At 64.0% G+C, this 112,704-nt stretch carries 109 protein-coding genes, 1 tRNA gene and 1 pseudogene (2 of these 111 running past the window's edge); 56 read left to right on the top strand and 55 right to left on the bottom strand.

The annotated features are described in order from the left end of the window. Together mepK and AC1DXM_RS11135 are read left to right on the top strand one after the other, a co-directional pair. Positions 1–1,104: the 3' portion of a peptidoglycan L,D-endopeptidase MepK gene (gene mepK / locus AC1DXM_RS11140; protein ID WP_477233402.1), read on the top strand. The gene continues 738 nt to the left of window position 1, outside the view; the window shows 1,104 of its 1,842 coding nt (coding positions 739–1,842); its start codon lies off the left edge, out of view; its stop codon occupies positions 1,102–1,104. A 115-nt stretch (positions 1,105–1,219) separates the two neighbouring features. Then, a tRNA-Gln gene (locus tag AC1DXM_RS11135) sits at positions 1,220–1,293 on the top strand. Between the two features lie 184 nt (positions 1,294–1,477). On the opposite strand, the gene AC1DXM_RS11130 is transcribed toward AC1DXM_RS11135, so the two are convergent. Continuing rightward, positions 1,478–2,116, bottom strand: coding sequence for a 2-dehydro-3-deoxy-phosphogluconate aldolase (locus AC1DXM_RS11130; RefSeq protein ID WP_477233079.1), 639 nt, complete (start codon positions 2,114–2,116; stop codon positions 1,478–1,480). A 177-nt stretch (positions 2,117–2,293) separates the two neighbouring features. Here AC1DXM_RS11130 and trhO point away from each other — a divergent pair, with 177 nt between their 5' ends. After that, complete coding sequence (trhO, locus tag AC1DXM_RS11125) at positions 2,294–3,226, top strand: oxygen-dependent tRNA uridine(34) hydroxylase TrhO (protein ID WP_477233078.1); 933 nt, start codon at positions 2,294–2,296, stop codon at positions 3,224–3,226. 24 nt (positions 3,227–3,250) lie between these two features. Here the strand turns inward: trhO and AC1DXM_RS11120 are convergent, their stop codons facing one another. Next, complete coding sequence (locus tag AC1DXM_RS11120; RefSeq protein ID WP_477233077.1) at positions 3,251–3,613, bottom strand: YybH family protein; 363 nt, start codon at positions 3,611–3,613, stop codon at positions 3,251–3,253. Positions 3,614–3,815: 202 nt separating this feature from the next. Between AC1DXM_RS11120 and AC1DXM_RS11115 the strand changes: the two genes are divergently transcribed. Beyond that, the gene (locus AC1DXM_RS11115; protein ID WP_477233076.1) at positions 3,816–4,553 is read left to right on the top strand and encodes a tellurite resistance TerB family protein; all 738 of its coding nucleotides are present in this window, start codon (positions 3,816–3,818) and stop codon (positions 4,551–4,553) included. Between the two features lie 250 nt (positions 4,554–4,803). Then, positions 4,804–5,565: an SDR family oxidoreductase gene (locus tag AC1DXM_RS11110; protein ID WP_477233075.1), complete on the top strand. Its 762-nt coding sequence runs from the start codon at positions 4,804–4,806 to the stop codon at positions 5,563–5,565. Between the two features lie 99 nt (positions 5,566–5,664). Here AC1DXM_RS11110 and AC1DXM_RS11105 read toward each other — a convergent pair whose 3' ends face one another. Then, the gene (locus tag AC1DXM_RS11105; RefSeq protein ID WP_192254503.1) at positions 5,665–6,849 is read right to left on the bottom strand and encodes a pyridoxal phosphate-dependent aminotransferase; all 1,185 of its coding nucleotides are present in this window, start codon (positions 6,847–6,849) and stop codon (positions 5,665–5,667) included. Between the two features lie 82 nt (positions 6,850–6,931). On the opposite strand from AC1DXM_RS11105, the gene AC1DXM_RS11100 reads away from it, so the two are divergent. Genes AC1DXM_RS11100 through denD form a run of 4 tightly spaced genes read left to right on the top strand, consistent with a single transcriptional unit; the run spans position 6,932 to position 9,876 of the window. Continuing rightward, the gene (locus AC1DXM_RS11100) at positions 6,932–7,618 is read left to right on the top strand and encodes a GNAT family N-acetyltransferase (RefSeq protein ID WP_477233074.1); all 687 of its coding nucleotides are present in this window, start codon (positions 6,932–6,934) and stop codon (positions 7,616–7,618) included. A 14-nt stretch (positions 7,619–7,632) separates the two neighbouring features. After that, a complete protein-coding gene (locus AC1DXM_RS11095) occupies positions 7,633–8,616 on the top strand; it encodes a cation diffusion facilitator family transporter (protein WP_477233073.1) in 984 nt (327 codons plus the stop codon). 57 nt (positions 8,617–8,673) lie between these two features. Continuing rightward, positions 8,674–8,880 carry a hypothetical protein gene (locus AC1DXM_RS11090; RefSeq protein ID WP_352586290.1) on the top strand — a complete coding sequence of 69 codons (207 nt, stop codon included), beginning with the start codon at positions 8,674–8,676 and terminating at the stop codon, positions 8,878–8,880. 12 nt (positions 8,881–8,892) lie between these two features. Beyond that, positions 8,893–9,876 (top strand): D-erythronate dehydrogenase, encoded by a 984-nt coding sequence (gene denD, locus AC1DXM_RS11085; protein WP_477233072.1) that lies wholly within the window; start codon positions 8,893–8,895, stop codon positions 9,874–9,876. A gap of 10 nt (positions 9,877–9,886) precedes the next feature. On the opposite strand, the gene AC1DXM_RS11080 is transcribed toward denD, so the two are convergent. The 4 genes from AC1DXM_RS11080 to AC1DXM_RS11065 form a co-directional block, all read right to left on the bottom strand. Beyond that, the gene (locus AC1DXM_RS11080; protein ID WP_477233401.1) at positions 9,887–11,101 is read right to left on the bottom strand and encodes a nickel/cobalt transporter; all 1,215 of its coding nucleotides are present in this window, start codon (positions 11,099–11,101) and stop codon (positions 9,887–9,889) included. A gap of 8 nt (positions 11,102–11,109) precedes the next feature. After that, positions 11,110–11,778, bottom strand: coding sequence for a DUF1007 family protein (locus AC1DXM_RS11075; protein ID WP_203278562.1), 669 nt, complete (start codon positions 11,776–11,778; stop codon positions 11,110–11,112). A gap of 89 nt (positions 11,779–11,867) precedes the next feature. Beyond that, on the bottom strand, positions 11,868–12,767 hold the full coding sequence (locus tag AC1DXM_RS11070; protein ID WP_477233071.1) for a LysR family transcriptional regulator: 900 nt from the start codon (positions 12,765–12,767) through the stop codon (positions 11,868–11,870). A gap of 3 nt (positions 12,768–12,770) precedes the next feature. Next, on the bottom strand, positions 12,771–13,970 hold the full coding sequence (locus AC1DXM_RS11065; RefSeq protein ID WP_477233070.1) for an amidase: 1,200 nt from the start codon (positions 13,968–13,970) through the stop codon (positions 12,771–12,773). Positions 13,971–14,510: 540 nt separating this feature from the next. Here AC1DXM_RS11065 and odc2 point away from each other — a divergent pair. After that, positions 14,511–15,644, top strand: coding sequence for an ornithine/lysine decarboxylase (odc2, locus tag AC1DXM_RS11060; RefSeq protein ID WP_477233069.1), 1,134 nt, complete (start codon positions 14,511–14,513; stop codon positions 15,642–15,644). A 153-nt stretch (positions 15,645–15,797) separates the two neighbouring features. Continuing rightward, the gene (locus tag AC1DXM_RS11055) at positions 15,798–16,466 is read left to right on the top strand and encodes a GNAT family N-acetyltransferase (protein ID WP_477233068.1); all 669 of its coding nucleotides are present in this window, start codon (positions 15,798–15,800) and stop codon (positions 16,464–16,466) included. A gap of 109 nt (positions 16,467–16,575) precedes the next feature. Here the strand turns inward: AC1DXM_RS11055 and AC1DXM_RS11050 are convergent, their stop codons facing one another. The 4 genes from AC1DXM_RS11050 to AC1DXM_RS11035 all read right to left on the bottom strand — a co-directional run bounded on the left by AC1DXM_RS11050 (position 16,576) and on the right by AC1DXM_RS11035 (position 18,634). Beyond that, entirely contained in the window at positions 16,576–16,860 is a 285-nt protein-coding gene (locus AC1DXM_RS11050) for an SCP2 sterol-binding domain-containing protein (RefSeq protein ID WP_477233067.1), read from the bottom strand. Between the two features lie 194 nt (positions 16,861–17,054). Further along, on the bottom strand, positions 17,055–17,603 hold the full coding sequence (locus AC1DXM_RS11045) for a hypothetical protein (protein ID WP_192254485.1): 549 nt from the start codon (positions 17,601–17,603) through the stop codon (positions 17,055–17,057). Between the two features lie 28 nt (positions 17,604–17,631). Continuing rightward, on the bottom strand, positions 17,632–18,048 hold the full coding sequence (locus AC1DXM_RS11040) for a hypothetical protein (RefSeq protein WP_477233066.1): 417 nt from the start codon (positions 18,046–18,048) through the stop codon (positions 17,632–17,634). A gap of 13 nt (positions 18,049–18,061) precedes the next feature. Then, positions 18,062–18,634 (bottom strand): rod-binding protein, encoded by a 573-nt coding sequence (locus AC1DXM_RS11035; protein ID WP_477233065.1) that lies wholly within the window; start codon positions 18,632–18,634, stop codon positions 18,062–18,064. Positions 18,635–18,856: 222 nt separating this feature from the next. Between AC1DXM_RS11035 and AC1DXM_RS11030 the strand changes: the two genes are divergently transcribed. From AC1DXM_RS11030 to AC1DXM_RS11020, 3 genes are all read left to right on the top strand, one after another. Next, positions 18,857–19,435, top strand: coding sequence for a TetR/AcrR family transcriptional regulator (locus tag AC1DXM_RS11030; protein WP_477233400.1), 579 nt, complete (start codon positions 18,857–18,859; stop codon positions 19,433–19,435). 46 nt (positions 19,436–19,481) lie between these two features. After that, the gene (gene fabF / locus AC1DXM_RS11025; protein WP_477233064.1) at positions 19,482–20,759 is read left to right on the top strand and encodes a beta-ketoacyl-ACP synthase II; all 1,278 of its coding nucleotides are present in this window, start codon (positions 19,482–19,484) and stop codon (positions 20,757–20,759) included. A gap of 95 nt (positions 20,760–20,854) precedes the next feature. Continuing rightward, entirely contained in the window at positions 20,855–21,670 is an 816-nt protein-coding gene (locus tag AC1DXM_RS11020) for an oxidoreductase (RefSeq protein ID WP_477233063.1), read from the top strand. Between the two features lie 95 nt (positions 21,671–21,765). Here AC1DXM_RS11020 and AC1DXM_RS11015 read toward each other — a convergent pair whose 3' ends face one another. The 3 genes from AC1DXM_RS11015 to flhA are packed head-to-tail and all read right to left on the bottom strand — an operon-like array spanning position 21,766 to position 24,987. Beyond that, positions 21,766–22,149 carry a hypothetical protein gene (locus tag AC1DXM_RS11015; protein WP_477233062.1) on the bottom strand — a complete coding sequence of 128 codons (384 nt, stop codon included), beginning with the start codon at positions 22,147–22,149 and terminating at the stop codon, positions 21,766–21,768. A gap of 1 nt (position 22,150) precedes the next feature. Continuing rightward, the gene (fliR, locus tag AC1DXM_RS11010) at positions 22,151–22,903 is read right to left on the bottom strand and encodes a flagellar biosynthetic protein FliR (RefSeq protein WP_477233061.1); all 753 of its coding nucleotides are present in this window, start codon (positions 22,901–22,903) and stop codon (positions 22,151–22,153) included. Continuing rightward, positions 22,900–24,987 carry a flagellar biosynthesis protein FlhA gene (gene flhA / locus AC1DXM_RS11005; RefSeq protein WP_192254471.1) on the bottom strand — a complete coding sequence of 696 codons (2,088 nt, stop codon included), beginning with the start codon at positions 24,985–24,987 and terminating at the stop codon, positions 22,900–22,902. Before flhA ends, fliR begins: the two co-directional genes overlap by 4 nt. Positions 24,988–25,108: 121 nt before the next feature. On the opposite strand from flhA, the gene AC1DXM_RS11000 reads away from it, so the two are divergent. The 9 genes from AC1DXM_RS11000 to AC1DXM_RS10960 all read left to right on the top strand — a co-directional run bounded on the left by AC1DXM_RS11000 (position 25,109) and on the right by AC1DXM_RS10960 (position 33,873). Further along, positions 25,109–25,408: a putative quinol monooxygenase gene (locus AC1DXM_RS11000; RefSeq protein ID WP_477233060.1), complete on the top strand. Its 300-nt coding sequence runs from the start codon at positions 25,109–25,111 to the stop codon at positions 25,406–25,408. An 89-nt stretch (positions 25,409–25,497) separates the two neighbouring features. Beyond that, complete coding sequence (locus AC1DXM_RS10995; RefSeq protein ID WP_477233059.1) at positions 25,498–27,339, top strand: chloride channel protein; 1,842 nt, start codon at positions 25,498–25,500, stop codon at positions 27,337–27,339. 90 nt (positions 27,340–27,429) lie between these two features. After that, entirely contained in the window at positions 27,430–28,083 is a 654-nt protein-coding gene (locus AC1DXM_RS10990; protein ID WP_477233058.1) for a helix-turn-helix domain-containing protein, read from the top strand. Between the two features lie 40 nt (positions 28,084–28,123). After that, positions 28,124–29,200, top strand: coding sequence for an extracellular solute-binding protein (locus tag AC1DXM_RS10985; RefSeq protein WP_477233057.1), 1,077 nt, complete (start codon positions 28,124–28,126; stop codon positions 29,198–29,200). Between the two features lie 22 nt (positions 29,201–29,222). Next, complete coding sequence (locus tag AC1DXM_RS10980) at positions 29,223–30,095, top strand: ABC transporter permease (protein ID WP_477233056.1); 873 nt, start codon at positions 29,223–29,225, stop codon at positions 30,093–30,095. Continuing rightward, entirely contained in the window at positions 30,095–30,892 is a 798-nt protein-coding gene (locus AC1DXM_RS10975; protein ID WP_477233055.1) for an ABC transporter permease, read from the top strand. Before AC1DXM_RS10980 ends, AC1DXM_RS10975 begins: the two co-directional genes overlap by 1 nt. Further along, positions 30,889–32,004, top strand: coding sequence for an ABC transporter ATP-binding protein (locus AC1DXM_RS10970; protein WP_477233054.1), 1,116 nt, complete (start codon positions 30,889–30,891; stop codon positions 32,002–32,004). The genes AC1DXM_RS10975 and AC1DXM_RS10970 overlap by 4 nt, the downstream gene beginning before the upstream one ends. 21 nt (positions 32,005–32,025) lie before the next feature. After that, positions 32,026–33,411, top strand: coding sequence for an NAD(P)/FAD-dependent oxidoreductase (locus AC1DXM_RS10965; protein ID WP_477233053.1), 1,386 nt, complete (start codon positions 32,026–32,028; stop codon positions 33,409–33,411). Between the two features lie 93 nt (positions 33,412–33,504). Beyond that, complete coding sequence (locus AC1DXM_RS10960; protein ID WP_477233052.1) at positions 33,505–33,873, top strand: cupin domain-containing protein; 369 nt, start codon at positions 33,505–33,507, stop codon at positions 33,871–33,873. Positions 33,874–33,898: 25 nt separating this feature from the next. On the opposite strand, the gene AC1DXM_RS10955 is transcribed toward AC1DXM_RS10960, so the two are convergent. The 32 genes from AC1DXM_RS10955 to AC1DXM_RS10800 form a co-directional block, all read right to left on the bottom strand. Beyond that, on the bottom strand, positions 33,899–35,542 hold the full coding sequence (locus tag AC1DXM_RS10955) for an MFS transporter (RefSeq protein ID WP_477233051.1): 1,644 nt from the start codon (positions 35,540–35,542) through the stop codon (positions 33,899–33,901). Between the two features lie 235 nt (positions 35,543–35,777). Then, complete coding sequence (gene asnB / locus AC1DXM_RS10950; RefSeq protein WP_477233050.1) at positions 35,778–37,643, bottom strand: asparagine synthase (glutamine-hydrolyzing); 1,866 nt, start codon at positions 37,641–37,643, stop codon at positions 35,778–35,780. 151 nt (positions 37,644–37,794) lie between these two features. Further along, entirely contained in the window at positions 37,795–38,061 is a 267-nt protein-coding gene (gene fliQ / locus AC1DXM_RS10945) for a flagellar biosynthesis protein FliQ (RefSeq protein ID WP_127853917.1), read from the bottom strand. 26 nt (positions 38,062–38,087) lie between these two features. After that, positions 38,088–38,495: a flagellar hook assembly protein FlgD gene (gene flgD / locus AC1DXM_RS10940; protein WP_192254459.1), complete on the bottom strand. Its 408-nt coding sequence runs from the start codon at positions 38,493–38,495 to the stop codon at positions 38,088–38,090. Continuing rightward, positions 38,495–38,938: a flagellar biosynthesis repressor FlbT gene (flbT, locus tag AC1DXM_RS10935; RefSeq protein ID WP_477233049.1), complete on the bottom strand. Its 444-nt coding sequence runs from the start codon at positions 38,936–38,938 to the stop codon at positions 38,495–38,497. Before flbT ends, flgD begins: the two co-directional genes overlap by 1 nt. Continuing rightward, positions 38,935–39,282, bottom strand: a complete 348-nt coding sequence (gene flaF, locus AC1DXM_RS10930; protein ID WP_192254454.1) for a flagellar biosynthesis regulator FlaF — start codon at positions 39,280–39,282, stop codon at positions 38,935–38,937. The genes flbT and flaF overlap by 4 nt, the downstream gene beginning before the upstream one ends. A gap of 30 nt (positions 39,283–39,312) precedes the next feature. Then, on the bottom strand, positions 39,313–40,356 hold the full coding sequence (locus tag AC1DXM_RS10925) for a flagellar hook-associated family protein (protein ID WP_477233048.1): 1,044 nt from the start codon (positions 40,354–40,356) through the stop codon (positions 39,313–39,315). Positions 40,357–40,359: 3 nt separating this feature from the next. Then, positions 40,360–41,814, bottom strand: a complete 1,455-nt coding sequence (flgK, locus tag AC1DXM_RS10920; protein WP_477233047.1) for a flagellar hook-associated protein FlgK — start codon at positions 41,812–41,814, stop codon at positions 40,360–40,362. A 176-nt stretch (positions 41,815–41,990) separates the two neighbouring features. Beyond that, entirely contained in the window at positions 41,991–43,244 is a 1,254-nt protein-coding gene (locus AC1DXM_RS10915) for a flagellar hook protein FlgE (RefSeq protein ID WP_477233046.1), read from the bottom strand. Between the two features lie 79 nt (positions 43,245–43,323). After that, positions 43,324–43,992: a response regulator transcription factor gene (locus AC1DXM_RS10910; protein WP_112559323.1), complete on the bottom strand. Its 669-nt coding sequence runs from the start codon at positions 43,990–43,992 to the stop codon at positions 43,324–43,326. Between the two features lie 221 nt (positions 43,993–44,213). Next, positions 44,214–44,801, bottom strand: coding sequence for a transglycosylase SLT domain-containing protein (locus AC1DXM_RS10905; protein WP_477233399.1), 588 nt, complete (start codon positions 44,799–44,801; stop codon positions 44,214–44,216). After that, positions 44,734–46,131 (bottom strand): flagellar hook-length control protein FliK, encoded by a 1,398-nt coding sequence (gene fliK / locus AC1DXM_RS10900; protein WP_477233045.1) that lies wholly within the window; start codon positions 46,129–46,131, stop codon positions 44,734–44,736. Before fliK ends, AC1DXM_RS10905 begins: the two co-directional genes overlap by 68 nt. After that, complete coding sequence (locus AC1DXM_RS10895; RefSeq protein ID WP_477233044.1) at positions 46,128–47,555, bottom strand: chemotaxis protein MotC; 1,428 nt, start codon at positions 47,553–47,555, stop codon at positions 46,128–46,130. Before AC1DXM_RS10895 ends, fliK begins: the two co-directional genes overlap by 4 nt. Beyond that, positions 47,552–48,913, bottom strand: a complete 1,362-nt coding sequence (locus AC1DXM_RS10890; protein WP_477233043.1) for a MotB family protein — start codon at positions 48,911–48,913, stop codon at positions 47,552–47,554. Before AC1DXM_RS10890 ends, AC1DXM_RS10895 begins: the two co-directional genes overlap by 4 nt. Beyond that, complete coding sequence (locus tag AC1DXM_RS10885; RefSeq protein WP_477233042.1) at positions 48,910–49,536, bottom strand: hypothetical protein; 627 nt, start codon at positions 49,534–49,536, stop codon at positions 48,910–48,912. Before AC1DXM_RS10885 ends, AC1DXM_RS10890 begins: the two co-directional genes overlap by 4 nt. A 3-nt stretch (positions 49,537–49,539) precedes the next feature. Then, a complete protein-coding gene (gene fliF / locus AC1DXM_RS10880) occupies positions 49,540–51,183 on the bottom strand; it encodes a flagellar basal-body MS-ring/collar protein FliF (RefSeq protein ID WP_477233041.1) in 1,644 nt (547 codons plus the stop codon). Positions 51,184–51,378: 195 nt separating this feature from the next. Continuing rightward, entirely contained in the window at positions 51,379–52,263 is an 885-nt protein-coding gene (locus tag AC1DXM_RS10875; RefSeq protein ID WP_477233040.1) for a flagellin N-terminal helical domain-containing protein, read from the bottom strand. A gap of 280 nt (positions 52,264–52,543) precedes the next feature. Then, on the bottom strand, positions 52,544–53,428 hold the full coding sequence (locus AC1DXM_RS10870; RefSeq protein WP_477233039.1) for a flagellin N-terminal helical domain-containing protein: 885 nt from the start codon (positions 53,426–53,428) through the stop codon (positions 52,544–52,546). A gap of 213 nt (positions 53,429–53,641) precedes the next feature. Beyond that, complete coding sequence (fliP, locus tag AC1DXM_RS10865; protein ID WP_477233038.1) at positions 53,642–54,373, bottom strand: flagellar type III secretion system pore protein FliP; 732 nt, start codon at positions 54,371–54,373, stop codon at positions 53,642–53,644. Then, positions 54,370–54,870 carry a flagellar basal body-associated FliL family protein gene (locus AC1DXM_RS10860; RefSeq protein WP_477233037.1) on the bottom strand — a complete coding sequence of 167 codons (501 nt, stop codon included), beginning with the start codon at positions 54,868–54,870 and terminating at the stop codon, positions 54,370–54,372. The genes fliP and AC1DXM_RS10860 overlap by 4 nt, the downstream gene beginning before the upstream one ends. 17 nt (positions 54,871–54,887) lie before the next feature. Next, positions 54,888–55,592, bottom strand: a complete 705-nt coding sequence (gene flgH / locus AC1DXM_RS10855) for a flagellar basal body L-ring protein FlgH (RefSeq protein ID WP_477233036.1) — start codon at positions 55,590–55,592, stop codon at positions 54,888–54,890. Beyond that, positions 55,589–56,164, bottom strand: a complete 576-nt coding sequence (locus AC1DXM_RS10850) for a MotE family protein (protein WP_477233035.1) — start codon at positions 56,162–56,164, stop codon at positions 55,589–55,591. The genes flgH and AC1DXM_RS10850 overlap by 4 nt, the downstream gene beginning before the upstream one ends. Positions 56,165–56,167: 3 nt before the next feature. Beyond that, complete coding sequence (locus AC1DXM_RS10845) at positions 56,168–57,409, bottom strand: flagellar basal body P-ring protein FlgI (protein WP_477233034.1); 1,242 nt, start codon at positions 57,407–57,409, stop codon at positions 56,168–56,170. Continuing rightward, complete coding sequence (gene flgA, locus AC1DXM_RS10840) at positions 57,406–57,930, bottom strand: flagellar basal body P-ring formation chaperone FlgA (RefSeq protein WP_477233033.1); 525 nt, start codon at positions 57,928–57,930, stop codon at positions 57,406–57,408. The genes AC1DXM_RS10845 and flgA overlap by 4 nt, the downstream gene beginning before the upstream one ends. A gap of 6 nt (positions 57,931–57,936) precedes the next feature. Beyond that, complete coding sequence (flgG, locus tag AC1DXM_RS10835; RefSeq protein WP_477233032.1) at positions 57,937–58,725, bottom strand: flagellar basal-body rod protein FlgG; 789 nt, start codon at positions 58,723–58,725, stop codon at positions 57,937–57,939. Between the two features lie 11 nt (positions 58,726–58,736). Further along, a complete protein-coding gene (gene fliE / locus AC1DXM_RS10830; RefSeq protein WP_203278535.1) occupies positions 58,737–59,072 on the bottom strand; it encodes a flagellar hook-basal body complex protein FliE in 336 nt (111 codons plus the stop codon). Next, positions 59,072–59,488: a flagellar basal body rod protein FlgC gene (gene flgC, locus AC1DXM_RS10825; protein ID WP_192254418.1), complete on the bottom strand. Its 417-nt coding sequence runs from the start codon at positions 59,486–59,488 to the stop codon at positions 59,072–59,074. The genes fliE and flgC overlap by 1 nt, the downstream gene beginning before the upstream one ends. Before the next feature lie 2 nt (positions 59,489–59,490). Then, entirely contained in the window at positions 59,491–59,871 is a 381-nt protein-coding gene (flgB, locus tag AC1DXM_RS10820; RefSeq protein WP_142865956.1) for a flagellar basal body rod protein FlgB, read from the bottom strand. A gap of 95 nt (positions 59,872–59,966) precedes the next feature. Further along, positions 59,967–61,151 carry a hypothetical protein gene (locus tag AC1DXM_RS10815; RefSeq protein WP_477233031.1) on the bottom strand — a complete coding sequence of 395 codons (1,185 nt, stop codon included), beginning with the start codon at positions 61,149–61,151 and terminating at the stop codon, positions 59,967–59,969. Further along, on the bottom strand, positions 61,138–62,559 hold the full coding sequence (fliI, locus tag AC1DXM_RS10810) for a flagellar protein export ATPase FliI (protein WP_477233030.1): 1,422 nt from the start codon (positions 62,557–62,559) through the stop codon (positions 61,138–61,140). Before fliI ends, AC1DXM_RS10815 begins: the two co-directional genes overlap by 14 nt. 3 nt (positions 62,560–62,562) lie before the next feature. Further along, positions 62,563–63,288, bottom strand: coding sequence for a flagellar basal-body rod protein FlgF (gene flgF / locus AC1DXM_RS10805; protein WP_477233029.1), 726 nt, complete (start codon positions 63,286–63,288; stop codon positions 62,563–62,565). A 7-nt stretch (positions 63,289–63,295) separates the two neighbouring features. Beyond that, the gene (locus tag AC1DXM_RS10800; protein ID WP_477233028.1) at positions 63,296–65,107 is read right to left on the bottom strand and encodes a DUF1217 domain-containing protein; all 1,812 of its coding nucleotides are present in this window, start codon (positions 65,105–65,107) and stop codon (positions 63,296–63,298) included. Between the two features lie 143 nt (positions 65,108–65,250). On the opposite strand from AC1DXM_RS10800, the gene motA reads away from it, so the two are divergent. The 6 genes from motA (at position 65,251) to AC1DXM_RS10770 (ending at position 70,240) form a co-directional block, all read left to right on the top strand. Beyond that, on the top strand, positions 65,251–66,126 hold the full coding sequence (gene motA, locus AC1DXM_RS10795; protein WP_112559342.1) for a flagellar motor stator protein MotA: 876 nt from the start codon (positions 65,251–65,253) through the stop codon (positions 66,124–66,126). A 35-nt stretch (positions 66,127–66,161) separates the two neighbouring features. After that, positions 66,162–67,094: a FliM/FliN family flagellar motor switch protein gene (locus AC1DXM_RS10790; RefSeq protein ID WP_477233027.1), complete on the top strand. Its 933-nt coding sequence runs from the start codon at positions 66,162–66,164 to the stop codon at positions 67,092–67,094. 33 nt (positions 67,095–67,127) lie between these two features. Further along, positions 67,128–67,517 carry a flagellar motor switch protein FliN gene (fliN, locus tag AC1DXM_RS10785; RefSeq protein WP_192254410.1) on the top strand — a complete coding sequence of 130 codons (390 nt, stop codon included), beginning with the start codon at positions 67,128–67,130 and terminating at the stop codon, positions 67,515–67,517. A gap of 107 nt (positions 67,518–67,624) precedes the next feature. Continuing rightward, positions 67,625–68,641 carry a flagellar motor switch protein FliG gene (locus AC1DXM_RS10780; RefSeq protein WP_192254408.1) on the top strand — a complete coding sequence of 339 codons (1,017 nt, stop codon included), beginning with the start codon at positions 67,625–67,627 and terminating at the stop codon, positions 68,639–68,641. Between the two features lie 82 nt (positions 68,642–68,723). Continuing rightward, complete coding sequence (gene flhB, locus AC1DXM_RS10775; RefSeq protein ID WP_477233026.1) at positions 68,724–69,806, top strand: flagellar biosynthesis protein FlhB; 1,083 nt, start codon at positions 68,724–68,726, stop codon at positions 69,804–69,806. After that, the gene (locus AC1DXM_RS10770) at positions 69,803–70,240 is read left to right on the top strand and encodes a hypothetical protein (RefSeq protein ID WP_477233025.1); all 438 of its coding nucleotides are present in this window, start codon (positions 69,803–69,805) and stop codon (positions 70,238–70,240) included. Before flhB ends, AC1DXM_RS10770 begins: the two co-directional genes overlap by 4 nt. Before the next feature lie 53 nt (positions 70,241–70,293). Here AC1DXM_RS10770 and AC1DXM_RS10765 read toward each other — a convergent pair whose 3' ends face one another. The 3 genes from AC1DXM_RS10765 to AC1DXM_RS10755 all read right to left on the bottom strand — a co-directional run bounded on the left by AC1DXM_RS10765 (position 70,294) and on the right by AC1DXM_RS10755 (position 72,372). Further along, a complete protein-coding gene (locus AC1DXM_RS10765; RefSeq protein WP_477233024.1) occupies positions 70,294–71,064 on the bottom strand; it encodes a helix-turn-helix transcriptional regulator in 771 nt (256 codons plus the stop codon). Further along, positions 71,061–71,771 carry a helix-turn-helix transcriptional regulator gene (locus tag AC1DXM_RS10760; protein ID WP_477233023.1) on the bottom strand — a complete coding sequence of 237 codons (711 nt, stop codon included), beginning with the start codon at positions 71,769–71,771 and terminating at the stop codon, positions 71,061–71,063. Before AC1DXM_RS10760 ends, AC1DXM_RS10765 begins: the two co-directional genes overlap by 4 nt. 340 nt (positions 71,772–72,111) lie before the next feature. Further along, the gene (locus AC1DXM_RS10755) at positions 72,112–72,372 is read right to left on the bottom strand and encodes a hypothetical protein (RefSeq protein ID WP_477233022.1); all 261 of its coding nucleotides are present in this window, start codon (positions 72,370–72,372) and stop codon (positions 72,112–72,114) included. A 2-nt stretch (positions 72,373–72,374) separates the two neighbouring features. On the opposite strand from AC1DXM_RS10755, the gene AC1DXM_RS10750 reads away from it, so the two are divergent. Then, positions 72,375–72,713 carry a hypothetical protein gene (locus AC1DXM_RS10750; protein ID WP_477233021.1) on the top strand — a complete coding sequence of 113 codons (339 nt, stop codon included), beginning with the start codon at positions 72,375–72,377 and terminating at the stop codon, positions 72,711–72,713. Between the two features lie 64 nt (positions 72,714–72,777). Beyond that, positions 72,778–73,971, top strand: a complete 1,194-nt coding sequence (locus tag AC1DXM_RS10745) for a TMEM43 family protein (protein ID WP_477233020.1) — start codon at positions 72,778–72,780, stop codon at positions 73,969–73,971. Positions 73,972–74,010: 39 nt separating this feature from the next. On the opposite strand, the gene AC1DXM_RS10740 is transcribed toward AC1DXM_RS10745, so the two are convergent. Further along, the gene (locus AC1DXM_RS10740; RefSeq protein WP_477233019.1) at positions 74,011–75,042 is read right to left on the bottom strand and encodes a histone deacetylase family protein; all 1,032 of its coding nucleotides are present in this window, start codon (positions 75,040–75,042) and stop codon (positions 74,011–74,013) included. 23 nt (positions 75,043–75,065) lie between these two features. Next, a complete protein-coding gene (locus AC1DXM_RS10735) occupies positions 75,066–75,926 on the bottom strand; it encodes a TetR/AcrR family transcriptional regulator (RefSeq protein WP_477233018.1) in 861 nt (286 codons plus the stop codon). 44 nt (positions 75,927–75,970) lie between these two features. Between AC1DXM_RS10735 and AC1DXM_RS10730 the strand changes: the two genes are divergently transcribed. The 8 genes from AC1DXM_RS10730 to AC1DXM_RS10695 all read left to right on the top strand — a co-directional run bounded on the left by AC1DXM_RS10730 (position 75,971) and on the right by AC1DXM_RS10695 (position 86,581). Continuing rightward, the gene (locus tag AC1DXM_RS10730) at positions 75,971–77,644 is read left to right on the top strand and encodes an amidohydrolase (protein ID WP_477233017.1); all 1,674 of its coding nucleotides are present in this window, start codon (positions 75,971–75,973) and stop codon (positions 77,642–77,644) included. 137 nt (positions 77,645–77,781) lie between these two features. Then, positions 77,782–78,882: an ABC transporter ATP-binding protein gene (locus tag AC1DXM_RS10725; protein ID WP_477233016.1), complete on the top strand. Its 1,101-nt coding sequence runs from the start codon at positions 77,782–77,784 to the stop codon at positions 78,880–78,882. A gap of 2 nt (positions 78,883–78,884) precedes the next feature. Then, positions 78,885–79,805 (top strand): ABC transporter permease, encoded by a 921-nt coding sequence (locus AC1DXM_RS10720; RefSeq protein ID WP_477233015.1) that lies wholly within the window; start codon positions 78,885–78,887, stop codon positions 79,803–79,805. Next, positions 79,798–80,598, top strand: coding sequence for an ABC transporter permease (locus tag AC1DXM_RS10715; RefSeq protein ID WP_477233014.1), 801 nt, complete (start codon positions 79,798–79,800; stop codon positions 80,596–80,598). Before AC1DXM_RS10720 ends, AC1DXM_RS10715 begins: the two co-directional genes overlap by 8 nt. Before the next feature lie 25 nt (positions 80,599–80,623). Further along, positions 80,624–81,658, top strand: a complete 1,035-nt coding sequence (locus tag AC1DXM_RS10710) for an ABC transporter substrate-binding protein (protein ID WP_477233013.1) — start codon at positions 80,624–80,626, stop codon at positions 81,656–81,658. 62 nt (positions 81,659–81,720) lie between these two features. Continuing rightward, the gene (locus AC1DXM_RS10705) at positions 81,721–82,917 is read left to right on the top strand and encodes a serine hydrolase domain-containing protein (protein ID WP_477233012.1); all 1,197 of its coding nucleotides are present in this window, start codon (positions 81,721–81,723) and stop codon (positions 82,915–82,917) included. A gap of 33 nt (positions 82,918–82,950) precedes the next feature. After that, a complete protein-coding gene (locus AC1DXM_RS10700; protein ID WP_477233011.1) occupies positions 82,951–84,132 on the top strand; it encodes a serine hydrolase domain-containing protein in 1,182 nt (393 codons plus the stop codon). Positions 84,133–84,259: 127 nt separating this feature from the next. Then, the gene (locus AC1DXM_RS10695) at positions 84,260–86,581 is read left to right on the top strand and encodes a Tex family protein (protein ID WP_477233010.1); all 2,322 of its coding nucleotides are present in this window, start codon (positions 84,260–84,262) and stop codon (positions 86,579–86,581) included. On the opposite strand, the gene AC1DXM_RS10690 is transcribed toward AC1DXM_RS10695, so the two are convergent. Continuing rightward, positions 86,582–87,493, bottom strand: a complete 912-nt coding sequence (locus AC1DXM_RS10690) for a LysR family transcriptional regulator (protein WP_477233009.1) — start codon at positions 87,491–87,493, stop codon at positions 86,582–86,584. It lies immediately after the preceding gene. Between the two features lie 108 nt (positions 87,494–87,601). Here AC1DXM_RS10690 and AC1DXM_RS10685 point away from each other — a divergent pair, with 108 nt between their 5' ends. The 8 genes from AC1DXM_RS10685 to amaB all read left to right on the top strand — a co-directional run bounded on the left by AC1DXM_RS10685 (position 87,602) and on the right by amaB (position 100,150). Then, positions 87,602–88,798, top strand: a complete 1,197-nt coding sequence (locus AC1DXM_RS10685) for an acyl-CoA dehydrogenase (protein WP_477233008.1) — start codon at positions 87,602–87,604, stop codon at positions 88,796–88,798. A 112-nt stretch (positions 88,799–88,910) separates the two neighbouring features. Next, the gene (locus AC1DXM_RS10680) at positions 88,911–92,270 is read left to right on the top strand and encodes a transglutaminase family protein (RefSeq protein ID WP_477233007.1); all 3,360 of its coding nucleotides are present in this window, start codon (positions 88,911–88,913) and stop codon (positions 92,268–92,270) included. Positions 92,271–92,276: 6 nt separating this feature from the next. Continuing rightward, complete coding sequence (locus AC1DXM_RS10675) at positions 92,277–94,688, top strand: circularly permuted type 2 ATP-grasp protein (protein WP_477233006.1); 2,412 nt, start codon at positions 92,277–92,279, stop codon at positions 94,686–94,688. 1 nt (position 94,689) lies between these two features. Then, positions 94,690–95,574 carry a transglutaminase family protein gene (locus AC1DXM_RS10670; protein ID WP_477233005.1) on the top strand — a complete coding sequence of 295 codons (885 nt, stop codon included), beginning with the start codon at positions 94,690–94,692 and terminating at the stop codon, positions 95,572–95,574. Between the two features lie 57 nt (positions 95,575–95,631). After that, complete coding sequence (locus AC1DXM_RS10665) at positions 95,632–96,732, top strand: DNA topoisomerase IB (RefSeq protein ID WP_477233004.1); 1,101 nt, start codon at positions 95,632–95,634, stop codon at positions 96,730–96,732. A gap of 81 nt (positions 96,733–96,813) precedes the next feature. Continuing rightward, positions 96,814–97,188, top strand: a complete 375-nt coding sequence (locus AC1DXM_RS10660) for a YciI family protein (protein WP_112559367.1) — start codon at positions 96,814–96,816, stop codon at positions 97,186–97,188. Continuing rightward, a complete protein-coding gene (locus AC1DXM_RS10655; protein ID WP_477233003.1) occupies positions 97,185–98,459 on the top strand; it encodes an RNA polymerase sigma factor in 1,275 nt (424 codons plus the stop codon). The genes AC1DXM_RS10660 and AC1DXM_RS10655 overlap by 4 nt, the downstream gene beginning before the upstream one ends. Before the next feature lie 176 nt (positions 98,460–98,635). Then, positions 98,636–100,150, top strand: coding sequence for an L-piperidine-6-carboxylate dehydrogenase (amaB, locus tag AC1DXM_RS10650; RefSeq protein ID WP_477233002.1), 1,515 nt, complete (start codon positions 98,636–98,638; stop codon positions 100,148–100,150). 236 nt (positions 100,151–100,386) lie between these two features. Here the strand turns inward: amaB and AC1DXM_RS10645 are convergent, their stop codons facing one another. From AC1DXM_RS10645 to AC1DXM_RS10635, 3 genes are all read right to left on the bottom strand, one after another. Further along, positions 100,387–101,253: a hypothetical protein gene (locus tag AC1DXM_RS10645; protein WP_477233001.1), complete on the bottom strand. Its 867-nt coding sequence runs from the start codon at positions 101,251–101,253 to the stop codon at positions 100,387–100,389. Between the two features lie 459 nt (positions 101,254–101,712). Further along, a complete protein-coding gene (locus AC1DXM_RS10640) occupies positions 101,713–102,474 on the bottom strand; it encodes a GntR family transcriptional regulator (RefSeq protein WP_477233398.1) in 762 nt (253 codons plus the stop codon). Positions 102,475–102,479: 5 nt separating this feature from the next. Then, the gene (locus tag AC1DXM_RS10635; protein ID WP_477233000.1) at positions 102,480–103,514 is read right to left on the bottom strand and encodes a Gfo/Idh/MocA family protein; all 1,035 of its coding nucleotides are present in this window, start codon (positions 103,512–103,514) and stop codon (positions 102,480–102,482) included. A gap of 179 nt (positions 103,515–103,693) precedes the next feature. On the opposite strand from AC1DXM_RS10635, the gene AC1DXM_RS10630 reads away from it, so the two are divergent. From AC1DXM_RS10630 to AC1DXM_RS10590, 9 genes and pseudogenes are all read left to right on the top strand, one after another. After that, a complete protein-coding gene (locus AC1DXM_RS10630; RefSeq protein WP_477232999.1) occupies positions 103,694–104,962 on the top strand; it encodes an ABC transporter substrate-binding protein in 1,269 nt (422 codons plus the stop codon). 40 nt (positions 104,963–105,002) lie between these two features. Continuing rightward, positions 105,003–105,950 (top strand): carbohydrate ABC transporter permease, encoded by a 948-nt coding sequence (locus tag AC1DXM_RS10625; protein WP_477232998.1) that lies wholly within the window; start codon positions 105,003–105,005, stop codon positions 105,948–105,950. An 8-nt stretch (positions 105,951–105,958) separates the two neighbouring features. Continuing rightward, positions 105,959–106,834 (top strand): carbohydrate ABC transporter permease, encoded by an 876-nt coding sequence (locus AC1DXM_RS10620; RefSeq protein WP_477232997.1) that lies wholly within the window; start codon positions 105,959–105,961, stop codon positions 106,832–106,834. Between the two features lie 41 nt (positions 106,835–106,875). Next, the gene (locus tag AC1DXM_RS10615; RefSeq protein ID WP_477232996.1) at positions 106,876–107,919 is read left to right on the top strand and encodes an SIS domain-containing protein; all 1,044 of its coding nucleotides are present in this window, start codon (positions 106,876–106,878) and stop codon (positions 107,917–107,919) included. Continuing rightward, a complete protein-coding gene (locus AC1DXM_RS10610) occupies positions 107,919–108,848 on the top strand; it encodes an ROK family protein (RefSeq protein WP_477232995.1) in 930 nt (309 codons plus the stop codon). Before AC1DXM_RS10615 ends, AC1DXM_RS10610 begins: the two co-directional genes overlap by 1 nt. Positions 108,849–108,852: 4 nt before the next feature. Next, positions 108,853–109,944: an ABC transporter ATP-binding protein gene (locus AC1DXM_RS10605; protein WP_477232994.1), complete on the top strand. Its 1,092-nt coding sequence runs from the start codon at positions 108,853–108,855 to the stop codon at positions 109,942–109,944. Between the two features lie 155 nt (positions 109,945–110,099). Beyond that, positions 110,100–111,120, top strand: a pseudogene (locus AC1DXM_RS10600) (ABC transporter ATP-binding protein). 1 nt (position 111,121) lies between these two features. After that, positions 111,122–111,991 (top strand): ABC transporter permease, encoded by an 870-nt coding sequence (locus AC1DXM_RS10595; RefSeq protein WP_477232993.1) that lies wholly within the window; start codon positions 111,122–111,124, stop codon positions 111,989–111,991. Beyond that, positions 111,988–112,704 carry the 5' portion of an ABC transporter permease gene (locus AC1DXM_RS10590; protein ID WP_477232992.1) on the top strand. It continues 87 nt past the right edge of the window, so only the first 717 of its 804 coding nucleotides appear in the window; it begins with the start codon at positions 111,988–111,990; the stop codon falls past the right edge of the window. Before AC1DXM_RS10595 ends, AC1DXM_RS10590 begins: the two co-directional genes overlap by 4 nt.

The following is a 112,704-nucleotide window of genomic DNA, read 5'->3' as shown; positions in this document are numbered from 1 at the left end:
GGCGGCGAAGACGAAGCCGACGACAGCGCCGATGTCGCGACCGCCGCGCCGTCGCCGAGAAGCGATGCGCCGGCGGCGAGAAGCGTGAAGCCGGTCCTGGCTGCCAGGAGCAACGACAACAGCAACCTGCCCGGCATCGCGATCGTGTCGCCGCAGAATGCCAAGCGCGCCAATGTTCCGCAGCTTGCCGACGACAGCGCGGACGATTCCGAGCCGCAGCAGGACACGCCGGAGACAATCATCGCTGCACTCCCGGCCAAGGAAGTGCCGCTGCCCGATTTCGCGCCGCGGCCCAAGGCCGATGTCGGGGCGCAGCAGCCTGAGACGGTACCGTTCGGCATGGCCGACGCCACCACCGAACAGACAGTGGCGACAGCGCAGGCGCCTACCAATGTGCCGTTCGGCATGGCCGATGTGAGCAGTGCCGACCAAGGGGCTGCCGCTCCGGCGCAGGTTGCCGTGAACGTCCCGTTGCCGACCTGGCGTCCCGACCGCTCCTCGCCGCCGGCTGAGCTTTCGCCGCAGGATAAGGGCGTTCTGCTGGCGCTGGCCGATACGGCCGCGCACAAGCAGACCGCAACGGATGTCTTCTCGGTGCTGCCGTCGCAGCGTCCGGATGAGGTCAAGGCCGTTCTCGAACAGGCCAGTGCCGCCGATACCACTAGCATCACCGACGACTATCAGGTTGCCTCGCTCGAGCCGCGCTCGGCGTTCAACGATCCGTCAGGCGTCGATGCCGCAACGCCTCGCGGCGCGATTGCCGCCCGTCCAGCCGGTACCGATCCGGCCTCCGTGATCGGCGCCGGTGTGAAAACGACGCGCAAGGAAGCCAGGGCCTCGGCTCGCGACCTGAAGCCCGGGCCGAAGGCCGTGGTGGTGGCGGCCGAACCGCAGGCGGCGCGCTGGGCACTGAGCAGTGGCGACAACATTGCCACCGTTTCCAGCCCGACGACTGCGCCGCGCTATGCCTACAACATCGTGCATACGCCGCCGAGCGAGGTCTACACCGCAGGTTTCCAGGCGGACAACCAGATGGCCGATGCCAACCGCTTCACCGGCAATGCCGTAAAATTCCTCTCGGTCGCCCGCTTCCAGACGAAGTAGCGGTCGCGCCTGGACAATATCAAAAGCCGCGATGGGCAACCCGCGCGGTTTTTTGTTTTTGCGAATCTCCAGCACTGGCTTCCAGCGTCCCGGAATGCTAACCAGCAAGCTGCCTTCCCGCTTCGTCTAATGGTAGGACAGCGCCCTTTGAAGGCGTGAATCGTGGTTCGAGCCCATGAGCGGGAACCAACTCTCTCGATCTACGATCACAGGCAGTTATGCCAGGTCAGCCCGGCCGATCACGCGCGGCTGAACTTCTCGTGAGGCCGGAACGACGACCTTTTTGCGGGTTACGCTGGGTTCGTTCCAACCTGGGGATATCAATGCAGCAAACCCGGTCGGCGCAAGCCGGCGGGTTTTTCGTGACTGGCGTTTACTTCTTGAGCTTGCTTGCCTCTCGGGCGAGCGCCTCGATCTCATCCCACTTGCCAGCCTTGACTAGCTCGTCCGGCGCCACCCAGGAACCACCGACGCAGATGACATTGGGCAGGCTGAGATAGTCGGCGGCGTTCTTGGCCGAGATGCCGCCGGTCGGGCAGAACTTCACATCGGCCAGTGGCGAGGCGAAAGCCTTCAGCGAGGCGATGCCACCGGACTGTTCGGCCGGGAAGAATTTCAGGAAGCGCAGGCCGACCTCGCGGGCGGCCATGATCTCGCCGGGCGTGATGGCGCCAGGCAGCAGGGGAACGTCGCTGTCCTTGGCTGCCGCGAGCAGTTCGCGCGTGATGCCGGGGCTGACGATGAATTTCGAGCCGGCGGCTGCTGCCTCGTCGAACTGCTTGGCATCGAGAATGGTGCCGGAGCCGACGATGGCGCCCTCGACCTCACCGGCGACGCGGCGGATCGCTTCCAGCGCATCGGCGGTTCTCAGCGTGATCTCGATTGCCGGCAGGCCGCCGGCGGCAAGCGCCCGGGCGAGCGGTACGGCGTCTGCGACATTGGCGATCTTCAACACCGGGATGACCGGCTGGCCGTTGAGCAGCGACAGGAGCTTTTCGGTCTTGCTGGGCATTGGCTTGTCTCTCCTGGGGATGATTTCAACCGATTAGCAGAAGGCAGATTCCGAGTCCACGAAACCCGGCCTGCCGCGATGTCACATCTGTCGGCCGCCGCGCCTGTGGGCGAATGCCGACAAGGCTTCCTTAGCTCTGCCTTGAATCCGCTTTGACCACGGTTTAGTGGCTTGGCGATGACACTGTCCAACCATGAACCCGTGCGCGTCGCCGCGCTCTACAAATTTGCGGCGCTGGGCGACTTCGACGCGCTGCGGGAATTGCGTACGCCGCTTGCCGCCTTCTGCTGCGGGCGTGGCATCAAGGGCACGCTGCTCCTGGCGCAGGAAGGCATCAACGGCACGGTCGCCGGCTCAGGGCCCGATATTGCCGACCTGATCGCTTATCTCGGGTCCATCGAAGGCCTCGCCGATCTCGAGGTCAAATACAGCAACGCCGCCGAGATGCCGTTCCACCGCATGAAGGTGCGGCTGAAGCGCGAGATCGTCACCATGGGCGTCGAAGACCTCGACCCGGCAACGGGCGCCGGCACCTATGTCGCGCCGGCCGACTGGAACGCATTGATCTCGGACCCCGGCACCATCGTCATCGACACGCGCAATGCCTACGAAGTGTCGATCGGCACTTTTGAGCGTGCCGTCGATCCTCAGACGTCGAGCTTTCGCGAATTCCCGGCCTGGGTCGAAAAACACCGTGACCAGCTCGATGGGCGCAAGGTCGCGATGTTCTGCACCGGCGGCATACGCTGCGAAAAGGCGACGGCCTATGTGAAGTCGCTCGGTTTCGACCATGTCTTCCATCTCAAGGGCGGCATCCTCAGATATCTCGAAGAGGTGCCGGCCGAAGACAGCCTGTGGCAAGGTGAGTGCTTCGTCTTCGACGAGCGGGTCTCGGTGTCGCATGGGCTGACCGAAGGCGAGGCTGAACTGTGCCGCGCCTGCCGGCATCCGCTGACGCCGGAGGACCGGCTGTCGCCGCATTATGCCACCGGCGTGTCATGCCCGCACTGCTACGAGGCCCGCACCGACGAGGACCGCGCCCGCTATGCCGAACGCCAGCGCCAGGTCGAACTGGCGCAGGCGCAGGGCAGGGGCCATATCGGCAGCTAGGTCGGTATTGCTCAGCTGGCTGAATCACCAGGCGACGGAATAGCGGTCGATCACCCACAGCCATGTGCCGTCGCTCTGTCGACGCGCGACCTCCGAGGTTATGGAGCCATCGGGAAGCCTGGTCGAGGTCAATGCGAGATCGCCGTTGATGGCCGCCGGGCGCTGCTCGCCGCGCTGGAATTTTCGCCCGCTTACGACGAATGTCTCGAACAGTGCGCGGATCGCGTCGTGGCCGCGCGTCAATTCGGCTTCGCCGGTGTCGACGACCGCATCGGGTTCGAACAGCGCCACCATGCCGTCAATGTCTCCCACCCACTGCCGGTCGATCAGCAGGCGCTCGAGATCCTGCGGATCGCGGGCGGGTTCGCGTTGGTTCTTTTCGATCATGGCAGGTCCTCCCTCGGCAGTGCGGCGGCGACACTAGCGGAAGCCATTGCCCATTTCGACACATGACAGTGCCGATTTTCGAAAGGCCGCATCGCTGGCAAAGCGCCCGTCCGTCATTGTAATGTCAACAAGCGGGACCTACGTCTGCAACGTCCAAAACCCGCCCGTCCCCAAGTGGTACAGGCCCTTTTCTGGAGGCATTATGTTCGACCCCAAGAAGCTTCTCGACGACCTGCTCGGCTCTCAGGTTCCCGGCACCACCGGCACCGTCCGTGACAAGGCCGGGCAGGCCGTGCAGATGGCCAAGGACAATCCGCTGGCCGCCGGTGCGCTGGCCGCGGTGCTGCTTGGGACCGGCACAGGACGCCAGGTGACGGGCACCGCCATCAAGCTCGGTGGACTGGCTGCGATCGGCGGTCTCGCCTACAAGGCCTATCAGAACTACAAGGCCGGCAATGCGCCCGAGCAGGCGCCGGCCGCCGGCCAGCCGGAATTGCTGCCGCCGCCCGACGACACCGGCTTCCATCCTTCGCAGGCGCCGCAAGGCGAAGACGAGTTCACGCTGACCCTGGTGCGGGCGATGATCTCGGCGGCCAAGGCCGACGGTCACATCGACGACGAGGAACGCGAAAAGATCGCCGGCAAGCTCAAGCTCGCCGGCGTCGGTTCCGATGCCGAAAAATTCCTGCTGGCCGAGCTGGACAGCCCGCTCGACCTCGACACGCTGGTCGCCGGCGCCAAGACCGATGAGCAGAGGCTCGAGCTGTACACGGCGTCGCGCCTCACCATCGATCCCGATACGCGTGCCGAACGCGGCTATCTCGACCTGCTCGCCGGCCGGCTCGGCCTGCCGGACGCGCTGGTCGACCATGTCGAGGCAACGGTGTCGGCGGCCAAGGTGCCAGCCCCGGCCGGGACCGCGCCGAACCCGCGCTGGTAGGCAGTACGACCGAGTCTGGAAAATGCATTAACGTCTCGTTTACCGAGGAAGCGCATGATTCTAGCAGTCGGATCGGCTTTTCCTCCTCCCAAGCCCGGTTCAGATCAGGGCGGTCGCCAATGGCCGCCCTTTTTGTTCAGCCGATCACCGAGTGTTCGGCTTGCCATGATCCCCATCATTTGCGATGCCTCGGTGCATTCGGATGCATCCCGATCTGTGCCGGGGATGCGCGGTGCGCAGGAGCAAAATCATGACGGCCCTCACAGAGAAAACCGCCATCGTCACCGGCGCCGGTACCGGCATCGGCAAGAGCGTCGCCACGGCGCTGCTCAACGCGGGCTGGAACACCGTGTTCTGCGGCCGCCGCAAACAGGTGCTCGACGCCGCGATCGCTGAAGCCGGCAAGACGGACGCCAAGGCGCTGGCGGTCGCCTGCGACATCAGCAAGGCCGGCGAAGTCGATGATCTGTTCGAGACGGTGGCGGCGGCTTTCGGGCGCGTCGACCTGCTCTTCAACAATGCCGGCCTGAGCTACAAGTCGACGCCGATCGACGAAATCCCGGTCGAGGTCTGGAACGACATTGTCGGGGTCAATCTCACCGGCTCATTCCTGTGTGCCCGCGCCGCCTTCGGCGCCATGCGCAGACAAAAGCCGATGGGCGGCCGCATCATCAACAACGGCTCGGTCTCTGCCTATGCGCCGCGGCCGGGCTCCGTACCCTATACCGCGACCAAGCACGCGATAACAGGGCTGACCAAGACACTGGCGCTCGACGGCCGGCCCTACGACATCGCCTGCGGCCAGATCGACATCGGCAACGCGCTGACCGACATGGTGCAGGCGATGACCGTCGGCGTGCCGCAGGCCAACGGCTCGATCGCCGCCGAAGCGGTGATGGACGTCCAGCGCGTCGCCGACGCCGTCGTCCACATGGCCAGCCTGCCGCTCGACGCCAATGTGCTGTTCATGACGGTGATGGCGACGAAGATGCCGTTTGTGGGCAGGGGGTGAGCAGCCGGTTCGCCGAAGGCGAATTCATCGTGCCAGTGGCACGATGAAAGGCCGGCGAACGCCGGGACGCTGCGGAGCAGCGGGGACCCGGCCGGGCGACTACTTCTTCAAGAACGCCTCGATCCGCTCCAGCGCGCGCAAGATGTTCTCTTCGGAATTGGCGTAGGAAAGCCTGATGTAGCCTTCGCCGAGAATGCCGAAATCGGGGCCGCCGATCAGCGCGACACCGGCATCCTCAAGCAGCGCCGAAGCGAGCTTCTTGGCCTTCCAGCCGGTCTTCGAAACGTTAGGGAAGGCATAGAAGGCGCCCTTGGGCGTGATGCAGGACACACCGGGCAAAGCGTTCAGCCCCTCGACCACGATCTTCCGGCGGTTGTCGAAAGCGCGCATCATCTTGTCGACATCGTCCTGCGGGCCGTCGATGGCCGCGATGCCGGCGAACTGGCTGGGTGCGTTGACGCAGGACCAGCAATTGACCGCGAGCTTGCGCACCTTGTCGTAGAGATGGGCGCCCTTGTCACCGTTCGGCCAGATCGACCAGCCCATGCGCCAGCCTGTCATCGCCCAGGTCTTCGACCAGCCATTGAGCACGATCAACCGGTCGCGGATTTCCGGGAAATTAAGCAGGGAGAAATGCGTCTCGCCGTCATAGGTCATGACGTCGTAGATCTCGTCCGACATGATGGCGACCTGCGGGTGCTTCTCCAGTCCCTTGACCAGCTTTTCGATCTCGGCGCGCGGCGTCACGCCGCCGGTCGGGTTGGCTGGCGAGTTGAGGATCAAGAGCCTGGTCTTCGAGGTGATCAGCGCAAGCGTCTCCTCAGCCGAGAAGGCAAAGCCGTTCTCCTCGCGGATCGGCACCGGAATGGGTGCAGCGCCGGTGAATTCGATCATCGAGCGGTAGATCGGAAAGCCGGGATCGGGATAGAGGATTTCGGCGCCGGGTTCGCCGAACATCAGGATCGCCGCGAACATGGTTGGCTTGCCGCCGGGCAGGATCATCACATTCTCGGCCGAGACCTCGACGCCGGTGGTGGTCAGCGTGCGCCGCACCACCGCTTCGCGCGTCGCCAGCAGGCCGTTGGCCGGGGTATAGCCATGGTGGCCGTCGCGCAGCGCCTTGATTGCCGCCTCGACGATATGTTGCGGCGTTTTGAAGTCGGGCTGGCCGATGCCGAGATTGACGATGTCGCGGCCTTGTTGAGCCAGTGCTGTTGCCCGCGCGAGCACGGCAAAGGCGTTTTCCTCGCCGAGACGGTCGAAGGCCGAAATCGTGTGGAGCATTTTTCCCGTCCGTGTGGTTCTTACTGTTGGGTCGCGTTTTTGTGAGCGTCTGCTCACAAAAGTCAAACGGATTGGAGTTTACGTGTCTGAAAATCTCAAAGACTGGCAAGCGCGTCCGCGACCCGAGCGCAAGGCCATCGACGGCCGTTATGTCAGGCTCGAACCACTAAGCTCCGAAAAGCATGGCGACGGCCTCTACGAGGCGTCATCCGTGCCCGACATCGACGGCCGCTTTGCCTGGCTGCCCGATTATCCGCCGCAAACCCGCGCCGATTTCCAGCCTTGGCTGGACAAGGTCGAGAAGAGCGAAGATCCGCTGTTCTTCACCGTCATCGACAAGGCCAGCGGCAGGGTCGCCGGACGCCAGACATTGATGCGCATCGATCCCGCCTATGGGGTCATCGAGATAGGCAACATCTATTGGGGGCCGCTGATTTCGCGCAAGCCGGCGGCGACCGAAGCGCAGTTCCTGTTCATGAAATACATTTTCGACGAGCTCGGCTATCGCCGCTATGAGTGGAAATGCAACAACCGCAACGAGCCGTCGAAGCGCGCGGCGGAACGGTTCGGCTTCAAGTTCGAGGGCATTTTCCGCCAGCATCTTGTGGTCAAGGGCGAAAACCGCGATACCGCGTGGTACTCGATCATCGACAAGGAATGGCCGGCGCTTCGCAAAGCCTATGAGGCCTGGCTCGATCCGGCCAATTTCGATGGCGAAGGCCGGCAGAAGCGGCGGCTCGAGGATTTCCGCGCCGAGTTCGGCGCGTAGCAGGAGTTTAGGCGATGGCGCACAGCCATGATCACGGTTCGCATGCTGGACACAGCCACGGCGCCGGTCATGTGCATGGCTCGACCGACAAGAAGCGTGTGCTGATCGCGGCTTGCCTGACCGCCGGCTTCATGGTCGCCGAAGTGCTGGGCGGCCTGCTGACGGGATCGCTGGCGCTGCTGGCCGATGCCGGTCATATGCTGGCCGACTCCATCGCGCTCGGCCTTGCCTGGTATGCCTTCCATCTCGCAGGACGACCAGCGACCGTGCGTCTCACCTACGGCTTCGGCCGGGTCAAGACGCTGGTCGCCTACACCAACGGCATCGCCATCTTCGCCATCGCGCTGTGGATCATCTACGAGGCCTGGGGCCGCCTGATGACGCCGGCGCCGGTGCTGGGCGGGCCGATGCTGGTGGTGGCGATCGTCGGCCTTCTGGTCAACATCGCATCGTTCTTCGTGCTGCATGGCGGCGACCGCGACAGCCTCAACATGCGCGGCGCCATCCTGCATGTGCTGGGCGACCTGCTCGGCTCGGCGGCGGCGATCGTGGCGGCGCTGGTTATCCTGGCGACCGGCTGGACGCCGATCGATCCGATCCTGTCGGTGCTGGTCTCGGTGCTGATCCTGTCCACCGCTTGGTCGCTGATGCGCGAAGCCGCCCATGTGTTGCTGGAGGGTGTGCCGGCGAGCCTCGACCGCGATCTCATCGCCAAGGATATTGCCGGTACGGTCAAAGGCGTGCGCGAGGTGCACCACATGCATGTCTGGTCGCTGGATGGCTCGAGCAACATGGCGACGCTGCATGCCTGCCTCAACGATGGCGTCGACCCGCATCAGGCGGTCAGCGCCATCAAGAAGCGGCTCGCCGCAGAGCACGGCATCAGCCACGCCACCGTCGAGCCGGAATTCGGCCAGTGCGCCGACAGCCATGACGAGCACGATCACGATCATGACCACGGCCATGGTGCGCCAGCGCATCACGGCCATTATCACTGACGGGAACTTCATGGCATTGGCATCCAAGCTGACGAGCACCCGTGACGGCGGGACGGCATGATGGATCGCGACAACAGAAACGCGCTGATTGCCGCAGCCTGGATCATGCTGCTGTTCGGCATCGCGGCGTTCTACCTGCCGACGGTGATGCTGGCGCTCGGCAATGTCTCGACGGTTCTTGCCGGCATCGTCGGCATCGGCTTCGTGCTGGCATTCTTTCTGGTGTTCTGGCTGCGCAGCCGCAGCCAGAACAAAGGCAAATAAGAGGCTTTCGACATGCGTATCCTGATTACTGGCGCGGCCGGCATGGTCGGCCGCAAGCTTATCGCCCGGCTGGCCAAGGACGGCACGCTCAACGGCCGCAAGATCACGGCGCTCGACCTGCACGATATCGTGCCGCCGCAGGCGCCGGCGATGGAGGGTGTGAGCATCGCCACGCATACCGGTGACCTTGCCGATGCCGGTGCCGCCGAAAGCCTGGTCGCTTCACGCCCCGACGTGATGTTCCATCTCGCCGGCATCGTGTCGGGCGAGGCGGAAGCCGATTTCGATCTCGGCTACCGCGTCAACCTCGATGGCACCAGGGCGCTGTTCGACGCCGTGCGGCTGGCAGGCTTTGCACCACGCCTCGTCTTTACCTCGTCGATCGCGGTGTTCGGCGCGCCGTTCCCGGATGTCATCCCTGATGACTTCCACCCGACGCCGCTGACCTCCTATGGCACACAGAAGCAGATGAGCGAGGCGCTGCTGGCCGACTATTCCAGGCGCGGCTTCTTCGACGGCATCGGCATCCGCCTGCCGACCATCTGCGTGCGGCCCGGCAAGCCGAACAAGGCGGCTTCGGGTTTCTTCTCCGGCATCATCCGCGAGCCGCTCAGCGGCCAGGAGGCGATCCTGCCGGTGCCGCGTTCGGTGCTGCACACCCATGCCAGCCCGCGCTCGGCGGTCAATTTCCTGATCCATGCCGCGGGAACCAACGGTGCCGCCGTCGGGCCGCGTCGCAACCTCACCATGCCCGGTGTCGCCGTCACCGTCGGCGAGCAGATCGAGGCGCTGGAACGTATTGCCGGCGCCGAGGTCGTGAAGCTGATCCGCGAAGAGCCCGACGAGACCATCTGGGCGATCGTCAAGGGCTGGCCGACGCGCTTCGAGGCGCGGCGCGCGCGGGACCTCGGCTTCAGCGCCGAGAAGAGCTTTGACGAAATCATCCAAGCGCATATCGAGGATGAGCTGGGCGGGAAGACAGCGGGTCAGGGCTGACCCGTTGGCGTCAAACACTGCCAGTCAGGCTCGCCGACAGAAGCAATAGTCCGAACAGAAAGACGAAGGCGGCGCCCCCGATTTCGACGAACGTGTGGATGCGGTTGCCCATTCGGCCGTCGCCAGCGAAATAGACCGCCCAGTTCTTGGCCGTCACCGCAATCGTTGCCAGCGCCGAGACGGTGATCGCGGTGCCGAGCGACATCGCCAGCACCGACAGCAGGCCGCCGAGCCACAGGCCGTTGAGCAGCGCGAAGCTGAGCACGATCAGCGCGCCGGAACAGGGGCGAATGCCGACCGCGGCCACAGCCGACCACGCCGTGCGCCAGTCGAAGCGGTCGCCCGACAGCAGCGCCGGATCGGGCGCATGCGAATGGCCGCACGTATCGCAGACCTCGCCCGCCGCATGATCATGATGAGTATGGTCGTGATGCGCATGATCGTGGTGAGCGTGGTCGTGATGGGAATGATCATGGTGGGAATGATCGTGTCCGGCATGATCGTGGGCGCTGTGATCGTGAGGGTGATCGTGCGCGGCATGATCGTGATGGGCGTGAAGCGCATGCCCATGCGCCGCATGGCTGTGGGCGGCATGCGAGTGGCCGGCGTGAGAATGGCCATGGGAATGGCCGGCATGCGCCGCCGACAGGCTGTAGGCGGGCGCCTTGCCGAACCAGCGCAGGACCGTTGGCCCGAGCTTGCGCCACAACAGCCAGGCGCCGAACAGCGTGACGAAGATGTAGCTCATGATTTCCATGAACCAGGCCGCGTCGGTCATCGAGATGGCGGTGCCGCGCAGGACGAAATAGGCAAGCAGCATCACCACGACCGCGGTCAGGCCCTGCAGCAGCGCCGAGACGAAGGACAACAGGATGCCGCGCTTGAGCGCCACTTCATTGGCGACCATGTAGGACGAGATCACCGCCTTGCCGTGCCCGGGGCCGGCGGCGTGGAAAATGCCGTAGGCGAAGGACAGGCCGATCAGCAGCCACATCTTGCTGCCGTCCTCGCGCATCGCCTTCATCGCTGTCGCCAGCGCGCGGTAAAATTCCTGCTGCCTGAGATTGATCCACATCAGGATGTGGGCGAACAGTCCGGTGGTCGGCGCCATGCCGTCATTGACGCCGATGCCGAGCGAGCTCTGGGCGTGGGCCTGCCCGAGAAAGTGCGTCATCACCAGGGCAGCGGCCACGAGGCCGAATGCCAAACGCAGGGACGGTTTCATCACCGGATCTATCCTTCTGGCGGGCAGTTCAGTTCGAGCTTGGTGGCGAAGATCTTGCTCATGTCGGTGCCTGTCGGGTCGTTGAAGAAAGCTTCCGTCAGGGTCTTCTGGTTTTCCTTGATAGCCTCGTCCGGATCGGGCCGGATGACCTTGCTGGTGCAGTTCGACGGCAGGCCTTCGACGGTGATGTTCGAATCCTCGGTGAAATCGATCGCCGTGTAGAAGGTCGGATCGTAGACACCGAAATCGATCTTGCCGGCGAGCTTGATCGGCTCTTTCGGCTCGGATTCGAACAGGATGATCAGCTGGTCATTGTCGAAATTGGCCATCAGGTGCGGCGGCGGCGTCATCGGCACGTCCTTGCCGTTGACGGTGACGAGCTGGAAATAGTTGAACTCGGCCAGCGAGGCATGGACGGTGTCGGCGACATCCTTCAGCTCCTTGTCGTCAAGCTTCAGGTCGGAGTTCTTGTCGAACTCCATCATCACCGTACTCGAAAACAAATCGTCGAAGCGCCAGAGGTGGCGCAGCGCTTTCACGCTTTGGTGATCCGGCGAGAGGATCACGTCGAGGCGGGCCTCGGCAAAGACGTGAGGATGCGCCGCAGCCGCTCCGACGGCGGCAAAAGGCGCCGCCAAGGCCGAAGCCAGCATGATTGCGTGCTGTTTCAAGTGCATTCTCGGTCGCTGTTCCATCGGCCTCGGAGAGATTTCGAGAGGTTACCAGAAAGCGGGCGAAATTGGGACCGCGACACAGCTAAGACAGGTCAGGCCCCTTCGCGCGTCTTGAACCACTGCACCAGGAAATCGACAAAAACGCGAACCTTGGCCGGCAGATAGCGGCGGTGGGGGTAGACAGCGAAAATGCCGCTGCCCGACTGGATGCGGTCGTCGAGCAAAGAAACCAGCCGGCCGGAGGCGAGGTCAGGGGCGGCGATGAAATCGGGCAGGATGGTGAAGCCCAGGCCCGACACGGCTGCAGCACGTGCGGCCATCGGACTGTTGACCTCGATCGGCCCCGACACATTGACGCTGACCGACTCTTCGCCCTCGCCCTTGAAGCGCCAGTTGGCGAGCGAACGGCCATTGGTATCGACGATGCAGGGCATGTTGGCGAGATCCTGCGGGCGCGTCGGCTTGCCGTGCTTGGCGATCAGTTCCGGCGATGCGCACAGCCTGACCGAGAATGGCCCCAGGCGCCGAGCGATCAGCGACGAGTTCTCCAGCCGCGAGATGCGCACGGCAAGATCGAAACCTTCTTCGACCAGATCGACGAAACGGTCGTCGAGATGGATGTCGAGCACGATGTCGGGATGCTGCTTGGCAAAGTCGATCAGCGACTGGCCGATCGGCGCATCGGCAAAGGTGCGTGCCGCCGACAGCTTGATCCTGCCGCGCACGTCGCCGGAGGATTCGCGCACGGCGTCGGCCAGGCTGTCGACCTCGCGCACGATTTCCGAAGCGCGGCTGTAATAGGTGTGTCCGGCCTCGGTCATCGAGAACTGACGCGTGGTGCGGTTGAGGAGCAGCGCGCCGAGTTCGTCTTCGAGTTCGCGCACATATTTCGACAGCAGCGCCTTGGAGCGGCCGATCTTGCGCGCAGCGGCGGAAAAGCCTTCGGCCTCGACGACGTCGATGAAGGCGCGCATGCGGGTCAGTGTGTCCATGGATCAGGCCTTTCGTGCCGTATCGAGAAGCCGCCGGCCGAGCCGTATCAGGGCAATGTCGCTGCCGGGAGGGCCGAGAAGCGAGAGGCCGAAAGGGGCGCCGTCGACCGAGCCCAGCGGCAGGGTGATTTGCGGAAAGCCGGAAAGACCCGAAAGACACAGAAGATGCAAGGCCCTTTCGCGGTAGGCCTGAAGCTGCTGCGGCTCGCTTTTGACCAGAGGCGCGGGGCCTGGAACCGTCGGCAGGACCAGAAATCCGTCCTGGCCGAGCAGGGCGGCAAGCTCGGAGCGGAAGGTCAGGCGGCGCACCGCTTCGGCCTGCGCCGTCTTGGCGTCGATCGTCCGGCCAAAGCCGAAGCGTTCCTCGACGCCCGGCCCGAGATGGCGCTCGCCCGACACGATCCAGGCGCCGTGTTGCTGCCAGGCTTCGGCGGCCTGCAGACGGCGAAAGCACCAGTAGAGCTCGTCGGGGAAGGAAGCGAAGACGTATTCCACCTGCTCCGGTTCACCGACCACAGTGGCCGCCAGTGCTCTCATCCTGGCATATTCGGCTGCCTCGGCCGGACCGGCGGCGAAGGCGTCCAGCCAGCGGATCGAAAGCGGCCGGTTGAGCGGATGCTGATGCGGGTCGCGGCCGAGCAGCAATTTGCCGATCGTCTCATAGGTTTCGATGTCGTCGGCGAACCAACCGAACGTGTCGAAGCTCGGCGCCAGCTTCATGGTGCCTTCGAGCGAAATGCGGCCATGCGTGGTGCGCAGCCCGATCAGCCCGCAAAAGCTCGCCGGCGCGCGGATCGAGCCGCCGGTGTCGGAGCCAGTGGCGATGTCGGCAAGCTTGCCCGCCACTGCCGCCGCCGACCCGGAGGACGATCCGCCGGTGACGCGATCGGGCGCCGCCGGGTTCACCGGAAAGAGAAAATGCGCGTTCTGGCCCATCAGCGAGAAGGCGAACTCGTCGGTCTGCGTCTTGCCGATGAAGTGCGCGCCGGCATCGAGAATCATCTGCACGGCCGGTGCGGTGCTGGAGGCTGCGTGCGCTTCGGCAAACTTCACCAGATTGCCGCAGCCGGTGCGGTAGCCGGCGACATCGTAAATGTCCTTCACAGCCAGGCGCAGCCCGGCCAGGGGGCCTAGTTCCGCATTGGCGACCGGCATTCGACGCAGATTGAGGAAGGCGTTGAGCGGGCCGTGCGTGCCTGTCATCGTTCGATATCCGGATACGGTTGGCGCAGCATTGTTCGATGCCAGAAATTTTACAACCTGGGATACGATTTTTATTGATTGTGAAATCTTTCGATCTTATATCGCGCTTGCCCAAAGTCGCACGTGCCTGTGGGTGTCCGCCGATCCTCGAATGGTGAGGGAAATCGGTAAGGTAACTGGAGCCAACCCCTCCAGTCGGTCTAGCGGCCAACCGCCAGCCCGAGGACACCTTGAAGCAACGACGGTGCGGGCCTTTCTGGTGTTCTGCCGGTCGTCCAAAGACCGGGGTTACTGAAGAGGCACACCTTCATTGCCGGCAGTGCGGACGGGTCTCCCATCCAAGCCAAGGCAGACAAAGCGAACCGAGGCCGGGCAAGGCCAAGGTTCACCGCCGCGAGACGGCGTTTCATGGTTCCGGGGTCTCCACCGGCTGGTTCCATGATTTGACGTCCCGCCTTTGTCCACCGCGCGTTCGCGAGGCCGACAGCCCGCGTCCCGCAGCCTTATTGCGCGCCGCAAGGCGTTTATGGAGAGACCCCGATGGCCACCCAGCGCATCCTTGACTTCCTCGCCACCCGACGTCCGTCCGGCCCCTGCCTCGTCGTCGACCTCGATGTCGTGCGCGACAATTTCCGCGCCTTCGAAAAGGCGCTGCCCGATTCCAAGATCTACTATGCGGTGAAAGCAAACCCGGCGCCGGAAATCCTGCGCCTCCTTGCTGCGATGGGCTCGTCCTTCGACACCGCTTCCGTTGCCGAAGTCGAGATGGCGATGGACGCCGGTGCGCCGGCGGACCGCATCTCCTTCGGCAACACCATCAAGAAGGAGCGTGACATTGCACGCGCCTACCAGCTCGGCATCCGGCTGTTCGCAGTCGACTGCGTCGAGGAAGTCGACAAGATCGCTCGCGTCGCTCCCGGCGCCCGCGTGTTCTGCCGCGTCCTGACCGATGGCGAAGGCGCCGAATGGCCGCTGTCGCGCAAGTTCGGCTGCGTGCCGGCGATGGCCGTCGACGTGCTGCGCCATGCCAAGACGCTCGGCCTCGACGCCTATGGCGTGTCGTTCCATGTCGGCTCGCAGCAGACCGACCTGACGGCCTGGGACCGCGCGCTGGGCGACGCCAAGAAGGTGTTCGCCACGCTCGCCGACGAAGGCATCGTCTTGAAGATGGTCAATATGGGCGGCGGTTTCCCGACGCGCTATCTGCGTGACGTGCCGGCGGCCCAGGCCTATGGCCAGGCGATCTTCTCGGCGCTGCGCAAGCACTTCGGCAACGCCATTCCGGAGACCATCATCGAGCCGGGCCGTGGCATGGTCGGCAATGCCGGCGTCATCAAGTCGGAAGTCGTGCTGATCTCCAAGAAGGCCGACAATGACAATGTGCGCTGGGTGTTCCTCGACATCGGCAAGTTCGGCGGTCTGGCCGAGACGATGGACGAGGCGATCCGCTACCCGCTCGTCACCCGCCATGACGGCACCGAGACCGCGCCTTGCGTGCTTGCCGGCCCGACCTGCGATTCGGCCGACGTGATGTACGAAAAGACGCCGTATCCGCTGCCGCTGTCGCTGACCATCGGCGACGAGGTGCTGATCGAAGGCACCGGCGCCTACACGACCACCTATTCGGCGGTCGCCTTCAACGGGTTCGAGCCTCTCCGATCCTACGTGATCTGACGGTTCGAAAGAACCGATCAGATCATCCCAGGTGGGCGTCAGTCGCCCACTTGGGCTCGCCTGTGGAACAAGCTCCGCTCGTGAAGGATCGCGGAAATGGACATTGCAAATTACATTGACGGTGCCGTGGGAATCTCCCCCCTTGAGGGGGAGATGGCCGGCAGGCCAGAGGGGGTCGCCTCGGCTGCCTCGACTTCTTTTGCGATAAGGGGCGTTGGCGCTTCACGCGCGGCGACCCCCTCTGTCGCCTTCGGCGACATCTCCCCCTCAAGGGGGGAGAGTGTCCGCGCCATTGTCATCGTCGCTGAAACTGCGGCCGACATTGCATCGCGCGAAGCCTTGCTGGACGATGCCATGGGCCCAATGCGGCGCAAGAAATCGTCGGAGAAACTGCGGCGTGGCCGCCGGCCTTCCGAAGGCCTCTCCTTTGTCGTGCGCGATGCGGCGGGCGTCGTTGCCGGCACGGTGCGGCTGTGGGATGTGAGGCTGGGCGAGGGCGGCCCGGTGGCACTTCTGCTCGGCCCGCTTGCCGTTGACCCGGCACTGAAGAACGCCGGCATCGGCTCGGCGCTGATGCGCCATGCGCTGGCGGAAGCCGCGCGTCTCGGCCATGCCGCGATCCTGCTGGTCGGCGATGCGCCCTATTATGGTCGCTTCGGCTTTTCGGCGGACAAAACCGGATCGCTCGCCATGCCCGGCCCGTACGAGCGGCACCGCCTGCTGGCGCTGGAGCTGGTCGAGGGCGCGCTCGACGGCGCACACGGCACGCTGAAGGCGGCCGGGCGCAAGCTGAAGGCGCTGCCGCTGACCTTCGCGGCGTAAGCCCCCGGCTTTCCGAGGCGCAAAGCATTCGGCTTTGCGCGGTGTAAAGCCAGGGCTCGACAAAACAAAACGCCGCCTGACGGGCGGCGTTTTGTTTTTTGCGAGGGTATCAGCCGAGCAGCTGGCTGAGCGCCATGGCAACCGTCATGTCGCCTTCGACCTTTATCTTGCCGGACATGAACGCCATGGTGGGGTTGAGGTCGCCGGCGATCAGCGAATCCAGATCGTCGAGCGACAGCTTGACGGTGCAGTCGGTTGGCGAGTCGGTGGTCGAGACGGTTGCGCCGTCGATGACGATGACGCCGTCGCTGCCGGTGTCGAACTTCACCGAATGTTCGAACCCGGCGCTCGCCACGCGCGACTTGATCTTCTCGGCAATCTCCTGAACGCCCATGCTGTTCTCCTCGTCTCGTTGCGTTTTGCCGCGCGTCGGTGCCGGCCTCTGCCGAAGTCGCTGTCTCGCGCGTGCCGCGATCCTGGTCGCTTGGCGCATATAGCTTCGAGTTGACGTAAACGTCAACGCGGTGCGTCATCTCGCTTCAGTCGGAAGGAACAAAGGCGAAGGGAACATTCCCTCCTGCGGCGGGGTCAGTGCTCCGCGGCCGGTTTGGCCGGCTCGCCCTGGGCCGATTCCGCCGCGGCCGGTTCGGTCGGCGTGGCCGGGTCCTTGCGGCGGCGCATGGCGTTGTCGCGGATCTCGTCCTTGGTCAGGAAGTTGACCTGATCGATCAGCACTTCGTGCACCAGGTCGGCGCCGACACGGGCATTGACGGTGTCGCGTATGGCCTTGCGGAAGGCATCGAGATCGATGGTTTCCTTCTTGGTGAAGTCGATCTGCGGGTTGGAGTAGAGATAGGAATAGACCTGATCGGTCATCAGCGCCTCGGCCGGGATCGACATCTTCTTTATCTCGGCCGGCTCGACCGTGTAGACGAGCTTGGTGAGGAAATAGCCGTCGATCTTGGAATTGCGGATCAGCGGCACCGAGATGATGTCGGTCTTGACGTAGTCGAGACCGCCCAGCATCGGCTTCGGCGTCTCGCCGACACCGCGCTCGCCGGCTGCCTGGAACGAATAGAACACGGCGCCCAGCGTGGCTGCACAAATCCAGATCGCGGCGGCGATGAATTTGATCACCGGCTGTTCCCGCCTGTTGCCGAGATCATCAGCTCGCCCATCCGAATTCGCCGGCCGAGTAGGTGCCGTCGGCTTCGGCGCGCTGGATGGCGTTCTTCAGGAGCGTAGCGACCTCGTTGACCGCGTTGAGGTGGGCGAGGATCGCGGCCTCGTTCTTCGCCAGTTTCTGGCGCAGCCGCGCCAGGCTGTCGCGGTGCTCTTCCAGGAATTCGATCTCGTTGGCGCCCTTCATGGCGCGGGTCAGCTCGTAGAGGTAGCGGCTCTTGCGGGCGTTCGAGGCCTTGAGGTCATAGCTTGTGTCGTTCTTCAGACCCGCCGTCTCTTCCTCGACCGCCTCCTCGATGCGGCCGATGATGGCGGCAAGGTTGCCCGGCCGTGCAAAGGGGATCGGCGCCTCGGAAGTACGTGCCGGCAGGTTGGAAGAGAATTTTGAAAAATCGGCCATTGAAAATCCTGGTCTAGATCTTGATGTCGGTTTTGATGGTCGTCTCGTCGCCGGTCATCGACCGTGCGGCCTTGCGCTGCAATTCCTCGACCAGCGAGGTGGAGAGCCGGGTCTGCTGGTCGATCTCGGTCTTGTGCGGCCCGGTTGACACCGGCCCGATCGGCACTGTGCGCTTGCCGTCCTTGTAATGGTCGGCGAGCAGCGATTTGGCGATGCCGATGCCGCCGCGCTCGGCCATGACATCGGCGACGCGCTCGGCCAGCTGCGATTTCCACATGTCGCCGGCCAGCCCCTTGCCATAGACCCCCTCGGTGTCCTTGGGCAGCATGTTCTGGATGAAGGTCTGCAAGACCATCGCCTCGAACTTCTTGAACTTGTTGGCGGGATCGGCACCTGCTGCGGCCTTGTCGGCCGTGGCGCGCGACAGGATCGAGCCGGCATCGACCGAAGCCGCCATGTCGACAGAGAAGGCGCCGCCAACGCCGTTGGCCCGCTTGCTGAGCGCGGCACGGGCAGCCTCGATATCCGTCGGGTCGACGGCTCGGGCAACATCGAGAACGATGTCACTGGGTGGAGAAATCGCCAAGAAGTCCGCCTCTTTGCCGGGTTTCCTGAGCGACCATGCCGCAACAAGCTTGTGGCAGGCTTGCGCGGAATGCAGGCCTGTTGGCAGCCTGAACTGGTCGTCGTCCAGTTCCTCCGTCGAAACCTCATAGCAGTCGGCTTAATCGCTTGAGTCTCAATAGATTGCGCTCACACTCTATATGAGGTATAGATTATGAACGCAATCTAAGAAACGGAGATGACGATGCGCGTGAGTCGGGCCCAAGCTGCGGAAAACCGCCAAGCCGTGATCAATGTGGCAAGCCGCCTTTTTCGGGAGCGAGGCTTTGACGGCATCGGCCTTAAGGATCTGATGAAGGGTGCCGGACTGACCCAAGGCGCCTTTTACAAGCAATTCGCGTCAAAGGACGACTTGGCTGCGCAGGCATCCAGGCGGGCGATGGAGAGCGCCACCCACCGGTGGTCGGCCGCAACAGCAGCAAACCCCGAGAATCCGCTCGACGCAGTGATCTCGTTCTATCTCAGCATGGATCATCGCGAAGAAAAGATGGACGGCTGCCCGGTCGTTGCACTCGGCTCGGATGCTGCCAGACAGGGTGCCGACGTGAAGGCGTCATTCGAAGCCGGGATCAAGGAGTACCTTGAGATGCTCGGCAGTTGGGTTGGCGAGGCCGACGGCGATGAGGCCGGCGGCAAGGCCATGGCCATTCTCTCGACAATGGTCGGCGCGGTGCTGCTCTCGCGGGTCGTCAACGACCCGGGCCTCGCGCAGGCTTTTCTGGATGCGGCGACCGATCAGGTTCGCGAAGCAGTCGCCGCTTGAACGGCGTGGACAGCGCTGTCGGGGCACCCAAGTGATAGGAGAATAGATGCGACGGATTGTGGCTACAGGCATGGGGGCGGTCACGCCCCTTGCTGCCGATGTTGAAGCGTCCTGGTCGCGTCTCCTGGCCGGCCGCTCGGGCATCCGGAGGCTTCCGGACGATGTGGTGGGCGACCTGCCCGCGAAGGTCGGCGGGGTGGTGCCCTCCATAGAAGAAGATCCGGACGCTGGTTTCGATCCGGATGCTGTCCTGCCGCCGAAGGATCAGCGCAAGGTAGATCGGTTCATTCTCTTTGCGCTGGCGGCGGCGGAAGAGGCGCTTGTGCAGGCAAAATGGAAGCCGGGCTCGGAAACGGATCGCCTGCGCACGGCCACGATCATCGCCTCAGGGATCGGCGGGTTTCCCGCCATCACCGAGGCGGTACGCACCGTCGACCTGCGTGGCGTCCGCCGCCTGTCGCCCTTTACGGTGCCGTCCTTCCTGGTGAATCTTGCTGCAGGCCACATCTCGATCCGCCATGGCTTCAAAGGCCCACTCGGCGCGCCGGTGACGGCGTGCGCGGCCGGCATCCAGGCGATCGGCGATGCGGCTCGTCTTATTCGCGCCAATGAAGCCGATATTGCCGTGTGCGGCGGGACGGAAGCATGCATGAATATCGTCAGCCTCGGTGGGTTTGCCGCGGCACGCTCTCTTTCGACCTCCTTTAATCACCGTCCTGATGAGGCCTCCCGACCGTTCGACAAGTCGCGCGACGGCTTCGTCATGGGCGAAGGAGCCGGCATGCTGGTCATCGAGGAATTGAGGCATGCGCTGGCGCGCGGCGCAAAACCGCTCGCCGAGCTTGTCGGCTACGGGACGACCGCGGATGCTCACCACGTCACTTCTGGTCCTGAGGACGGCGACGGTGCGCGCCGAGCCATGGAGATCGCAATTGCGCAAGCAGGGATTTCGCCGCACGAGGTTCGTCATCTCAATGCGCATGCGACCTCCACGCCAGTAGGCGACCTGGGTGAGATCGAGGCAATCAAGAGCGTGTTCGGGCGCGATTACGCGATAGCTGTCAGCGCAACGAAATCGGCGACCGGACACCTGCTCGGCGCGGCTGGCGGGCTTGGTGCCATCTTCGCGATCCGGGCGCTCAGGGATCAGGTCGCCCCGCCGACCCTCAATCTGGGCGCGGCCGATCCGGCCGGCGACGGCATCGACTTCGTCGCAAACGAGCCCCGGCCAATGGAGATGGAGTACGCGATCTCCAATGGCTTCGGCTTTGGCGGCGTGAATGCCAGCGCCTTGTTCAGGCGCTGGAACCACCCGGTGGCCTGACGCGCGCGCCAGAGGCAGTCATGACGGACGCCCTTTGCTCCGACCTTTCATGCTTCTCCAACTCCGATCCAGCGCAAAGAAGGAAATGATTTCCAATGAACAAGACCAATCCTGGCGTCGCCCTCGTCACAGGGGCATCCTCCGGCATCGGGCGCGCAACAGCCAACACCCTACGGAACGCCGGCTTTCACGTATTCGGAACCAGCCGTCGCACGGCCTCCAAACAATCCGACGGCGTTACCATGCTGACCTGCGACGTGACCGACGACGCGTCCGTTGCGAAAATGGTCGATGACGTTCTGGCCAACACCGGACGCATCGACCTGCTTGTCAACAATGCCGGCATGGGTCTGTTTGGCGGCGCGGAGGAGTCCTCAATCGCGCAGGCTCAGGCGCTGTTCGAAGTGAATGTCTTCGGCGTTTTTCGCGTGACCAACGCGATCCTGCCGGCAATGCGACGCCAAGGGAAGGGCAGAATCGTTAATTTGAGTTCGGTCCAGGGGTTTATCCCGGCTCCCTATTTCGCGCTTTACGCGTCGACCAAACATGCCGTCGAGGGTTATTCCGAATCGCTCGATCACGAATTGCGCCCGTTCGGCATTCGCGTTTCGTTGGTCGAGCCCGCCTATACCCGGACATCATTCGAGGACAATCTCGCCGCGCCCGATCAGTTGCTTGATATCTATGACTCCGCGCGCGCCGGCATGACTACAACTGTTCGGAAAGCGATGGAAAAAGGCGACGCGCCCGAAGTGGTAGCCAAGACCATTTTGGCCGCTGCGATCGATCCCGCTCCGAAGAAACGCTATGCGGCGGGCAAAATGGCGCGCCAGGTCAGTCTTCTGCGCCGTTTCGTCCCCGCGTCCGCATTCGACAAAAGCCTGCGAAAGCAGCTCGGGCTGCCGGTCTGACGAAAGGACATTAAGATCGCGCAGGCCCAAAGGGTATCGAGCGCCAGTCGGCGTGGTAAAGGCTGGTTTCGGGTCAAAAGCAAAAACTCTCGCCGCTACTCCTGCCCCCGCTTCTGGGCGATCAGATCGAGCCGGTCGCGGTCGGAGCGTTCGCGTTCGTCCTGGCGGCGCACATCCTTGTAGGCGCGCTCGACCATGTTGGTGCGCGCCGTCGCGGTGGCGATCAGGCCGACCTCCTGCCTGGCGCTTTCCAGGCTTGCTTCCTGGCGGACCAGGGCATTGGCGATGCGGCGATGGTAAAGGTCAGGGAACAGCACCGCCATCGATTGGTCGGCGTCGAAATGCTGGACCAGTTCCTTGGCCTCGGTCTCTGCGGATGCCGCCGCAGCCACGAAGCTCGCATGGCGGGTCTCGTGCAGGGCCTTCAACTGCTCCTGTACCTTGACCAGTTTCTTCAGCCGTTCCTTGCGCGTGGTCATCTCACCTCGCCAGCGTCAGGTCGACGAAGCCGTCGACGAACAGCGACAGCATGGTGCCGATGGCGAAATAGAAGATGATCATGCCGCCGGCAATGACGAAGGGAAGCGAGATGAAATAGACCGGGATCTGCGGCGTCAGCTTGTTGACGAAGCCGATCGTCAGGTTGACCAGGATGGCATAGGCGACGAACGGGCTGCCGAGCCGGAGCACCAGGAAGAAGGCGTCCGACACCGTGTCGGTGACATCGACCAGGGCTGCCTGCGGGTTGAAGAACACGTTGACCGGCGCCACCGTGTAGGAAGCGACCAGCGCGCGGATGATCTCGTGGTCGAAATCGAAAACGAAGAGCAGCAGCAGCGCCGAGAACGAGATGATGGCGGCGAGCGCCGCCTGCGGTTCCGGCTCCTCGATGGCGGGGCCGCCGGTGCCGCCATAGCCGATAAGCATGGCGATGGCCGAGCCCATGAAGCGCAGCGCCTCCATGTAGAGCCTCGTCATGGCGCCGATCAGCCCACCGACCAGCAGTTCCGAAATGATCATCGGCGCCAGCACCTGCGGGCGCGCATCGACGAAGGGAAAGATCTTGTCCCACAGGAAGGCGAGCAGGCCACCTGTGGCGGCGATCGACACGAACAGCCGGACCTGGACCGGCACGCGGGCGCTGGACAGGCCCGGCATCAGCATGAAGCAGGCGCCGATGCGGCAGAAGGCAAGGAACGCGGCGATGACGACGCCTTGCGACAGTATGTTCACGAGATCGTCCCGAGCACCTTGATCTCGACGCCCTTGGCGATTTCGACATGGGAGAGAACAGGAAGCGTCGTGAACAGTCGCTCGATGATCATGCGCACATAGGGCCGCGCATCGGGCGCGGTGACGAGGACAAAACGCTCGCCGGCCTCGAGATGTTTGCGGATCGCCTTGGTGGCGTCCTGGCCGAATTCCTCGAGCTGGCGCGGGTCGATGTCGAATTCGCGCACCTCGCCCTTGGCGTCGCGCTTGAGGCTCTGGTGGAAGGCGAGGTCCCAGCGGTTGCCGAGACGCAGCACCTTGAGCATGCCGCCTTCGGAGAGATCGCCGCAAATCTGCTGGGCCATGCGGATGCGGACATGCTCGACGATCTGCTCGGTGCGGCGCACATGCGGCGCGATCTCGGCGATGGCCTCGATGATCAGGTGCAGATTGCGGATCGAGACGCGCTCGGCGAGCAGCAGTTTCAGCACCGCCTGCAGGCCGGGATAGGAGATGTGCGAGGTGCAGATCTCGTCGGCGAGCTTGCGGTATTCCGGATCCTGGCGTTCGAGCAGCGCCTTCATGTCCTTGTAGGACAAAAGCTGCGGCAGGTTGTTGCGGATCACTTCGGACAGATGCGTGAGCAGCACCGACATGTTGTCGGCAAAAGTGTAGTTCTCGCGCTTCAGATCCTCGGCGAAGGTTTCGAGCACCGAGAAGGCGCGCATGCCGAAGGCCGGCTCGCGGATTTCTTCGCCCGGTACGTCAGGCAGGTCGCGGGTGCCGAGCAGTACCATGATCTCGCCGACACGCATCTGGTACTCGGCGACAACGGTGCCGTGGACCTTGATCTGGTAGCTCTTCGGCGGGATGCCGAAATCGTCGGCGACGCGCACTTCCGGCACGACGAAACCGTATTGCGTGGCAAACTTCTTGCGCATCTTGGCCATGCGGAACACCAGTTCCTGGTGCGACACCAGCAGCCGCGTCGACAGCTGCTTGCCGATCAGCAGTTCGATCTCGGCGGTGGTCAGCGAAGCCTTGACCGAGTTCTTCTCCTCCTCGACCTTGTTCGCTTTTTCCTGGTCCTTGAGCGCCTCGACGGCGGCAGCCTCTCGGTTGGCGCGCATCGGGATGACGTAGCCGAGGCCGGCCATGCCGGCGGCGAGCGTGAAGAACGGGAAGAACGGCAGGCCGGGCATCAGGCCGAGCAGGACCAGCAGCGAGGCCGCGACATAGAGTGCGCGCGGATGGGCGCCGAGCTGGCCGAACACCGCCTGGTTGGTCGAGCCCCGCGTGCCGCCCTTCGACACAAGCAGGCCGGCGGCGAGCGAGACGATGAGGGCCGGGATTTGGGTGACGAGGCCGTCGCCGACCGAAAGCTTGATGAACACGTCGGCGGCTTCGCCCATGCCCATGCCGTGCCTGATATAGCCGATGGCGATGCCGCCGACGATGTTGATGGCGGTGATGATAAGGCCGGCAATGGCGTCGCCGCGCACGAACTTCGAAGCGCCGTCCATCGAGCCGAAGAAGGACGATTCTTCCTCCAGTTCGCGGCGGCGCAACTGCGCCGTCTTGTCGTCGATCATGCCGGCGGACAGATCGGCGTCGATCGACATCTGCTTGCCGGGGATGGCGTCGAGGGTGAAGCGGGCGCCGACTTCGGCGATACGGGTGGCGCCCTTGGTGATGACGATGAAGTTGACCACGATCAGGATCATGAAGACGATCAGGCCGATGACGAAGTCGCTGGCCATCACCAGTTTGGAAAAGCCGGCGATGACATAGCCGGCGGCATGCGTTCCCTCATTGCCATGCGACAGGATCATGCGCGTGGTGGCGATGTTGAGGGATAGCCGCAGCATGGTGGCGATGAGCAGCACGGTCGGGAACGACGAGAAATCGAGCGGCCGCTGGATCCACAGCGCCACCATCAGGATCAGCACCGACAGCGCGATCGAGAAGGCGAGGCCGATGTCGATGAGGAAGGCCGGGATCGGCAGGAACAGCACGGCCAGAATGATGACGATGCCGATGGCGAAGAAGACATCGCGGCCGTTCTTGGCCACTGTTCCCGTCGCTAAGCTTTCGCTGATCGCCATAACGTCCCCGAGCCATGAACTGCCCGAAAGCAGGGCAGCCCTTCGAGCCTAGCCGGCCAAGCTTGCGCGAGGGTGGGAGACTGGCTACTGCCGGCAGGTCATAGGCTTGAGGAGAAAAAATATGCTGGTGATCATCGGCACTATCCGCCTGCCGGCGGAACGGCTCGACGAGGCAAGGCCGGCCATGCAGCGCATGATCTCGGCCAGCCGCGCCGAGCCGGGCTGTATCGACTATTCCTATGCGCAGGACGTGCTCGACGCCGGGCTCATCCATGTCACGGAGGTGTGGAGCGACAGGGCCGCACTTGACGCGCATTTCCGCTCGCCGCACATCGCCGACTGGCGGGCGAGCTGGGCGGCGCTCGGCATCGGCGAGCGCAACCTCATGCTTTATGAGGCCGGCGAGCCCAAGCCGACCTGATCGCTCAGCGGCAGTCTTCGTCGATATCGTCCCGATCACCGTAGCGCCAAAATGGCGCCACAAGCAGTCGGCATTGCGATTGCCACGCAATGCCGCCGGGCGTAACAGGCACGGCAGCTTTCATCCCTCGCACATCGGCGAGCTGCCTCGTGTCCGCCATAAGCCACCGCCAAGTCTATGCCCGCCGCTTGCGCGCGGTTCTGATCCGATCGATCCCGCTGCTCGAAGCGCGCGGCATCGTCATCGTTGCCCTGGCCGGCGTCGTCGGGGTGATCTCGGCGGTGCTGGTCACCGGCATGAGCGAGGCCGTGCAAGGCCTGCATTTCCTTTTGTTTGGCGTCCAACCCGGCGGCCGTCTCTCCGGGATGTTTTCCCTGCAAAGCCCGTTCCAGGCGCTGATTCCGGCGATCGGCGGCATCCTGCTCGGCCTGACGGTGATCTGGCTGCGGAAGCGGAAATTCCGCACCCCGGTCGACCCGATCGAGGCCAACGCGCTCTATGGCGGGCGCATGTCGCTCACCGATACGTTCATCATCGCCGGGCAGACAATGATCTCCAGCGGCTTCGGCGCTTCGGTCGGGCTGGAGGCGGGCTACACGCAGGTCGGCTCCGGCCTAGCGTCGCGGCTGGCGCGTGCGCTGCGGCTGCGCCGCAACGATGTCCGCATCCTGGTCGGCTGTGGCGCCGCCGGCGCCATCGCCGCTGCCTTCGACGCGCCGCTGACCGGCGCCTTCTATGGCTTCGAACTGATCATTGGCATCTATTCGGTCGCCAATGTCGCGCCGGTGATGACCGCCGCGATCTGCGCCTCGCTAACCGCGGAGATGTCAGGCGTGGTGCCGTTTCCGATGGAACTCTCCGGCCTGCCGGCGCTGACCGCCAGCCAGTATCTGCCGTTCCTGCTGCTCGGGCTGCTGGGCGGGGCAGCCTCCATCGCCATCATGCATCTGGTCAGCCTGGTCGAGCGCGGCTTCGCGCGGCTGGCGATCGACGGCTCGTTGCGCCCGATGATCGGGGGCATCGCCGTCGGGCTGCTGGGGCTGATCACGCCGCAGGTGCTGTCCTCGGGCCATGGCGCGCTGCATCGCGAATTCGCGATGAACTACGGGCTCGCGGTCGTCGCCAGCGTCTTCGTGCTCAAGCTCGCGGCGTCCGCGATCTCGCTCGGCTCGGGCTTTCGCGGCGGCCTGTTCTTTGCCTCACTGTTCCTCGGCGCGCTGCTCGGCAAGGCCTTCGCCGGCGTGATGGCCATCATTTCGCCGGCGACCGGCATCGACCCTGCGGTCGCCGCCGTCGTCGGCATGACGTCGCTTGCCGTTGGTGTCGTCGGCGGACCGCTGACGATGACGTTCCTGGCACTGGAATCGACCCGCGACCTGACGCTCACCGGCGTCGTGCTGGCGGCCTCGCTGATGGCGGCGATCCTGGTGCGCGAGACCTTCGGCTATTCCTTCTCGACATGGCGTTTTCACCTGCGCGGCGAGACCATCCGCAGCGCCCATGATGTCGGCTGGATGCGCAATCTGACGGTCGGGAAAATGATGCGCCAGGATGTCCGCACCGTCGATGCCGCAAAGACACTGGCCGCGTTTCGCAAGGACGTGCCGCTGGGTTCGGCGCAGCGCGTCATCGCCGTCGACGAAGACCAGCATTATGCCGGCGTGCTGATCGTCGCCGAGCTGCACAGCGACCCCTCGGACGACGACACGCCGGTGCTGGCGCTGGCCAAATTCACGGATGCGGTGCTGGTGCCGACCATGAACGTCCAGTCCGCCGCCGAAACTTTTCAGCGCGCCGGGGCCGAGGAGCTGGCCGTGGTTGAGGATTTCGACAATCGCGTCGTGCTCGGCCTGCTCACCGAAAGCCATCTGATGCGGCGCTACGCCGAGGAACTCGACAAGGCGCGGCGGGACCTGTCTGGCGAAGAGTAGGCCCCAGCCGGCATCTCAAAATCTCCCCGACTCAGCGCTTGCCAGCTGTACAGTGTCACTGTACAAACTGTTCAGTGGGAGAAAGACGGGATGAGCACCAACCAGTCTCCGGTCAAGAATGGCGCCGCTTCGACAGCGACACATGCCCATCAAATGCTGGGCCAGCGACTAAAGAGCCTGCGCCTTGGCCGCCGGCTTTCGCTGCGCGAACTCGCCGAGATGACCGGAACCAGCGCCAGCTTCATCAGCCAGCTCGAACGCGGCCTGACCGGCGCCAGCACCGCTTCGCTCAACCAGATCGCCTCGGCGCTGGGCGTCAGCGTGGCGATGCTGTTCGAGGACAGCTCAGCCGGCCAACACGGCGTGCTGAGGCGCAGCGAGCGGCCCAGCCTGCCGCCCAGCGATGGCTGCCGCAAGATGCTGCTCTCGCGTCCCCCCTTGAGCGACATGGAAGTCTATATCGGCGAGTTCGAAATCGGCGGTTCGACCGGCTCCGATCAATACACGCATGGCGACGCGCACGAGATGCTGGTGGTGCTGCGCGGCGTCGTCGAGGTCTCGCTTGGCGAGGCGCGTCACGTGCTCGAAGAGGGCGACAGCGTCGAATACACCACCGCTACCCCGCATCGCACCGAGAACATCGGCAGTGGCCGAGCCGAGGTGATGTGGATCATCGCGCCGCCGACTTCGGTGCGCGCCGAACTCGATCAATACACGGCCTGGAAACCGCTCGCGGCCAGGTAGGTTCATGCCAATGCGGGCCACAAATGGGAGAAAGACAATCATGCTGAAATCAAGACATCTGGGCCTTGGCGCCATGCTGGCGCTTGGCGTGCTGGCAACCGCGGCACTGGCGCAGGAAAAGCCGGTGGCGGGCGAGGTCAAGGAAGGGTCGCTCAAGGGCAAGACCCTGACGCTCGTTTCCTATGGCGGCATCTACCAGGACGGCCAGGCGGCCGCGCTGAAAGAGTTCGTCGAAAAGTCCGGCGTCACCTTGCTCAATGACGGGCCGACCGAGATCGCCAAGCTGCAGGCGCAGGTCGAATCCGGCAACGTCACCTGGGACGTCGTCGATACTGACGACCTGCCGCCTTACGTCTACTGCGGCAAGCTGTTCCAGAAGCTGGATCTGACGAAGCTTGACGTCTCGAAAATCCCGGAAGGCCAGGTTGGCGAATGCTCGGTGCCGGCGATGAACTACGGCGTCGTGCTGATGTACAACACCGAGAAGTACAAGGATAATCCGCCCAAGAGCTGGGCCGACTTCTTCGATACGGAGAAATTCCCCGGCGTGCGCGGGATCGACGGCTCCGGCAGCCCGACCGGCGGCTTGCTCGAACAGGCGTTCAAGGTCGCCGGCGGCGACCCGAAGGCGATGACGGTGGCCGATATCGACAAGGCCATCGATGTGGTCCGCAAGCTCGGCCCCGATACGATTTTCTGGAAGACGGGTGCTGAATCGCAGCAGCTCGCCGAATCCGGCGAGGCCGACATGCTGATGATGTGGACGGGCCGCGCCATGACGGCGGTGAAGAACGGCGCCAAATATACGCCGGCCTGGCAGGATTGGCTGGTGGTGATGGACCAGATGACCATCCCGGTCGGCGTCAAGGATACGGACGCATCCTATGCCCTGCTCAATGCCTATCTCGGCAAAGGCGCGCAGGAGATCCTGGCGCAGCAGACCTCCTACACGCCGATCAACAATGACGCGCAGCCCAAAGTCGATGCGTCGGTCGCCGCCTTCCTGACCAACACGCCAGAGCGCCAGAAGCAGGGCTACAAACAGAACTTCAAGTTCTGGGTGCCGAACTTTGCGGTGGCGCAGGAGAAGTGGGCGGCGCTGATGGCCGGCAACTGAACAGCTAAGTGAGAGGCAGATCGTGAGCGCGTCCGACCCCATCGCCCAACCCGTCGCCGATGCGCGGCCGGGTCGGGCATGGCGGCCGTTCGCGCTCGCGGCGCCGGCGCTTATCCTGCTCATCGCGGTGATCGGCTATCCGCTGTTCACCATCGTGCTGCGCAGCCTGTCGGAGCCCGAGTGGGGCCTGCAGAATTACGCCTGGTTCTTCGGCGCGCCGGTGAACCTCACGGTGCTGCAACGGACCTTCACCATTTCGGCCTGGGTGACGCTGGTCTGCGTCATCGCGGCCTACCCTTACGCCTATCTGATGACCGCGGTCGGGCCGCGCGTCCGCCTGGTGCTGGTGCTGTGCGTGCTGATCCCGTTCTGGGTGAGCGGTGTGGTGCGCACGCTGTCCTGGGTCATCCTGCTGCAGGATTCCGGCGTCATCAATTCGCTGCTGCGCGCGGCCGGGTTCAGCGGCGTCAAGCTGATCCGCACCCAGACGGGTGTGGTCATCGGCATGGCGCAGGTGCTGTTGCCGTTCATGATCCTGCCGCTCTATTCGGTGATGCAAGGCATCGACCTCAGGTTGATGCGGGCGGCGCAAAGTTTAGGCGCACGACCTTCCCGAGCGTTCTTCACCGTCTACCTGCCGCTGTCGCTGCCCGGAGTCTATGCCGGCGCGATCATCGTCTTCATCCTGTCGCTGGGTTTCTACATCACGCCGGCTTTGCTCGGCGGGCCGCGTTCGACCATGCTGTCGACGCTGGTTCAGACGCAGGTGCTCAGCCTGCTGCAATGGGGCAGGGGTGGCGCCATGGGCGTGGTGCTCTTGGTCACCACCTTCGTGCTGCTCGCGCTTGCGGCACCGGTGATGCGGTCCAGGCATCGGGAAGCGGGGCGACGCTGATGGAGATGAAGCCGCTCACCCGCGTTTTTCTCGGCCTCGTCTGCCTGCTGGTGGCGATATGGCTGGTGGCGCCGACACTGGTCGTGGTGCCGATGTCGTTCAACGAGAACAAGTCGCTGGCGTTTCCGCCGCAAGGTTTTTCCTGGCAGTGGTATGAGAATTTCGCCACCAATCCGGACTGGTCGAACAGCTTCCTCAATTCGCTGAAGGTCGCCTCGATCGTGGCCGTGCTGGCAACGGTGCTCGGCACGCTTGCCGCCTTCGGCCTCGACCGCATGAAGGCGCGGCCGGCGAACCTTTTGCGCATGCTGATGCTGACGCCGATGGTGGTGCCTGGCGTGGTGCTGGCCATCGGTATCTACGCGGTCTATCTCGACACGCAGCTCGTCGGCACGCTCACCGGCTTCGTGCTTGCCCACACCATCCTTGCGCTGCCCTTCGTGCTGATCGCCGTCTCGGCCAGTCTCGAAGTGTTCGACAGGCGGCTGGAGACGGCTGCGGCGAGCCTGGGTGCGGGCGCGCTCACCACATTCCGGACGGTGACGCTGCCTCTGATCGCGCCCGGCGTGGCGTCCGGCCTGCTGTTCGCCTTCGCCACTTCCTTCGACGAGATCGTCGTGTCGCTGTTCATCACCAACCCCTATCTCAAGACATTGCCGGTGCAGATCTTCGCTTCGATCACGCGCGACGCCGACCCGACGGTCGCCGCCGTCGGCACGATCCTGCTTTTCGCCACCACGATCCTGATCGGCGGCGGAATGCTTCTTCTTGGCCGCGAGCGGAAAGGACGCCAATGAATCCGGTGCAGGCGAACAGGGGCGCGGCGATCGATCTGGAATCGATCAGCAAAGCCTATGGCGGCTTCAAGGCGCTGGATGGAGTGTCGCTGCGCATCGAGCCAGGTGAGTTCATGACGCTGCTCGGGCCGAGCGGCTCGGGCAAGACGACGACGCTCAATGTGATTGCCGGCTTCACCGACGTGACCAGCGGCAAGCTGCTGGTCGGGGAAAAGAGCGTCGTCGGCGTGCCGGCGCACAAGCGCAACATCGGCGTCGTCTTCCAGCATTATGCGCTGTTTCCGCATATGAGCGTCGGCCGCAACGTCGCCTATCCGCTGACGCTGCGCGGCGTCGACCAGGCGGCGCGACAGGCGCGCGTGGCCAAGGCGCTCGACATGGTCAAGATGGGCGATTTCGCGCATCGCTATCCCAGCGAATTGTCGGGCGGCCAGCAGCAACGCGTGGCGCTCGCCCGCGCCATCGTTTTCGACCCGCCGCTGCTCCTGATGGACGAGCCGCTCGGCGCGCTCGACAAGAAGCTGCGCGAATGGCTGCAGCTCGAGATCAAGCGCATCCATCGCGAGCTCGGCACCACCTTCGTCTATGTCACGCATGACCAGGAAGAGGCGCTGGTCCTGTCGGACCGCATCGCCGTGTTCAACCGTGGGCGCATAGAACAGGTCGGCACCGGCCGACAGCTCTATGACGAGCCGGCAACGCTGTTTGTCGGTCGCTTCATCGGCGATTCCACGGTGCTGCGCGGGCAAGCGCGCAGCGACGGCACCAGCACAGCGCTGAGCATCGCCGGCGAGACGGTGACGGCGCCGCGCAAGCTATCGGGAGAGGCCAGCCCGGTGATGCTGCTGCGCCCTGAAAAGCTCAGCCTACGCCGGCCAGGCCAAAGTGCTGCCAATGGCGGCAATCGCCTGTCGGGGACGATCGCTGAAGCCATCTATCTCGGCTCGGAATCGAAATACGAAGTGAAACTCGCCGACGGTTCCGCCGCCATCGTGCGCTCACCGCTGACCGGCGAGAGTTTTGGCCTCGGCGAAAAGGTCGAGCTTTGCTTCGACGGCACCGACGCCAAGCTGCTCGCCGACGACAGCACCGCCGACACCACCCTCACCTGATCCCCGTCTGAAAGTCATTCCATGCAAGCCAAGCGCAACGGCGACATATCGTTCTGGTATGCGGATCTGGGGGCGATTCCGGTGCCCAGGCCGGCCTTGCCCGGCGACATCGAGGCCGATGTCGCCATCGTCGGCGCCGGTTATACCGGCCTGTGGACGGCCTACTATCTGAAGAAGGCGAAGCCCTCGTTGCGCGTCGTCATCATCGAGCGCGAATTTGCCGGCTTCGGCGCTTCGGGCCGCAATGGCGGCTGGCTGTCGGGCGGCTTCAGCTGGTCGCGCGAAAAGTACCTCAAGACATCGAACCGGCAAGGCGTGATGGCGATGCAGGCAGCGATGGCGGGTTGCGTCGATGAGGTGATCCGGGTGGCGACCGAGGAAGGCATCGACGCCGACATTCGTCGCGTCGACAATCTGACGGTGGCGACCAACCCGGCGCAGTTAGAGCGTGTGCGCGAGGAGTGCGAGACGATCCGCTCCTGGGATGTCGACCCGAACCGTGTCGAGATGCTGGACGCCGCCGCGACACGCGCGCGCATCAACATCCGCAATGTCATAGGCGGCTTCGTCGTTCATGGCCAGGCGCGGGTGCAGCCGGCCAAGCTGGTGCGCGGGCTTGCCGATGCCGTCGAGCGGCTGGGCGTGCCGATCTATGAGAAGACGACGGTGACCACCATTGCCAAAGGCAGTGTGACGACAGACCGCGGTACCGTGCGGGCGGAAACGATCATTCGTGCGACCGAAGGGTTCACCGCCGGCATTCCCGGCGAGGAGCGGACCTGGCTGGCGCTGAACAGCGCCCAGATCGTGACCGAGCCGCTGTCGGCCGAACTGTGGCGCGACATCGGCTGGGAAGAGCACGAACTGCTCGGCAATGCGGCGCATGCCTATTGCTATGGGCAGCGCACGCGCGAGGGCCGCATCACCATGGGCGGGCGTGGCGTGCCTTACCGCTATGGTTCGCGCACCGACGTCAACGGGCAGACGCAGCAGGCGACGATCGACCAGCTGCACACGATCCTGACGACGCTGCTGCCGCAGACCAAGGGCTGCCGCATCGACCACGCCTGGTGCGGCGTGCTTGGCGTGCCGCGCGACTGGTGCACCACGGTCGGCCTTGACCCCGCGACCCGCATCGGCTGGGCCGGCGGCTATGTCGGGCTCGGCGTGTCGAGCTCCAACCTTTCGGGGCGCACGCTGGCCGACCTTGTCCTTGGTCAAAACACCGAGCTGACGAAGCTGCCGTGGGTCAACCGCAAGGTCAGGCCGTGGGAGCCGGAGCCCTTCCGCTGGCTCGGCGTGCACTCGATGTACCAGCTTTATCGCATCGCCGACGGCCGCGAGGCTGCTGGGCTTGCGCACACCTCGAAGCTGGCGGCCATCGCCGACAGCCTCACAGGCCACTAGAGCGGCTCGGAGTTTGCCGAACCACTCGAGTTTGTTTTTCACGCAATTCCAGACGGAAAACCGCTGCACACCTTTCCTGGAATTGCTCATTGCATGGAGCCGGACTTGATCGACCTTTCGACCTTCCACGATCTCGCCAAGGCCGAGATCGGCGCGTTCTCACCCAAGCCGACCTCCATCGAAGGCGATCAGGTCGAGGCCGTACGCTCGTTCTTCCAGTCACCGGACGGGACCGTCGATATCGGCATCTGGGAATGCACGCCCGGCCGCTTCACCGCCGATCGCTCGGACTCGTCGGAGATCTGCCACATCATTTCGGGACGCGTCGAGCTCAGCCGCATCGACGGCGAGGTGCGCGAACTCGGTCCGGGCGATCTGCTTGTCCTGCCGCAAGGCTGGAAGGGCGAGTGGCGAATACGCGAGACGACGCGCAAGCTCTACATGATCCAGAGCGTCGGCTGAGGGGCGTCGCTCGGTCCAGACGAAATCAGTGGTCGATCGGGCCCTTTGGTGAGACCAGTGCCGTGCCGGCGGTCGTCGGGCGCTCGATTAGGCGGCGCACGCGCGGCGGTTCGTCGCCGCTGTGCAGCGCCCGCACCCGCTCGCTGACGACCGCGTCGGCATGGGTGGCGCGCCGGTTGTGGCGGATATATTCCAGCCAGGTCGGCGTGTGGTAGTGCTCGATCCAGATCGTCGGATTTTCGAGGTCGCGCGCCAGCGTCCAGTTGCGGGCGCCGTCGCGGCGGCGGATACGCCCGCGCTCGGCCATGGTGGCGAGGAATTCGGGCACGTCCTCGTCGCGGATGACATACTCGATCATGATGGCGATCGGGCCGCTGCGTGGCTTTAGGTCGAGGCCGAGATGCGGCTCCTTGAAGCGGTTGAGCGGGTCGAGGTTGAGCGCGGTCTGCTGCGGCAAGGGCAGGAGCAGGCCGATGGCGCCGCCGACGAGCATTGCGATGCTTGCTGCGATGAGCGCGGTTTCGGCGCCATGCGCATCGGCAACGACGCCCCAGATCCAGCTGCCCAGCGCGATGCCGCCGAAGGTCGCCGTCTGGTAGACCGACAGCACCCGGCCGACGACCCAACGCGGCGTCGACATCTGCACGGTGACATTGAAGTGCGACAGGGCGATCACCCAACAGGCGCCGCCAATGAGGAGGCCCGCTGATGTCTGCCAGGCATTGTGGCTGATTGCGGCGTTGAGGGCGCAGACGGCGAAGCCGGCGAAGGCCATGCGCACCATCGTCTCGCTGGACAGCAATTGCCGCAGACGCACGCTGATCAGCGCACCGCCGACGGCGCCGATGCCGAAGGCGCCGAGCATGATGCCGTAGGTCAAGGCATCGCCCTTGACGACGTCGCGCGCCACCAGCGGCAGCAGCGCCAGAACCGCGCCGGCGCTGAAGCCGAAGGCCGAGCCCCTGACCAGCACCTTGCCGATGTTGGGCGACATGGCGACATAGCGCAGGCCGGCGCCCATGGCCGCACCCAGCGTCTCGCGCGGCAGCGACGAGACCGGCAGATCCGGCTTCCAGCGGAAGAGCACGATGATGAGGCCGATATAGCTCAGCGCATTGGCGGCAAAGGCCGCGGCCGCACCCGCAGCGGCAACGATGATACCGCCGATCGCCGGGCCGACGCTGCGGGTCAGGTTGAAGCCGAGCGAATTCAGCGCCACAGCCGCCGGCAGCTTGTTGCGCGGCACCATGTCGCCGACCGATGCCTGCCAGGACGGATTGTTGAGCGCCGTGCCGCTGTCGATCAGGAAGGTGAAGGCAAGCAGCGTCCAAGGCGTCATCCAGCCGTTCCAGGTGAACAGCGTTAGAAGTGCAGAGACGACCAGCATGAAGACCTGGGCAATCAGCATCACCTTGCGCCGGTTGAAGCTGTCGGCTATGGCGCCGGCGACGAGCGCAAACAGCATGATCGGCAGCGTGGTCGAGGCTTGGACCAGCGCCACCTGATAGGGCGAGGTGGCGATGGTCGTCATCATCCAGGCGGCGCCGACGCCCTGGATCAGGCCACCGAAATTCGACACCAGACTGGCCGACCAGACGGCGCGAAAAATACCATGCCGGAACGGCGCCAGCGCCGAGACGCGTTCGCTGTCCGGCTCGTCATCGATCATCAGACCTGTCCCACCTTCATGCGCTGGCTTCGTCCGCCGGGACGACAATCACGGCATGCGTTTGAAATAGAGCACGACATCCAAAAGGGCGAACGCCTCTTCGAAAAAGATCATGGTCCAACAACAGGGTAGCAAGGCGAAAATACGTCAGCCGGCAAGGGTTCGCTGCCCAGGGCGATGTTCTCGTTGGTCCACCGCGCCGGGTATCGGAAGGGGGTATTGACCGGGGGCGAAGTCAGCTTCTGTCGCTGGCGGCATGCAGAGCTTCGGTGAGCCGGCCGGTCGTCTCGCCGCCGGCGTGAAGGCGCAGGAAAAGCTCCATGCCGACAAGCCGCAGTCTGGAAGGTTCCTCGCGCCGCGCGAACTGGATCATGTCCTCCACGCTGGCTGTGGGCCACTTCATGGCATCGCGCAGGAAACCGCCGCGCAGCAAAGTCTCGGTGCCGGCCGAAAATTCGGACGATATCTCGAAGCCGATCTTGCGCGCCTGGACGTTCTGGCGCGGAATATGCTTTTCAGCGACCTTCCGCAAAAGCCATTTTCCTGTTTTGTCGCGGTATTTATGCCGCCTCGGCAAATGGATCGCGAAATCGATCAGCCGGTTTTCCAGGAACGGGACCCGCAGCTCCACGGACGCCGCCATGCTCAGCCGGTCGTGCCGGTGCAGGATGTCCTGTAGATGTGAATAGAGGTCATAGAGGCAATGTCCGAGGAAGGCACGATCGGCGGGCGGCGCTATCGGCTGCAAGCGGTCGAAAATCTCTGTCTGCAGGAAGTTCAGCTCCGGCGACAGGGCGCGCAGGACCATGTTGCGCTCCATTTGTGAGTGGCTTCCAGCCGAGACCTTGTAGGGCGCACGGCGCTGATGCTCGAATCGCCGATCGAGCGAGCGCTTCGAATGGAACAGACGCCGGGGCCACGACCAGGGGCGCCACATCTTCAGGCTCAAGGCCTGTAGTGGGTAACCGCCGAACAATTCGTCGGCGCCTTCACCGGTCAGCAACACCTTGACGCCGTCTACCCGGCATTGTTCGGCAAGCGCCAGCAGCCCGACATGGCTGGCGTGCCAGCCATCGCTTTCCAGATGCCAGATTACCCTTGGCCAAAGGTCGAAAAAACGATCCCTGTCGACTGGTACCCGGCGCAAGGGCACACCGACATGGCGGCCGGTGCGCTCGGCGTCTTCGGCCTCGCTGCGGCCGAGCTGCGGGTCGACGACATAACCATGGACCTCTGGCCTGAACCGCTTTGCCAGCGCCGTTATCAGGCCGGAATCGACGCCGCTGCTGCAGGCAGTGGCGACGCCGGTATCGGCGATGCAGTGAAGCCCGACGCTGTCCTTAAGCAGCGCCTCGAGCGTCGCCATGTGCTCAGCGTCGGAGGATACGTCACCGGTGATGCGCGCGGTCTCCAGCACGTCCAGCACATGCCAGAAGCGGCGCTTTTCGATACCGCCGTCGGTGATCTTCCACAGGCCGGCAGGCGGCAAGCGCTCGATGCGGTCGAACAGGCTGTAGCTGGAATCGCGGCTCTGCCAGGCCAGCCGCAATGTCATCTCGCGGCTGTCGATGTCACGCGGGAAACCGTCGCAGGCAAGGAGTGCTTTGTCCTCGGAGGCAAACAGGAATCGATCCGGCATGTCGGCCACCGACATCGGCTTGATGCCGAGACGGTCACGAGCAAGCCACAGCGCACTGTTGCTGGCGTCGAAATAGGCGAAGGAAAACATGCCGTCGAACAGCGGCACGGCCTTTTCGGGACCCCAGTGATGCAGGGCTTCGAGCACCACTTCGGCATCGCTGACGGTTCGGAACACCAGGCCTTGCGCCTGAAGCGTCTCGCGCAGCGACCGGTAATTGTAGACCTCGCCATTGTAGACGAGCACGCCCTGGCCGGATGCGGTCAGCATCGGTTCGCGGGCAGCGGGCGAGAGGTCGATGATGGTCAGCCGGCGGTGCCCGAGGGCCAGCCGGTTGTTGCTCCAGCTGTCATGATCGTCGGGGCCGCGATGCACCAGCACCTGCATCATGCGGATGACATCCGACAGGTCGTTGGCGTTGATCGGGTTTCGCTTGCGCCAGACGCCGGCTATTCCGCACATGGCCTGCCGGTCGATGTTGCCTGGATCATGACTCGCAATCTAGCTGGAACCAAGGAGGCTGCAAGCAGCTCTCGCTGCTACGCAATTCCTCAGGGAAAGCGCTACGCGCTTTTCCCGGGAAAACCGCGACACACTTTTCCTGGAATTGCTTCTAGAATCCGTTTTCGATGCGCTCGAAGATGACGTTGGTGAAGGCCGAGATCTGGCTGCCGATGAACGGGCCGGTCAGCGCCACGACCAGCATGATGGCGACGATCTTGGGCACGAAGGTCAGGGTGATTTCCTGGATCTGGGTCAGGGCCTGGATCAGCGCGATGCCGATGCCGACCGCCATGGCGACCAGCACCACCGGCGCGGAAGCGGTGAGCACCGTCCACACCGCGTACTGGACGATGTCGAGCGCGTCGGCTTCGTTCATGTGAGTGCGCCTCTACGGAACCGGGTCTAGCTGGCCGGTTTTATCGACACGCCCGCGCCGACCGGCACTTCGGTACCGTTCTGCAGCACGGCGATCAGGCCGTTGCTGGCAAGCTTGACGGAGGCTACGACGCCCGTCGTCTTGCCGTCGGCCGAGGTGATTGAACGGCCGATCAGGGCGTCCGCCTGCGACAGCGCCGAGGACTGCATGATCTGGTCGAGCTTGGTGTTGGTCTGCACCGATTGCTCGACCTGCGAGAAGGTGGCGAGCTGGGCGACATACTGCGTCGAATCCATCGGTTTCGTCGGATCCTGGTTCTTCATCTCGGCGATCAGCAGCTTCAAGAACGACTGGTAGTCGACCGCTGTCTTCGACGTCTGCTGGGTGCCCTGGTTGGCGCCCGTCGGGATTGTCGTCGTCATGTCCACATTCATCAGTATTGTGCTCCCACGGCCAGCGGGCGCTTCGCGCCCTGAACATCGTCATTGCCGCCAAGCGCGCGGCGTTCGAGCGGATAAAGCGCACGGATCGCCTTCAGCGCTTCATAGATATGGTCTTCGCCGACCATGCGGTCGATCTGCTTCAGCGCGCTGCTGATCTGCTCGTCCTCGAAGCTTGCCAAAAGCAAGGGCAGCGAGCGGCGAAACATGGCGCGCGCCTCTACGGCGCCGGCCGGGTTCATCAGCATGACCTGCAGGATGAAGTAGAGCTGCTTCAGCGGCGTCGAGGCCTCTTCGGCCTGGATGACATGGTTCTCGAGCAAAAACTGCACGTCGTTCATCAACTCGACGGTGACCTTGCGGTCGACGCGGATGACGGCGCCGTTGATGTAGATCTTCTCGTTCGGCTTCAGCGATATCTTCAGCGTGTTGGTCATTGAATGCCGTCCCGGATGATCTGGGACACTTCGATCAGGCCTTCGAAATTGTCGGTGCGGCCCTGGCGGATGTCTTCGGCCTCGCGCAGCAGCCACAGGCCGATGGAGATGAGGTTGGCGCGCAGTTCCTTGGGCAGGACATTGTCGCTGGAGCCGAGATCCTCGACGAAGGTAGTCCAGACCCGGTTGGTGAAGTGCAGCGCCTCGACCGCCTCCATCGAGGTGTGACCGACAGCCGCCGCCGCCGACAGCATTTCGATCGAGCGGGTCAAAAGCTGCCGCTCGCGATCCTTGGCATCGGTGACGGAGTCGGTCTGGATGTCGGCGTAGGAGAATTGGTACATCGTTTGGCTCTACCGTTGCGGTTGAGATTGTCAGGTCAGGTAGTTCAGCAGGCTCATCTGCTGCAGGCGCGCGGTCAGCGCGAAGGACGTCTCGATATGCTGCGTCAGGTCCGCGACACGGGTGGCGGCCTCGGCCGGGTCGACGCCTTCCAGATCGAGGATATGGCGTTCGAAGAGATCGACCTGCGTCTTCATGCGATCGCTGGCGTCGGACACACGTTTTTCGGCAAGGCCGGTCTCGGCCTGTAGCTGGCCGAGACCGCCGAGGGCCTCGCCGACCATCGCCTGGGCGCGGCCGACAACGGTGGTCTTCGCGGCCTGGCTGATGTTGCCGGAGAGCAGGCTTGTGACCATGGCGGAAGCCATGGCGAGTTTGCGGATGCTGTCGTCATTGGCGCTGGCTGAGGTCTGGGTGGTCTCGCCCAGCGAAATGCGGCTGACGATCTGCTGGTCGGTGGCATTCGACCAATTGGCCTGCCAGCCGGCGCCCATGAACTGCGGCACGACATTGCTGGTGATGAAGCTGTCCATCTGGGCGGCGGTGATGTTGGCGGCGAGCGGATCGCTCTGCGTAAAGCCGAAATAGGACGAGAAGGAAGCGTCGAACGCAGCCTTGGCGGGTGAGCCGGCGGCGGTGAAGTCGTCGATCGGCTTGACGTCGGTGTTGGTGCCGGCAAACAGATATTCGCCGTTGACGCTGGCGTTGAGGATCGAGGTCATCTGCTGCACGGCGGCCTTGCCGGCTTGCTGTGTGATGGTGCTCGAGGAATTGCCGGCGGCGGTCAACGCAGTCAGCAAATTCTGTGCCGTGTCGGAAAGCTGGCCAAGCGCATCCTGCGTCGAGGATAGCCGGGCGGTGACCAGCGAATTGGAATCGATGATGACGTTCAACCGGTCGAGATCGCGCGAGAAGGTCACTGCCTGCGAGGTGCGCGCGCCGAGCGCCAGGCCGACATCGGCGACGGTGCCGGTCGTCGATTCCTTGGTGGCTTTGACCAGTTCGGCCTGCATGCGCATCTGCTGATAGCGCGCGGCGTTGGAGAGGGCGGCTGAGGAAACGGATGTGGCTTTCATGGCTTATCCCACGGCATCGAGCAGGGACGACAGCATGTCGTCGACGGTTTTCATCATGCGCGCCGAGGCCTGATAGGTGTGTTCGAGGTCGAGCAGCAGCGACATCTCCTGGTCGACATTGACGCCGGTGTCGTTGGACAGTGCCTCGGCGGTGCGCGATGCCAGCGCTTCCTTGGCGTCGGCGTTGGTAGAGGCCTGCTGGCGCTGGCCTTCGAACCAGCCAATGGCGTTGGCGGCGTAGTCGGAGACGCTGGAGGTGACGGTGATGCCGGCCGAAGGGTCGAAAGGCATCGGCTTGTCGAGCTTGTCACCATAACCGATCAAAAGCTGCGAATAGGAGGCGTTGCCGGCGGTGTTGGCGATATAGGCGGCGCCATTGGCGCCGCCGTCGCGCAGCAGAACCGGATTGCCGCCTACGCTCGGATCCATTGCGGCGTTGACTTTGATCGAGCCGGCAAGGCCGTCGATCAGCGTGCCGGCTGCCGGGATGGCCGGCGCGCCAGACCAGGTGAACAGGCCGGTTCGGTCGGGCTGCGAAGGTGCCGTCTCGGCAAAGGCGGTGATGAGCCCGCGCGCGACCTCGTCGAGCTGGCTCTGCATGGTCGCGGCGACGCCGTCACGCAAGGTGATCAACCCGGCGAGCTTGCCGTCGGCGCTGGCGTTGCCGCCGGTGCCGGCGCTGACAGGCACATTGTCGATATAGATGGTGTTGCCGGGCGTGCCGGCGGTGTAGCCCGCCGACGGCGTGAAACTGACCGAGCGCGGAATGGTCTCGAACAGCGTCGTGCCGTCCTTGGTGGTGATGACCATGTCGTTGTCGCCGCGCGTGAACGTCGACACCGGCACATAGTCGGCGATCTTCTTCAAAAGGGCGTCGCGCTGGTCGAGTGCGTCGGACGCGTCCGTGCCCGAACGGGTTGCGGAGATGACCGCCTTGTTGGCGTCCTGGAACTGGCTGAGCAGCGATTTGAGATCGTCGACCGCCGTTGATATCTCGCCATCGGCCTGGGTGCGGAAATCCTGGATCGCCTTGGTGCCTTCATTCAGCGCGCGCACCACCTGCTGGGCCGCGTCGATGACGCTGGAACCGAGGTTCTGGTTGGACGGAGTGGAGGCGTAAAGCTGCAGCGCGTTCTGCAGGTTGCCGATCGCGGTCGAGGCCGAGGAGGCGTTGTCGACGCCGTTGACGGCAACGGCGAGGCGGTCAATGCCGCTGTAGAGCGTGCTCTGGCCGCTCCAGGCCGATTGCGCGCTGAGGTTCTGGCGAAACAGCAGGGCGTTGGCGGCGCGCTGGATCTCCACCGAGCGGGCGCCGGGCGCGCTGCTGACGACGACCGCGGTGCGGCGGGCGTAGTCGGGATTGCTAGCGTCGGCAATATTACGGGAAAGGACGCTGGTCTGCTTCGACGTGGTCTGAAGCGACTGTTGGGCTATGGTCAATGCGGAAGTCAGCGACATGCGGGTCTTTCACGAGGCCAGTGGGGAGGGGATGACGTTTCTGCCCTGTCGGCGGCGTCAGCGTTCGGAAACCTCCAATTCCAAACCACACCAGCCGGTTTGCCGGTGTGGCCTTGAATTCGAAATCCGCGCACCGCGCTGCTCCGGTTTGGGTTCATCCCACTAGCGCCCGTCGTTTATCTCTTCAGGTTGACAAGGACGTCCATGAGGTCGGAACCGGTCTGGAATACTTTCGAGTTTGCGGTGTAGCTGCGCTGCGCCGCGATCATGTTGGTCAGTTCCTCGGCGATATCGACGTTGGAATTTTCCAGCGCGCCGGAGATGATGCTGCCGAGCTTGCCTTCATTGGCAAAGCCGATGCGCACGGTGCCGGAGTCGGTGGATTGCGCATAGACGTTGCCAGGCAGTGCGGTGAGGTTGTCGGCGCTCTGGACGTCGGCCAACGGGATCTTGAACAGCGGCTTGGTCGAACCGTCCTGATACTGGGCGTAGATGACGCCGTCCTCGCCGATCTGGATCTTTTCGATCGTGCTGGGAGCGTTGCCGTTGACCTTCGCTTCGGAGACGGTGAAGCCGGTGCCGAGCTGGGTCAGCCTGGACAGATCGAGATCGAGCGACGCACCGCCCGGCACGGGTATCGTAATTGAGTCGACGGCGCCGGTGAGTTTGCCGGTGGTGGTGTCGAACGTCAGGTTGGCCGAGGCCAGCGCACCGCCCGTATAGGGGAAGGACGTGCCGGGCGTCGCCGTGGACTGGTCGAACACCGAAACCGACCAGGTGCCGGTGCCGGTGTTGGTGAAATAGACGTCGAGCAGCTTCTTGTTGCCGAGATTGTCGTAGGTGACGATCGAGGATTTCGACGTGTACTCTGCCGTCGCGCTGTTGGTGGACGGCAGCGGACCGGCGGGCGGGGTGGCGCCCGCGGGCAGATTGGCGTTGAAGTTGCCCGTGGTGCTGGGCGTCGCCGTCATTTCCTGGTCGGAAATCTCGACAGGAACCAGGCCTTCGAAACCGTTGGCGGTGGCGGCAGGTGTGCCGTTAGCGTAGCTGTAGGCCATCAGCTGGTAGCCGGCGGCGTTCACCAGCCTGCCCTGGGCGTCGGGAACGAAAGCGCCGGCGCGGGTGAGGAAAGGCGTTCCGCTGGGATCCTGGACGACGAAGAAACCGTTGCCGTTAACCGCCAGGTCGGAGACCGAGGTCGTGTACTGAAGCACGCCCTGGGCGCTGATTGCCGAGCGGATCGTGGTGTTGACGCCGCCGGAATTGTAGGCGCCGCCGACCTGCGGCATGATAAGCGTCGAAAACTCGGCCGAGGATCGCTTGTAGCCGGTGGTGTCGGAATTGGCGATGTTGTCGGCTGTCGTCGACAGGCGGTTGGCCTGTGCGTTCATCCCGGAAACGCCGGTCCGCATCATTCCGTAAAGGCTCATCGAAACGTCTCCTCAATGCCCATGTCTGTGGTCGCGAGGGTATGATTTCTGTCTTGCGCGAGGCTGGCGCAGACCGCCATCAGAACACCAGCCGGTAGCCGAGGAAGCGCTTGGAATCGATCGGATCCTGGCCGAGCTTCTCGCGCAGTTTCTTGCGCAATTTGCTGATGTGGCTCTCGACGACGTTCTCCTCGACCTCTTCGTCGAAGATGCCGTAGATGGCGTTGAAGACCTGGGTCTTGGTGACACGGCGTCCGCGGTTGCTCGCCAGATATTCGAGGATGCGGCGTTCGCGGCGCGGCAGTGGCAGCGGCTGGCCATCGATCTCGGGATCGCGTCCGTCCATGAAGATGCGCATGGCGCCGATCTCGGTGTAGCTGACGTCCTCATGGGCGCGGCGACGGATGGCGGTGATACGGGCCAGGATCTCTCTGATGTGGACCGGCTTGCGGATGACGTCGTCGACGCCGCTCTCGAACAGCCGCAGCGTATTTTCAAGCGAGTGCTGTTCGCTGAGCGCGATGACCGGAGCGCCGGTGCGGTCGCGGATCTGGCGTGGCGAGATGGCGCCTTCGCGGCAGTCGCCGATGAGGAAGGCGCGGACCGACTTCAAATCAGTGTCGGCAGCCGATGTTACCCACTCGCCGAATTCGCCAGGCGCGAAGCCCGCACAGGCGACCCCCTCGCGATCGAAAAGTGAGTTATACCCCTCAGTTACGAGCTCACGCTCGTCAACGATTACAATCATCGGCCCCGCCTCCGAATCAGATCATCTGCCCCGTGGGAAGAGGCGTAACCGGTGGCGGGAATCCTGAACAACCATCATTTCTTGTAGCTATTTTCTTGGGAGTTATTTCGGGTTTCGAAATAACAGCAGTCACGAAGTTGTATCGTTGGCCGCCGATATCGGGACGTGCCGGGGCACCGGCAGGGTCGCGGCTTGCTCACATCTGCGAAAGGCGGATGCGTCTATGGGTTGCAGAAGGCGCGGGCGTTGGGCGTCCATTTGCCGAAGCCGGTGGCGACCATATTGGCGATGACGCGGCAGACATAGAACTTCTGCGCGGGATCGTTGTCGGGGCCGGCGTGATAGCGGGCGACAGCCATCGACCAGCTGACATGACGGGCATGCAGGCTGGCCAGGAAGCGCGCCGCGTAGTCGACATTCTGGCGCGGGTCGAGCATGTCGTCGACGCTGCGAAAATGCGATGCGTGATAGTGATGATTGATTTGCATGCAGCCGAGGTCGATGAGCGTCTTGCCCTCGCGCCGGGCCGCTTCGAACGTCGCCAAGGCCTCGGCTCGGTTTCTCGGAAATACCGCTTTTCCTTCTATATTCAAGGCATTAGGCTGAAGGCTGCCCTTCTTGCCGGTCTCGGTCAGTCCGACGGCATAGAGGATGCCGGCCGGCACGCCATAGCGGTCGGCGGCGCGCAGGATCTCGGGCTCGCAAGGGTTGGTGGCGGCGTTGGCCGGGCCGATGATGAGGCTAGATGAACATATCGTCGCCAGCGCGCTCGCGAGCAGGCACGCCAGGGCGGCCGAATTCCTGGGCATCGTCATTGCGGTTTCTTCCCGACTGCTGGCCGCCCGAACCCGCATTGTTGCCGCTCGAGTTTCCGGGCTGAAAGGCAGACTGATCGCGGCCTTGCGGCATCGGCTGGGAGTTCGCTGCATCGCTGCGGGCCGAAGCGTTGATTGCTACCGAGGGTTGCAGGATGGTGACCTTGTCGACATCAAAGCCGAGCCCACGCAACGACTTGACGATGGCATCGCTGTCGGTGGCGAGGCGGCGGTAAGCCTCGTGGGTTTCGGGCTTCAATTCTATTGAAAGTTGTTCCCCGGCTAGCCTGAGACTGGCGGTGACCATGCCGAGTTCGGCCGGGTGAAGCTCGATCTTCAATATATGTGTCGGAACGGCAACAGAACCGGCCGTCTGGGCGGTCGTCGACGGCGTCGAAACCGCTTGCCGCAGGCCGTTGTCCGAAGCGAGCACGTCGATCAGAGCCGACGTCGTCTGGTTCATCGGGCTTTGCGCCGGTGCCGGGAAACTCTGCTCGGCGACAATGTCGACGCGCCCGGCGGACGGCGCCTGTTTTCCGGGTGCGGACGTCGCGGGGGACTGGGCTCCATCGACGCCCTTTGTCGACAGCGCCGACCGCTTTGCGGCGGGTGCGGAATTCTTGCTTGCCGGCCCGTCCGCCGGCAGAGTTGGCGTCGTGCTATCCGGGTTAGGCAGCTTGCCGGACTGGGGTCCGATCGCATCCATCTTTTGCCTCGGATCCTGTGCGGAAATGTCGGCGCCGGCCTTGGCCCGTTCGGGCCGCGGCGTCGTGTCGAGGCTGTTGTCGGGGCCGGATGCCGTGCGGAATTTCTTCAACGACAGAGGCGGCGTCTGCGCAGAAACGGTCTCGCCGTCGAGCGCCGGTTGTTCAGTCTGTTCATTCGTGGCGGCACCGTTCCCGCCTGTCCTGGCCGCCGAGAAACGGCTGATGTCATGCAACGCTATCAGCAATGGCAGATGGTCCTGCAGGGCAAGGGTGTCTGTGCCTTGTCCGATCGCCTCGGCGTCAGCGGATGTCTTGTCCGGACCGCTGTCGACAGGGTCCTTTGCGGCTTTCCCGGCAACCGGTTTGGAGGCCGCTTTGCCCGTCTCCGCGTGGGCAGTCTCGCCCTTGACGGGACCGGCCGCGCTGCGCCGGGTCCAGCGTGGCTCGTGCGGCGCGGCCTCTGTTGCACCCTGACCTTTCTGCGTCGGCGCATTGTCGTCGCCGCGCACCAGTTCACCGAAGCTTTTGTCATCGCCCTTGGCGTTCGGCGCGGTCTGCTTCGATCCAGCGTGCACGGGCGCAAATCCCGGCAGGGCTTGGCCAACATTGGTGGTCATTTCGGGGCTGCTCCAAGCATCTGGTCGATCAAATCGAGCTGGCGACGTGTCTTGGCCATGGCGGCGTCGGTGGGATCGGCGGGCTCGGCGCCGGCTGCAGGGGCAGATGCCGGCACAACAGGCGCCGCATCGCTGGCGGTGGCGACAGAAGGTGCTTGCGGCGCCTTTGTCTGAGGCGCGCTCTGTGCCTGCGCGGCTGGCTCGCCTGGCGCCTTCGGCTTGTCGGTTGCGGCCGGTCCGCCTGATGCTGCTACGGCTGGCTGCTCCGGCATTGCGCCTTCGACCGGCGGCAGCTCGGGCTCATCGGGGTTTGGCGCAGCCGCGGTCTTGACCGGTTCCTGTTTGGCCGCGGCAGGCGCGGGCTTGTCGGCAGACAGCGGCGCCGGCGGCGCGATCACTTCGCCGGCCACGGCCTGCGCGGCATCGAGCAGGTCGCGGTCGCTTTGCGAAAGCTGGCTGCGATCGATCTTGGAGAGCTTGGCGCGGACCTCGTCGATGGTGCCCGACGTCACCGTCGACAGGCTGGAATAGAGTTGCGCGCGCGGATCGTCCTGGTTGTGGATGCCGTCACGGCCCTGTTCGGCTCGGGCCGAGGCAAAGGCCGAGAGATCGGCGAAACCGTCGATCGCGGCACGGCGGGCGATGCGCAGATAGATCATCGTCTCGCGCTCGGGATCCATCATGGCGGTGATGTCGGCGAGCTTGTCCTGGCTGATCGCCATATGCAACGTGATGACGCCCGAGACGAAGGCGTCGGCGAACTGGCTGGCATAGGGCGAATAGAGGTAGTCCTCGACATATTGGGTCGAGGCAAGCGCGAAGCGCGCGCCATCGCCCTGCGCGGCGGCGATACCGACCGAGCGGCGCAGCGCCGCTTCCTCGACCAGCGTGCCGGGGCTGAGCAGGCGAGCATCGTCGAGTAGCGCGAGTGCTGCGGCCGGTTGCTCGGTGGCGAGCAGTGAGCCTTTGACCAGCGCCAGGAAAGCGCCGAGATCGGCGGGCAGCGTCATCGGATCGATCGGCTTCAGCGCCTCGATCGCGGCCGCCGGGCGGCCGTTCAGATAGTCGATAATGCCCTTGGCGATGGCCAGGCTTTGTGGGTCGGTCTTGGCGCGCGACATCGCCACCTCGACGGTGACGGGGTTGCCGCCGCTCATGCCATAGACCAGCAAGGCGCGAAAATTCTTCGGGTCGCTGAAGTCCTGCGCGTCCGCCGTGCGAAGCCTTGTGTCGGTCATTTCGAGTAGCTTGGCCTGCATCGGCAACGCGGCATGGTCGCCGGCGGCGATGCGGTCCTGCACCAGCTGCAGCGAGCGCACCAGCTGATAGGGCTGCAAGCCGTCCTCGGCTAAAGCCGCCGGCGAATGGACAGCGCTCAACAGCAGCAAGCCGACGGCGCGGCCGATGATGGCGCCGCATCTCATCCGTCGGTCGCCATCAGGATCTCGATGCGTCGGTTCGCGGCAGCCATCGGGTCGGCTGCAACCTTCGGCTCGCGGTCGGCGAAGCCGGCGACCTCGGTGATGCGGCGCTCGTCGACGCCACCGCGCACCAGCATGTAATAGGCGGAATGGGCGCGCGCCGTGGACAGCCGCCAATTGTCGTAAGTGTCGCTGCGGAACGGCCGCGCATCGGTGTGGCCGTTGATGCTGATCGCGCCTTTCTGCTCGTTGACGATGCGGCCGATCTTTTCCATCGCCAGCACCAGTTCACGGCGCGGCACTGCCGAGCCGATCTCGAACATGCCGAAATCGAACTGGTCGGTGATCGAGATGACGACGCCCTTGTCGGTGGCCTCGACGGAGACGCCGTCGTACAATTTGTCGCCAGGCTTGAAGGCCTCGGCGAGTTCCTGCTTGACCTGTGCCGCGGCCTTGACGGCGGCGGCACTCGGCGTCTTTTCCGCGGCTTCGGGCTTGGGTGCGGTTTGTGCTTCGGCGGCTTCGGCCTTTGCCTCCTCCGCCTTTTTCGCTTCGGCCTTTGCGGCTTCAGCCTTGGCCTCTGCCTTGGCTTCAGCTTTGGTCAGCGGCTTGTCGGACGCCGGCTTCGCCAGTGGCTCGAGCGGCGCTGCCGTCACCGGGGGCGCCGGCGACACGGCCTTCACTTCAGCCACTTGCGTCTGTGCCGCCTTGTCGCCGGGCTTGAGCGGATCGCCTTCGATCTTGCTGCGTTCGGCGGTGGCTTCGGCGCCGGGTGCCGCCACCTGCTGCGACCAGAAATCCGGCGCGAACGGGTCGCGGTAGGATTGGCCGCCCGATGCACCGGTGGCGGGGCCGGACGCCTGCGCGCCGCCATCGCCCTTCTCGCTGACATTCTGCATGACGCCGGTGTCGGTGGCGATTTCCGACAGCACCGCATAGGGGTCGGCAAACAGATGCTCGTCGGAAAGATCGGTCTTCGGCGCCGATTCCTTCGGCTGCTTCTTGTCCGAGGTGCCTGCGCCGCCGATGCCGTCCTGTCCGGCCTTGCTGGTCTTGTCCTTCGGGTCGTCGGCCGTCAGCCCAACCTTGCTCGGGCCATCGCCGAGGTCTTCGAGGCCCTTGCGGCTGGCGTTGCGGTCGACCAGCTTGACCGGGTTGAAATAGCTGGCGACGGCGGCCTTGGTCTGCTCGTTGGCGGCATTGATCAGCCACATGACGAGGAAGAAGCACATCATGGCGGTCATGAAATCGGCAAAGGCGATCTTCCAGACGCCGCCATGATGGGCGTCGTCATGGTCGTCGTGACTGCGCCGCACGATGATGATTTCGTGCGGGTGGTCGGCGGCGTCAGTGGCACTCATGACAGGGCCTCGGACAAGGCAGCAGACCATTCGGCGATGCGGGTTTCGAACACCGCCTCGTCAATGGCGACGGTGAGGTCGAAGCCGGGCGCCTCGACGAAATCGAGATTGGCCGCGCGTGGGCCAAGCGATGCCTTCAGCGTCTCGAACAGTGACAGCGGCCCGCGCACAGCGATGCGCACCGCCTCGCTGTCGCCGACGGCTTCGCGGATCGTGCCGGCGAGGGCTTCCAGCGAGCGCTTCTGCAGATCGTCGCTGACAATGCCGCCAATGATGCGGGCAACGGTGGCGCCGACGAGCTCGCTGACCTTCGCCTCCATGGCGTCGATACGGGCAGCGACGGCTAGACCGACATCGCTGCCGAAGCTTTCCAGAAAAGCCTTTGCTTCATCGGCGTTGGCCTGGTTCTGCGCTTCGAGCGCTGCCTGGTGGGCGATGGCAAGGCGGGCTTCAAGGGCGGCTTCGGCATCGATGACCGCTTCGGCGATCAGCGCGCCGATGTCGGCCTGCGGCACCGGCGTTTCCGGCCTTGGCTCGGCCTTGGTCGTGAGCGGCGGCTGGCCGGCGCGCTGGGTGCGTGCGCCGAAATCCGGCAAAAGGTCGAAAAGCGCTGCCGAGACCATGGTCTACACCGCTGCTTCCTGGGCCGCCCATTTGCGCAGGATCTGCGCGGTGCGCTCCTCGTTGAGATCGACCATGCGGGCAAGCCGTTCCTGCGGCGCCGGCCTGATCTTCTGGCGAAGATCGTCGAGCGGAGTCGGGCCGGGGCGGCCGCTCGGCAATGCCGCCGGCGGAGGTTCGGCAGTGGCGGTGGTTTCAGGTGTCGGCAGCGAACGCTGGACATCGTCGAAGCTTGGACCGGCAAGTGCGGGCGTCGGCCGCGCGGTCAGCGCGGTGGCCATCGGCCTCAGGCCGAAGAAGGCGACCAGGAACACCACGACGATGAAGGCGCCGGCATTGATCATCGTGCCGGCATGGGTTCCGATCGATGCCATTATGCCCGGCTGCTCGATCGGCTCGCCGTCCAGCCCGTCGATGAACTCGACCGCCGAGACATCGATGATATCGCCGCGCTTGTCATCAAAGCCGGTGGCTGAGGCCACCATCTTCTGGATGTCGGCGACGCGCTTGGCGATCTGCTCGGGGGTGGCGTCCTTGCCGAGGATGGTCATCAGCCGCTGCTGGTTGACGACGACGGCGATCGACATTTTGGTGACGGAATAACCGTTGGAGACGGTGGCGATCTTCTTGGAGTTGATCTCGTAATTGGTGATCTCCTCCTTGCGGTCGTTGGCCGATGTCGTCTGCGGGCCGTCGGTGCTGGTCGCCTGGGTCTCGGGCAGGTTCTGCTCGACGCTGGCCGGGGTCGAGGCCTGCCTCTGGTTGCTGTTCTCGTTGGCGCGCACCGACTGCACCGAACGCTCAACGCGCGACTCCGGATCGAAGATCGTCTCTTCAGTCTGGCGGGTGTCGGTGTTGACATCGGCCTTGACGCTGGCGCGGAAATTGTCGGGGCCGAGATAGGGCGTCAGCGCGCGGCGGATGTTGTCGCCGATCTGCGCCTCCACGGTCTGCTCGACGCCGAGCGTGCGGGCAGCACTGGTGTTGGAGGGGTCGTCGCCGTCGGCCAACAGATTACCGTTGGAATCGAGCACGGTCACCTTGTCGGCCGACAGGCCGGGGACTGCGGCGGCAACGAGATGGCGGATCGACATGGCGCTCTTTTCGGCGTCGATGCCGGAATAACGGATGACCACCGAGGCCGAGGGCTGCTGTTCGTCGCGGCGGAAATTGGCGCGCTCGGACATGACGATGTGGACGCGGGCAGCCTTGATGCCCGCGATCGACTGGATGGTGCGGGAGATCTCGCCCTCCAGCGCGCGCACCCGGGTGATCTGCTGCATGAAGGATGTCAGGCCCATCGCGCCGACATTGTCGAACAGTTCGTAGCCGGCATTGGCGCTGGTCGGCAGGCCCTTTTCGGCAAGCAGCATGCGCGCCTGCGCGGTGGTGCCGGCCGGCACCAGCACGGAGGTACCGTCGGAGCCGACATCGAAGCCAATGCCGGCCTCGCCGAGCACCAGACCGATCTGGTTCACGTCGGAACGATCGAGCCCGACATAGAGCGTCTCGTAGGCGGGGCGGTTCAGATAGAGCGAGCCGAAGCCGATGACGGCCATGACCAGCGCGGCGATGCCGGCCAGCATGGCCAGGCGCCTGACGCCGAATGCCCTGAGATTCGAGATGATGCTCTGGATCTGTTGCGGCACGATTCAAGCGCTCCCAGCATGATATTCCGTGGGAACACTAGACCGCGAAGCTTGTGCGAAGATGATAACGCACGTCACCCGGAAGTGTGCAGCGGTTCCGGGCCAACGACATGCTTCAAAACACGGCTACAAAGCGAAAGGGCCGCGTTGTTGGCGCGGCCCTTCAATTCGAAGGAAGAGAAAGCCGGGTCCGGCCTATTGCTTGAACAGCGCCAGGATCGACTGCGAGTTGCCGTTGGCGATCGACAGCGACTGGATGCCGAGCTGCTGCTGAACCTGGAGGGCCTGCAGACGCGTCGATTCCTTGTTCATGTCGGCGTCGACCAGAGCGCCGACGCCCTTGTCGATGGAGTCCGACAGGTTCGACAGGAAGCTCTTCTGGGTGTCGATGCGCGACTTGGCGGCGCCGAGATAGGCGGCGCCGGTGGACAGTTTGGCCAGCGCAGTTTCAACAGCGCCGAGTGCGGTGTCGATGGCAGCCGGGAGGACCTGGGTGGTGCTCGGATCGAAGAAGGTCGCAGCCAGCAGGCCGCCGACGATGCCGCCGGTGCCGGCAATGTCGAGAACCTGCGTATCGGAAGCCTTGACGTCGATGGTGTCAATGGCGACGGTCGTGCCGGTGCGGTTGTAGGAAGCGACGATCTTGAGGTCAGAGGCGGCGGTAGCATCGTTCTGCAGCAAGTTCGAGCCGGCATAGGACGCGTTGGTGACCGACGACTTGATCTGGTCCTGGATGGCCTTGATTTCGGTCGCGATCTTCTGCTGGTCGTCCTTCGAGGCGCTGCGCGCGGTAACCAGCTTGGCCTTGATCAGGTCGACCTGGTCCTTGATGTCGGTGATGGCGGTGTAGGCGGTGTCGACCTTGCCGGCGCCGAGGCCGAGCGCGTCCTGAACGGCCGAAAGCGCCTTGTTGTCGGACTTCATCGTGGTGGCGATCGACCAGTAGGCAGCGTTGTCGCTGGCGGTGGCGACGCGGTAGCCGGTCGAAATGCGCGACTGGGTCATTTCGAGCTGCTTGTTGGTGTTGTTCAAGCTCTGCAGCGCAGTCAGCGCCGAAGCGTTCGTCATGATGCTTGCCAAGATATTTACCCCTTCTCAAAAACTGGCGTGTCACGCACACGCCGGATCAACTTCATCAGGGGGTAGGCATAAGCCCATCGACCGTCTGGTCTGCCCGCCATGGTATGGTTAACCATGACTACCGGGATATGGTTAATGGCCTGTTAAAACAAGCCAATCCGGGCGCTGGCCAAAAGCAAAATCGGCCGCCATTAAAGAGAAAATCAGCAGCCACAAAAAGAAATCGGGCCGCGCTGGTGGCGCGGCCCGATCGGATCTTGTCAGTCGTAAAGTCGAGAGATCAGCCGCGGAAGAGCGACAGGATCGACTGCGAGTTGCCGTTGGCGATCGACAGCGCCTGGATGCCGAGCTGCTGCTGGACCTGGAGGGCCTGCAGACGGGTCGATTCCTTGTTCATGTCGGCGTCGACCAGAGCGCCGACGCCCTTGTCGATGGAGTCCGACAGGTTCGACAGGAAGCTCTTCTGGGTGTCGATGCGCGACTTGGCGGCGCCGAGCGAGGCAGCGCCGGTGGACAGCTTGGCAAGCGCCGTTTCAACGGTGCCGAGCGCCGTGTCGATCGCTGCGGCGGTAACCGCCGTGGTGCTCGGATCGAAGAAGGCCGTGGCGAGCAGGCCGCCAACGATGCCGCCCGTGCCGGCGACATCGAGGACCTGCGTGTCGGCAGCCTTGACGTCGATGGTGTCGATGGTGACGGTCGCGCCGGTACGGTTGTAGGAAGCGACGATCTTCAGGTCGGAGGCGGCGGCGCCGTCGGTCTGCAGCAGGTTCGAGCCGGCGAAGTTGGCGTTGGTCACCGAGGACTTGATCTGCGCTTGGATGGCGTTGATTTCGGTCGCGATCTTCTGCTGGTCTTCCTTCGAGGCGCCGCGAGCGGTGACGAGCTTGGACTTGATCAGGTCGACCTGGTCCTTGATGTCGTTGATGGCGGTGTAGGCGGTGTCGACCTTGCCGGCGCCGAGGCCGAGCGAATCCTGAACCGACGAAAGCGCCTTGTTGTCGGACTTCATCGAGGTCGCGATCGACCAGTACGCGGCGTTGTCGCTGGCGGTGGCGACGCGGTAGCCCGTGGAAATACGGGCCTGGGTCATTTCGAGCTGCTTGTTGGTGCTGTTGAGGCTCTGCAGCGCGGTCAGCGCCGCGGCGTTGGTCATGATACTGGACATGGCTACTCGTACCTTGATTTTTACAGGGTGTTTTTTTGCATACCGGCTTTTCCGGTATGACGGAGCGGCATCATGCCAATGATCGTGAGACCCGATCACCCGCCATCTGCGAGCAATATGCGGGCAAGTCCCTACCAAAGGGCTAAACGGGACGGTTAACCGGAAATATATTGCGTGAAGTTTTAGCCGGGCGCCACGCAGGGTCGCCGGCGGTCAGGTGAAGGAGCGCACCAGGCTGCCGACCAGCAGGTTCCAGCCGTCGATGAGGACGAAGAACAGGATCTTGAAGGGCAGCGACACGACGGTCGGCGGCAGCATCATCATGCCCATGGCCATGGTGATGGTGGCGACGATCAGGTCGATGACGAGGAAGGGCAGCACGATCAGGAAACCGATCTCGAAGCCGCGGCGGATTTCGGAGATCATGAAGGCCGGCACGAGGATGCGCAGGTCGACGGTTTCCTTGGCAACCACCTGGCCGCGTTCGCGGGCGAGATCGGCGAACAGGTCGAAATCCTTGTCGCGGACATTGTGCAGCATGAAGGTGCGGAACGGGTCCGAAATCTTTTCGAACGCCTCGGTCTGGCTGATCTGGTTGTCCATCAGCGGCTTCACGCCGGTGTTCCAGGCCTGATCGAAGGTCGGCGCCATGACGTAGAAGGTCATGAACAGCGACAGTGAGATCAGGATGAGATTGGCCGGCGTCGACTGCAGGCCGATGCCGGCGCGCAGGATCGAGAAGGCGATGACGAAGCGGGTGAAGCTCGTCACCATGATCAACAGGCCCGGCGCCACCGACAGCACAGTGAGCAGGCCGAACATCTGAATGATATAGCCGACGGTGGCGCCGTCGGCCTTGCCGATACCGCCGAGATCCAGCTGCTGGGCAGCGGCGGCAGTAGTGGCGGCGACGACGATCGCGGCGGCGAGGATGAGTTTTCTCATTCGAGCAGCAATGTCCTGATCAGAACCTGTTTGGCATGGCCACCGCTGCGGATCGCGGCGCGCTCCTCGAGGTCGGCTTTCAAATGCTGGTAGCCGCTGGCACCTTCGATCTGATGCATCTTCAGGGTGCGGACCATGGCCAGCAGGTCCTGGTGAATGCTCTCGGTGAGCTCCGGCGGTTGCGGCGCATCGTAGACCACCGAGGCTTCCAGCCTTACCCAGATATCGGCCGGCGCGGCCAGATTGGTGGTGATCGGCGCCAGCTGCACGAGCGTCGGCCCGGTGCCCGGCGCATGTTCTGCGGCCGGGCTCGGCTGCTCGGCGTTGGACTGGTTCTCGGGTGCGGCCGGCACCGGTATCGGTCCGCCGACGCCCTTCAGATAGCCGCCGGAGACCCAGCCCATACCGACGGCAGCGCCCGTCACCGCCAAAAGCATGGCGAGCTGAATGACAAGCGATGGGCCCTTTTTGGGCTGGACCTGTTCGACATTTGCCACGGCGCCGTTCTCCGGACCTAGAAGGGGAGGACTTGGTCGAGGATCTGCTGACCGTAAGCGGGCTGCTGGACTTCGCTGACGCGGCCGCGGCCGCCATAGGAGATGCGCGCCTCGGCGATGCGTTCGTAGGAGATGGTGTTTTCGGCGCCGATGTCTGAGGGGCGCACCATGCCGGCAATGGTCAGCACCCTGAGCTCGTAGTTGACGCGCACTTCCTGCGAGCCGCGGATCATCAAATTGCCGTTGGGCAGGACTTCGGTGACGACGGCGGCGACATTGAGTTCGAGGTTTTCCGAGCGCTTGATTTCGCCGTCGGCGTTGGTTTCAGTGCTGGAGCTCAGGCCGGCGTCGCCCTTGCCGCTGGTGCTGGCATCTTCCCATCCAAGCTTGACGTCATAGCCCAGCTTGCGCGCGGCGGTGCGGCTCCTGTCGTTCTGGTTCTTGAAGTTGGCCTTGTCGTTGAGCTTGATCCTGACGGTCAGGATGTCGCCATCACGCAGCGCGCGCGGATCGGTGAACAATCGGCTCTGGCGATCGTCCCACAGCGAGAATTTCTTCACCGGCGCCCGCGGCTCTTCCGGGTATGAATAGGGCGCATTGACGCTGCCGGTAATGCCGGAGCCGACCGGCGACATCACCGGCTCCCTGCCGATCTCCTTCGGGTCGATGGCACAGCCGGACAGCGAAGCGGCCGCGACCAGGACGAGCAACTGCAACTTCATGACGGATCTACCCTTCGGGCCGCGCTGGCCATGATGCCGGTGAGCGTGGCCGCCGCCTTCTGGTCCATTTCGTTGAGAATGACGCCGGCCTTGCGCGAATCGAGCTTCATCAGGATGGCGGCGGCGAGATCGGGGGTGACCATGGCCAGGCGCTCGGCCGCGGCGTCCGGCTTCATGCCGGCATAAATCTTGACGACGCCGTCCTCGGCGCGGGCCAGAAATACTTCGCGCCGCTTCAGCCATTGCTCGTATTCGGCGCGCTTCTCGTCCAGCGCCTTCATGCGCTGGTCGATGCCGGCCTGCAGCTGCTTCAGCTCTTCGGCCTGCAACGAGTAGCGGCGGTCGCGGGCGGCGTCGGCGATGTTGGAGCAGAAGCGCTGGATTTCGCTTTCGTCCGGCGCTTTCTCGCGAACCAGCTGCTGGGTTGCCACCGGCTGCTGTCCACCGGGCAGAATCTGCCGCACTGGTTCTTCCGCGCTGACGGGCATGGCTGCCAGAAGCGTGGCGACGGCACAAGCTGCCAGGGCTGCGTTGCGGCGGTGTTTTGGGGAAAGGCGATCGATCATCTTCATGGCCTATTGAAGAACCAGATCGGCCTGCAAAGCGCCGGCCGACTTGATGCCTTGCAGGATGGCAATGATGCCGTCCGGCTTGACGCCGAGACGGTTGAGGCCGGACACCAGCGTTTCGAGGTTGGGTCCGTCGAGCACGGCGACACGGGCGTCGGGCCGGGTGGCCTCGATGGTGGTGAAGGGTTCCTCAGCCGTCACGCCTTTGGAGAAGGGTTCGGGCTGGACAATTTTCGGCTGTTCGGTGATGCGCACGGTGAGCGTGCCGTGGCTGATCGCCACGCGCGAGATCTTGACCTCGTTGCCGATGACGATGGTGCCGGTGCGCTCGTCGATGACGACACGGGCCGGCGTGTCGGATTCGACCACCAGGTTCTCGATCTCTGCATAGAAGCGCGCTGCCGAAACATTTTTCGGCCGCCTGATCTGGACGGTGCGTGCATCGCGCTCGGCCGCAACGCGCATGCCGAAGCGCTGCGAGGTGTAGCCGTTAATGGCGTCGGCGATGCGAACGGCGGTCGAGAAATCGGGATTGCGCAGCTGCAAGGTGAGCAGCGACTGGTCCTCGAACTCGGCGCGCACGGTGCGCTCGACAATGGCGCCGTTGGGCACGCGGCCGGCCGTCGGCACGCCCTGCGTAAGCTGCTCGGCCTGCCCCTGCGCGGTGAAGCCGGAAACGATCACCGAGCCTTGTCCGACAGCGTAGATCTCGCCATCGGCCGCCTTCAGCGGTGTCATCACCAGCGTGCCGCCGGCAAGCGAGGTGGCGTCGCCCATCGAGGAGACGTCGATGTCGATGCGGGCGCCCGACTGGACATAGGGCGGCATGTTGGCGGTGACGATGACGGCGGCGACGTTCTTGGCCCGCGCGCTGCCGCCTTCCGTGGCGATGCCGAGATTTTCCAGCATGGCGCGGATCGACTGTTCGGTGAAGGGCGAATTGCGCAGGCTGTCGCCCGATCCGGCGAGGCCGATGACGAGGCCGTAGCCGACGAGCTGGTTGTCGCGCGACGCCTGCAGCTGAGCGATGTCCTTGATGCGCGATGCGACCTGGCCGGGCGGCAGCGAGCTTGGGCCGTTGGACACCCGGAACATGCGGCTGGTTGTGGCCGGGTCGTATTCGGGGTCGACAAAGGCGCCGCCATTCTGGCCGGCGAGATCGCGCTTTTGCTTCGGCGTAAGACCGTCGGCCAGCGCTGGCTGCAGCCCGAGAATGGCCGCCAGCAGAAGGGCAGGTCCGCGTCTCATGATGCGCTGACCCGGATTGTGCCGTCGGCCATCACCGTGCCGGAAAAGATCTTGCCGCTGTCGGTGTTGCGGACCTTGATCAGATCGCCCGCGGCGCCCGGCTGCAGCGACACCGCCGTGGCCGAAATGGTGAGGTCGCCGGCGATGAAATAGACCTGCACGGCGGCACCCTGTTCGACCAGCCAGGCATCGCGGATGGCGGCGACCGGAATGTAGCGGCCGGGCAAAAGCGTGCGCTTGGCGACCTTGCCCTGGAGTTCCTCGGCCTGCGTGGCGACCGCATCCGGCCTGTGCTTGCCGGGCAGCAGCGTCACCGGCTTCAAGGCGCCGGTATCGATCATCTCGCCGGGATAGATGACCCGGTTGGGTATCAACACGACTTCGCCGGCCGCCTGGTTGCTGGCGACCTGCGTTGCCTGCTGGTCTGCGCTCTCCTGCGCAAAAGCCGGCACGCCGCCGGCCACCAGCGCGAGGATCAGCGCGGTGCAGCAAAGCGCGGAGCGGGAGGCCGGAGAGAGCATCAAACCTTACCTGATGTTCTTGGACACGACCGAGGCCATGTCGTCGGCGGCCTGGATGACCTTGGAGTTCATCTCATAGGCGCGCTGCGCCGAGATCAGCTCGGTGATTTCCTTGACCGGATCGACGTTGGACGCCTCGAGATAGCCTTGCTGGACCGTGGCAAAGCCGGGATCGCCGGGCACGCCGACATTGGCCGGGCCGGAGGCCGGCGTTTCCTGGAACAGATTGTCGCCGAGCGGCGCCAGGCCCGCTTCGTTGGCGAAGTTGGCGAGCTGCAGCTGGCCGAGCAGCTGGAGATCGGTCTGGCCGTCGATGCGGGCAAAGACCTGGCCGGTCTTGTTGACGATGACTTCGATGGCGTCGACCGGCACGGTGATGGCTGGGATGACATTGGCGCCGTCGACCGTCACCAGCTGGCCGGTGGCGTTGGTGTTGAAAGCGCCGGCGCGGCTGTAGAGCGTGCCGCCGTCGGCGCCCTCGATCTGGAACCAGCCGCGGCCAGTCAGCGCCATGTCGAAACTGTTGCCGGTCGAGGTCAACTCGCCCTGTGTATGGACGTTGCGCACCGCGGTCGTCTTGACGCCGAGGCCGATCGAGACGCCTTCCGGCACCAGCGAGGAATTGGAGCGGTTGGGCACGCCTTGCGTGCGGTCGACCTGGTAGAGCAGGTCGGAGAATTCGGCCCGCGCGCGCTTGTAGCCGGTGGTGTTGATGTTGGCGATGTTGTTGGCGATGACTTCCAGATTGGTCTGCTGGGCATTCATGCCGGTCGCTGCAATGGCGAGTGCTTTCACGGCAAGTCTCCTCAGATGCCCATACGGCTGATTTCGAGATAGGCGGAGACGACCTTGTCGCGGATGGCGATCGTGGTCTGCAGGGCCTGCTGGGCGCTCATGACGGCGTCGACGACCTGGCGGGTATCGGCGTCGCCCTTGAGCGCCTGGATCGAGACCTGCTCGGCATTCTGCAAGGTGTTGACGGTCTTTGAAGCGGCCTGGCTCAGCGCCTCGGCGAAGGTGCCGCCGATCTCGCCGCCGGCCATCGGCGCCGTGGTGCCCTGAAACAGGTCGGTCGCGGCGTCGGTGCCGCCGATCTCCGGCTTGAGTGGAAGCGATCCGATACCGCCAATGCCGCTGATCATTACTGGTTCCTCATCAGGTCGATGGTCATGGAGATCAGATCACGCGCCTGCTTGATGACCTGAAGGTTGGCTTCGTAGGAGCGATTGGCTTCGCTCATGTCGGCCATCTCGACCAGCACGTTGACGTTGGGCATCTTGACGTAGCCCTTGTCGTCGGCGGCCTCGTTGCCGGGTTGGAATTCGACGGGAAAGTCGCTGGGATCGCGGTCGATGGAGTTGACCTCCACCATCGTGCCGCCGGAGGCACGGTCGAGCTCGGAGACGAAGCTGATGGTCTTGCGGCGATAGGGGTCGGCGCCCGGCGTGTTGCCGGTCGACTGCGCGTTGGCAAGGTTTTCCGAAACCACGCGCAAACGGTCCGACTGGGCGCCGAGGCCGGATGCGGCGATCTTGAGGGCTGAGGTCAGCGCGTCCATGGTCAGGTCTTAACCGCCATCATCATCATCGAATGGAAGGCCTTGACGATCGCGGTGTTGAGCTCGAAGGAGCGGCGGACCTCGCCGGCTTTCATCAGCTCGTTCTCGACCACCACGGTGTTCTTCGACGGCATGATGGCGCCGGTCGCCTCTTCGGGCTTGACCGTGAAGCCGGCATTGGTGGCGGCGGTGCCGAGGTGGCCTGCCTGGGTGGCGGTCAGCGACACCGCGGTGCGGTCGAGAACCTTCTCGAATGGCTCGACATCGCCGGCGGTGTAGCCCGGCGTGTTGACGTTGGCGATGTTGCCGGCAATGGCGGACTGACGCACGGACAGCCATTGCGACTGCTTGGCTGCAAGATCGAAAAGGTTGACGGGCTCCATGGGGATCTCCAGGCTGGTACGCACCAGACTAGGCCGCCAGTCTTGCGCGGACCTTGCGCGGACCTGGGGCGGTTCGCCCGTGCCGTGCCTAGCGATTACTTGGAGAGTTCGATCACTTGGTCGGTGCTGGTGACCATCACCCATTTGCCGCCGCGCTGCTCGATCGACGAGACGGTGCTGGTATCAGGCAGCTTCGAGCCCCGCTGGACGATCCAAAGGCCGGCGTCGTCCTCGATCATGGCGCGGCCATTGGCGACATGAACCATGCGGAATTTGGGATCCGCCGGAAAGGGCTGTTCGTCGACGCCGGGAGGCTGGGTCTTGTCGTCGGGGTCCTGCAGCGTACCGGTGGCGAACAGGTCGACATCGGGTACATCGTTTGCGGTCAGCGGCTGACCGGAATTTTCCATCTGCGAGCCGCCGCTGACACGACCGGCATTCGTTCCGCTGCCGCCGAACTTGATTGCCTGCACGCCGAACTGATCCTGGTTGAAGAAGATATACCAGGGAAACAGCGCGCAGATCAGGCCGAGCGTGATGCCAAGCGCGGCAAAGACGATATCGCTGCGACGGTCATCGTTCTTTTTCAGCTTGGGAAACTGCGTCCTTGGCGGCTGCGGCCAGTCGACGTCGGGAAAGAGCCCGTCGAGAAGCGAGTCACGGCTAGCCGCGATCGCCTCGTTGAGTTCGGCATGCGGAGCCTTGGGCAGTGGGGGCTTGGCGAAAGCGGGCGGAGCAGGTCTGGCCACCTCGGGGAAGGCAGGCTTGCCGACATCGCGCAGTGCAGGTTCGACTGTTCTGATCGATACGGGCTTGGTCTCGCCGGTTGGAGCAGGCTTGGCCATTTTGCGCGAGGCGGACTTGGCCGCTTTGCGCGACGCCGCCTTGGACGCGCTGCTCGATATGAGTTTCGCGCTGCCCAATGCAAGCCTGGACACCCCGCGCAAGGCGGCCTTCGGTGCACCGGCCAAGGCAAGCCTGAGCGCGCTTGGTGTGGATGGCTCGCCCATGCCGGGCAGGGCAAGGTTGGCTACGCTCGGCAAGGCAGCCTCGGGCGAGCCGAGCAAGGCAGGTTCGGGCACGCTGCGAGGCTGGACCAGTCTCGGCAAGGGTGGCTTGGCCGCCCTGGCCAATGCGGCCTCGGTTTTGGCTGCCTTGGCGCGATCAGCTTTCGCCTTGGCAGCCCTTGCTTCGTCAGCCCTGGCTTCCTCTGCGGCGGTGGCCTCGGCCAGCATCTCGCGCAAAAGCCGTTCGGTGTATTGGCGCTCAGTCTCCGGCATCGACACTTTGCTTGCCTTTCAGATGACGGGCGAGGTCGGAGAATGCGTCGCTCGAGGCGCGGTCCTTCGGCGACTGTGTCAGCGCTTCATAGATCAGCGGCACCTGGCGCACCGCAATGTCGAGCTCGGCATCGGCGCCGCCCTGGTAGGCGCCGAGCAGGCGAATGTCGCGCGTGTCCTCGAAGCGCGAGATCATCGACTTCAGCCTCGTCACCAGCATACGCTGCTCGGGGCTCCATGCCTTATCGGCGAGGCGTGAGATCGACGACAGCGGATTGACCGGCGGATAGCGGCCCTGTTCGGCTATGGCGCGGTCGAGCACGACATGGCCGTCGAGGATGCCGCGCACCGAATCGGCGACCGGGTCGTTGTGGTCGTCGCCGTCAACCAGCACCGAGATGATGGCGGTGATGGATCCTTGTCCCTTAACCCCTGGGCCTTCAGCACCCGGTCCAGCGCGTTCGAGCAGCTTCGGCAGGTCGGTGAAGACGGAAGCGGGATAACCGCGCGCCACCGGCGGCTCGCCAGTGCCGGTCGCCACTTCGCGCAGCGCATGGGCAAAACGGGTGATCGAATCCAGCACCAGAAGCACACGGTGGCCCTGATCGCGAAAATGCTCGGCGACGCGCATGGCGGTGTCCGGCGCGCGCCGCCGCATCATGGCGCTCTCGTCGCTGGTGGCGACGACGGCGACCGTCTTGGCCATGCATTGCGCGCCGATCGTGTCTTCGAGGAATTCGCGCACCTCGCGGCCGCGTTCGCCGATCAGCGCCACCACCACCGTATCGAAAGCATCGGCGCCGGCCAGCATGGCTAGCAGCGTCGACTTGCCGACGCCGGAACCGGCAAAGACGCCGAGGCGCTGGCCGAAGCAGAGCGGCGTGAAGATGTCGATGACCTTGACCCCGGTGGTGAAGGCGGTGCCGACACGCTGCCGCGCCATGGCGCCGGGCGTGGTGCCGTCGCTGCTTGCCGCCTCGCCGTTCCTGATCAGCGGCGGACCGCCATCAATGGCGCGGGTCAGCGCGTCGATGGCGCGTCCGCGCCAGGAAGCGTGTGGCGTCACCACCAGCGGACCGCGGCGAAACACGGCGTCGCCGATGCCGGCATCGGCGCTGCGTTCGAAAGGCGCGATGACGACCTCGTCGCGGCCGATCCTGACGATCTCGCCGCGGCGCGTGCCGACTTGGCCGCGCTGCTCGACGAGATCGCCCAGCCTGGCGACTTCAGACAGGCCGCGCACCTTGTAGTGCGTCGGCGAAACCTCGGCGACACGGCCGCCGCGCCGCAGCAGTGTCTCGGTGTCATCGAACCGGCGCCAGATACGCTCCAGCGCAGCCAGTCGGTTTTCAGGCGCTGCCTCCGGCTGCCGTTCAAGCGCATGTATCGATGATTGCGAGCTTGACATGCGCTACGACTTGGAGCCGAGCGTCTTGATGGCGTCGTCGGTCGAGGCGTCGGTCTGGCGCATCAATGCTGCCGTGTTCTCGAAGGCGCGCTGGACCATGATCAGGCGCGTCATCTCCAGTACAGGATTGACGTTGGATTCCTCGACAAAGCCTTGCGCGACACCGAGATCGGAGCGGTCGGTGACCGGCTCCGGCGCGCGTGAGGGGACGATGCCCGAATTGCCGTAGCGCACGAAATTCGGGCCGGGGTCGAAATTGAACAGGCCGATGGCCCCGACGAGCTTGTCGCCCTGGCGCAGCGAGCCGTCGGCGCCCGCCTTGGGTGGGCCGTCGCGCGGGTCGAGCTGGATCGGCGCACCGCCGGCGTCGAGCACCGGATGGCCTTCGAGCGACATCAACTCGCCGTTCTCGTTCATCGAAAAACGTCCGTCGCGCGTCATCACGGTGCCGGCCGGAGTGTCGATGCCGAACCAGGCATCGCCCTGGACGGCGAAGTCGAACGGATTGCCGGTCTGCGTCATCGCACCGTGCGCGCCGGACAAATAGGTCTTGCCGGAGGAGGCGAAGGATACGGAGTTGGGACCGCTGCCGGAGACGATGTCCTCGAACTTCACACCTGTGGCGCGAAAGCCGATGGTCGAGGCGTTGGCGACATTGTCGGCGATGGTGTCGAGACGGCGCTCGAGCGCGATCTGCGAGGAAAGGGCGACGTAAAGACTGTCCTGCATGGTGCTCTCAGAATTTCAGTTTCTGCATGGCCATCATCAGATCGGTCGAGATGCCGACGGTGGTCGGTTGGGCAAACAGCACTCCGATCGATGTCTGGGCGGTCGAAGTCGGATGATTGATTTCCCAGAGGCTGGTGAAGCGGGTCAGGAATTTGTCGAGCTTGGCCGGGTCGGTGAAGTCGGTGAGGTCGAGCTTTGCCTCGAAGGCCTGCGCCTGCTTGTCGATGTCGGCGGTGGCGAAGGAATCGGGCAGGCCGATCGCGGTGCGTACCACGCTTGCCAGTGCGGTGTCGGCCAGCACGTCGTACCAGTTGGTGATCGTAGGCGCCTTACGCTCGAAATAGAGCGCCAGCCGCACACCCTCATTGGTCTTGCCGGCATCCTCTTCCAGCGTCTGGCGCATGTATTTGTCGACGACCGGCTGCTGCGACGGGCTGCGGGTCGTTGCGGCTTCGCCGTAAGCCTCGAAGTTCAGCGAGGTGGCGAGCCTTGCATAGGCCTTGTTGGAGAGCTTGTTAGCGATGCTGGCGGGATCGCGCACGCCGCCCTCCAGGACATCGCGGACAAGATCCTTGTTGGTGGTTGCCGGATCGAGCCCGCTGGCCGACAGCGCATAATTGTAGAGGCGGCTGTCGGCCATCAGGTCGTCGATCGACTTCACCTTGGTGATGTTGGCAAGGTAGTAGCTGGTCTCGGCCTGGACGGCGTCCGCATTCGGCTTGATGAGGCCAAGACTGGACTCGGTCGTGTAGAGCTTCGGCGTGGTCTTCAGCACCGCGTCGCGCGTGGTCGTCTGATCGCCATACTGGGCAAAATCAAAGGCGCTGACGAAGTTGGCGTAGCTCTTGTCGGTCAACAGGTTGGCGGGGCTCAACGGATCGGTGACGCCGCCATTGACCATCGTGCGGATCTGCCTGGCAGTCTGGGTCGATGCATCCAGCCCATAGGCAGCCATGGCGAAGGTCAGCAGGCGCTTGTCCTTCAAGAGGTCTTCGATCGACTTCACCTTGGAGATGTTGGCCGCGTAGTAGTCGGCCTCGCCCTTGATGTATTGCGCGGTCGGCTTGACCAGCACCAGCCCGGTTCCCGCCATAACGGCTTTGGGAACCGCCTGCTGGACGGCCTCGCGTGCTGTCGCCTGGTCGCCATACTGGGCGAAGTCGAAGGCGGCGACGAAAGCTGCGTAGCCCTTGTTGGTCGATGTGTTCGCGGGGCTGTTCGGGTCGGTGACGCCGCCTTCCAGCATCGCCCGGACGGTCGCAGGCGCCTCGGCGTCGGCATCGAGGCCGAAAGCGGCCATCGCATAGGTGAGCAGACGATCGTCGCCCATCAAATCGTCGATCGATTTAACGTTGGAGATGTTGGAGAGATAGTATGAGGTCTCGCCCTTGTAGTAGCTGAAGCCGTTCTGCGCGACGCCGGCCGAGACTTGCACGCTATAATTGTTGGTCACACCCTGCTGCGCCGGATTGTAGCTCGTGGCGTTCTCGCCCAGCGCCGCGAAATTGAAGGCCGAGACGAACTCGGCGTAGCGCTTGTCGGTCAATTTGTTGGCGAAGCTGTCAGAGTCGGAGACACCTTCCTTCAGGGCTTTGACCATGAAGGCCTTGGCGTAGGCCATGTCGCCAAGACCGAATGCCTTCATGGCATAGGTGAACAGCCGGGTGTTCTTGACGAAGTCGTCGATCGATTTCACGCTGCCGATGTTGGCGAGATAGTAGTCTGTGTCGCGCTTGGTGATCGGGTCCGCCTCGATGCGGTCGATCGCCTTGGGAATATCCCTGGCGATGAGCTGGTAGCTGGTAAAAGTGCTCAACACGACATGCCTCCGGTCGCAGCTTCAGACTCAGAGTATGCGGACTTGCTTGCGCGAGGCTGAATCGGTTCGCCCTGCGTGATTCAAGCCTCACACAAGGCACGGGGGCTATCGGTTAGGTCTGACGTGATGTGGAAGGATCTGGCGTGGGCATTCTGATCGGACTTGTGGTGACGCTCGGCTGTGTTCTCGGCGGCTTCATGGCCATGGGCGGCCATCTCCATGTGCTGATGCAGCCCTGGGAAGCGGTGGTCATCTGCGGCGCCGCACTTGGCACCTTCCTGGTCGCCAACCCGATGAAGACGGTCAAGGACACCGGCAAGGGCATTCTCGAAGCCTTCAAGCAGGCGGTGCCGAAGGAGCGCGACTATCTGGAGACGCTGGGCGTCCTGCACAGCCTGATGCGCGAACTGCGCTCGAAATCCCGCAGCGAGGTCGAGGCGCATATCGACAACCCCGAGGAATCGGCGATCTTCCAGGCGTTCCCGACCGTGCTCAAGAATCACGATCTGACGCATTTCATTTGCGACTATTGCCGCATCATCATCATCGGCAATGCGCGCTCGCATGAGATCGAGGCGCTGATGGACGAGGAAATCCAGACCATCAAGTCCGACAAGATGAAGGCCTATCATGCGCTGGTGGCGGTGGGCGACGGTCTGCCGGCGCTCGGCATCGTCGCCGCCGTGCTCGGCGTGGTCAAGGCGATGGGCGCGCTCGACCAGTCGCCGGAAATCCTCGGCGGCCTGATCGGCGCCGCCCTTGTCGGAACCTTTCTCGGCATCTTCCTGTCCTACGCCGTGGTCGGGCCGGTCGCCACCAAGATCAAGACGGTGCGGGAGAAGAAGAACCGCCTCTACATCATCGTCAAGCAGACGCTGCTCGCCTACATGAACGGTGCCTTGCCGCAGGTGGCGATCGAGTTCGGCCGCAAGACCATCTCGTCTTATGAGCGGCCGACGATCGACGCCGTCGAGCAGAGCACAATGAACACAGCCTCCGCCGAGAAGAAAGCGGCCTGAGCCATGCATGACGACAGACAGGACTGCACGCCGTCATGACAAGTCCTGGCAGCCCCTCGCAAGCCCGCTCGCTGATCATCGAGCGTCTGGTCGGTGACAGCGGCGAAGCCGCTCATGTCATCGGCACCGGGCGCTCGATGGGTGAGCGCGCGGTGCCGCTTTTGCAGAAGAGCCTGGCCGGCGAGCTCGGCGCTCCGGTGACCGTCGACCTGCGCGCGGTCGAGATCAGCCGTGTTCCCGATGCCCGCACGCATGCCGGCGATGCCTTCGCCATGACCATCATAGCATCGCCGACATCCTCGGATGCGATGACCCTGGTGGCTGATGCGCCGGCCATCGCGGTGATGGTCTGCGCGCTGTTTGGCGGTGATCCGGATCAGCCGGTTTCGCCGATCGAGCGCGCTCTGTCGCAGATCGAAGCCGATGTGGCGACCACGGTGTTCCAGGAGGTTGCGCAGGCGCTGAACGGATCGGGCCGCCGCTCGCTCGAACTGCGACTGCCGGTGCCGCGGGCGCTTTCGGGCAGCGAGGCCAAGCGCCGCGTGCTGCGCGATGGCGCTGCGGTGCGCATCGTCTTCGGCATCTCGACGCCAACCGACAGCGGCACGGTCACGGTGATGATCCCGCAGCGCATTTTGCTGGCGACCCGCGGTATCGCCGATGTCCATGACAGTGAAGGCACGACCTCCGACTGGCGGGCACGCTTTTCGGAGGAGGTGATGCGCTCGACGGTGACACTCGAAGCGACCATGCCGCTCGCTCGCCTGACGCTCGGCGACCTCGCCGGCTTCGAGCCGGGCCAGGTCATCGAATTCGAGGAAACGGCGCAGTCGCACGCAAAGCTGAGCGCGCGCGACAAAACGCTGTTTGTGTGCGAGTTCGGCAAACTCGGGCAGAATTACACCGTCCGGATCAGGCATCCTCACGATGCCGGTCAGGATTTTATCGATGGGCTCATGCCGGGCTGACGCCGGGCAAACCCAAGCATTTGGAGACGACGTATGGCCAAGACCAAGGTGGAAGCCAATATCGACCAGCCGGACGAACAGCTCGACCGCGCCATCGAGGAATTGCGCGGCGTCCTCCAGGAGGAGGAAAAGCGCCCCGACGCGGCCTTGCGGGCCGCGATGTCCGGCAGCAATTCGAACATCATCATGAGCATCCCGGTCGATGTGCAGATCATCCTCGGCAGCACGGAAATGCCGGTATCGGACCTGATGGCGCTGCAGAAGGGCTCGACGGTGGCGCTGAACCGGCGCATCGGCGAACCCGTCGATGTGGTGGTCAACGGCCGCAAGATCGCTCGTGGCGAGATCACCGTGCTGGAAAGCGATCCGTCGCGCTTCGGCATCAGGCTGACCGAAATCATCGCCGCCAGCAAGAGCGCATAGAGTATTTGTTTTTACGCAATTCCGGACGGAAAACCGCACACACTTTTCCTGGAATTGCTTCAAAGGAATAGACACATGCGGTCTCAGCAGCGATCGGAGCTTATGCCATGACGACGCCGGTGACGCTCACGCGTCCGCAAAAGGCCGCCGCCATCCTGGTGGCGATGGGCAAGCCATCGGCCAGCCGGCTTTTAAAGTTCTTCAAGCAGGAAGAGCTGAAGGCGCTGATCGAAGGGGCGCGTCTGTTGCGCACCATTCCGCAGAGCGATCTCGAACGCATCGTCGCCGAATTCGAGGCCGAATTCACCGAAGGCGCCGGCCTGCTCGATTCCGCCGACCGGATGGACACCATCCTCAATGAATCGCTGTCGCCCGAAGAGATGAGCGCCATCATGGGCGACAAGCGCTTCGAGGTCGCGCCGGAAGGACCGCCGCCGATCTGGCCGGAGCTGGAAAAGCTCGAACCGACGCGGCTCGGTACATTCCTTGCCGCCGAACATCCGCAGACCGCGGCGATGGTGCTGTCGAAGCTTGCGCCGCAGGCTGCCGCCAACATCCTGCTGACCATGGAAAAGCCGATGCGCAGCGAGATCATCAAGCGCATGGTGACGATGGCGACCATTCCCGACGCGGCCACCAGGATCATCGAGAACCAGCTGCGCGCCAGCGTGCTGGCGCAGACCGCGACCAAGGACATCTCGGCGGGACAGGCGCGCGTTGCCAGTGTGCTCAACGAAATGGACAAGCCGCAGCTGGAAGAGGTCATGCAGGATCTGGAAGAGGCCGGCACGCCGGACCTCGGCGGCGTCCGCTCCAGGCTGTTTGCCTTCGACGATCTGCCGCTGCTGACGCAGAAGGCGAGGGTGCTTCTGTTCGACGGGCTGTCGACCGAACTGATCACGCTGGCGCTGCGCGGCGCGCCGCCCGCATTGACGGAGTCGGTGCTGTCGGCAATCGGCGCCCGGTCGCGGCGCATGATCGAGTCGGAACTCGGACAGGGCTCGGAAGGCATCCAGCTTGCCGACATCATGGCGGCGCGCAAGAACATTGCAGTGGCGACAATCCGGCTTTCGCGCGAGGGGGCTTTCGAACTCCCCTCGTCGCAGCAGAGCGAAGCGGCTTAACGCTCGATCTCTTTTTTCACGCAATTCCGGACGGAAAACCGCTCACACTTTTCCTGGAATTGCTCAAGGCGGCTGACACCAAATGGCTGAAGCGGCGGACAAAGACTCCAAAACCGAAGACGCGACGGAAAAGAAGATCCGCGACACCATCGAACAGGGCAAGCTGCCGCATTCGCGGGAAGCCGCACTGCTGGCGTCCTTCATCGCCATATTAGTGTTCACCGTCTTCTACGCCAAGGACGCCGTCGTTGATCTCGGCATGTTCCTGTCCATGTTCCTGGAAAAGCCAGAGGCGTGGCCGATGGACACCGAGACCGACGTCATCGCGCTCTACAAGACCGTGATGATGGAGATCGGCCGTGCCGTTGTCAGCCTGCTGGTGCTGCTGGTGGTGGCCGGCATCGGCGCCTCGGTGCTGCAGAACATGCCGCAATTCGTCGGCGAGCGGATCCGGCCGCAACTGTCGCGCATCTCGATAGCCAAGGGCTGGACCAGGACGTTCGGTATTCAGGGCTGGGTCGAATTTTTGAAATCGCTGGGCAAGCTCGGCTTCGCCAGCATCGTGCTCTACTTCACGCTATCGCAGGACTACCGCCAGCTCCTGGCCGGCATGATCACCAACCCCGTCGCTTTCGGCCTCGTCATCAAAAGCATCACCGTCGACATCTTGGTGGCGATCGTCTTCGTCATGGGGCTGATTGCAGCCGTCGACGTCGTTTGGTCGCGCTTCCACTGGAAGCAGGATCTGCGCATGACCAAGCAGGAGGTCAAGGACGAGTTCAAGCAGTCCGAGGGCGACCCGATCATCAAGTCGCGGCTGCGCTCGCTGGCGCGCGACCGGGCGCGCAAGCGGATGATGACGGCGGTGCCGCGCGCGACGCTGATCATCGCCAATCCGACGCACTTCTCCATCGCGCTCAAATATGTCCGCGACGAGGATTCAGCACCGCTGGTGCTGGCCAAGGGCCAGGACCTGGTGGCGCTCAAGATTCGCGAGATCGCCAAGGAGCACAATATCCCGATCTTCGAGGACGTGGCGCTCGCCCGCTCCATGTACAAGCAAGTTTCGGTTGATAGCGTGATCCCGTCGCAATTCTACCAGGCCGTCGCCGAACTGGTGCGGATCGTCTACTCGAAAAAGGCTGAGCGGAGACAAATTTCATGAACCGCCAACCGCACGCGAAATCCCGCGAACTCATCGTCGCCAAGGCTATCGAGCAGGTGGTGGACGAGTTGCGCCTGATCGATGTCGCCGACTACATCGCCTTCATCCGGCTCGAGCATTTCGCTTGCCTGTCGGATCTCGTGGATTCGGCGGTGGAGCTTTATTTCCTGCCCGGTACGCTGCGGCTCGGCCATGGCGGCGAAGCGCATGTCGACTGGAGCGGCAGCCCGCGCATCGTGCTCGATCTCGAGCTCAGGCCGCCGGGTGTGACCGTCTATTTCCAGCTGACGCTGAGCGAGGAGAGGTCTTCGGTTGCCGTCAACTATGTGTCGTTCGAGAAACCCGGCGAGGATCCCGAGCACAACACGGCCTTGCTGGAGACGGTGATCGAAGAGGCACGCATCCGCCAGACCGAGCCGCTCGCCTATCGCTGATTTTGTCCGTTATCCCAATCGTCTGAGCACGCCAGCCTGAAGGCAGGCCTTGATCACTCGATCAGCCCCAGCCGTAGCGCCTTGGCCACTGCCTGGTTGCGGTTGACCGCATTGAGCTTCTGCGTCGACTGGGTGAGATACTGGTTGGCGGTGTGAACCGACAGCTTCAGCAGCCTGGCGATCTCTTCGCTGGTGTTGCCGTTGGCGGTCAGCTTGAGGCATTCCAGCTCGCGCTTGGAGATCGACCGCATCCGGCTGGCATCGTTGGGACGAATGCGGGCAACGGCGGCGAACAGCGAAAAGCAGCGGGCGTGGATTTCGTAGAGCGTGTCCTCCGGCAGAGCGATCGTCGAGCCGAGGAACACCACCAGCCCGCAATGGCCGCGATCGGCATGGACGGGAAAGGCAATGCCGTTGGTGCCCGGCGCCAGGGGGGCTGCGCGCTCTGCCCAGGCGAGATTCTGGAACACGGCGTCCGAGCCGGCGATGCCGTCATCGGCCCACCAGCGCGGTGCCGTGGAAGTGCCGCTGTGGCGCACCATCTCCTCGCCATTGGCGCCGGCGATGAACTTGGTCGCGACAGCGGTGGCCGGATAGTCGGAATCGAAACTCGGCACCAGGCGCGCCCGCTCCGGCGAAGGGCTGACGAAGTAGAGGCCGAAGGCTGACGCGTTGATGTCGACGGCGATCCAGCGGCAGCGGCGCACCGCGTCGGGGATGGTGACGGCATGATGCGTTTCGGAACCGATGGAGAAGGCGCCGAACGGATTGCGCTGCTCGTTGAAAAGGGCTTCGGCAGCCGCCTTGATATCAGCGTGTTTCAAATGATGCCGCTCCTGATCGCCGTGGCGATGGCCATCGCGCGGTTCGAGGCCGCGAATTTCTGGATGGCGTGAGTGATGTAGCTGTTGACGGTGTTCGAGGAGACCCCGAGGATCACCGCGACCTCGTCGGTGGTCTTCCCTTCCGACACCCAGAACAGGCATTCGCGCTCGCGGTCGGACAGCGGATCCTGCATGGCGGCGGCGGCGACCAATTGCGGAATGGTGGACAGCGCATAGCAGCACTTCAGCTGCGCCTTCATCAGCGCCGGCTGGTCGATCTTGCCGGCCTCGGCCGCCGAGAACAAGGCAAACAGCCGCTGGCGGCCGACATTGAGCCGCAGCGAATAGACTTCCGCATGGCCAAGCACGTCGAGCAGGCGCGCCTCTTCGCCGGTGAGCAGCCCGCCGGCGTCGGGCGCTTCGGCGGCCACCAACGGCTTCGGGCGGATGCCCGGTGCTACGGTCAGCGGCCCCTGGGCAAGGCCGGCGATCAGCCGCTTGCCGATGAGTTCGATGGCGTCGAAAATCCAGTTTGAGGAGACGATGCGGGCGTCGTTGCGGTCCTGGTCGTGGACGATGGCGACGAGCATATAGCTGTCGGCGCCGATCTCGGCGGCAAGCTGCATGAAAAAGGAGGTGAGATCGCCGCGGGACGCGAGGCGCGAGCCTAATGTGTCGGATTGCAGAAGCGCGGCGGGACTGCTCATTGGATGCTTTGGTTGTAGGTCATGGCCGGAATCTTTTCTTGAGCCCGGATGCTGGGGTCACCAGCGGCCGAACTTGAAGACGCATCACGTTTACGAAGCACTCACGCGGGCGCGGCGGTCGCGCCGATCGCCGAATCCATCAGGGAACGCGAAGCCGTCCGCGTCTGGTGCCGGTCAGAGGCCGGAACTTGAGACTTTGGGTGGTCGCCGCGCCCCCCAAGGACCGGCTGATTCGGGTCTAATCTACCCGCAGATGAATCCGACATCAAACGCGATTTGACAAAAACGTTTTTTTTGGACTCAGGCGACTCAGAGGCGGACTCCGAGGCGCTTTTCCGCCTCAAGCGAACCGAAACGCCGACACGAAAAAGCCTGAGGGTGTTGCGACACTGCCGTATCGAGGGCGGATCGATTCCGATAGGTTTCTCGGCGGCTGACTGGGCTGGGCATCCCTTTGGTCGTAGACGGCGGATTTGGCGGCGCTTGCTTCGCGGCCATCAGCATCGGGGGTAATCATGAAGCAGGTTTTCCTGGCGTTCACGGTGGTGCTTGCGGTTTTTGCCGATGCGGCAGCGCCAGCCAAGGCCGAGCCGATCGTCACCTATGCGCTCGACAACGGGGCTGCAGGTGGTGCTGGTGCCGGACCATCGTGCGCCGAAGGTGGTGATGAACCTGCGCTATGGCGTCGGGTCGATCGTGGTGGCGGGCGATCCTGATGTGGTGATGCCGCAGCTTGCCGCGATCGGCCTTAGAGATGTGCAGGTTGTCAAACGTGAGGAGACGGAAGAGCAGACGGCGATGCGGGCGCTTGATCTTCTCGGCAACAAGCGGCAGGCGTCACTGTCGGCTTCTCCGTGGCGGGTCGGCGATGGCGGCACGACACGGGCGGTGCACTCCTGCGCCGGCGACAGGGATTGCGGCGCGCAGATCCACGCCGATTGATGGGTTAAACGCGCGGCCGCCGGCCGCGTTGAAATCTTGGGGTAACTTTGTTTCGGGGGAAACGATGAGCGATTCATTTAGGGAAGTCACATCCGTCTCGTGGTTCGGGCGGATCAAGCGTGCGGTCGGCGGGGTCATCTTCGGCCTCATCCTGATCGTGCTGATGGTGATCGGGCTGTTCTGGAACGAGGGCCGCGCCGTGCAAACGGCGCGCTCGCTGGCCGAAGGGTCGGGCGCGGTGGTCTCGGTCGGCGCCGACAGCGTCGATGCTGCCAATGAAGGCAAGCTGGTCCATGTCAGCGGCCCAGTGACAGCGGACAGCGGCCTGGCGGATCCGGATTTCGGCATTGCGGCGCAAGGGCTGCGGCTGTCGCGCAGCGTCGAGATGTATCAGTGGAAGGAAGAGTCCAAGTCGGAGACGACGAAGAAGCTCGGCGGCGACGAAGAGACGGTGACGACCTACAGTTATTCGAAAGTGTGGGACGACAGTCAGATCGACTCGTCGGACTTCAAGAAGCCGGACGGCCATCAGAATCCGTCAATGGCGATCCACGGCCGCAGTTTCCAGATCCCGCAGGGCAAGCTTGTCGCCTTCGATCTGGATACGCCGGTGCTGGATCGCATCGAGGGCGACAAGGACTATTCGCTATCTGCCGATCAGTCGGCGGCGATAAAGGCTGCCTATACCGGCACGAAACCGCTCAGCATCGTCGACGGCAAGATCTATCTGGGCGCGGACAACACAACGCCCGCCTTGGGCGACTATCGCATCGGCTACGAGCTGGCGCCGCTTGGCGTGGTCAGCATCGTCGCGCGCCAGGCCGGCAGCCGTTTCGAACCCTACCAGACGCAAGCGGGCGATGCGCTGCTGATGGTCGATACCGGCAACGTGCCGGCCGAGAAGATGTTTGCCGACGCTGTCAGCGCCAACACGCTGATCACCTGGCTGCTGCGCGGCGCCGGCCTGCTTTTGCTGACCATCGGCTTTGCGCTGTTCCTCAGCCCGATCGGGGTGATCCTCGACGTCATTCCCTTCCTCGGCAGCATGGCGCGGATGGGCACCGGCATCATCGCCTTCGTCCTGGCGATCTTGGTCGGGACGACGACGATCGCCATTGCGTGGTTCTGGTACCGGCCGCTGCTGGCGGTGGGGATCCTGGCGGCAGGCGTGATCGCAGCGGTGATTGTCTACAGGATCGGCCGGTTGCGAAAGCCGGCCGTTCCAGTGGTCGCGCCGACCGCCGGCGCAGCCGTCTAGGTGGGAGCTATGGGGGCGGCCGGAGCCGCCCCGTAGGTTCTACTTGTCCTCGAAGCCGGTCAGCACGCCGACGGCGTTGATGCCGATCTCCTCGACGGCGTAACCGCCTTCCATGACGAACAGCGTCGGCAGGCCGAGTTTTGCGATGCGGCGGCCGATCTTCGGATAGTCGGGGCTTTTCAGCTTGAACTGGCTGATCGGGTCCTTCTCGAATGTGTCGACGCCGAGCGAGACGATGACGATATCGGGCGCGTAAGCGGAGAGCCTGGCGCAGGCGTCTTCGAGCGAGGCGTTCCAGCTATCCCAGTCGGTGCCAAAGGGCATGGGATAATTGACGTTGAAACCTTCGCCGGCACCGGCGCCGCGTTCATCGGCATGGCCGAGGAAGAAGGGATACTCGACCATCGGATCGCCGTGCAGGTTGAGAACCTGGACGTCGGCGCGGTCGTAGAAAATCTCCTGCGTGCCGTTGCCGTGGTGGTAGTCGACGTCGAGGATCGAAACGCGCTTGGCGCCCTGGTCGAGGAACCATTGCGCGGCCACGGCGGCGTTGTTGATGAAGCAATAGCCGCCCATGAAGCCGGCGCCAGCGTGATGGCCGGGCGGGCGGCAAAGCGCGAAGGCTGAGCGTTCGCCGCCCTTGACCAAAGCGGCTGCGGTCAGCGCCACGTCGTAGGAGGATTTGATGGCGGTCCAGGTGCCTTCGACGAAGGTGGCGCCGGCGTCGAAGGAATAGTAGCCGAGCAGAGCATCGACGCGCTCGGGCGGCACGTCGCCGCGCAGGCCGCGCGTCGGCCAGGTGAATGGCATGGCCGTGCCCTTGTGGCCTTCGGCGGTCCATCGCGGCCACACCGTCGGCAGGAAGTCGATATAGTCGGCTTTGTGGATGCGCTTGGCCGCGGTGAGATCATGCTCGACCGGTCCGATGATCGGCCCCAGCTTCTCGCTCTCGACCCGCGCCTTGATGAACTCGGCCCGCGACGGCTTTTCGAAACCGGGCACGATGGCAGATGTCACCAGTTCCATCTGGCCGGCATGGCCGGCATGAAGCGGCGAATAGACAGTCTTCATGAAATTCCTCTCGAAGTGCGAAATCAGTCAAGGTTGAGATAGGGGGTCACCAGAGCGAGCCACATGCGTTCCACATCGTCCTCGATAAGGTCGTATGTCTTGCGGTCCCGTTTCAGGCCCACGAGCCGGCAGGCGTGCCCGACATCCATCATCAGCACGCCGAGCCGGCTGGCGATCTTGTCTTCGAGCGCCGGGTTCACATGCTGCAGCCATGCGGCGTAGAGCGCGATGATCTGCTCGTCATATTCGTCCTGGATCGGCCTGAGATCGGCGTTGCCGGAGATGGCCTCGATCACCGGCATCAGGGTGGCGTTCTCGAGGTATATCCTGGAGGTATCGATGAAGAGCTTGCGCACTTCCTGGCGAAACTCGTCGCGGTTGGTGGGCGGCGCGACCTTGATGCGCCTGGCGATCACCTCGGGAAAGGATGACAGCCAGCGCCGGGCGAGGTCGAGCAGAATGGCCTCCTTGTTGGGGAAGTACTGGTAGAGCGACCCGACGGACAGGCCCGCACGCCGCGCAATGGCGAGCGTCGTCGGCGTCTTGGTTCCTTGCTCGCGCGTCAGTGTCAGCGCCGCGTCGAGGATCCTGTCGACCACCTTGCTCGACCGTTCCTGCCGCGGCTGTTTGCGCGGTTCGAGCGCCATCCTGGTTTCGCGGCTGAGATTGCGCTTCACGTCCCGATGCCCTCGTTCGCCCGTCCCAAGCGCCGCATGCTGTCCACAATACATTCGAAATTCGGCACGTTGACAAACGCGAATATTTAGTCGCATTCTTTTATCCACGCTGTTTTCGGAGATCACAAGGGGAATTTCAAAACAGCGCACTGGCATCAGTTTTCGTTCGATAGCGCCGCTCCAGCGGAGTGGCAGCTTGTCGGACAAGAGGGTTGTCGGTCTCAGTCAGTCGTCAAAAGCGCGGAGTCGCGATGTCTGTCACGGGTGCGGGTGCTGATCTGATCGTCATCAATGGTCGCGTGCGGACCATGGACGATGACAATCCCGCCGCCGAGGCCATTGCCGTCAGGGATGGCGCCATCATCGCCATCGGCAGCCGCGCCGCCATCGAAGCGCTCAAGGGACCGGCCACCAAGATGATCGACGCCAAGGGCGGTTCGGTGATCCCGGGGTTCATCGAAGCCCACATGCATCTGTTCTCGGGCGGGGCCGAGCTCGCGCATCTTCAGCTTGGCGGCATCCACGGGTTCGAGGCGCTGCAAAGTGCGATCCGCGATTATGCATCGACACGGCCCGAGGCGAAAATGCTGGTCGGGCAGGGCGTCGACTACACCGTGCTGGGCGAAGAGCGGGTGACGCGCCATCATCTCGACGCCATCTTGCCGGATCGCCCTTTCTGCATGGCGGCGCCCGACCACCACACGATGTGGGCCAACACCAAAGCGTTGGAGATGGCCGGCATTCTGCAGGGACGCACGCTCGGTCCGGGCAACGAGATCGTCACGGGCGAGGACGGCCTGGCTGCCGGTGAATTGCGCGAGGGCGAAGCGTTCGGCCCAGTGCTCGACCTTACCGGCGAAAGCCGGGTGCGGCTGGGCCTGTCGACGGGCGGTGAGCCCGATCCGATGCCGTCGGCCGCCGAGCGCACTGCTGACCGCGACATTATGCGGCGCGGGCTTGCCTGGTGCGCGCGCCACGGCATCACCTCGATCCAGAACATGGATGGCAATCTCTACCAGCTCGAACTGCTGGCCGAGATCGAGGCGGAGGAGGGCTTGCCCTGCCGCGTCAAGATCCCGTTCCACTACAAGAATTTCATGACGCTCGACATGCTCGAGAAGGCGTCCGCGATGACCGAGCGCTACGACAGCGAGTGGCTGTCATCGGGCATGGTCAAGGTATTTTACGACGGCGTGCTCGATTCCTGGACGGCGGTTATGGTCGAGCCCTATGCCGACCGTCCTGACTGGGTCGGCGAGCCGCTGTTTACGCCGCAGCAATTCATCGATCTGGCCGTGGCCATCGACAAGCGCGGGCTGCAGATCGCCGTGCACTCGATCGGCGATGGCGCGGTGCGCGCGGTGCTCGACGGTTACCAGGCTGCGCAGAAGGCCAATGGCCGGCGCGACAGCCGACACAGGGTCGAGCACATCGAGGTCACCACCGCCGCCGACGTGCCGCGTTTCGCCGAACTCGGCGTCATCGCCTCGATGCAGCCGTCGCATCCGCCAGGCGCCATGGATTTTCCGCTGGAGCCGACCGTGTCGCGCATCGGGCGGGATCGCTGGCCGCTGAGCTATGCCTGGCGCACCTTGAAGGAAGCCGGCGCCCATGTCGTGTTCGCCTCGGACTGGCCGGTGGCGGCGATCGACCCGATCCTGAGCATTCAGGCGGCATTGCTGCGCAAACCATGGGCAGAAGGCGATCCGGACCAGAGTTTTTCGCTGCAGGAGGCGCTTGCCGCCTACACGATCGAGGGCGCCTATGCCGAATTCGCCGAGCAGCGCAAAGGCGTGCTGAAACCCGGCTACATGGCGGATCTGGTGGTTCTGTCGGCCGATATCGAGAAGACAGCGCCGGCCGAATTGCACAAGGTTCGCCCGGTGACGACGGTCTGTGGTGGAAAGGTCACCTACCAGGCCTGAATGGCATGCGGCTTGCGAGCCGATGAACTGACTGAACTGTGATTCAATGCCGGACTTGCCAACGTACCGGCCGTGTGGTCACATCGAACAGGGGAAAAACTCCGCCGACAAGAGCGGGGTCAACAGTGAGGCGTATCGTGCCGGACAAACCGGATCGGAATGCAATTGAAGTCGTAAACGTCAGCAAAATTTTCGGATCAGGAGAAGGGCAGGTCGCTGCCCTCGACACGGTCTCGGTATCCATCCGCGAGAACGAGTTCTTCACCCTGCTGGGACCATCCGGCTGCGGCAAGACCACGTTGCTGCGGCTGATTGCCGGCTTCGACTTTCCAACCGCCGGCGAAATCCTGCTTTACGGCCAGGACATTGCGCCGCTGCCGCCGTTCAAGCGGCCGGTCAACACCGTCTTCCAGTCGTACGCGCTGTTCCCGCACATGACCGTCGCCGACAATATCGGCTTTGGCCTCGAAATGCTGGGCAAGCCGAAGGCCGAGATCAAGGCGCGCGTCGACACGATGCTGAAGCTGGTCAAGATGGAGGCGCTCGCGGGTCGCCGCACCAGCCAGATCTCCGGTGGTCAGCAGCAGCGCGTGGCGCTTGCCCGTGCGCTGGCGCCGCAGCCCAAGGTGCTGTTGCTCGACGAGCCGCTCTCGGCGCTCGACTACAAGCTGCGCAAGGAGATGCAGATCGAATTGAAGCGGCTGCAGCACGAGACCGGCATCACCTTCATCTTCGTCACCCATGACCAGGAAGAAGCGCTGACCATGTCGGACCGCATCGCGGTGATGTCGTCGGGCAAGATCCTGCAGGTCGGCTCGCCGCGCGACATCTACGACCGGCCGGCCGAGCGTTTCGTCGCCGATTTCATCGGCGAGTCCAACTTCCTCAAGGCCGATGTGGTCGGCGTGACCGCGGGCAGGGCGACGGTCAAGCTGTCGTCGGGAACGGAAATCCCGGCCTCGCTGCCGGACGGTTTCAGCCCCAGCGGCAAGGTCACCATCGTCGTGCGGCCCGAACATGCGCAGCTGGGCGCGGCGAGCCCGAGCGCTTCGCTGTCAGGCACCGTCGAGAACATCGTCTATCTCGGCACCGACACGCACTTCCATCTGCGCCTTGCCGGTGGCGAGCCGTTCATCGTGCGGCGACAGAACAGCCGCGGCGCCGGCGACGGCATCGTGCAAGGCGGCCAGATCGGCATCATGATCGGCAGCGACGCCGCGCAAGTGCTGAAGGACTGATCATGGCGACCGCGGAAGAAGTCGCCAAGGCAGCGGAGCGGCGTGACGTGCGCGACCGCTGGCTGCTGTCAGCGCCGGCTTTGCTGGTGATTTTCCTCGCCGCGACCGGCCCGTTGCTGATCGTGTTGATCTACTCGTTCCTGACGCCCGGCCCCTATGGCGACGTGAAGTGGCAGTTTTCGCCCGATGCCTGGCTGTCGGTGTTCATGGAACGCGACATCTTCGACGATACGCTTTCGCTTGCGGCGGCGCATGTCACCATTTTCTGGCGCTCGATCAAGCTCGCGGTGGTGACGACCATCGCCACTTTGGCGCTCGGGTTTCCCACCGCCTATTTCATGGCGACGCGCAGCGAGAAGACCAGGGATCTCTGGCTGTTCCTGATCACCATTCCGTTCTGGACCAACCTTCTGATCCGCACCTTTGCCGTGCTGCAGATCATCCGCAACGAAGGCATCATCAACACCATCCTCATCAAGTTCGGCATCGTCTCGGCGCCGGTGCAGATCCTCTACACCGACACCGCGATCCTGATCGGCATGGCCTATGTCTATCTGCCGCTGATGGTGCTGCCGATTTATGCCAGCATGGAGAAGCTCGATTTCCGGCTGGTCGAGGCGGGCTACGATCTCTACGCGACACGCTTCAAGGTGCTGCGCAAGATTATCTTTCCGCTGGTCAAGCCCGGCGTCATCGCCGGCTCCATCCTGGTCTTCATCCCGGCCCTCGGCGCCTATGTGACGCCGAGCGTGCTTGGCGGCGGCAAGAATATGATGCTGTCCAACCTGATCGAACTGCAGTTCGGACAGGGCCGCAACTGGCCGCTCGGCTCGGCGCTGTCGATCACGGTGATGATCATCGTCATGGTGGCGCTGCTTGCCTATGTGCGCAATGCCGGCAAGTCGGGAGTGCGGCATGGCTAGCAACTTTTCCATCAAGCACCAGACCGGCTTCACGGCGATCGCCGCGACCTGTTTCATCGTGCTCTATCTGCCGATCATCGTGCTGGTCGCCTACGCCTTCAATGCGGCGAACTCGACGTCCGAATGGGGCGGCTTTTCGATGCGATGGTTCCAGTCGGCGTGGCAGAACGTGCAAGTCATCGACGCAACGCTGCGCTCGTTCCAGATCGGCGCCACCGCGGCAGTGCTGTCGACCATCTTTGCCACCATGGCCGCGCTCGCCACCACGCGCACGGCGCCCTATCCAGGCCTCACCTTCAAATATGCGGCGATCAACCAGCCACTGATGGTGCCCGAGATCGTCACCGGCGTGGCGCTGCTGATCTTCTTCTCGCGCATCAAAATCTTCACCGGCTATTCCGGCCTCGGCTATCTGATCGCCGCGCATACGGCCTTCTGCATTCCGTTCGCCTATTTGCCGATCCGGGCGCGGCTGGAGAACATGGATCTGACGCTGGAGCGCGCCGCAGCCGATCTCTACGCGACGCCGTGGAAGACTTTCCGCCGCATCACGCTGCCGCTTTTGTGGCCCGGCATCCTGGCCGGTCTGATGCTGGCCTTCGTCATCTCGCTCGATGACGTCGTCATCACCGAGTTCGTCAAATCCGGCGGGCAGGACACGCTGCCCACCTACATGCTCGGCCAGATCCGCCGCGGCATCACGCCTGAGATCAACGCGATATCGACCGCCTTCCTGCTGCTTTCGGTCGCGATCGTCACGTTGTTTTTCTTCGTCAGCAGGAAACGAGACTGAACCGACAATAATGGGAGTTAAAACCATGAACTGGAAGACAACGACGGCCGCCATGGGGTTGGCGCTGCTCGCAACGACGGGCCTGGCCCGCGCCGATGGCGAGCTGAACATCTACAATTGGGGCAACTACACCAGCCCCGACGTGATCAAGAAGTTCGAAGCCAAATACAACATCAAGGTGACCATCACCGACTACGATTCCAACGACACGGCGCTCGCCAAGGTGCGCCAGGGCGGCACCGGCTTCGACATCGCAGTCCCGTCGCAGACCTACGTGCCGATCTGGATCAAGGAAGGCCTCGTCCAGGAGACCGATCCGGGCAAGATGGAAAACTTCAAGAACGTAGCGCCGGAATGGGCCAATCCCGACTTCGACCCCGGCCGCAAATATTCGGTGCCGTGGGCGCTGGGCACCGTCGGTGTCGTCGTCAACACCGATGCCTACAAGGGACCGGCCGACTCGTGGGGCATCATCTTCAACACGCCGGACGAGTTGAAGGGCAAGACCAATGTCGTTCCCGAGATGAATGACGTCATCTTCGCGGCGATCAAATATGTCGGCGGCCAGCAATGCACCGATGACAAGACGGTGCTGAAGAAGGTGCGCGATACGCTTGTCGCGGCCAAGCCGAACTGGATCGCCATGGAATACAACACCATCGAGAAGATGGGCGCCGGCGACTTCAAGGCGACCAGCGACTGGAACGGTTCGGCGTTGCGCCAGCGGCTGGCCAATCCGGCCATCCACTACAATTATCCAAAGGAAGGCTACGGCCTATGGAGCGACAACGTCGTCGTTCTGAAGGAAGCCAAGAACGTCGAGAACGCCAAGCTGTTCCAGAACTTCATCATGGATCCGGAAAACGCGGCCGGCCTCTCGGCCTTCCACCGCTACGCCAATGCCATCACGGGCTCGGACAAGTACATGCCGGCCGATATGAAGGACGCGCCGGAGGTTGTCATTCCGGAGGCTGCGAAGGCACAGGGCGAATTCCAGAAGATGTGCGCACCGGAAATCCAGGACATCTACACCAAGATCTGGACCGAACTGCAGAAGTAACCGCTTCTTGAGAGACCCGGCGGTCTTTCTCGCCGGGTCTCTTCTTTTCCGGAATGGCTTTCATGGACTCCTATCGCAACAGCGATCCGCGGCCGCCGATCATGCAAGGGTCGCCGCCGCAAATGGTATTGCCGAAACTTGATTGGGACCGGCCGCCATGGAATCGCTGGGCCTTCCAGCATATCCGTGAACTCCTGCCGACCATCGAGGTCTGGCGCGGCACCGGCCATCGCCATCGTCTCGAACGGGCAGAGACCGATCTCGATGCGCTGCCGGTGGAGGACAGTGAGGGTCGCCCGACAACGCTCGCCGGCCTGCTCGACGAGACCTATGCGGACGGCTTCCTGGTGCTCAAACACGGCAAGGTCGCTTACGAGCGCTACTTCAACGGCATGGACGAGCGCACGCTGCACCTGTCGCAGTCGATGGCTAAGTCGGTGACCGGCACTGTGTTCGGCATTCTGGTCGGGCGCGGCCTGATCGATCCGGCCAAACCGGTGACCGCCTATCTGCCGGAACTCGGTGAGACCGGCTGGGCCGGCGCCAGCGTGCAGCATGTGCTCGACATGACCACCGGCGTGCGCTTTTCCGAGGAATATACCGACCGCTATTCCGACATCGGCCAGGTCGATGTCGCCACCGGCTGGAAGCCGGTGCCGCCGGGCAGCGATCCGAACTTCCAATGGCCGTCACATCTGTTCGAACTGATCCTGCGGCTGAAGGACAAGGTGCGGCCGCACGGCGCCGCGTTCGAGTACCGCTCGATCGAAACCGATGTGCTGGCCTTCATCATGGAACGGGTGACCGGCAAGCGGCTGGCGCAACTGGTCTCAGAGGAACTCTGGCAAAAGCTTGGCGCCGACGAGAGCGCCTGCTTCACCGTCGACAGCGCCGGCTATGCGCTGGCCGATGGCGGTTTCAACGCGACGCTGCGCGACTACGCCCGCTTCGGCCAGCTGATCCTCGACAATGGCCGCGGCATCGTACCCGCCGACTGGATTGCGGCGACGCGCAATGGCAGGCATGGACCGGATTTCAATCCGAGCCTGCCGGAAGGCAGCTACCGCAACCAGTTCTGGATCGAGAATCCGCGCTCGCGCGCGCTGATGTGCCGGGGCGTGTTCGGGCAGATGATCCATATCGACTGGGACACCAGCATGGTCGTGGTCAAGCTTTCGACCTATCCGGATTTCAGCAATGTTGCCTATTCGGTGGCGACGCTGAAGGCCGTGCACGCCATCGCCAAGGCGCTTGGCTGAAACCACACAAACCATCCCTTTGAGGAAACGTTCATGACCGGCAAGACCGCGTTCGACACCCGCTACGGCTTTGCCCGTAACGAGGTGCTGCTTTCCAACTGGCGCGAAAACCCGTTCAACCGCTGGTCGTTCCAGAACCTAGGTGAACTGGTGCCGACCGCTCCCGTGGCGGCCACGCCTGGAAATGTCGAGGCGCCGGTGCGGGACATGAGCGGCCTGCTTGGCGAAAAGGTCTCCGTCGCCGGCGCGCCGGAGACGGTGGCTGAATTCCTGGCGCGCTCGAGCAGCGACGCGCTGACGGTGATGAAGGGCGGCAAGGTCATCGGCGACTGGTTCGCGCCGCATATGGATTTCGGCGCTCGTCACATCATCTTCTCGATCAGCAAGTCGGTCACCGCCATCATCGCCGGTATACTGGAGGGCGAGGGCGTGTTCGACCCGGAAGCGCCGGTGACACAGTATATCCCGGAAGCCACCGGTTCGGCCTATGGCGATGCAAGCTGCCGGCACGTACTTGACATGAGCGTCAGCCTCGATTTCGAGGAGGCCTATCTCGATCCGGAAAGCGCTTTTGCGCGCTACCGCCGCGCGACGCTGTGGAACCCGGGCGGTGGCACGGAAAGCCTGCGCGAATTCATCCTGACCTTGCAGCGGCTCGAAGAACCGCATGGCAAGACCTTCCGCTACCGCTCGCCCAATTCCGATCTGCTCGGTATCCTGCTGGAGAGCGCTTCGGGACAGCGCTTCCCGGACCTGATGCGCGAGAAACTGTGGCTGCCGCTCGGCGCCGTCAGCGAGGCCTCGATCGGCGTCGACATGGAAGGCACGGCACGCACCGCCGGCGGCATTTCGGTGACGCCGCGCGATCTCGCACGCATCGGCGAGATGATGCGGCAAGACGGTGTGGCCAATGGCCGGCGCATCGTGCCGGAGGCCTGGGTGCGCGACACGGTCGTTACCGGTGGCAGTGCGGAGGCCTGGCAGCGCGGCACCATGGTGCATCTGTTACCGAAGGGCCGGTATCGCAACAAATGGTACCAGACGGGGCACGAAAACGGCGCCTATTGCGGCATCGGCATCCATGGCCAATGGCTCTACGTCGACCCGAAGACGGAAGTTGTGATTGCAAAAATGGGGTCGCAGCCGGTGCCTGAGGACCATGCGCTCGAACGAGAGATCGTTGCCTTCTTTGAAGCGCTGAGCCGGATAGTCTGATCCTCCGCAAACGCCAAGTTAGCGCTCGCTTTCCTGTGGACCTCTCGCGCCGGTGAAAGAGCGACGGTTGGCGGACTGGATGTCAGCGCCTATGGTCGCCGCTCTTTTTGAAGAGAGCAGGAACGACATGGCATCCGACATCAAGCGCATCGCAGCCATCATCGCGGCCGAGATCGGCGCGCGGCCGGAACAGGCGGCGGCAGCCATCGGGCTGCTCGATGAGGGGGCGACGGTTCCGTTCGTGGCGCGCTATCGCAAGGAAGTCACTGGCGGCCTCGACGACACGCAATTGCGCGACCTTGCCGAGCGGCTGGCCTATCTGCGCGAACTCGACGCGCGCCGCGACACCATCCTCGGTTCGATCCGCGAGCAGGGAAAGCTGACCGAGGAGCTTGAAGCCAAGATCGTAGCTGCCGTCACCAAGGCGGAGCTGGAAGACATCTATCTGCCCTACAAGCCCAAGCGCCGCACCAAGGCGGAGATCGCCCGGGAGCGCGGGCTGGGGCCGCTGGCTGAGGCGATCCTCGCCAACCGTTCGTTGGTGCCCGCCGAGGCAGCGCTGGCCTATGTCACCGAGGAAGTGGCTGACACCAAGGCAGCACTCGAAGGTGCGCGCGACATACTGTCGGAGCAATTCGCGGAAAATGCCGATCTGGTCGGCAAGTTGCGGACCTACATGAAGGAGCGCGCCTTCATGCGTGCCCGTGTCGTCGACGGCAAGCAGGAGGCGGGGGCGAAATTCTCCGACTATTTCGACCATGTCGAACGCTGGGCCAATGTGCCTAGCCATCGCGCGCTGGCGATGCTGCGTGGCCGCAACGAAGAAGTGCTGTCGCTCGACATTGAGGTCGACGCCGACGATGCCTCGCCGGTGAAGCCGGTCGAACGGATGATCGCCAATGCCTATGCGATCGGCGCCAGCCTGCCGGGCGACCGTTGGCTGATGGAGGTCGCGGGCTGGACGTGGCGCATAAAACTGTCGCTGCATTTGACGCTCGACCTGATGCGCGATCTGCGCGAGCGGGCGGAGGAAGAGGCGATCCATGTCTTTGCCCGCAACCTGAAAGATCTGCTGCTGGCAGCGCCCGCCGGTTCGCGGCCGACCATGGGGCTCGATCCCGGCATCCGCACCGGCGTCAAGGTCGCGGTGGTCGACGGCACCGGCAAGCTGGTGGCGACGACGACGGTCTATCCGTTCCCGCCGCGGAACGATGTGCGCGGCACGCAGGTCGAACTCGCCGCACTCATCCGCCAGCACAAGGTCGAGCTGATCTCGATCGGCAACGGCACCGGCAGCCGCGAGACGGAAAAACTGGTTGCCGACATGCTGTCCGATATGCCGGCCGGTGCAGGCCCGAAGCCGCTCAAGGTCATCGTCAGCGAGGCCGGCGCTTCGGTCTATTCGGCTTCGGCCACGGCGGCAGCGGAGTTCCCGGGCCTCGACGTGTCGTTGCGCGGCGCGGTGTCGATTGCCAGGCGCTTGCAGGATCCGCTCGCCGAACTGGTCAAGATCGAGCCGAAGTCCATCGGCGTCGGCCAATACCAGCACGATGTCGACCAATACCGTCTCGGCCGTTCGCTGGAAGCGGTGGTGGAGGACGCGGTCAATGCCGTCGGCGTCGATCTCAACACCGCCTCGGCGCCGCTTTTGGCGCGTGTTTCAGGGCTTGGAGCGTCGCTCGCCGATGCCATCGTCGCGCATCGCGATGCGACCGGACCGTTCGCCAGCCGCAAGGAGCTGCTCAAGGTGGCGCGGCTCGGGCCGCGCGCGTTCGAACAGTCCGCCGGCTTCCTGCGCATTGCCAATGGCAGCGAGCCGCTCGACGCTTCGTCCGTGCATCCGGAAGCCTATGGCGTGGCCAAGAAGATCGTCGCCGCCTGTGGCCGCGATGTGCGCGCGCTGATGGGCGACAGTGCAGCCCTCAAGGCGCTCGACCCACGCGTCTTCGTCGACGAACGCTTCGGTCTGCCGACCGTGCGCGACATCATTGCCGAGCTGGAAAAGCCCGGCCGCGACCCACGTCCCGGTTTCAAGACGGCGACCTTCGCCGACGGAGTCGATGACATCAAGGATCTGAAGCCCGGCATGCTACTCGAAGGCACCGTCACCAACGTCGCCGCCTTCGGCGCCTTCGTCGATATCGGCGTGCACCAGGACGGACTGGTGCATGTCTCGCAACTGGCCGATCGCTTCATTAAGGATGCGCATGAGGTGGTGAAGGCCGGCGATGTGGTGAAGGTGCGCGTGGTCGATGTCGACATCAAGCGCAAGCGCATTGCGCTCTCCATGCGCAAGGATGGCGGCGAGGGCGGTGCCTCGAAAGGGCCGCGCGACAATGGCGGCGGGAAGCCGGCGCCACGTTCGCCAGCTCCGCAGCGCCAGCCCGCACGGCCTGCGCAACAAGGCGCGTTCGGCGCAGCGTTGGCCGATGCGATGAAGCGGAAGTAACTACCAGGCCAGAACAGCCGGCTCCTTGTCGACCCGACCCAGCAGCCAGTCGCGAAAGCTGGCGACCGGCGGGTGGCCGCGCTTGTCGTGCGGAACGACGAGATAGTAGGCACTGCGGCTCTGCATCGGCTGTCCCGGTGTCGGCACGAGCTGGCCGCGCTGCAACTCTCCCGCAATCAGGACCTGCGGCAGGAGCGCGACGCCAAGTCCGGCCATGCAGGCCTGGGCGACGGTGCCGAATTGCTCGAACTGCATGCCGGGGCCGGTCGGCGCGCTGAGGCCTTGCTCTTCGAACCATTCGCTCCAGGCGCCTGGACGTGTCGCCATGTGCAGCAGCGGCAGGCGGCTGATATCGGCCGCAGTGGTGATGGCGCGGCTGGCCAGAAATTCGGGCGAGACCACCGGCATCACGGTTTCGCGCATCAGAAGCGTGGAGTCGGCGTCCGGCCAGTCAGGCTGGCCATGATGGATGGCGGCGTCGAGCCGCTCGCGGGCGAAATCGAAACGGCCGATGCGGGTGACGAAATTGATGGTGATGTCGGGGTTCTTGGCGACAAAATCCGGGATCAACCGCATCAGCCAGCGCGTGCCGAAGGTTGGCAATATGGCAAGGTTCAGCATGCCACTATGCCGATTGCTCATCAATCCCAGCGCTGCATCGCGCAACTGGCCAAGTGCTGCGCGCACCGCCTCGGCGTAGATTTCACCCGCCGTGGAAAGCCTGACATTGCGGCTGTCGCGCTCGAAGAGCCTGCGGCCGAACTGCTCTTCCAACATGCTGATTTGCCGGCTGACAGCGCCCTGGGTCAGGTCAAGTTCCTGGGCGGCGGCGGTGAAAGAACCAAGACGGGCCACCGCCTCGAAGGCGGCAAGGGCGCTGGTGCTCGGCAAAAGGCGGCGCTGGACGTTCATAACCCATTACTAAACCTCATTGATCGGTGATGCAATTTCGTTTGATTTTTGCGAGGCAGAGGCGGATAAGCCCGGGCAATCAAGATTTTCGCTGGGAGAGACCGAGCCATGGCCGCCGACAAAAACGCGTTCGTCTGGGAAGACCCTTTCCTGATCGAGAACCAGCTTTCGGAGGACGAGCGCATGGTGCGCGATGGCGCTGCGGCGTTCGCGGCCGACAAGCTGGCGCCGCGCATCGAGGAGGCCTATCTTGAGGAAAAGACCGATGCCGGCATTTTTCGCGAGATGGGCGAGGCCGGCCTGCTCGGCATCACCATCCCCGAGGAATATGGCGGGCTCGGCGCCAACTATGTGACCTACGGGCTGGTGGCGCGCGAGGTCGAGCGTGTCGATTCCGGCTATCGCTCGATGATGTCAGTGCAGTCGTCGCTGGTGATGTATCCGATCCATACCTATGGCTCCGAGGCGCAGCGCAAGAAATACCTGCCGAAGCTCGCTTCGGGCGAATGGATCGGCTGCTTCGGCCTGACCGAGCCGGATGCCGGTTCCGATCCCGGCGGCATGAAGACCCGGGCCGAGAAGACGGCGAACGGCTACAAACTTTCCGGCTCCAAAATGTGGATCTCCAACGCGCCGATCGCCGACGTGTTCGTCGTTTGGGCGAAGCTCAAGGGCGAGAACGGCAAGGACGAAATCCATGGCTTCGTGCTGGAAAAGGGCATGAAGGGGCTGTCGGCGCCCAAGATCGGGGGCAAGCTGTCGCTGCGGGCTTCGATCACTGGCGAGGTGGTGATGGAAGGCGTCGAGGTCGGCGAAGATGCGCTGCTGCCCAACGCCAGGGGGCTTGGCGGCCCATTCGGCTGCCTCAACCGCGCCCGCTATGGTATTTCCTGGGGCGCGATGGGCGCCGCCGAGGATTGCTGGCACCGCGCGCGGCAGTATGGCCTCGACCGCAAGCAATTCGGCAAGCCGCTCGCTGGCACGCAGCTCTTCCAGAAGAAGCTCGCCGACATGCAGACCGAGATCGCTCTGGGCCTGCAGGGTTCTCTGCGCGTCGGCCGGCTGATGGACGAAGGCAAGATGGCGCCGGAGATGATCTCGATCGTCAAGCGCAACAATTGCGGCAAGGCGCTCGACATCGCCCGCCAGGCCCGCGACATGCATGGCGGCAACGGCATCCAGATCGGCTATCACGTAATGCGCCACGCGCAGAATCTGGAGACGGTCAACACCTATGAAGGCACGCACGACGTGCACGCGTTGATCCTCGGCCGGGCGCAGACGGGCATCCAGGCGTTCTTCTGAGCCGGCTTCGGCTGCTTAAATTAGGTGCACCGCAACATCTGTGCTTGGAGAATGCCCGGCAGATGTGTCAGGGTTCGGCGAATTTGTTTGAAACGCCGATCTCCGGGGCCCCATGGCAATTCTGGCAGCCGTCTACCACCTGACCCACTATAAATACGACCGGCCTGTGGTTCTCGGGCCCCAGGTCATCAGGCTGCAGCCGGCGCCGCATTCCCGCACCAAGGTGCTCAGCCATTCGCTGAAGGTCGGGCCGGCAAATCACTTCGTCAATCTGCAGCAGGACCCTTACGGCAATTTCCTTGCCCGGTTCGTCTTTCCCGAACCGGTGACGGAGCTGAAGATCGAGGTCGATCTGGTTGCCGACATGACGGTCTACAATCCATTCGATTTCTTCGTCGAGCCGGCGGCCGAGACCTTCCCGTTCGACTATCCGGAAGAGATCAGGGACGATCTCGCCATCTACCGCACGCCGGAATCGGCGGGGCCGCTGCTGTCCGCCTTTCTGAAAACCATTGACCGCAGCCCGACCAACACCGTCAATTTCGTTGTCGACCTCAATGCGCGGCTGCAGCGCGAGATCGCTTATATCGTGCGAATGGAAACCGGTGTCTTCTCGCCGGAGGAGACGCTGGCCGCGAAAAAAGGCTCGTGCCGGGATTCGAGCTGGCTGCTGGTGCAGATCCTGCGCAACCTCGGCATCGCCGCGCGTTTCGTCTCCGGCTATCTGATCCAGCTCAAGCCCGATCTCGTCGCGCTCGATGGCCCGGCCGGAACCGCGGTCGACTTCACCGATCTGCACGCCTGGTGCGAGGTCTATATTCCGGGCGCCGGCTGGATCGGCTTCGACCCGACCTCGGGCCTGCTCACCGGCGAAAGCCATGTGCCGCTGGCGGCAACGCCGCATTTCCGCAATGCGGCGCCGATTTCCGGCATGGCGAGCTTCGCCAATGTCGAGTTCGGCTTCGACATGCGGGTCGACCGCATCGCCGAACATCCGCGCATCACCAAGCCGTTTTCGGATGAAAGCTGGCAGGCGCTGGATGCGCTGGGCAACAAGGTCGACGCAGCACTCCAGGCCGGCGACGTCAGGCTGACCATGGGCGGCGAGCCGACCTTCGTCTCCATCGACGATTTCGAGTCGGCCGAGTGGAACACCGCCGCCGTCGGCCCGACCAAGCGCGAAAAGGCCGATGCGCTTATCCGCAAGCTGCGTGAACGCTTCGCACCGGGCGGTTTCCTGCATTATGGCCAGGGCAAATGGTACCCTGGCGAAAGCCTGCCACGCTGGACCTTCTCGCTTTACTGGCGCACCGACGGTCAGCCGGTGTGGAGCGACCCGTCGCTGATCGCGCGCGAAAAGAGCGACGCAAAGGTCGGACCGCAGCAGGCCGAAAGCCTGCTGACGGCAATCGCCGGTGAACTTGGCATCGACAAGGCGATGGTCAGCGAAGCCTATGAGGACCCGGCCGAATGGCTGCTCAAGGAAGGCAAACTGCCCGACAATGTCGACCCGTCCAACTCCAAGCTGGAAGATCCGGAAGAGCGCAGCCGCATGGCGAAAGTCTTCGAGCGCGGGCTGACCAAACCGTCGGGCTATGTGCTGCCGGTGCAGCGCTGGAACAGCCAGGCATCCGGCCAGCGCTGGCGTTCGGAGAAATGGAAGACCAGGCGCGGGCGGCTGTTCCTGGTGCCGGGCGATTCGCCGGTCGGCTATCGCTTGCCGCTGGGAACGCTGCCTTACGTGCCGCCAGCACAGTTCCCCTATATCGTGCCGGTGGATCCGTCACTGCCGCGTGGACCGCTGCCGGCGCGGGAAGCGATCCTGCCTTCCGCCGCTCCGGCCGAACTGGAAGGCGCCGACGAAATGGCACGGCGCCAGCAGGCGATTTCGTTCACCGCGACGACCGGTCAGCAGGATCGGGTCGAGCAGGAGATCACCGAGATCGGCGGCGCGGTGCGCACGGCACTGTCGGTCGAACCGCGCGACGGGCGGCTCTGCGTGTTCATGCCGCCGGTCGAGGCGCTGGAAGACTATCTCGAACTGGTCGCAGCCGCCGAAAACGCGGCCAAGGCGATCGGCTTGCCCGTGCATATCGAAGGTTACGGGCCGCCGCACGATCCGCGCCTCAATGTCATCCGCGTGGCGCCCGATCCCGGTGTCATCGAGGTCAACATCCACCCGGCCGCAAACTGGCAGGATTGCGTGGTGACGACGACGGCGATCTATGAGGAGGCGCGGCAGACGCGGCTTGGCGCCGACAAGTTCATGATCGACGGCCGCCACACCGGCACCGGCGGCGGCAACCATGTGGTCGTCGGCGGCGCAACGCCCAATGACAGTCCGTTCCTGCGCCGGCCCGATCTCTTGAAGAGCCTGGTGCTGCAATGGCAGCGGCGTCCCTCGCTGTCCTATCTGTTTTCCGGTCTGTTCATCGGCCCGACGAGCCAGGCGCCGCGCTTTGACGAGGCGCGTCACGATTCGCTCTACGAGCTCGAAATCGCGATGGCGCAGGTGCCGCACCCGGACCAGGGCAATGCACCCTTGCCATGGCTGGTCGACCGGCTGTTTCGCAATCTGCTCACCGACGTCACCGGCAACACGCACCGCTCCGAAATCTGCATCGACAAACTGTTTTCGCCGGATGGGCCGACCGGGCGGCTTGGCCTGGTCGAGTTCCGCGGTTTCGAGATGCCGCCCAATGCGCGCATGTCGCTGGCTCAGCAATTGCTGGTGCGTGCGATCATCGCCCGCGCCTGGAAAAACCCGCTCGACGGCCGCTTCGTGCGCTGGGGTACCTCGCTGCATGATCGTTTCATGCTGCCGCATTATGTCTGGGCGGATTTCCTCGACGTGCTCGACGACCTCAAGCTCAACGGCTTCGAGTTCCGTCCCGAATGGTTCGACGCCCAGCTCGAATTCCGCTTTCCGTTCTGCGGCGAGGTCCAGCATGCCGGCATCAAGCTGGAACTGCGGCAGGCACTGGAGCCGTGGCATGTCATGGGCGAGCAAGGCGCCATAGGCGGCACCGTGCGCTTCGTCGATTCCTCGGTCGAACGGCTGCAGGTCAGGACCGAAGGCCTCAACCCGGAACGCCACGCGATTGTCTGCAACGGCCGCGTCGTGCCGATGAAGGTGACCGACAACCGCGAGGTCGCGGTGGCGGGTGTTCGCTTCAAGGCCTGGCAGCCGGCGTCGGGCCTGCATCCGGCGCTGCCGGTCAACACGCCGCTGGTCTTCGACATCTACGACCGCTGGTCGGGACGGGCGGTCGGCGGCTGCGTCTACCATGTCGCGCATCCCGGCGGGCGCAGCTACGACACCTTCCCGGTCAACGGCAATGAGGCCGAGGCGCGGCGTCTTGCCCGCTTCGAGCCGCGCGGCCACACGCCGTCGACCTATGTGCTGCGCAACGAAGAACCCTCTGAAGACTTCCCGATGACCCTTGACCTCAGGCGGCCACCCAGACTCTGATCAGCAATGGCAAAGGGGAATCAGAAAAAGATACGCGGCAAGCCGCTGAGGCACAGTCTGCTGGAGCACTACCAGCCGATTGATGGCGTCGTCGACGAGATGGTCGACGCCTCGGGCAATCCGCGTCCGGCTTGGGCGCCCTTCATCGAAGCGCTTGAGGAATTGGGTCCGGAAAAGCTCGGCCAGCGCTTTGCCCGCGCCGACCAGTATCTGCGCGACGCCGGCGTCTATTACCGCGTCTACGACAAGGCCGGCGCCAATGAGCGCGAATGGCCGCTGGCGCACATCCCGCTGCTGATCGAGGACAAGGAATGGGCCGAGATCAGCAGCGGCCTCGTCCAGCGCGCCGACCTGTTCGAGGAGATAGTCGCCGATATCTATGGGCCGAACCGGCTGATCGAGAAGGGCATCCTGCCGGCGGGATTGATTGCGGCGAGCCCTGAATATTTGCGGCCGGTCGCCGGCACCAGGCCGGCCAGCGGCCATTTCCTGCATTTTTGCGCCTTCGAGCTCGGCCGTGGTCCGGACGGAAGCTGGTGGGTGCTGGGCGACCGAACGCAGGCGCCGTCGGGCGCCGGCTTTGCGCTGGAAAACCGCGTCGCCACCACGCGCGCGCTGTCCGACATCTATGGCGAGATGCATGTGCATCGCCTGGCCGGCTTCTTCCGCCGCTTTCGCGATGCGCTGATCGGCATGGCCAAGGAGAATGACGGCCGCGTCGCCATCCTGACGCCGGGGCCGCTCAACGAGACCTATTACGAGCATGCCTATATCGCCCGCTATCTCGGCATCATGCTGCTCGAGGGCGAGGACCTGACCGTCTCCGGCGGCAAGCTGATGGTGCGCACGGTTTCCGGTCTGATGCCGATCAGCGTGCTGTGGCGGCGGCTCGATGCCGCCTTCGCCGATCCGCTGGAACTCAGACCAGACTCGCAGATCGGCACGCCAGGACTGGTCGAGGCGATCCGCCGCGGCGCTGTTTCGACGGTCAATGCGCTGGGTTCGGGTCTGATGGAAACCCGGGCGCTGCTCGCCTTCCTGCCCAAGATTTCGCGCGCATTGCGCGGCGAGGAGCTTCTCTTGCCCAGCGTCGCCACCTGGTGGTGCGGGCAAGACAGCGAACGCCGGCATGTGCTTGCCAATCTCGACCGCATGGTGGTCGGCCCGGCACTGTCGACGCGGCTTGCCTTCGAAGACGACGACCAGACCAGGCTCGGTTCGGCGCTGACGCCGGAAGAACGCACCGCACTGATTGCGCGCATCGAGAGCGACGGCGGCGGCTTCGTCGGCCAGGAAGCGGTGACGCTGTCGACGACGCCGGTCTATGTCGGCGGCTGGCTGGAACCACGGCCGGCGAGCCTGCGCGTCTATCTGGCGCGCACGCCGGAGGGCTGGACGGTGATGCCGGGTGGTTTCGCCCGCGTCGGCCTGTCGCTCGACCCAACGGCCATTGCCATGCAGCGCGGCGGCCAGGCGGCCGACGTCTGGGTGGTCAGCGACCGGCCGGTGGAACGCGAAACGCTGCTGCCGCAGGAGCATGACAGTTTTGCCCGCACCATGCCGGGCAGCCTGCCCAGCCGGGCTGCGGAAAACCTGACCTGGCTCGGCCGCTATATCGAGCGCTCTGAAGACACGGTGCGCATTCTGCGCGCCTATCATGTGCGGCTGGCCGAGACGTCCGATCCGGACATGCCGCTGCTCGTCGATGTCAGGGATTATGTAGAACCGTTCGGCATTGATCTCGAATCGGCCATTCCACCCGGATTGATCGGCACGCTCGACAGCGCCGTCTACAGCGCCGGACAGATCAGAGACCGCTTTTCGCCCGACGGCTGGCTGGCGCTCAAGGACCTGTCGAAGACAATCCACCAATTCGCAACGACGGTGGCGCCGGGCGATGATGCGACACGGGCGATGACGGTGATGCTGCGCAAGCTCGCCGGCTTTTCCGGCCTGCTGCATGAGAACATGTACCGTTTCACCGGCTGGCGTTTCCTCGAGATAGGCCGGCGCATCGAGCGCGGCATCCAGATTGCCCGCACACTTGCCCGTCTCACCCGCTCCGGCGCGCCGGACGGCTCGCTCGACATGATGCTGGAGATCGGCGACAGCGTCATGACCCATCGCCGGCAGTATCCGGTGCGGGCCGGGCGGCGCACGGTGATCGACCTTTTGGCGCTCGACCCGCTCAACCCGCGCTCGATCCTGTTCCAGCTCGAGAGGCTGAAGGCCGAGATCGGCCTGTTGCCGTCGGTTGGCCCGGAGGGGCACATGTCGGTGGCGGCCAAGGAAATCCTGCAGCTCAACACGGCAATTGCCGTCATGGAACCATCGGAGATGTCGGCGGAGGTGCTGGACGATCTCGCCACCGAGATCGGCAACCTCTACAACAGCCTCGCCAAAGCGTACTTCGGTTAACATGCTGTACGATATCAGGCTTCATCTCAGCTACGATTATGACGCCGCGGCCGGTGGCAGCCGGCATCAGGTGCGTGTTTTGCCGCAGACCATTGCCGGCATGCAGCGTGTGGTCGCAGCCTCGCTTTCGTTTGTGCCGACCCCGTCGGAGCGCACCGATTTTACCGATTTCTTCGGTAACAATGTTACCGCGATCGCCTTTCGCGATGTCCATGACGGGCTCGATATCAGAATGAGCGCGCGCGTGTCGGTGTCGCGGCCGGAGCCTGGGCTCGACGTGTCGCCCGACTTGCAGCGCCTGAGGGAAGAACTCGGCGCGGTGCGGTCACTGACGCCCGACGCACCGCATCACTTTCTCATGGCCAGCGATCATGCCGGCATCGATGCGGCGATCACCGCCTATGCACGCGGCAGCGCCAGCGGCTCGACGGTCGGCACGGCCATCGATCTGTGCAACCGCATCCACCGCGACTTCACCTATGATGGGGAAGCCACCACCGTTCATACCAGGGCCAGCGACGCCTTCCGTTTGAAGCGTGGCGTCTGCCAGGATTTCTCCCACATCATGATCGCCGGCTTGCGCGGGTTGGGCATTCCGGCCGGCTATGTCAGCGGCTTCCTGCGCACCATTCCGCCGAAGGGCAAGCCGCGGCTCGAAGGCGCCGACGCCATGCATGCTTGGGTCAAGGTGTGGTGCGGGCGCGATGCCGGCTGGCAGGAGTTCGACCCGACCAATGGCATGCGGGCCAGCAACGACCACATCACCGTCGGCTACGGCCGCGACTATTCCGACGTGGCGCCGATCGTCGGCGTGCTGAAAACCACCGGCGGACAGGTCGGCGACCAGGCCGTCGACGTCATTCCGGTTGCGCTGGAAAAGGTCTGACGGCGGAACCAGTGGCTTGTCCGGCGCTTATCTACGAGAAAATCTCGTGGAGCGGGCATGCTGGACAAATCCGGGGCGCCACCGGGCCGATCTGTTGCCGGACAGGGCGACGATGACACGCCGAGGAATGGCGCGCAGGCCTCTGCCGATCAGGCCTCGCTTACCTATGTCAGCGACAGTGAGCCGGGCATTCGCCGCCTGAAGGCGGGCGAGGGATTTTCGTACAAAGGCGTGAAGGGGCAGGCCGTGAGCGCGGGGGCCATCGCCCGCATCAAGGCGCTGGCCATTCCGCCAGCCTGGACGGATGTGTGGATCTCGCCCGATCCCGCCGGCCATATCCAGGCGACCGGCCGCGACCAGCGCGGGCGCAAGCAATACCGCTACCATCCGCTGTGGGCCGCGGAGCGTGACGGCGCCAAATATTCGAGCCTTGTCGCCTTTGCCGAAAGCCTGCCGGAATTGCGCCGCCGCATCGATGCCGATCTGCGCCGCCAGGGCCTGCCGGCCGAGCGCGTCGTGGCGGCAGTCGTCTGGCTACTCGACAACACGATGATCCGTGTCGGCAATGCAGCCTATGCCCGCGACAACAAGAGTTTTGGGCTGACGACCCTGCGGGACCGCCATGTCGATATCAAGGGGTCGAGCCTGCGCTTTGCCTTCAAGGGCAAATCGGGCAAGGAATGGAAATTGAAGCTTGTCGACCGCCGCATCGCTCGCGTCGTGCGCGGCGCGCAAGATATTCCGGGACAAAAGCTGTTCCAGTATCTGGACGAGGACGGCGCCCGGCATCCGGTGCGCTCCGACGACGTCAACCGCTACATACGCGATGCTGTCGGAGAAGACTTCAGCTCCAAGCATTTCCGCACCTGGGGCGGCACCATCCACGCTGCGTCGCTGTTTGCACAGACGGAACTTCCCGAAAGCCAGGCCGGGGTGAAGCGGGTGATGAATACCGTCATCGACAAGGTGGCCGAGCGGCTCGGCAACACGCGCGCCGTCTGCCGCAAATGCTACATCCATCCGCAGGTCTTCGAATCCTGGGCGCAGGGGCGTCTGCTCAGCGAAATGACTGAAGCCAACAAACGCAAGCGATCCATAGATGGCCTCGACGACGAAGAGGCGCTGGTGCTGCGGTGGCTGAAGGCAGGCGAAGGCTGAAAAATAGCCCTAACTTTTTTGTCGACGCCATGTCGGCATAGGCCCTACTGTTTCGTCCTTTGATACAGAAAAGGACGTCCCATGCTCTACGCTATCCTCTGCTATGCCTCCGAAGATGTCGTCTCCTCCTGGAGCAAGGCACAGGATGACGAGGTCATGGCGAAGCTGCTCAATGTGCAGCAGAAATATGCTGACGCCGGCCGGCTTGGCCCGGTGGCACGGCTTCTGCCCACCACCGCGGCGACGACGCTGCGCCAGGTCAAGGGCGAATCGGTGGTCATCGACGGCCCGTTTGCCGAGACCAAGGAACAGTTCCTCGGCTTCTACACGCTCGAATGCGCCGATCTCGATGAGGCCGTCGACTTCGCGCGCGAGCTTTCCGAGGTCAATCCGAGCGGCGGATCCTATGAGATCCGGCCGGTTTCCGTCTTCGACCCAACCAGAGTTTTGAAATGACCGACCTTTCCTGGATCAGCTCCGCGATCTCAGCCGCCCGCCCGCAGGCGATGGGCGCGCTGCTGCGCTATTTCCGCGATCTCGATACGGCGGAGGAGGCTTTCCAGGACGCGTGTCTCAGGGCACTCAAGAACTGGCCGCAGAACGGGCCGCCGCGCGATCCGGCGGCCTGGCTGATCTTTGTCGGCCGCAACAGCGGCATCGATGCGGTGCGCAAGCGCGCCAAGCAGGCGCCGATGCCGGAAGAGGACCAGATCTCGGACCTTGAGGATGCCGAGAGCGATATCGCCGAGCGGCTGGACGGCGCGCATTACCGCGACGACATATTGCGGCTCTTGTTCATCTGCTGCCATCCGGACCTGCCGGCGACGCAGCAGATTGCGGTGGCGCTGCGCATCGTCTCCGGGCTAACCGTCAAGCAGATCGCGCGCGCCTTCCTGGTTGGCGAAAGCGCCATGGAGCAGCGCATCACCCGCGCCAAGGCGCGCATTGCCGACGCCGGCGTGCCGTTCGAGACACCGGGCGCGGTCGAGCGCTCAGAGCGGCTCGCCGCTGTCGCGGCCATGGTCTATCTGATCTTCAACGAGGGCTATTCGATCAACAGCGGCGAAGCGCCGGCGCGCGCGCCGCTCTGCGAGGAGGCGATCCGGCTGGCGCGGCTGTTGCTCAGGCTGTTCCAGACCGAACCGGAGATCATGGGGCTGACGGCGCTGCTGTTGCTGCAGCATGCCCGTGCGCCGGCGCGTTTCGACGAGAATGGCGAGATCGTGTTGCTCGACGACCAGGACCGCAGTCTGTGGAGTCGCAAGATGATCGACGAAGGCCTGGCGCTGGTCGACAAGGCGCTGCGCCACCAAAAGCCCGGGCCCTATCAGGTGCAGGCGGCGATCGCGGCACTGCATGCGCGGGCGGCAACGCCTGAGGATACCGACTGGACCGAGATCGATCTGCTCTACAGCCTGCTGGAAAGGATGCAGCCATCGCCGGTGGTGACGCTGAACCGCGCGGTTGCGGTCGCCAAGGTGCGCGGCCCGGAAGCTGCCCTTGCCATGATCGAGCCGCTCGGCGAAAGGCTGTCCGGTTATTTCCACTTCTTTGGCCTCAAGGGCGGGTTGCTGATGCAACTTGACCGCGGCGAGGAGGCGCGTGTTGCCTTTGACCGTGCGATTGCTTTGGCCAATACGGCGGCGGAAGCCGCCCATATCCGCATGCATATCGACCGGTTGATGAAAGACGGCGCCGTGAAGGCCCCCGCGAAGACAGCGCACTGAAGACTGCTGGCTCAATCGTGCAATCCCGGCTTGGACCATGCCGGGGTGGCGATTTTCCCCTGAAACGAGTAATGCCACGCCATGACAGCGCCCGACGTGCCTGCGGCACGCAGGCGACGTGGCGCGAAGGCTCGACCGCCGCCACCTGATGGCGAGCGGATCTGAAAGGGATAAAAATGACGATAGCGAAGGAAACGGCTGAACTTCTGGCGAAACTGGGCGTGGCCAAGGACGCGCTTAGCGGCGGCGACCTCATCGTGCGCAGCCCGGTGACGGGCGAGCAGATCGCGGCGCTTGAGACGATTTCACCGGCTGAGGCGGCCAAGGTCATCGATTCCGCGCACAAGGCGTTCCAGGCCTGGCGGATGGTGCCAGGCCCCCGGCGCGGCGAACTGGTGCGGCTGCTCGGCGAGGAATTGCGCGCGCACAAGGCTGAGCTTGGCCGGCTGGTGTCGATCGAGGTCGGCAAGATTCCGTCCGAAGGCCTCGGCGAAGTCCAGGAAATGATCGACATCTGCGATTTCGCCGTCGGCCTGTCCCGCCAGCTCTACGGCCTGACCATCGCCACCGAGCGTCCGGGCCACCGCATGATGGAGACTTGGCATCCGCTCGGTGTTGTCGGCGTCATTTCGGCCTTCAACTTCCCGGTCGCGGTGTGGTCGTGGAATGCAGCACTGGCGCTGGTCTGCGGCGATGCCGTGGTGTGGAAGCCCTCGGAAAAGACGCCGCTGACGGCGCTCGCCTGTGAGGCGATTTTTGCCCGCGCGGTCAAGCGCTTCGGCGCTGACGCGCCGCAGGGCTTGGCGCCGGTGCTGATCGGCGACCGCGCCGTCGGCGAGATCCTCGTCGATCATCCCAGGGTGCCGCTGGTTTCGGCCACCGGCTCGACGCGCATGGGCCGGGATGTCGGCCCAAGGCTGGCCAAGCGCTTTGCCCGCGCCGTGCTGGAACTCGGCGGCAACAATGCCGGCATCGTCTGCCCAACCGCCGATCTCGACATGGCGCTGCGCGCCATCGCCTTCGGCGCCATGGGCACCGCCGGCCAGCGCTGCACGACGCTCAGGCGTCTCTTCGTGCATGACAGCGTCTATGACGCGCTGCTGCCGCGGCTAAAGAAGGCCTATCAGAGCGTTTCGGTCGGCAACCCGCTGGAGACCTCCTCGCTGGTCGGTCCGCTGATCGATAAGGCGGCGTTCGACGCCATGCAGAAGGCGCTCAAGGAAGCCACCGCTCACGGCGGCAAGGTGATCGGCGGCACGCGGGTCGAGAACGGCCATCCCGACGCCTACTACGTGCATCCGGCGCTGGTCGAAATGCCGAAGCAGGTGTCTCCGGTCACCGAAGAGACCTTCGCGCCGATCCTCTATGTGATGAAATACTCCGATTTCGACGCCGTGCTCGACGAGCACAATGCGGTCGGCGCCGGTCTGTCGTCGTCGATCTTCACCCGCGACCTGCAGGAATCCGAGCGCTTCCTCGGCGTCGACGGCTCGGATTGCGGCATCGCCAACGTCAATATCGGCACATCGGGCGCCGAGATCGGTGGCGCGTTCGGTGGCGAGAAGGAGACCGGCGGCGGCCGCGAGAGCGGTTCGGATGCCTGGAAAGCCTATATGCGCCGCGCCACCAACACGGTGAACTATTCAAAGGCGCTGCCGCTGGCTCAGGGCGTGTCCTTCGACATCGATTGAGGCGCTGCGCCGGCTTCCCTGACCAGTTGATCCATCCCGATTCAGTCGGGATGGATCGCCATTGTTCAGCCTGGATCGTTCCGCTTGCGGATGATGGAAGCGATGTCGCGAAGGCGGCATCGCTGACGGCGAGCTTGACGGCCTGCGCGCTCATATATTCCTGGTAGAAGCTGTTCGGCTGCCAGGTCTTGGCAAGTGGTATGATTACCTGTCCGAAGAGCTGTGAGCGTGAAGGTTCAGCCAGCCTTTTGCATCGGGCGACAGGCCTCGAAAGCGGCATCGATGACCGCAAGTTTGGCGGCCTGGACGGTCATGTATTCCTGGTAGAAGCTGTTCGAGACCCACATTACCGAATGCCCGCGCCGGCCCATCCAGCCGACGCTGCCGAGCTTTTCCGCGTCGCGCAACTTGCGCGCCAGATGGGTGCGCGAGAGTTTCAACCAACTGGCGAATTCGCCGACCGAAACCACGCTGGTCGGGATCTGGTCGAGACCGGCATTGTCAGGATCGATGCCGGACATCAGCCAATCCATGACGATGCCGCCATTGTTGAGCCAGATGAACAGCGAGAAGGTCTGCTTGGGCTCGCGCACCGGGCTGGATGAGAGCAGGCCTTCCGCCACCAGCGGCTGCAGCCTGGCAATCATGCCGGGCTGCTCGAGAAACAAAGCGAGGCGATTCCCGCCGTCCAGGCCGTCGAGTGTGCGCAGATGCGCAAACACCCAGCCATCGAATTCCTTCAGCGTCGCTGTCGTCACCTGAAACGGGTGGGCGCGTCCGTCACCGGTGTGCGGCAGGTATTCGATGATGTGATAGTGCAGCATCTCCTTGATGAAGGCCTCGGCCGTGTTGCGGCTGGCGACGGAATAGCGGAGCACGGCATCGATGAAGCGGGCGAGGGTCAGTTGCGTGCGGGGATCGCGCGGGTCGCGGGCGAAATGCAGGGCAAGGCCGGTGTGAGCCAGCAGCCAGCGCTGTTGCGTGGCGAATACGGCGGCCAGGCGCGGGCTCGTTTCATAGATGTGCAGCAGCGCCTTCGACTGCGCCTGGACATAGCGATGCAGCGCCGGATGGCCGGCAATATATTCGAAATTCAGCGCCATCCTCCTCGTCCTCCGGCCAGCCCCCCGGCAGCGAAGACGCAATCACATTTCCAGCCTTAGCCGCCCGTGTCCAGCCATGCCAACCCGGACAAAAGGCCTAGAGCTGTCAATCGTCCCACGGTCACGTTAAAACCGCTCCATCTCCTTGATTTTGAGGCAATTGCGCTGGGAAAGCCCCACGCGCTTTTCCTAGGAAAACCGTTTCACACTTTTCGCGGAACTGCTCTGGTCCGTTCGCGTCCGGCGGATGGCGCGGCCAGCATAGTCAAGCACAATGCCAAGGCCAACGGCGGCGCCGCTTCCGGTCTTCTTCACCGGCGTCACGGTGAACAGGGACGCGCAGACGATGGTCGAGGGGTCCGCGCCTGGACCAGGCAGCACTGTGTCGGAGTATGGCGACGGTTGCCGCCGCCTGTGTCGTTGCGTCGGCTCAATAGGTAGGCGAGGCCGCCGTCTGTTTCAGGGATTGCGGCCCGGGGCCCGCCCTGTGCGTGAAAATGAGGTGCGCAAGCGGTAGCGGTCGCCGGCGTAGCGGATGGTCGAGGACAGCAGCGGCCGGCCGGCGGCGTCGACGATGAGCTGACTCATCACCAAGGTGGATTTGCCGACGTCGATGTCGAGATGCCGCGCCAGAACAGGATCGGCATCATGCGCCTCGATCGTGGTTTCGGCGCGCGCCAGGTCGACGCCGGCATCGATCAGCAGGCCGAACAGCGACGCGTTGCTAAAGTCGATGCGGCTGAGATCGGGAACGAGGCTCGCGGCAAAGAATGAGGTGTCGACAGCGACCGGGACCTGGTCGAGGCGGCGGATGCGCTCGAGGTGGAAAAGGGCAGCACCCGGCGCGATCGACAGCTCCTCGGCCTCGTCCAGCGAGGCCGGCGCATGCTCGGCGCGCAACACGTCGGAGGAGGGCGTCAGGCCGAGGCGTTTGGCGGTCTCGCTGAAGGATTCCAGCGTGTTGGGAAATTCCTTCGGCACCTTGGCCGAGACATACCAGCCGCGCCCGTGCGAGGGCGTCAGCACGCCTTCCTCGACGAGGCTCTGCAAGGCTCGGCGCAAGGTCACCCTCGATATCGACATGCGCGTGAACAGGTCGCGCTCGGCCGGCAGGCGCGCGCCAGACGCAAGCTTGCCGCTGGCGATCTCCTGCAAGATCGCGTCGGCCGCCTGCCGCCAGAGTGGTTCGGGTCCGTCCGATTGCAGTGGCGAGCCCTCCATAATGGTCACCCCTTGATCTTTTCCCATACGCCCGTTCGCATCGAACGGTAGCAGGCGTCAATTATGTGGTTGACGATAACGCCGTCCTCGAAGGTTTCCAGCGGCGTCGTTCCCGCCGCGAAATGGTCGACGAAATGGCGCATCTGTTGCGAGAAACCATAGGCGCGGGTCTCCTCGGGCACCGGATAGACCCACCCTGTCTCGGCATCGGCCTTCTCGACGAGATAGCCCACCGGCTTCTCGATGAAGCCCCACACCGGACCGACCGACGTGTCGGTGACGATGCGGCCGGCGGAGCCGACCAGTTCGTGGCGAAGCTGCATGCCGCCTTTCTCGATCCAAGACGATTCGATGGTGGCGAGCTGGCCACCGGCGAATTTCAAAAGCGCGATCGCCGTATCTTCCCCGGTTGTCTTATCACCGTGGACCAGTGTAGCGCCCCACGCCATCACCTCGGTGATCTCATTGTCCTTGCCGAAGAAATGGCGGGCGCTTTCGACGGTGTGGCAGCCCATGTCGAGCAAAGCGCCGCCGCCGGCGAGCTCGGCATTCCAGAAATGCGACGCGTGCGGGCCGGAATGTGCTTCGCGGGCGCGCATGGTCAAGAGATTACCGATGCCGCCGGCCTGAATCATCTGATGGGCCTTGGCGATGTTGGGGGAAAACACCGCGCATTCGGCATAGCCGTGCCAGATGCCGGCGCGCTCGACGATGTCGAGGATTTCCTGCGCTTCCTTGCCGGTGCGCGCCAGCGGCTTGGTGCAGATGACCGCCTTGCTGTGTTTTGCCGCCGTTCTGACGGCTTCGAGATGGATTTCGTTGGGCAGCGCAATCACCAGCAGCTCGACCTTCGGATCGGCGCACAGCGCGTCGATTTCCCTATGAGCGGTGACCTTGGGACCCCATTTCTTGGCGAAGGCCGTGGCGCGCTCGAAACTGCGTGACGAGCAGGCCACCAGCTCGGCGTTGCGCACGTCGAGCAGCGAGTCCGCATAGGTCTCGGCAATGAAGCCCGAGCCCAGAATTCCAACTCCAATCATACAAGTCCTCCCAGATTTCTTGCCGTCAATCCGATGCCCCCTCAGCCGAACAGCGACCCCTTAACGAGAAAAGACAACACAATACCACTTGTCACAAGATGTATCAGTAGGTATGGTCCGAGGCAACAGTGCAAAATCGTGAATCCACACGAGGCACCATCTTGAGGGAGAGCAGGACAATGCGTTCCATACGTGTATCGATCCCGCTGGCGGCGACGCTTGGCGTGATGTTTTCAGGCGGTGTCGGCGCCGCCTTTGCCGACCCGGTGACCATCACCTTGAACAGCTGGCGCACTGAGGACATTGCGGTGTGGCAGGACACCATCTTGCCTGCCTTCGAGGCCAAGCACCCCGACATCAAGGTCGAGTTCGCGCCGATCAACACCAATGAATACAACGCCGCTATCCAGTCGCAGATCGAAGGCGGCGCCGGTGGCGACCTGATCACCTGCCGCCCGTTCGATGTGAACCGCGAATGGATCAAGCGCGGCTATTTCGAATCGCTGGAAGGCCTGCCGGGCCTGGAGAATTTCGACAAGACCTCGCGTGCGGCGTGGACCGGCGCCGACGACAAGACCTACTGCCTGCCGGTCGCCGCCGTGCTCGCCGGCTTCTACTACAACGCCGACATCTTCAAGGAGCTGGGCCTCAAGGTGCCGACCACCAGCGCCGAGTTCATCGACGTGCTCACGGCAATCAAGAAGGACGGCCGCTACACGCCGCTGGCCTATGGTTCGGCCGAATCCTGGCAGCTCGCCTATAACGGCCTCTACTCGATCGGCCCGGCCTACTGGAAAGGCGAGGAGGGCCGGCTCGGCCTGATCGACGGCAAGAAGAAGCTGACCGATCCGGAATTCGTCGACGCGATAGCCGCCTTCGAGGCCTGGAAGGCGTTCCTGCCCTCCGGCCAAGAGAGCCTGAACTATGCCGATATGACGCAGCTGTTCACGCTGGGCAAAGCGGCCATCCTTCCCGACGGTTCATGGGACATCAACCAGGCGACCTCGACCGGCCTCAATGTCGGCGTGTTCGGTCCGCCGGTGCCGAAGGCGGGCGACCAGCGCTATCTCCAGGAAATGCCCGACATGGGCATCGGCATCAACGCCAAGAGCGCGCACAAGGACGCCGCAAAAACCTTCCTCGACTGGGTCGCCGGGCCTGAGTTCCAGGAGCTCTATGTCAACGCCGCGCCCGGCTTCTTCGCCATGAGCTCGAAGCCGGTGACCTACAAGAACAAGCTGGCGCAGGACTTCGCCGACCTGAAGAAGGGCGCCGAGCTGACGCCGCGTCTGGCGCTGGATCGGCTGAGCGCCGGCACGCCGCCGCTCGACGACGAGACCTGGCGCCTGCTGCAGGTGATGTTCACCAAGTCGGACGTCACACCACAACAGGTTGCGACGGAACTCCAGGCCGGCCTCGCCTCCTGGTACGGACCGCAGAAGAAGTAATCCGGCACTCCCTGGCGCATGCCTTGCCACGAGGCAGGGCATGCGCAAGCCTGACGGCATGCCGGCGCATTCGTGCCGGCGTGAAGATGAGGTTTTTCCGTTGATATCTCCCGCTGCCGCTTATCGAAACCTGCTGCTGTTCGTGCTGCCGGCGCTGGCCGTCTATCTGGTCTTTGCCGTGCTGCCGCTGGCGACCTCGGTCGTCATGAGCTTCTTCCAGACCAGCGGCGCTTCAGGTGACGTCTTTGTCGGCTTCGCCAATTACGAGCGCCTGTTCACCCACCCGACCATCAGCGCCCGCTTCTGGAATGCGCTTCTCAACAACATGCAGTATTTCGCCATCCATCTGATCGTCGAAGTGCCGATGGGGCTGCTGCTGGCGGCGTTGCTGACGTCAGGCAAACTGGCGCGCTCGGAAGGCATCTACCGCACGCTGCTGTTCATCCCAGCCACACTGTCGGTGGTGATCGTCGGCTTCGTCTGGCGGCTGATCATCAACCCGCTCTGGGGCCTGGTCGGCTTCCCGCTGCTGGGCACGGAATCGACCGCGCTCACCACCATCTCGCTGATGTCGGTATGGCAGTATTTCGGCATCCCCATGGTGTTCCTCTACAGCGCTCTGCTGGCGGTACCCAACGAGCTGGTCGAGGCCGCCAACATCGACGGCGCCGGTAGCTGGACGACTTTCTGGAAGATCAAGTTTCCGCTGATCGCGCCGCAATTCGGGCTGATCGCCATCCTCACCTATATCTGGACGTTCAACGGCTTCGACCTGGTGTTCGCGCTCAACGGATCGGCGCCCGGGCCGAACTACAGCACCGATATTCTAGGCACCTATTTCTACCGCACCTTCTTCGGCTCCAGCGGACAGCTTGCCGATCTCGATCTGGGTAGCGCGGTCGCGACGGTCATCTTCCTCACGGTGTTGCTGGTCACCGCAGCCTATTTCTGGCTGATCCAGCGCCGCCTGAAATCCTATTCGGTCTAGGAGCTGAGATGAGCGCCCAGGACCTTACAATACCAGCCGCCCGCCGCCGCCAGGACCGCGAACCCTGGACCATCGAGCGCATCATCGTGCATGGGCTGCTGATCGTCTTCGTGCTGCTCGCCATCGGGCCGGTGCTGATCGTCATCATCAATTCGCTGAAGACGACGCCGGCGATCTTTGGCGGGCCGTTCGATCTTCCGACGGCGAAAACCTTCAGCCTCGAAGGCTATAAGCGGGTGTTCACGCGCGGCAATTTCATCGTCAATTACCGTAACAGCCTGATCGTCACGGTGACGACGATCGGGCTGACCGTGGTGCTGTCGACGCTCGCCGCCTTCGCGCTGGTCGAATACCGCGTGCGGCTGGCGTCGCTGCTTGGCGGCCTGTTCGTGCTCGGCATCATGCTGCCGATTCGGCTCGGCACCATCCCGCTGATCCAGATGATGCTGGCCTGGCGGCTGATGGACACGCTGGTGGCGCTCATCCTCGTCTACACCGCCATGAGCATCCCGATAGCGGTGACGCTGATGGTCACCTATTTCCGTACCGTGCCGACCGATCTCAAGGAAGCGGCGCGCATGGATGGTGCCAGCGAATTGCGCACTTTCTGGATCGTGTTGCCTTTGGTCCGACCGGGCCTCGCCGCGGTGGCCGCGCTCACCATGCTGCCGGTGTGGAACGACCTCTGGTTTCCGCTGATCTTGGCGCCCAGCCGGCAGAACCAGACGGTGACGCTCGGCGTACAGCAATTCGTCGGCCAGTTCATGAACGACTATCCGGCGCTGCTCGCGGCACTGACGCTGGGCGCCGTGCCTCTGGTCCTGCTCTTCACCCTGTTCTCGCGGCAATTCATCAGCGGCCTGAGCAAGGGCTACAGCAAGTAGATTTTCCGCGCACACCTATTTCGAAATGATGGAACACTGAGATGCAGATAGGCAAATACATCCGCCGGCAGCCCGCGACGCTCACCGGGCTTCCCGCCGCGATCGGTGCCGCGCTCGACGGTTTCGCCAGCCTGCGCCAGACGCCGGAGCGGATTGTGCTGCTCGGCACCGGCTCGTCGATGAACGCGCTGCTGGCCGGCGCCGAGGCGCTGGAAGAGGGCACCGGTGCCTCGGTAATTGCCAAGGAGCCGGAGGCTTTCCTGCGCCTGCCGCCCAGGGCATCGGGCCAGCGCACGCTGGTTCTGGCGGCGTCGCAGTCCGGTATGAGTATCACCACGATCGAAGCTGTGCGCCTGTCGGTGGAGATGGGCTTTCCGACGCTTGTCATCACCGGCGAGGCCGACAGCATGATTACTCAGGCAGGCGCAGAAGTGATCGTCATGCCGATCGGTCCGGAGACGGTTGGTCCGAAGACCATGGGCTACACCGCCACCGTCATCTCGGTGCTCGCGGTTGCGGCGAAGCTTGCCAACCGGACGATCGATGTATCCGGTCTGCTCGCCCAGCTGGAGCAGACGGCGCAGACCGGTCTTGCTGCCGCAAAAGACCTGGTCGCCCGCTTCGGCGTTCCCGATTACATTCTGGTCGCAGGTCAGGCGACGCATCTCGGCACCGCGCTCGAAGCATCGCTCAAGATCGCCGAGATCAGCGGCGTGCCGACCTCTGCTTTCGACACCGAAGAGGCCTTGCACGGCCACGTCTACGGCACGACGGACAAGAGCCTGGTAATCGCCGTCGCGCAGACCGAGACCGAAGCCAAGGTCGCCGCCAATCTCGGCGAGGCGCTGGCCGAACTCGGACCGCGCACGGTCGTCCTCAACCTCTCCGGTCATCCGACGCGCTTCGACCTCGATGTCAGCTGGCCGACCGCGCCGGAGCAGCAATGGCTCGCCGGCTGCTGGGCGCCAATGCCGCTGCAATGGTATGGCTGCGAGCTGGCGATCGCGCGCGGCATCGATCCAGACAAGATGATCTACCCCAACCTCGGACGGCGGCTCAACGTGCGCATCCGCAAGGAGGCGTGATGGTAACCGCTGTTGGAATCGACATTGGCGGCAGCCTGGTCAAGCTCGGCGTCGTCGACGGTTCAGGCAAGGTCTTGGCACGCGGTGCTGTGCCTGTGCATCGCGACATCGAGTTCGCCGATTTCGTTCATCTGGTCACCAACGCGACCGAGGAACTGCGGCAGGCGTTCCCCGACATTGCCGCCATCGGCATCGGCGTGCCGGGCACGCCCAACCCCGAGACCGGTATGCTCAACGGCCGCTGCCCGGCGATCCCCGCGCTGCTCAAGGGATCGCTGTCAAAACTGTTTTCCATCCGCTTCGGCGTGCCGGCCGTTGTCCGCAACGATGCCGTCAGCGCCACCCATGGCGAAATGCGCCATGGCGCCGGGCGTCCGTTCTCGCGCTTCGCGCTGCTGACGCTCGGCACCGGCGTTGGCGGCTCCATAGTCATCGATCGCAAGGTCATTGACGGCCCGGACGGCCTGCCGCCGCAGTTCGGCTGCATCTCGCTCGACCCGGCTCGCACCGACATTGCCGACCCGGTGCCGGGCATGGTCGAGAACCTCGCCAGCGCACGTGCGCTGGTCAATCGCTATCGCCAGCTCAAGCCGGACACCGACGCCAAGGATGCCGAGACCGTCGTCGATCTCGCCAAGCAAGGTGACGCGATCGCCCTGCAGGTGGTCGACGAGGTGGCGCGCTGGCTCGGCCAGATGATCGGCATCATGTCGAACATGCTCAACATCGAGGCGGCGATCATTGGCGGCGGCCTGTCGCTGGCCGGTCCCTTCTTCATCGATCGCATTGCCAAGAATGTCCGGGATTTCGTCTTGCTCAAGCCCGGCCGGCCGCCGGTCATCGTGGCGGCCGAGCACGGCAACGACGCGGGCGTGATCGGCACCGCGGCACTGGCGCTCGACATGTTCGCGCCCACGGCAAAGGAATAGCTCCATGGCCGATGTCGAACTGCGCAAGATTTCGAAGAGGTATCAGAACCTGAAGGTCGTTCACGATATCGACCTTGACATTGCCGAGGGCGAATTCGTCGTCCTCGTCGGACCCTCCGGCTGCGGCAAGTCGACGACGCTGCGCATGGTGGCGGGGTTGGACCGGCCAAGCGGCGGCGAGATCCTTATCGGCGGCAAGCTCGTCAACAACGTCCAGGCCCGCGATCGCGACATCGCCATGGTATTCCAGAGCTATGCGCTCTACCCGCAGATGACGGTGGCGCAGAACATGGCGTTCGGCCTGCGCATTCGCAAAGTACCTGACACCGAGGTGACGCAACGCATTGCGCGTGTCGCCGACATTCTCGATCTCAGCGAGCTTTTGCAGCGCAAGCCGCACCAGCTGTCGGGCGGCCAGCGCCAGCGCGTCGCTATGGGCCGCGCCATGGTGCGCCAACCGAAAGTGTTCCTGTTCGACGAGCCGCTTAGCAATCTCGACGCCAAGCTCAGGGTCAAGATGCGCGCCGAGATCAAGAAGCTGCACCAGATGGTCGCCACCACCACGGTCTACGTCACCCACGACCAGGTCGAGGCGATGACCCTGGCCGATCGCGTCGTGGTGATGAACAAGGGCCGCATCGAACAGATCGGCCCGCCAAACGACCTGTACCATGAGCCGGCAAGCCGCTTCGTCGCCGGCTTCATCGGCAGCCCCGGCATGAATTTCTTCAAGTGCCGCCTCGAAGCGCGCGGCGACAGGCTGGCAGTGGTGCTCGGCGATGGCACGGCGCTTGCTGTGCCGGCTGCCCGCGGTGCGCGCTATGGCGGCCATGTCGGACGCGAGCTCGAATTCGGCCTGCGTCCCGAGCACATCACCGAGCAGCGCGAGCGGCCCGATAGCGTCGACATCAAGGTGCCGGTCGAGGTGGTCGAACCGATGGGCATGGAGACGCTGCTGCATGTGCTGGTGGCCGGCGCGGAGGCGACGGCACGCATCGATCCGGCGGCGACGCCGAAGCCAGGGGAGATGGCGACGCTGTCGCTCGGAATGGGCCACATGCACCTGCTCGACCCGGAAAGCGGCAAGGTGCTCTGAAAGGCGAGGGCTCCGACACAGGTCAGAACGGGGTCCGCCACACATTCGCGTGTCGAAACGTAAAAACAATATATTATCCGTTGACAAATATAATTTTGGAGCGAATTTTTAGGTGCGGTGCCAGGTGTCCGTGATGGCCTTCTTAGCCATCTCAAATGCAGTCCAGGAATGTGCCGGTCATGATCGACATCCACAGCGTGTCAAAATCTTTCGTGACCAGGGACGCCGCCCCGGTCCACGCGCTGAACGAAGTCAGCTTGGAAATCTACGACAATGAGTTCTTCACGCTGCTGGGACCGTCGGGCTGCGGCAAGACAACCTTGCTGCGCCTGATCGCCGGCTTCGAGGCGCCAAGTGCTGGCGCCATCCGCATTGCCGGCAGCGATGTCGCTGCCCTGCCGCCACAGAAGCGGCCGGTCAACACGGTGTTCCAGAGCTACGCGCTGTTTCCGCATATGAGCGTCGCCGAAAATGTCGCGTTCGGGCTGCAGATGCAGAACGCGCCGAAAGCGCTGATCGAGGAGCGCGTCAGGGAAGCGCTGGAAATGGTGCGGCTGGAAGGCTTCGCCACGCGGCACCCGGCGCAATTGTCGGGTGGCCAGCAACAGCGTGTCGCGGTGGCCCGTGCGCTGGCGCCAAAGCCCAGCGTGCTTTTGCTCGACGAGCCGCTGTCGGCGCTCGACCTCAAACTGCGCAAGGGGATGCAGAGCGAGTTGAAGCGGTTGCAACGCGAGACCGGCATCACCTTCGTGCTGGTCACGCACGACCAGGAGGAGGCGCTGGCCATGTCCGACCGGATCGCTGTCATGTGCAGCGGCGACGTGCTGCAGGTCGGCACGCCGAGGGACATCTACGATAATCCGCAGGACCGTTTCGTTGCCGACTTCATCGGCGAGTCCAATCTGCTGCCAGGCGCAGCACTTGGCCGCGATCCGGCAAAGACGATCGTCGTGCGGCCGGAGCACATCGTGGTGTCGCCGGCATCGGAGCGCCAAGGGGCACGCCACGGGCGCGGTCTCCGCCATCACCTTCCTCGGCTCCGACACGCTCTACGAAGTCGTGCTGGAGGAAGGGGCAAAACTGCACTCGCGCTCGCGCGGTGGTGCAGCACTTTCGGCCGGCGACCGGGTCGTCGTCGACTGGGCACGGCACCTCGAACGCGAACTGGTCAACTGAGATGGGTCCGAACCGCACCTGGCTGCTGATTGCGCCGGCCATGCTGGTCATCGGCATCTTCATGGTGCTGCCGCTGTTCTTGGCGGTCGGCTATTCCTTCATGACCGCCAACCCCTATGGCGGCGTGACCGCGCCGGCGACCTTCGACGCCTATCTGCAGTTCCTCTACCAGCGCGACTTCGACGACAGCCTGGTGTTTTCACCGAGCTACGCCCTGATCATCCTGCGCTCGATCTACCTCGCCATTGCCACCACCATCATCTGCCTCGTGCTAGGCCTGCCGGTCGCCTGGTACATCGTCTGCCAGACGCCTGAGCGCCGGCGGGTGCTTCTGTTCGCGGTCACGCTGCCGTTCTGGATCAACACGTTGATCCGCACCTATTGCTGGATCCTGATCCTGCGCGACGAAGGGCTGGCGAATGGCGCGCTGCGCCATGCCGGCATCATCTCCGATCCGCTGCCGCTGCTCTATAATGACGGATCGATCCTGCTCGGCCTTGTCTACACCTTCCTGCCGTTCATGGTGCTGCCGATCTATTCGACGCTGGAACGCATCGATGCCCGGCTGATCGAGGCCGCGCACGACCTCTATGCCAGCCGCGCCGCTGTCTTCCGCCGTATCGTCTGGCCCCTGGCAAGGCCCGGTGCGCTGGCCGGCGCCACGCTGGTGTTCGCGCCAGCGCTCGGTTCGTTCCTGGCGCCAGACCTGCTTGGCGGCGGCAAGAAGCTGCTCATCGGCAGCCTGATCCAGATGCAGTTCACCTCATCGCGCAACTGGCCGTTTGGCGCGGCGCTCTCGACGGTCGTGACGGTCGTCGTGCTCACCGTCTTCGTCATCCGTTCGCGTAGGGCGCAGGAGGAACGGCGATGAACGGAGCAAAGCCTTTCGACTGGCGGCATACGCCCGGCCTGTCGGCCTACACCGCGCTGATCTTCCTGTTCTTCTACGCGCCGCTACTGATCCTGGTGATCTATGCCTTCAACTCGAGCCGGTTGGTCACCGTCTGGGCCGGCTTCAGTTTCAAATGGTTCGTCGCGGTCGCCAACAATGGCGCGATCCGCGACGCCGCCTACAACAGCGTCATCATCGCCATCGTCGCCACCATAGCGTCGACGGCCATCGCCACGTCGGGCGCGATCGCATTGGAGCGCGGCCGGCTGCGCTTCGGGCGGGGCACGGCGACGGCGCTGATCGCGATGCCGCTGGTGGTGCCGGAGATCGTCGTGGCGATCACCACGCTGATCTTCTTCTCGGGTCTCGGCATGCATCATGGGCTGATCAACCTGATGATCGCCCACACCGTCTTTTGCATCCCGTTCGCGCTGCTACCGATCCAGGCACGGCTGCGCGACATGGGCGGTACGCTGGAGGAAGCGGGGCGCGATCTCTATGCCGATGAGTGGCGATTGTTTCGCCGTGTCACGCTGCCTTTGCTGCTGCCTGCGATCTCCGCCGGCGCCATCATGGCCTTCGTCGTTTCGCTCGACGATTTCCTGATCTCGATGATGGTGTCGAGCGCCGGCTCTACGACGCTGCCGGTCTACATCTACGGCATGATGCGGCTTGGCGTGACGCCGGAGGTC

It is taken from the genome of Mesorhizobium sp. P3_A2, from assembly GCF_056403115.1.
This window is presented reverse-complemented; position numbering and strand designations above follow the sequence as displayed.

What these genes read in the sequence shown, in the direction of transcription:
- AC1DXM_RS11130 (WP_477233079.1), bottom strand. Translation starts at nt 2,116, where the DNA reads ATGCCCAGCAAGACCGAAAAGCTCCTGTCGCTGCTCAACGGCCAGCCG.
- trhO (WP_477233078.1), top strand. Translation starts at nt 2,294, where the DNA reads ATGACACTGTCCAACCATGAACCCGTGCGCGTCGCCGCGCTCTACAAA.
- AC1DXM_RS11120 (WP_477233077.1), bottom strand. Translation starts at nt 3,613, where the DNA reads ATGATCGAAAAGAACCAACGCGAACCCGCCCGCGATCCGCAGGATCTC.
- AC1DXM_RS11115 (WP_477233076.1), top strand. Translation starts at nt 3,816, where the DNA reads ATGTTCGACCCCAAGAAGCTTCTCGACGACCTGCTCGGCTCTCAGGTT.
- AC1DXM_RS11110 (WP_477233075.1), top strand. Translation starts at nt 4,804, where the DNA reads ATGACGGCCCTCACAGAGAAAACCGCCATCGTCACCGGCGCCGGTACC.
- AC1DXM_RS11105 (WP_192254503.1), bottom strand. Translation starts at nt 6,849, where the DNA reads ATGCTCCACACGATTTCGGCCTTCGACCGTCTCGGCGAGGAAAACGCC.
- AC1DXM_RS11095 (WP_477233073.1), top strand. Translation starts at nt 7,633, where the DNA reads ATGGCGCACAGCCATGATCACGGTTCGCATGCTGGACACAGCCACGGC.
- AC1DXM_RS11090 (WP_352586290.1), top strand. Translation starts at nt 8,674, where the DNA reads ATGATGGATCGCGACAACAGAAACGCGCTGATTGCCGCAGCCTGGATC.
- denD (WP_477233072.1), top strand. Translation starts at nt 8,893, where the DNA reads ATGCGTATCCTGATTACTGGCGCGGCCGGCATGGTCGGCCGCAAGCTT.
- AC1DXM_RS11080 (WP_477233401.1), bottom strand. Translation starts at nt 11,101, where the DNA reads ATGAAACCGTCCCTGCGTTTGGCATTCGGCCTCGTGGCCGCTGCCCTG.
- AC1DXM_RS11075 (WP_203278562.1), bottom strand. Translation starts at nt 11,778, where the DNA reads ATGCACTTGAAACAGCACGCAATCATGCTGGCTTCGGCCTTGGCGGCG.
- AC1DXM_RS11070 (WP_477233071.1), bottom strand. Translation starts at nt 12,767, where the DNA reads ATGGACACACTGACCCGCATGCGCGCCTTCATCGACGTCGTCGAGGCC.
- AC1DXM_RS11065 (WP_477233070.1), bottom strand. Translation starts at nt 13,970, where the DNA reads ATGACAGGCACGCACGGCCCGCTCAACGCCTTCCTCAATCTGCGTCGA.
- odc2 (WP_477233069.1), top strand. Translation starts at nt 14,511, where the DNA reads ATGGCCACCCAGCGCATCCTTGACTTCCTCGCCACCCGACGTCCGTCC.
- AC1DXM_RS11055 (WP_477233068.1), top strand. Translation starts at nt 15,798, where the DNA reads ATGGCCGGCAGGCCAGAGGGGGTCGCCTCGGCTGCCTCGACTTCTTTT.
- AC1DXM_RS11050 (WP_477233067.1), bottom strand. Translation starts at nt 16,860, where the DNA reads ATGGGCGTTCAGGAGATTGCCGAGAAGATCAAGTCGCGCGTGGCGAGC.
- AC1DXM_RS11040 (WP_477233066.1), bottom strand. Translation starts at nt 18,048, where the DNA reads ATGGCCGATTTTTCAAAATTCTCTTCCAACCTGCCGGCACGTACTTCC.
- AC1DXM_RS11030 (WP_477233400.1), top strand. Translation starts at nt 18,857, where the DNA reads ATGCGCGTGAGTCGGGCCCAAGCTGCGGAAAACCGCCAAGCCGTGATC.
- fabF (WP_477233064.1), top strand. Translation starts at nt 19,482, where the DNA reads ATGCGACGGATTGTGGCTACAGGCATGGGGGCGGTCACGCCCCTTGCT.
- AC1DXM_RS11020 (WP_477233063.1), top strand. Translation starts at nt 20,855, where the DNA reads ATGAACAAGACCAATCCTGGCGTCGCCCTCGTCACAGGGGCATCCTCC.
- AC1DXM_RS11015 (WP_477233062.1), bottom strand. Translation starts at nt 22,149, where the DNA reads ATGACCACGCGCAAGGAACGGCTGAAGAAACTGGTCAAGGTACAGGAG.
- flhA (WP_192254471.1), bottom strand. Translation starts at nt 24,987, where the DNA reads ATGGCGATCAGCGAAAGCTTAGCGACGGGAACAGTGGCCAAGAACGGC.
- AC1DXM_RS11000 (WP_477233060.1), top strand. Translation starts at nt 25,109, where the DNA reads ATGCTGGTGATCATCGGCACTATCCGCCTGCCGGCGGAACGGCTCGAC.
- AC1DXM_RS10995 (WP_477233059.1), top strand. Translation starts at nt 25,498, where the DNA reads ATGCCGCCGGGCGTAACAGGCACGGCAGCTTTCATCCCTCGCACATCG.
- AC1DXM_RS10990 (WP_477233058.1), top strand. Translation starts at nt 27,430, where the DNA reads ATGAGCACCAACCAGTCTCCGGTCAAGAATGGCGCCGCTTCGACAGCG.
- AC1DXM_RS10985 (WP_477233057.1), top strand. Translation starts at nt 28,124, where the DNA reads ATGCTGAAATCAAGACATCTGGGCCTTGGCGCCATGCTGGCGCTTGGC.
- AC1DXM_RS10975 (WP_477233055.1), top strand. Translation starts at nt 30,095, where the DNA reads ATGGAGATGAAGCCGCTCACCCGCGTTTTTCTCGGCCTCGTCTGCCTG.
- AC1DXM_RS10970 (WP_477233054.1), top strand. Translation starts at nt 30,889, where the DNA reads ATGAATCCGGTGCAGGCGAACAGGGGCGCGGCGATCGATCTGGAATCG.
- AC1DXM_RS10965 (WP_477233053.1), top strand. Translation starts at nt 32,026, where the DNA reads ATGCAAGCCAAGCGCAACGGCGACATATCGTTCTGGTATGCGGATCTG.
- AC1DXM_RS10960 (WP_477233052.1), top strand. Translation starts at nt 33,505, where the DNA reads ATGGAGCCGGACTTGATCGACCTTTCGACCTTCCACGATCTCGCCAAG.
- AC1DXM_RS10955 (WP_477233051.1), bottom strand. Translation starts at nt 35,542, where the DNA reads ATGATCGATGACGAGCCGGACAGCGAACGCGTCTCGGCGCTGGCGCCG.
- asnB (WP_477233050.1), bottom strand. Translation starts at nt 37,643, where the DNA reads ATGTGCGGAATAGCCGGCGTCTGGCGCAAGCGAAACCCGATCAACGCC.
- fliQ (WP_127853917.1), bottom strand. Translation starts at nt 38,061, where the DNA reads ATGAACGAAGCCGACGCGCTCGACATCGTCCAGTACGCGGTGTGGACG.
- flgD (WP_192254459.1), bottom strand. Translation starts at nt 38,495, where the DNA reads ATGAATGTGGACATGACGACGACAATCCCGACGGGCGCCAACCAGGGC.
- flbT (WP_477233049.1), bottom strand. Translation starts at nt 38,938, where the DNA reads ATGACCAACACGCTGAAGATATCGCTGAAGCCGAACGAGAAGATCTAC.
- flaF (WP_192254454.1), bottom strand. Translation starts at nt 39,282, where the DNA reads ATGTACCAATTCTCCTACGCCGACATCCAGACCGACTCCGTCACCGAT.
- AC1DXM_RS10925 (WP_477233048.1), bottom strand. Translation starts at nt 40,356, where the DNA reads ATGAAAGCCACATCCGTTTCCTCAGCCGCCCTCTCCAACGCCGCGCGC.
- flgK (WP_477233047.1), bottom strand. Translation starts at nt 41,814, where the DNA reads ATGTCGCTGACTTCCGCATTGACCATAGCCCAACAGTCGCTTCAGACC.
- AC1DXM_RS10915 (WP_477233046.1), bottom strand. Translation starts at nt 43,244, where the DNA reads ATGAGCCTTTACGGAATGATGCGGACCGGCGTTTCCGGGATGAACGCA.
- AC1DXM_RS10910 (WP_112559323.1), bottom strand. Translation starts at nt 43,992, where the DNA reads ATGATTGTAATCGTTGACGAGCGTGAGCTCGTAACTGAGGGGTATAAC.
- AC1DXM_RS10905 (WP_477233399.1), bottom strand. Translation starts at nt 44,801, where the DNA reads ATGCCCAGGAATTCGGCCGCCCTGGCGTGCCTGCTCGCGAGCGCGCTG.
- fliK (WP_477233045.1), bottom strand. Translation starts at nt 46,131, where the DNA reads ATGACCACCAATGTTGGCCAAGCCCTGCCGGGATTTGCGCCCGTGCAC.
- AC1DXM_RS10895 (WP_477233044.1), bottom strand. Translation starts at nt 47,555, where the DNA reads ATGAGATGCGGCGCCATCATCGGCCGCGCCGTCGGCTTGCTGCTGTTG.
- AC1DXM_RS10890 (WP_477233043.1), bottom strand. Translation starts at nt 48,913, where the DNA reads ATGAGTGCCACTGACGCCGCCGACCACCCGCACGAAATCATCATCGTG.
- AC1DXM_RS10885 (WP_477233042.1), bottom strand. Translation starts at nt 49,536, where the DNA reads ATGGTCTCGGCAGCGCTTTTCGACCTTTTGCCGGATTTCGGCGCACGC.
- AC1DXM_RS10870 (WP_477233039.1), bottom strand. Translation starts at nt 53,428, where the DNA reads ATGTCCAGTATCATGACCAACGCCGCGGCGCTGACCGCGCTGCAGAGC.
- fliP (WP_477233038.1), bottom strand. Translation starts at nt 54,373, where the DNA reads ATGAGAAAACTCATCCTCGCCGCCGCGATCGTCGTCGCCGCCACTACT.
- flgH (WP_477233036.1), bottom strand. Translation starts at nt 55,592, where the DNA reads ATGAAGTTGCAGTTGCTCGTCCTGGTCGCGGCCGCTTCGCTGTCCGGC.
- AC1DXM_RS10850 (WP_477233035.1), bottom strand. Translation starts at nt 56,164, where the DNA reads ATGAAGATGATCGATCGCCTTTCCCCAAAACACCGCCGCAACGCAGCC.
- AC1DXM_RS10845 (WP_477233034.1), bottom strand. Translation starts at nt 57,409, where the DNA reads ATGAGACGCGGACCTGCCCTTCTGCTGGCGGCCATTCTCGGGCTGCAG.
- flgA (WP_477233033.1), bottom strand. Translation starts at nt 57,930, where the DNA reads ATGCTCTCTCCGGCCTCCCGCTCCGCGCTTTGCTGCACCGCGCTGATC.
- fliE (WP_203278535.1), bottom strand. Translation starts at nt 59,072, where the DNA reads ATGATCAGCGGCATTGGCGGTATCGGATCGCTTCCACTCAAGCCGGAG.
- flgC (WP_192254418.1), bottom strand. Translation starts at nt 59,488, where the DNA reads ATGGACGCGCTGACCTCAGCCCTCAAGATCGCCGCATCCGGCCTCGGC.
- flgB (WP_142865956.1), bottom strand. Translation starts at nt 59,871, where the DNA reads ATGGAGCCCGTCAACCTTTTCGATCTTGCAGCCAAGCAGTCGCAATGG.
- AC1DXM_RS10815 (WP_477233031.1), bottom strand. Translation starts at nt 61,151, where the DNA reads ATGCCGGAGACTGAGCGCCAATACACCGAACGGCTTTTGCGCGAGATG.
- fliI (WP_477233030.1), bottom strand. Translation starts at nt 62,559, where the DNA reads ATGTCAAGCTCGCAATCATCGATACATGCGCTTGAACGGCAGCCGGAG.
- flgF (WP_477233029.1), bottom strand. Translation starts at nt 63,288, where the DNA reads ATGCAGGACAGTCTTTACGTCGCCCTTTCCTCGCAGATCGCGCTCGAG.
- AC1DXM_RS10790 (WP_477233027.1), top strand. Translation starts at nt 66,162, where the DNA reads ATGACAAGTCCTGGCAGCCCCTCGCAAGCCCGCTCGCTGATCATCGAG.
- fliN (WP_192254410.1), top strand. Translation starts at nt 67,128, where the DNA reads ATGGCCAAGACCAAGGTGGAAGCCAATATCGACCAGCCGGACGAACAG.
- AC1DXM_RS10780 (WP_192254408.1), top strand. Translation starts at nt 67,625, where the DNA reads ATGACGACGCCGGTGACGCTCACGCGTCCGCAAAAGGCCGCCGCCATC.
- flhB (WP_477233026.1), top strand. Translation starts at nt 68,724, where the DNA reads ATGGCTGAAGCGGCGGACAAAGACTCCAAAACCGAAGACGCGACGGAA.
- AC1DXM_RS10770 (WP_477233025.1), top strand. Translation starts at nt 69,803, where the DNA reads ATGAACCGCCAACCGCACGCGAAATCCCGCGAACTCATCGTCGCCAAG.
- AC1DXM_RS10760 (WP_477233023.1), bottom strand. Translation starts at nt 71,771, where the DNA reads ATGAGCAGTCCCGCCGCGCTTCTGCAATCCGACACATTAGGCTCGCGC.
- AC1DXM_RS10750 (WP_477233021.1), top strand. Translation starts at nt 72,375, where the DNA reads ATGCGCTCGACAACGGGGCTGCAGGTGGTGCTGGTGCCGGACCATCGT.
- AC1DXM_RS10745 (WP_477233020.1), top strand. Translation starts at nt 72,778, where the DNA reads ATGAGCGATTCATTTAGGGAAGTCACATCCGTCTCGTGGTTCGGGCGG.
- AC1DXM_RS10740 (WP_477233019.1), bottom strand. Translation starts at nt 75,042, where the DNA reads ATGAAGACTGTCTATTCGCCGCTTCATGCCGGCCATGCCGGCCAGATG.
- AC1DXM_RS10730 (WP_477233017.1), top strand. Translation starts at nt 75,971, where the DNA reads ATGTCTGTCACGGGTGCGGGTGCTGATCTGATCGTCATCAATGGTCGC.
- AC1DXM_RS10720 (WP_477233015.1), top strand. Translation starts at nt 78,885, where the DNA reads ATGGCGACCGCGGAAGAAGTCGCCAAGGCAGCGGAGCGGCGTGACGTG.
- AC1DXM_RS10715 (WP_477233014.1), top strand. Translation starts at nt 79,798, where the DNA reads ATGGCTAGCAACTTTTCCATCAAGCACCAGACCGGCTTCACGGCGATC.
- AC1DXM_RS10710 (WP_477233013.1), top strand. Translation starts at nt 80,624, where the DNA reads ATGAACTGGAAGACAACGACGGCCGCCATGGGGTTGGCGCTGCTCGCA.
- AC1DXM_RS10705 (WP_477233012.1), top strand. Translation starts at nt 81,721, where the DNA reads ATGGACTCCTATCGCAACAGCGATCCGCGGCCGCCGATCATGCAAGGG.
- AC1DXM_RS10700 (WP_477233011.1), top strand. Translation starts at nt 82,951, where the DNA reads ATGACCGGCAAGACCGCGTTCGACACCCGCTACGGCTTTGCCCGTAAC.
- AC1DXM_RS10695 (WP_477233010.1), top strand. Translation starts at nt 84,260, where the DNA reads ATGGCATCCGACATCAAGCGCATCGCAGCCATCATCGCGGCCGAGATC.
- AC1DXM_RS10690 (WP_477233009.1), bottom strand. Translation starts at nt 87,493, where the DNA reads ATGAACGTCCAGCGCCGCCTTTTGCCGAGCACCAGCGCCCTTGCCGCC.
- AC1DXM_RS10685 (WP_477233008.1), top strand. Translation starts at nt 87,602, where the DNA reads ATGGCCGCCGACAAAAACGCGTTCGTCTGGGAAGACCCTTTCCTGATC.
- AC1DXM_RS10680 (WP_477233007.1), top strand. Translation starts at nt 88,911, where the DNA reads ATGGCAATTCTGGCAGCCGTCTACCACCTGACCCACTATAAATACGAC.
- AC1DXM_RS10675 (WP_477233006.1), top strand. Translation starts at nt 92,277, where the DNA reads ATGGCAAAGGGGAATCAGAAAAAGATACGCGGCAAGCCGCTGAGGCAC.
- AC1DXM_RS10670 (WP_477233005.1), top strand. Translation starts at nt 94,690, where the DNA reads ATGCTGTACGATATCAGGCTTCATCTCAGCTACGATTATGACGCCGCG.
- AC1DXM_RS10665 (WP_477233004.1), top strand. Translation starts at nt 95,632, where the DNA reads ATGCTGGACAAATCCGGGGCGCCACCGGGCCGATCTGTTGCCGGACAG.
- AC1DXM_RS10660 (WP_112559367.1), top strand. Translation starts at nt 96,814, where the DNA reads ATGCTCTACGCTATCCTCTGCTATGCCTCCGAAGATGTCGTCTCCTCC.
- AC1DXM_RS10655 (WP_477233003.1), top strand. Translation starts at nt 97,185, where the DNA reads ATGACCGACCTTTCCTGGATCAGCTCCGCGATCTCAGCCGCCCGCCCG.
- amaB (WP_477233002.1), top strand. Translation starts at nt 98,636, where the DNA reads ATGACGATAGCGAAGGAAACGGCTGAACTTCTGGCGAAACTGGGCGTG.
- AC1DXM_RS10645 (WP_477233001.1), bottom strand. Translation starts at nt 101,253, where the DNA reads ATGGCGCTGAATTTCGAATATATTGCCGGCCATCCGGCGCTGCATCGC.
- AC1DXM_RS10640 (WP_477233398.1), bottom strand. Translation starts at nt 102,474, where the DNA reads ATGGAGGGCTCGCCACTGCAATCGGACGGACCCGAACCACTCTGGCGG.
- AC1DXM_RS10635 (WP_477233000.1), bottom strand. Translation starts at nt 103,514, where the DNA reads ATGATTGGAGTTGGAATTCTGGGCTCGGGCTTCATTGCCGAGACCTAT.
- AC1DXM_RS10630 (WP_477232999.1), top strand. Translation starts at nt 103,694, where the DNA reads ATGCGTTCCATACGTGTATCGATCCCGCTGGCGGCGACGCTTGGCGTG.
- AC1DXM_RS10625 (WP_477232998.1), top strand. Translation starts at nt 105,003, where the DNA reads ATGCGCAAGCCTGACGGCATGCCGGCGCATTCGTGCCGGCGTGAAGAT.
- AC1DXM_RS10620 (WP_477232997.1), top strand. Translation starts at nt 105,959, where the DNA reads ATGAGCGCCCAGGACCTTACAATACCAGCCGCCCGCCGCCGCCAGGAC.
- AC1DXM_RS10615 (WP_477232996.1), top strand. Translation starts at nt 106,876, where the DNA reads ATGCAGATAGGCAAATACATCCGCCGGCAGCCCGCGACGCTCACCGGG.
- AC1DXM_RS10610 (WP_477232995.1), top strand. Translation starts at nt 107,919, where the DNA reads ATGGTAACCGCTGTTGGAATCGACATTGGCGGCAGCCTGGTCAAGCTC.
- AC1DXM_RS10605 (WP_477232994.1), top strand. Translation starts at nt 108,853, where the DNA reads ATGGCCGATGTCGAACTGCGCAAGATTTCGAAGAGGTATCAGAACCTG.
- AC1DXM_RS10595 (WP_477232993.1), top strand. Translation starts at nt 111,122, where the DNA reads ATGGGTCCGAACCGCACCTGGCTGCTGATTGCGCCGGCCATGCTGGTC.